Here is a 113,061-nt window from a genome sequence, read left to right as displayed (position 1 = left end):
TGTTTACCAAGGAGTTTTCCGTTTCGACTGCGCCGGAAGTGGGGCGAATTATAGACACCTGAGATCTGCCGTCAAGCGTAAATTCTGCTTTTCCATCAATTAGTTAGGAAAGGGCCGAAAACGCGCCTTTCCTTCTATATAAGTACACCTCTATATAGAAGGAACAGCTTAAAGCACCCCGGCTCCCTTGAAGGCGGCCACCGCACCAGCATCCAGACCCAACACCCGCTGCAGCACCTCCAGCGTGTGCTCTCCCAACAAAGGCGGCGCATTACGGTATTCCACCGGTGTTTCGGACAGGCGAATCGGACTCGCCACTTGCGGCACCATGCCAGCGAGCGCGTGGGGCAGTTCAATCGCCAGCCCTCGCGCCTTCACCTGGGGATCGGCAAACATTTGCGCCAGGTCGTTGATCGGCCCGCAGGGCACGCCCGCCTGCTCGAGCTGCAACACCCACTCGGCGGTTGTCTTGAATACGGTCGCCTGGCGAATGAGAGGAATCAGTTCGGCACGATTGGCCACCCGCAACTTGTTGGTAGCGAACCGCGGATCGTCAGCCCACTGTGGCCGACCCGCCACCTCGGCAAACTTGCGGAACTGCCCATCGTTACCCACGGTAAGGATGAAATCACCATCCGCCGTAGGGAAATCCTGATAAGGCACTATGTTTGGATGGGCATTGCCCAAGCGCTTGGGTGCATTACCGGTCGTCAAGTAGTTCATCGCCTGGTTAGCCAGACAGGCCACCTGGACATCCAGCAACGCCATATCAATGTGCTGGCCGCCGCCACTGTGAACCCGATGCGCCAGCGCTGCCAGAATCGCGACGGTCGAATACAGCCCGGTCAATATGTCCGTCAGGGCGACGCCAACCTTCACCGGCCCCGCGCCCTCATCACCCTCAGGCCGCCCGGTGAGGCTCATCAAGCCACCAAGTCCCTGGATCATGAAATCGTATCCAGCGCGCTTGGCATAGGGGCCGGTCTGGCCGAATCCGGTAATCGAGCAATAGATCAGATTGGGATTTATAGCCTTCAGTGACTCATAGTCCAGACCATAAGCAGCCAGGCCGCCGACTTTGAAGTTCTCGATCAGGATGTCCGACTTGGCCGCCAGGTCGCGCACCAGCTTCTGCCCTTCAGGGCGAGTGAAGTCGATGGTCACCGATTGCTTGTTGCGATTGGCGGACAGGTAATAAGCCGCTTCGCTGGTGTTCTCGCCATAGGCATCCTTCAGGAAAGGCGGGCCCCAGGCGCGCGTGTCATCACCATTGCCCGGGCGCTCGACCTTGATCACTTCAGCGCCAAGGTCAGCGAGGATCTGCCCGGACCAGGGTCCGGCCAGTACGCGTGATAAATCCAGTACCCGCAGATGCGAAAGCGCGCCCATGGCCGTTCTCCTATTAGTAGAACGCCTGCAGGCCAGTCTGGGCGCGACCAAGGATCAGCGCGTGAACGTCATGCGTGCCCTCGTAGGTATTCACCACTTCCAGGTTGACCAGGTGCCGTGCAACGCCGAATTCGTCGGAGATACCGTTGCCGCCCAGCATGTCGCGAGCCATGCGCGCGATATCCAGGGACTTGCCGCAGGAGTTGCGCTTCATCATCGAGGTGATCTCGACCGCTGCAGTGCCTTCGTCTTTCATACGACCCAGACGCAGGCAGCCTTGCAATGCCAGGGTGATCTCGGTCTGCATGTCGGCCAGTTTTTTCTGGATCAACTGAGTGGCCGCCAAAGGACGCCCGAACTGCTGACGATCCAGGGTGTATTGACGAGCGGTGTGCCAGCAGAACTCAGCCGCACCCAGCGCGCCCCAGGAAATGCCGTAGCGGGCGGAGTTGAGGCAGGTGAACGGACCTTTCAAGCCGCGCACGTCCGGGAAGATGTTCTCTTCAGGAACGAACACGTTGTCCATGACGATTTCGCCGGTGATCGATGCCCGCAGGCCTACCTTGCCGTGAATTGCCGGTGCGCTCAGGCCTTTCCAGCCCTTCTCGAGTACAAAACCGCGGATATCGCCGGCATCGTCCTTGCCCCAGACCACGAACACGTCGGCGATCGGGCTGTTAGTGATCCACATCTTGCTGCCTGTCAGGCTGTAGCCGCCTTCGACCTTGCGCGCACGGGTGATCATCGCTCCCGGGTCGGAACCGTGGTTAGGCTCGGTCAGACCGAAGCAACCGATCCACTCACCCGACGCCAATTTCGGCAGGTACTTCTGTTTTTGCGCTTCGGTACCGAATTCATTGATAGGCACCATCACCAGCGAGGACTGCACGCTCATCATCGAACGGTAACCGGAGTCGACGCGCTCAACCTCACGAGCGATCAGGCCATAGCTGACGTAGTTCAGTCCACTGCCGCCGTATTGTTCAGGGATGGTTGCGCCCAACAGGCCCACCTCACCCATCTCGCGGAAGATCGCCGGGTCAGTCTTTTCATGACGGAAAGCTTCCAGAACACGCGGCGCCAGCTTCTGCTGAGCGAATTGCTCGGCGGTATCGCGAATCATGCGTTCTTCTTCAGTGAGCTGTTGATCCAGCAGCAGCGGATCGATCCAGTTGAAGCTAGCTTTACCGGCCATGAGCAAGTCCTCTCGAAAGGCATCAAATAACGTGGATTGATCCTAGGCCTGCCCAAGCGCAAGGGCAAACGAGGATTTTGCATACTGTTGTGCTAATTTCTCACTCCGTAACATCGCCAAAGTCGAATCATGCGATGGATTAGTGAGGTTGAGGTACATGCGCAGAAAAATCCCCAGTACAACCGCCCTGATCAGCTTTGAAGCGGCTGCGCGCCACGAGAGCTTTACCAAGGCAGCCCAGGAGCTTTCGCTGACGCAGGGCGCCATTTGCCGACAGATCGCCAGCCTCGAGGAGTTCCTGAGTGTCGAACTGTTCCGACGCTCTCGTCGCGGAGTGAAACTGACCGAAGCCGGGCTTTCCTACAGCCGGCGAGTGGCCACCCAGCTGGACGCGGTTGAGCGCGATACCTTGTCGGTGATGGGTCAGCAAGGCGCCAACGTCATCGAACTCGCTGTGGTGCCGACATTTGGCACACAGTGGCTGCTGCCTCGGTTGAAAGACTTCCAGCACAAGCATCCGGAAGTAACCGTCAACCTGACCAACCGGACCCGCCCCTTCCTGTTTGCCGACACGGATTTCGATGCGGCTATCTACTTTGGCGACGCCGATTGGTCGGGTACTGAATCCCACAGGCTGATGGGGGAAAATCCGATGCCTGTCTGCAGCCCGCACCTGCTTGGACACCAGGATTCGCTGACACCCGCCCAAATTGCAGAGTATCCACTGCTGCAGCAGACCACCCGCCCCTATGCCTGGCGCCAATGGTTCAACTCGCAGCACCTTAATATCCCGCGGGACATGACAGGGCCGCGCTACGAGCTATTCTCCATGCTCGCCCAGGCAGCGATGCACGAGATGGGCATCGCGCTGATTCCGCCTTTCCTGATTCAGCGTGAGCTGGCGGAGAAACGCCTGGTGATTGCGAACCCAAATGCGCTGTCGAGCATCAAGGCCTATTACCTCATGATTCCAGAGCGAAAGGTCGAATCGGCTTCTTTGAGGGCTTTTCGTGATTGGCTGGTCAATCAAGCACAGGGCTATAGCCTTGAGTCCTAGCGACTTACAGCGATAAGCTGACCTCGTAGTCAGGTAAATCAAAGCCCTACAGATATAAGTAATTGTCGCATTTAAGCAGACTGTACTTGAAGGGAGCACAATCGTGCCACAAGCTCGTGCCACCGTGGCTTTGAGCCGGTATTGCCTAGCGATAATTACTCATTCACCTGACTCATGCGCGAAATCCAGAATCTTCCAAAAACTCCCTGCAGGCCCCGATTAACAAGGGCTTGGCCCGAATGCTTGCGACATTCGGTCACGGGGTGACTTGTAGTTAATTTTCCGTCACGCATCATAATCCCTTGAAGGGTGCAAAGTTCGCCTGCAAAATGCCGCGCCCCGCCCTTATTTAGCGGGATCGTGCTGATCGGCCGCCCCAGCTCGCACCATCCGAAGTGCCTGGGTTTACTCAATAAGATCACGCAGGAGATTTGACGTGCACATTGGTGTTCCTCTCGAAACCCAGACGGGTGAAACACGGGTTGCTGCAACCCCGGAAACCATCAAGAAGCTGATCGGCCAGGGTCATAAGGTCACTGTGCAAAGCGGCGCCGGCATCAATGCCAGTGTTGTCGACAGTGCCTATGAAGCGGCAGGCGCGATTATTGGCAGTGCCAATGAGGCGTTTGGTGCCGAGCTGATTCTCAAGGTGGTCGCTCCCAGCGACAGCGAACTCGCTTTGATCAAGAGCGGAACCGTTGTGGTGGGCATGCTCAACCCGTTCAGCAATGAAACCATTGCCAAGCTGGCCGAGTGCGGCGTTACCGCGTTTGCCCTGGAAGCGGCGCCACGCACCTCTCGGGCCCAGAGCCTGGACGTGCTGTCCTCCCAGGCCAACATCGCCGGCTATAAAGCCGTATTGCTGGCCGCTCACCACTATCCACGCTTCATGCCGATGCTGATGACCGCTGCGGGCACCGTGAAAGCGGCGCGGGTGCTGATTCTCGGCGCCGGCGTCGCGGGTTTGCAGGCGATTGCCACAGCAAAGCGCCTGGGTGCAGTGATCGAAGCGTCTGATGTGCGTCCTGCCGTTAAAGAGCAGATCGAATCCCTCGGCGCCAAGTTTGTCGACGTGCCCTACGAAACCGATGAAGAGCGTGAGTGCGCCGTCGGTGTCGGCGGCTACGCCCGGCCCATGCCTGCCAGCTGGATGCAGCGCCAGGCCCTGGCCGTTCACGAACGTGCCAAACAGGCTGACATTGTCATCACCACGGCCCTTATCCCTGGCCGCAAGGCACCGACATTGCTGAGCGCGGAAACCGTGGCGCAGATGAAACCCGGCTCGGTGGTCATCGACCTCGCCGCAGCCCAGGGCGGCAACTGTCCGCTTACCGTGGCGGACCAAGTAGTAGTCGAGAATGGCGTGACCATTTGCGGCCCGACCAACCTGGCCGGCGCAGTGGCGGCAGATGCTTCGGCACTGTACGCACGCAACCTGCTGGACTTCCTGAAGCTGGTCTTCAACAAGGAAGGCCAGTTCGAGATCAACCTCGAAGACGACATCGTCGCCGCGTGCCTGATGTGCCGCGACGGCCAAGTCATCCGCAAAAACGCCTAAGCAGGGATTCAGACGATGGAAGAGCTTATCTCCCCCGGTATCTACAACCTGATCATCTTCGTGCTGGCGATTTATGTCGGTTACCACGTGGTCTGGAACGTTACGCCTGCACTGCACACCCCCTTGATGGCAGTGACCAACGCCATCTCGGCGATCGTGATTGTCGGCGCCATGCTGGCTGCGGCGCTCACCGTGACCCCGCTGGGCAAGACCATGGGCACTCTGGCCGTGGCCCTGGCGGCAGTGAATGTGTTCGGTGGCTTCCTGGTCACCCGCAGGATGCTTGAGATGTTCAAGAAAAAAGCCCCGAAAGTCGTAAAAGAAGAGGCGCCCAAGTAATGAGCATGAACCTAGTCACGACGCTCTACTTGATCGCGTCCATCTGCTTCATCCAAGCCCTCAAAGGGTTGTCCCATCCGACAACCTCCCGACGCGGCAACCTGTTCGGCATGCTCGGCATGGGCCTGGCGATCCTCACCACAGTGGGCCTGATCTACAAGCTGGGCGCTGAGCTCGCCACCGCGGGCATCGGCTACGTCATTGTCGGCCTGTTGGTCGGCGGCACCGCCGGCTCGATCATGGCCAAGCGCGTTGAAATGACCAAGATGCCGGAACTGGTCGCCTTCATGCACAGCATGATCGGCCTGGCGGCGGTATTCATCGCCATCGCAGCGGTGGTCGAGCCGCAGTCCCTGGGCATCGTCAAGCAGCTGGGCGATGCAATCCCTGCGGGTAATCGCCTTGAACTGTTCCTTGGCGCAGCTATCGGTGCAATCACCTTCTCCGGTTCGGTGATCGCATTCGGCAAGCTCTCCGGCAAGTACAAGTTCCGCCTGTTCCAGGGCGCACCCGTGCAGTTCGGTGGCCAGCACAAGCTGAACCTGCTGCTGGGCCTGGCAACGCTGGCCCTGGGCATCACCTTCATGCTCACCGGCAACCTCGGTGCCTTCGCACTGATGCTGGCCCTGGCTTTCGTCCTGGGCGTGCTGATCATCATCCCGATCGGTGGCGCGGACATGCCGGTGGTAGTGTCGATGCTCAATAGCTATTCGGGCTGGGCGGCGGCAGGTATCGGTTTCTCGCTGAACAACTCGATGCTGATCATCGCCGGCTCGCTGGTGGGTTCGTCCGGTGCAATCCTCTCGTACATCATGTGCAAGGCGATGAACCGTTCGTTCTTCAACGTACTGCTCGGCGGTTTTGGCAACACGGCAGACGCCGGCCCTGCAGGCGCCAAGGAAGCTCGTCCGGTCAAATCCGGTTCGGCTGACGACGCAACCTTCCTGCTGACCAACGCCGATACCGTGATCATCGTTCCTGGCTACGGCCTGGCGGTCGCTCGCGCGCAGCATGCGCTCAAGGAACTCACCGAGAAGCTCACCCATCGCGGTGTGACCGTGAAGTACGCCATTCACCCGGTGGCGGGTCGGATGCCTGGGCACATGAACGTATTGCTGGCCGAGGCCGAAGTGCCCTACGACCAGGTGTTCGAGATGGAAGACATCAACTCCGAGTTCGGCCAGGCCGACGTGGTACTGGTGCTCGGGGCGAACGACGTGGTCAACCCGGCGGCGAAGAACGATCCTAAATCGCCGATTGCCGGCATGCCGATTCTCGAGGCGTTCAAGGCCAAGACCATCATCGTCAACAAGCGCTCGATGGCCAGTGGTTATGCCGGTCTGGACAACGAACTGTTCTACCTCGACAAAACCATGATGGTGTTCGGCGACGCTAAAAAGGTCATCGAGGACATGGTCAAAGCCGTCGAGTAAAACCTGCTCCAGCGCAATACCCAAAACCTCAGCCTTTAGTAGGCTGGGGTTTTTTATTGCCTGTAAAAATCCCCGCCAACCCGACCAAAGGCTCTAAATCAGTGGTCTGCATTCGACCATGGTAGCGGGAGGATTTTTCTGGAAATCACTAAACTGCCCACCTTGCTTCCGTTGCCCGAGATAACAATCCATGTATCGTGATCGTATTCGCTTGCCTTCGTTGTTGGATAAGGTGATGAGCGCCGCCGACGCCGCCGCTTTGATTGAGGACGGCATGACCGTCGGCATGAGCGGCTTCACCCGCGCGGGCGAAGCCAAGGCCGTGCCCCACGCACTCGCCGAGCGCGCCAAAATCTCTCCGCTGAAAATCACCTTGATGACCGGCGCCAGCCTGGGCAACGACCTCGACAAGCAGCTCACCGAGGCTGGCGTGCTATCGCGGCGCATGCCGTTCCAGGTGGACAGCACCCTGCGCAAGGCAATCAACGCCGGCGAGGTCATGTTCATCGACCAACACCTTTCGGAAACCGTCGAGCAACTGCGCAACCAACAGCTCAAGCTGCCGGATATCGCCGTCATCGAAGCCGTAGCGATCACCGAACAGGGCCATATCGTGCCCACCACCTCGGTAGGCAACTCGGCCAGCTTCGCGATTTTCGCCAAACAGGTCATCGTCGAAATCAACCTTGCACACAATCCAAACCTGGAAGGTCTGCACGACATCTATATCCCGACCTATCGCCCGACCCGCACGCCCATTCCGCTGGTAAAGGTGGATGACCGCATCGGCAGCACTGCCATCCCGATCCCGCCGGAAAAGATCGTGGCGATTGTCATCACCAATCAATCCGACTCGCCATCCACCGTCTTGCCGCCGGACGTGGACACTCAGGCCATCGCCGATCACCTGATCGACTTCTTCAAGCAGGAAGTCGCTGCCGGGCGCATGACCAACAAGCTTGGCCCCTTGCAGGCTGGCATCGGCACCATCGCCAACTCGGTGGTGTGCGGCTTGATCGATTCGCCGTTCGAAGACCTTACGATGTACTCGGAAGTCCTGCAGGACTCGACATTCGACCTGATCGACGCCGGCAAGCTGAGCTTCGCCTCAGGCAGCTCGATCACTTTGTCAGCCCGGCGCAACAGCGACGTGTTCGGTAACCTGGAGCGCTACAAGGACAAACTGGTCCTGCGCCCTCAGGAAATTTCCAATCACCCGGAAGTCGTACGTCGCCTCGGTATCATCGGCATCAACACGGCGCTTGAGTTCGATCTGTACGGCAACGTCAACTCGACGCATGTCTGCGGCACGCGAATGATGAATGGCATCGGCGGCTCCGGCGACTTCGCACGAAATGCCCACCTGGCAATCTTTGTGACCAAGTCGATCGCCAAGGCCGGCGCGATCTCCAGCGTAGTCCCCATGGTCAGCCACGTTGACCATACCGAGCACGATGTCGACATCCTCGTGACCGAAGTGGGCCTGGCGGACCTGCGCGGCCTTGCACCCAGGGAACGCGCACGGGTCATCATCGACAACTGCGTGCACCCCGACTACCGCCAGGCGCTGGATGACTACTTCACCGCGGCCTGTGCCATCGGCGGGCATACCCCCCACATCCTGCGCGAAGCACTGAGCTGGCACATAAACCTGGAAGAAACCGGCCGGATGCTGGCCGTGTAAATAGTACAGATAGCCGCTGGCGCAAACACAGTTTCGCCAGCGACCTATTGGAAAGCCCCTATCCGAATAAAACTGTACTACTGTACTGGTTGTTTCCTACAGAAAAGTCCCCAACGTATCGGTATCAACGGCACAATCGCACCAATAAAGTGCCGACAAGTACAGTTGCCTCAATTTAGACCAGTACACCCCCTATTAACAGTTAACTGGTACCTCACAATACAGTTGAACTGTATCTACAGGGACTGGCCAAACGAGAGGATCATTGGCATCAGTTAAACCACTACCTAATCCCGCCACAAGCGGAAGGATGTCAACCATGGAACGTACACTCAGTTCCGAACTGTTCTTCGAAGATACCGCTGCAAAAACCCAGGCTTCGATGCCTCTTCGCGTTATCGCCAACCTGATGTTGTGGCAGCGCCGCATCTCCAGCCGCCATCAACTGGCTCGTCTGGATTCGCGTCTGCTGGCTGATGCCGGGATTAGCGAAGCACAACGCTACGAAGAGCTGAGCAAGCCGTTCTGGCGCTAAGTAGCGTCGCTGGCTCTGACCTGCAGGGTCCACCGCCAGCAACCCGAATTGCACAAACAAGACCCGTCGCCGGAAACCGCGACGGGTTTTGTCGTTTCAGGCCCCTGAAAAACTCAACCAGTACAGTTTCTTAAGCAGTGAATACTGCAAGTACAGTTCTGTAGGAGCTGCCGAAGGCTGCGATCTTTTGATCGTTGGCGTGGCGAAACAAAGATCAACAGATCGCAACCTTCGGCAGCGCCTACGCAGGGTTTCTTCGGCGCTGGACTGTTCGAACCAGCCCACCCCGGCCTAATATCCAAGGGGAACGTGGCGAATGCTGCAAAACAGACGTCCCATTAAACAAGCCACCTCCCAATCCGGTTCATTTTAAGGAGTTACACCATGTCCCGTCTTCGTCTGCTCAGCGCTGCAGCCCTGCTCGCCGTGGCTGCCAATTCCCACGCCACCAGCTTCATCGTGACCACCGATGCCGTCGTCGGTGCACTGAAAGCCACTTCCGATGCGACTTCCGACGTCACCTCCTCTTTCCGAGATGACAAGATCGTCCGTGCCGCGCGCGATGACGCTGCCAGTTTCGTAGCCAGCGAAGGTTCGATCCGTGGCGTGAAGCTGGAAAGTGCTCTGGACCACATTCGCCACCAGGCACCTCAACTGAACGCAACCGACGCACAACTGGCCCAGGCTATCCTGACCATCTGACTCGGATGACTGCCATGGGGCGCGCAAGTCGTGTCCCATTGTTTCCGCGCTGGCTCTAAAACAGGCATTACGCTAGCCTTCGGACTCGTTTTCCAACTATCGAGCCTCATGCGTTTTCTTTCAAATCTGTTGATCACTCCGGTATTAATGGCCATTGGCTGGTCGGGATCTGCCCAAGCCTACGACGCCTTCAATCTGTCCACCCAGGGCATCGTAGCCAGCGGCTATGCCACGAGCATGGTGACCTCGGCCCCCTTCGACCGTAAGCTACTGCTCGCTGCACAGGATGACGCTGCCGCTTTCATCGCCACCGATGGAGCATTGCTTGGCGCGCGCCTGGAGTCCGCACTGGTTTATCTGCGCCATACACGGCCAAAACTTCATGCAAGCGACCTTGAACTGGCGCAGGCAATTCTCGTCCAATAGTTATCCTTGTCCTTCCGGAGTCGTTCCATGCGTAACCCGCTGATTGCCGCCACCCTTGGCCTGTTGTTGCTGGCCGACCTGGCCCAGGCGCAAACCCTGGTAGCCACCAGTAATATTGTTATTCGTGCCAGCCAGCGCACGCTCGATTTCACCTCGGACACCACCACGTCGATCCGTGATTCGAAAATTGTTCGCGAAGCCCATGACGATGCCGCCAGTTTTGTGGCCAGCAATGGCGACATTCGCGGAGCACACCTTGAAGCCGCCTTCGATACCTTGCGTACCCGCGTGCCCGAAGCGCGCGACGCCAGTGACCAGGTTCTCGCCGAAGCCATCCTCGCACTGTGAGGTCGGTAGGCGCCTGGCTGCTGGCCGGGGTCGTGTTGCTGCTTGGCAACACGGCTCAGGCTGACCTGCAATTACGGCTCAAGACCACAGGCCTGAGCCCCGCACAACAACAGGCCAGCCAGGCGCTCCTTGATGAAGCCATGCAGGCGTTACCGCCACAGTTCATCCAGCAACTGGACCGTCGCATCGACGTTGGCTGGACCGACGACATGCCCGCCAATGCCTATGGCCAGGCTTCATTGGTTTCTGAGCTCGACCTGAACCGCAACCTGCTCGACAGCCTCACGGACGGCAGTGCCGCCAGCAAAAAAACCTATCGCCCCCACGGCACCGTGCGCCGGGAGATGCTCGCCACGGTGTTGCACGAGCTCACGCACATCTATGACCGCTCTCGTCTGTGGACGGGGACCGAACGCACGCTGATCCAGCGCTGCACCCGGCGCAACAGCAGTGCCGGGCTGGTCGGCATGCCAGACGAGTGTCGCGGCCAGAACGACCGCCGCTTCACCCTCAGCGACGATCCACGCCTGCTTGATCTTGCTGGCTGGCAACAATATGTCGGTCGCCGTGGTGAGCGTGAACAGCACAATCGGCAGATCGCGCGCAGCCCGGACATTTACGAGACGAGCAGCCCGAAGGAGTTTGTGGCGGTCAACATGGAGTATTTCCTCCTCGACCCAAGCTACGCCTGCCGTCGCCCGGCGCTCTATCGCTACTACCAGGAACACTTTGGCTGGGCCCCCGCTGCCAAGGAGACCTGCGCCAAATCTTTCGCCTTCCTCAATGCAGGCAACGATTTCGCCAGGCAACCCCTGGGTCAGGTAGACCCGGAGCGGGTTTACGCCGTGGACTATCTGCTGGCCGAAGCCAATCAGAACTGGGTCAGTCGCTGGGGCCACAGCATGTTGCGCCTGGTGATCTGCGCGCCGGGGCGACCGCGGGGGCCGGATTGCCGCCTGGATCTTGATCAACACCTGGTGCTGTCGTACCGCGCCTTCGTCGGCGACGTGCAGCTATCGAGCTGGGACGGGCTGGTCGGCAAGTATCCGTCACGCCTGTTCGTGCTGCCGCTAGCCCAAGTGATCGACGAATACACCAAGACCGAGTTACGCAGCCTGGCCTCGATCCCGCTGACCCTGTCACGCAAAGAGATCGAAGAGGTGGTCGAGCACGCGGCCGAGATGCATTGGAGTTACGACGGCAACTACTTCTTCCTGTCCAACAACTGTGCAGTGGAAGGGCTGAAACTGCTACGTAGTGGCACCAACAACAAGCAATTGGTGGGCCTGGACAGCATCATGCCCAATGGGTTGCTGGAAGTGCTCAAGGGTCGCGGGCTGGCCGATACCAGCGTCCTTGATGATCCGCGCGAGGCCTTGCGCCTGGGCTATCGCTTCGACTCGTTCCGCGACCGCTACCAGGCGATGTTCGAGGTGCTGAAAAAGCATTTGCCAATCAAGCAGGAGAACGTCGAGGACTGGCTGGCGATCAAGGCTACAGAGCGGCGCCAGTGGATCGACCAGGCGGACCTGCGCACCAGTGCCGCCCTGCTGCTGCTCGAGCAGGCAGCGTTCCGGCAACAACTGGTGCTGGCGCAGGATGAGGTCAAGCAACGCTATCTGGGCGCGCGGGAATTGAAGAACGGCGGCATGGACAAGGCCAACGCCACGCTGCAGCAGATTCTTGCCAACAGCGGGTTTCTAAGCCGCCCGGCAGAATTGCTGGGTACTGGCGGTTACGGATTGCCGCAGCCAAGCGAGTGGCAGCGCCTTGAATCGGAAAGCAGCCTTCGGCAGAAACAGCTTCAGGCGCTGACCGGCGATCTGGACAAGGAAGTCAGAGCCCTGCTGGACCCGGCCCGGGCAGCCGAGATGGCGGAGAATGAGGCCAACCTGAAGCAGGTTGGCGAACATTTACGCAAATTGCACAAGGCAGCCGGAGGGCTGGAACTGCCTTGAGCAAAAGCCGCTGACAGGCGTCAGACTCGAGCCTTGCGCACGCCTTCGGACAAGGCTGCGCAAAGGCTCAGTACGCCGTCGATCGCCTGGTCAGGTGTGGAGGCATTGGCAATGTGATCGATCAGTGCCGAACCCACCACTACACCGTCCGCAAGACGCGCGATCGCCGCCGCCTGCTCTGGCGTGCGGATGCCGAAACCAACGCTGATCGGCAGGTCGGTATGGCGTCGCAGGCGAGCAACAGCCTCTTCCACGTGTTCCAGGGTCGCCGCGCCCGCACCGGTCACACCGGCTACCGACACGTAGTACACGAAACCGGAGCTGCCGTTCAGCACCGTTGGCAGGCGCACATCATCAGTAGTCGGCGTGGTCAGGCGGATGAAATCCAGGCCGGCAGCCTGTGCCGGATCGCACAACTCACCGTTATGCTCAGGCGGCAGGTCAACCACGATCAGGCCATCCACGCCGGCAGCTTTGGCGTCTTCAATGAACTGCGGCACGCCATACATGTGGATCGGGTTGAAGTAGCCCATCAACACCAGCGGGGTCTCAGCATTGCCTTCACGGAACTCGCGAACCATCTGCAGGGTTTTCGCCAGGTTCTGTTTAGCGCCCAAGGCACGAATGTTGGCCAGCTGGATCGCCGGGCCATCGGCCATCGGGTCGGTAAACGGCATGCCCAGTTCGATAACGTCGGCACCCGCGCCAGGCAGCCCCTTGAGGATCGCCAGCGAAGTGTCATAGCTTGGGTCGCCGGCGGTGACGAAGGTCACCAGGGCAGCGCGATTCTGTTCCTTGAGTTCGGCAAAACGCGTTTGCAGGCGGCTCATCAGTGTTTCTCCTGCTTGGATTGCATGTGTTGGGACTGCTCCATGTGGTGCATCACAGTCTGCATGTCTTTGTCGCCACGGCCGGACAGGTTGATCACCATCAAATGATCTTTTGGCAACTTCGGCGCACGCTTGAAGACTTCAGCCAGGGCGTGAGCGCTTTCCAGCGCAGGAATGATCCCTTCCAGGCGGCAGCACTTATGAAATGCATCCAGGGCTTCGTCGTCAGTCACGGAGGTGTACTGCACGCGGCCGATGTCATGCAACCAGGCGTGTTCCGGACCGATACCGGGATAATCCAGGCCAGCGGAAATCGAGTGAGCGTCGATGATCTGGCCGTCATCGTCCTGCAGCAGGAAGGTGCGGTTGCCGTGCAACACACCTGGAACCCCACCGTTGAGGCTTGCCGCGTGCTTGCCGGTTTCGATCCCGTGACCGGCCGCTTCAACGCCGATGATTTCCACGCTCTGGTCATCGAGGAACGGGTGGAACAGGCCCATCGCGTTGGAACCACCGCCGATGCACGCCACCAGGCTGTCTGGCAGGCGGCCTTCCTGGGCTTGCAGCTGGTCCCGGGTTTCCTTGCCGATGACGGCCTGGAAATCACGCACCATGGCAGGGTAAGGGTGGGGGCCAGCCACCGTGCCGATCAGGTAGAAAGTGCTATCGACGTTGGTCACCCAATCGCGCAGCGCCTCGTTCATCGCGTCTTTCAAAGTGCCGGTACCGGCAACGACTGGAATGACTTCGGCACCCAGCAGCTTCATGCGGAACACGTTGGCCTGCTGACGCTCGATGTCAGTAGTGCCCATGTAGATCACGCAGTCCAGACCGAAACGCGCCGCGACCGTGGCAGTCGCCACGCCGTGCATGCCGGCACCGGTCTCGGCAATAATGCGTTTCTTGCCCATGCGCCGCGCCAGCAGGATCTGGCCAATGCAGTTGTTGATCTTATGCGCGCCAGTGTGGTTCAGCTCTTCGCGCTTGAGATAGATTTTCGCACCGCCACAGAACTCAGTGAGACGCTCGGCGTAGTAGAGCGGGCTCGGACGACCGACGTAGTCGCGCTGGAAGTACGCCAGCTCCTCCTTGAAGGCCGGATCTTCCTTGGCCAGTTCATATTCACGGGCCAGCTCGAGGATCAACGGCATCAAGGTTTCAGCAACGTAACGGCCGCCGAAGCCGCCGAACAGGCCACTGGCATCGGGGCCACTGCGCAGATTGGTCTGGGTCATAAGTTGCTCCAGTTGAATTCGTGTGATGACAATGACGCTCACTTTACCCCTGACGTCCTGCACTGAAAACCGATAAGATCGCTACAACCTGTCAGGAAAACTCACATATCCCATGAGCCATGACCTCCCGCCGTTAAATGCCCTTCGCGCCTTCGAGGCCACTGCGCGCCTGAACAGCGTGAGCCAGGCTGCCGAGCAGTTGCACGTCACCCACGGGGCAGTTAGCCGGCAATTGAAGGTACTCGAGGAGCATCTGGGCGTCAGCCTGTTCATCAAGGACGGTCGCGGCTTGAAACTCACAGATGCAGGCGTTCGACTGCGAGATGCCAGCAGTGAAGCGTTCGAGCGCTTGCGTACGGTTTGCGCAGAGTTGACTCAAAGCACCGCCGACGCGCCTTTCGTGCTGGGCTGTTCGGGGAGCCTGTTGGCGCGCTGGTTCATTCCGCGCCTGGGTCGACTGAATGCAGACCTGCCGGACCTGCGCCTGCACCTTTCAGCGGGCGAAGGTGACCTCGATCCACGGCGCCCCGGGCTGGATGCCTTGTTGGTATTCGCCGAGCCACCCTGGCCAGCGGACATGCAGGTGTATGCCCTGGCCAGTGAACGGATCGGCCCGGTGATGAGCCCGCGCTTCACCGGTTATGCACATTTGCAGAATGCGCCGGCCAGCGCACTGCTCGGTGAGCCGTTATTGCACACCACCTCCCGCCCGCAAGCATGGCCAAGCTGGGCACAGCAAAGCGACCTCAACGCCAAGGCGCTGACGTACGGACAGGGTTTTGAGCATTTGTATTATTTGCTGGAGGCGGCAGTAGCAGGGCTGGGCGTGGCAATTGCACCCGAACCGCTGGTGATCGAAGACTTGAAGGCGGGTCGCCTGGTTGCGCCATGGGGTTTCACTGAAACGACGGCGCAACTGGCGTTGTGGTTACCCAAGCGCGCCGCAGACGGGCGCGCCAGGCAGTTGGCGCAGTGGCTTAAAAACGAGCTGCGCCAAGCGGATTAGTCACCACGTTTGCACAGCAGATAAGCGGCCAGCAAACCCAGTGCACCGACAGCGACACCGGCTGTGGTCCAAGGGTGTTCCTGAGCGTAGTCACGAGTGGCAATCCCGGTTTCACGGGTTTTGACTTTGACTTCTTCGTAGGCATCGCTAAGCAGGTGGCGCGAGTGCTTCAGCGCGCTCTCAGCGTTGGCTTTCAAGACTTTCAGGGTTTTGCGCGACTCGTCCGAGGCGTCGTCCTTCAGGCTTTCCAAAGACTTCAGAAGACTCTCGATCTCGGCTTCCATGCTTTGCAATGAGGCTTTACGTAAAGAGGTGTTGGCCATGGTGGCTCTCCTGCATTGGTGATGAGTGGCGTGTGTTGGTTGGGACTACAGCCGTTTGAGAAAGTGCAGTAAATCTGAACTTCTGTATCGAGTTGACCGACAGAAGTAATACGAAAATTCACTGCTAGTCTGTATTTCATACCCCAAGGAGAACGCCATGACTGATCACCATACGTACAAAAAAGTCGAACTGGTTGGCTCATCTGCCACCAGCATCGAAGACGCGATCAACAACGCACTGGCCGAAGCAAGCAAGACCATCAAGCACCTGGAATGGTTTGAAGTGACCGAGACCCGTGGGCATATCGAGAATGGTCGGGCCGCGCATTTTCAGGTAACACTCAAGGTCGGCTTCCGGATTGCCAGCAGCTGAGTTTGAGCTAGTCTTCTGAACTTGCGCGCTGGCCGAATGCCATAGGGAATGGCAAAAGCGCTACATGAGTGCACCCCTGTGAAACCGGGGTGCCCCTATTATCCGACCAGAGAATGCATCCGATGAAGAAGTTTATTTTGGCGGTAGGTCTGCTGAGCCTCGCCGGTACAGCATTCGCAGCTGGCAAACCGTGCGAAGAGCTCAAAGCCGAAATCGCCGCGAAGCTCGATGCCAAGGGCGTTTCTGGTTACTCACTGGAAATTGTCGATAAAGGCGCTGCGGCTGGCGGCCAGGTTGTTGGCACCTGCGAAGGCGGCGCCAAGGAAATCGTCTACAAGAAATAAGCGGGTTGCGCCGCACTGAAAGCCGACGCAATGGCGTCGGCTTTTTTACGCCTGGCGTCTGAGTGTCAGCCTTTCATGACCTGCGCCAACAGCTCGTAGGAATGCACGCGATCGGCATGTTCATACAGGTCGCAGGTGAAGATCAGCTCATCCGCCTGGGTTTGCTCGATCAGCACCTCCAGTTTGGCGCGAATTTTCTGCGGGCTGCCAACCATCGCCAGGCCGAGGAAATCAGCCACTGCCTCCTTCTCATGGGGCAACCACAGACCGTCCATGGTTTTAACCGGTGGACGCTGCACAAGGCTCTGGCCCCGCATCAGCGCGAGGATTCGCTGGTAGACCGACGTCGCCAGGTAATCGGCTTGCTCGTCGGTATCGGCAGCCACCAATGGCACGCCCAGCATCACGTAAGGCTTGTCCAGCACCGCAGAAGGCTTGAAATGATTGCGATAGACGCGAATCGCCTCATGCATGAAGCGCGGTGCGAAATGGGAAGCGAAGGCGTAGGGCAAACCGCGTTCACCGGCCAGTTGCGCACTGAACAGGCTTGAACCCAGCAGCCACACCGGAACATTTGTGCCCGTGCCAGGCATGGCGATGATCCGTTGATCCGGCGTGCGGGGGCCCAGGTAGCGCATCAGCTCCGCCACGTCAGACGGGAAATCGTCGGCGCTGCCGGAACGTTCCCGCCGCAGGGCACGGGCGGTCATTTGATCGGAGCCAGGCGCACGCCCCAGGCCGAGGTCGATACGGCCGGGGTAAAGACTTTCCAGAGTGCCGAACTGTTCGGCAATCACCAGAGGCGCGTGGTTGGGCAGCATCACGCCGCCGGAACCGACACGAATGGTCGAGGTACCACCTGCCAGGTAACCCAGCAAAACCGAGGTGGCCGAACTGGCGATGCCGTCCATGTTGTGGTGTTCGGCCACCCAAAAGCGGTTGTAGCCGAGCTTTTCGACATGCTGTGCCAGGTCGAGGGAATTGCGCAGGGACTGGGCCGCACTGCCATTTTCCCTTACAGGTACAAGGTCCAGGGTCGAAAACTTTATGTCGGTCAATCGTTTCATAAACCTGCTTCTCCAATCGGGGGGAGCAGGTTTTTTCTTGCGAACGAAAACCTGCCGAATCCATAAGCGTGATTCATGCAATGAGGGCATATACCCGAGATTCAATAGCCAAGGCAAAAAAACCTACGAAAATGGTAGGACTTTTCAGATCGGGTGAACTTTGCACCTGCGTCTATCCTCAGAACCCTAGCAACCGAAAACCACGAAGGCGCGACGATTCGCGCCCGATCTTGAGGAGGCAGACATGGCTATCACAAAGAAAGCATCGGCTCATTGGGAAGGTGACCTGAAAACCGGTATTGGCTCGATTTCCACGGAAACCGGCGTACTGCGCGAAGCTCCGTATGGCTTCAAGGCCCGGTTCGAAGGCGGTAAAGGTACCAATCCGGAGGAATTAATCGGTGCGGCACACGCAGGTTGTTTCTCCATGGCCTTTTCGATGATCCTCGGCGATGCCGGGCTCAAGGCTGACAGCATCGATACCAACGCCGAAGTGACCCTGGACCAGGTTGATGGGGGGTTTGCGATCACGGCGGTGAAATTGATCCTGAAGGCGAAGATCCCGGGCGCCACCCAGGAGCAGTTCGAAGAATTGAGCAATAAGGCCAAAGAAGGCTGCCCAGTATCCAAAGTGCTGAATGCCAAGATTACTCTGGATGCGACCCTGGTGAGCTAAATTGGCCCAGGCGTGACAATGATCGCAGCCCGCAGTCGCTTTTACCCAGGTAGAAGCGGCCATGGGCTGCGATTTTTTTGTCCTGAAACAAAACCAGCCAGGTCAAACTGTGGTCGAATAAATGACAGCAGCTCTAGCGCACGACCGTGCGCGCTGCCAGAAAAGGAGCTTCACATGAAACGTTTTGCCTTGGCGATCATCTGCGGTGCACTGGCGACTTCGGCCATGGCGGCGCCCAAGGATTGCGAAGAACTCAGGAAAGAGATCGAAATCAAGATCCAGGCCAATGCAGTGCCTTCCTACACCCTTGAAATCGTGTCCCGGGAAGAAGCCGAGAAGCATGACGTGGCCATGGTTGTGGGTACCTGCGAAAACGGCACCAAAGCCATCGTGTACCAAAAGAACGATAACTGATCCAACTACATCAGGCAGTTGACCTCCCGGTCCTCGGCCACGATCTCGCGCTTAGCGTTGTACAGCCTGGCGCTGGGGGTGAACGCCAGATTCCGGGCCTCCAGCAGATAACGCTGGCCAGCCTCGAAATGGTCGTAGTTGATGGTCAGGTAACACAGGCGCTCTACCGGCCCGGTCATCAGGCTCCCGCCGCCGCCAAATACCTCGAAGTCGAAACGTACCAGCAGTTCATGACTGCCGGGGGCGACCTGGAAGAAGCGGCCATCGCGCAACCGCTGCTTATCCAGGCGCTCGGCCATCAGCAACTTGCCACCAGGACTCGGCGTCGCGAAGTCTACCCACGCCATCTGCGGATTGATGGCTGGCATCGGGCTTTGGCAACCGGCGACGACACTGGCGGCGAGCAATAGCAGCAACCTGCGCATTATAAATGTCCTTGGGCGTGGACATTCAGCATAGCGCCGATCAAGTGCGCTGGCAGCCTGCCGGTGCACCTTGGCCTACGACTTTGCGCTGTTGATCGTAGAGCTTGGCCCATGGCCTGAAACCGATGTTGCCCGCTTGCAGCTGATAGCGTTCGCCGGCGTTGAAATCCTTGAATTTCACATGCAGTTGGCAATCGCGCCACAACGGCTCGGCGTCAGGACCGATGTTGGCAGGGTCGACCGGAAACTGATAACGCACGGTCAATTCGTGGCTGCCGGGCTCAACCTCGAAGTAACGCTTGTCTGTGGAAGCTTTGGCATCGACCTGCAATGCTTGCAGCGCGGTGTCTTCCTGCTGCGAGTCGAGGTCGACCCAAGCCTGGGATGGATCGTGATGAGGCAATCCGAATCCAGCACAGCCTGTCAGCATCAACAGGCCGCCCGTCAGCATCAATTTGCGCATAGCGGAGCTCCAGTGCGGCGGGATAGTCTTGCGGGCAGACTTTCCAGGAATAATTTTATTTTGATCAGGCCTTTTCCAAGCCATGGGTTACTTGATCGCGTTTTACGCATTTTGTTTCCGGGTGTGCTGCTTTTGTTGCTCAATGGCTGCGCCAGCGTCAGCTATTACAGCCAATTGGCCAGCGGACAGTTGCAGCTGTTGCGCTCTCGGGAGCCAGTGTCCGAGGTGATCGCCGATCCCCGGCGCGATCAGCAGCTGCGCGCGCATCTGACCCAGTCGCAAAAGGCCCGCTCGTTTGCCAGCGATCATCTGCGCCTGCCGGACAACCAGAGTTACCGCCTGTATGCCGACATCGGTCGCCCGTTTGTGGTCTGGAACGTCTTTGCCACACCGGAGTTTTCCCTGGCAGCGCAAAATCACTGCTTTCCGATTGCCGGCTGCGTGGCCTATCGCGGTTACTACAGCCAGGGTGCAGCCCGCGGCGAGGCTGCCTTGCAGCGACTGCAAGGTATGGACGTTTCGATTGGCGGCGTCGAGGCCTATTCGACGCTCGGCTGGTTCAACGATCCGATCATCAGCTCCATGATGAATTGGGGCGACGAGCGGCTGGCCACGTTGATCTTCCACGAGCTCGCCCATCAACGTCTTTATGTCAAAGACGACACGGAATTCAACGAGTCATTTGCGACATTCGTGGAGCAGGAAGGCACCAGGCAATGGCGCGCCTTGCGTCGCCTGCCGCCGGATAACGGCGCACAAGCCCGGCAACGTGATCAATTCATCGAACTGGTACTGGCGACCCGCTCGAGACTCGAACAGCTCTACACCCTGCCTCTCCCACCTGAACAGATGCGCCAGCGCAAGGCGGCGGAATTTGAACGGTTACGCGCTGAATACCGCAAGATCCGCGACAGCCAGTGGGCAGGAGACAAACGCTATGACGCCTGGATAAACGCCCCGCTGAACAACGCCCGGTTGCTGCCATTCGGCTTGTATGACCAATGGGTGCCGGCGTTCGAGGCGCTGTTCCGGCAGGCGCATGGGGACTGGCCTGCTTTTTATGCGGCCGCAGAGAAACTCGGAGCGCTGCCAGTGGCAGAGCGCAAGGCGGCGCTGAAGGTGTTGGCAGGACCATGAGAATTTGCAGCTGCGCTGCAAGTACGCCATCGCGGGCAAGCCTTTACAGCGATGGCGTACTGTTTAACCCCGCAAAAACGCCTGATGCAGCTCATCCAGCGTTTCAAAATGATAAGCAGGGGCTTGTGCACTCAGCTCCTCACGGCTGCCGAAACCATACCCCACCGCAGCCGCATCCAGACCGTTGCTGCGCGCGCCGATGAGGTCGTGCTTGCGGTCGCCGATCATCAGGGTGGTGGTCGGGTCCAGACCTTCTTCGGCCATCAGGTGAGCAAGCAGCTCGACCTTATTGGTGCGGGTACCGTCCAGTTCACTGCCGTAGATCACCTTGAAATGTTTGGCGAAATCAAAATGCCGGGCAATCTCACGGGCGAAAATCCATGGTTTGGAGGTCGCGATATACAGCTGGCGGCCCTGCCCGCCGAGGGTTTCCAGCAGAGGTGTAACCCCGTCGAAGACCCTGTTTTCATAAAATCCGGTGACCTTGAAGCGCTCACGGTAAAAATTCACCGCCTCCCAGGCCTTGGGCTCGTCGAAGTCGTAAAACTGCATGAAGGCCTGCAGCAATGGCGGACCAATAAAGTGTTCAAGCCGGGAAAGATCGGGCTCATCGATCCCAAGTTTGCCCAAGGCGAACTGAATCGAGCGGGTGATGCCCTCGCGAGGGTCGGTCAGCGTGCCATCGAGGTCGAACAAAACGTTCTGGTAATGCATGTGCAATCCTGAGTTGAGTGTGCCGGGTCAGAGCTGGTCGTAGCCTTCAGCCAGGTGCAGGTCCTTGAGCTTCACGTAGTTCGCCGCGCTGTAGGTGAAAAAAGCGCGTTCCTTGTCAGTCAGCTCACGAACCTGCTTCACCGGGCTGCCGACATACAGAAAACCGCTTTCCAGGCGTTTTCCCGGAGGCACCAGGCTGCCTGCGCCGATGATCACATCATCGGCGACCACCGCGCCGTCCATGACAATACTGCCCATGCCAATCAACACCCGGCTGCCCACACTGCACCCGTGAAGCATGACCTTGTGGGCGATGGTCACGTCGTCGCCGATCAGCAACGGGAAGCCATCAGGATTAAACGGGCCGGCATGGGTGATGTGCAGCACGCAGCCATCCTGGACGCTGGTACGCGCACCAATGCGGATGCGGTGCATGTCGCCACGAATCACCGTAAGCGGCCAGACGGAACTGTCTTCGCCGATTTCGACGTCACCGATAACCACCGCCGAACTGTCGACAAAAGCGCCCTTGCACAGCGATGGCGTGTGGTTCTGATACTTGCGAAGCGTCACGATAGGCTCTCTCTCTGTTGCTGATAGCTGCGGTCGGCGTCGATTGTAATTAAGATGGGGCAATGTTTCTTCCAGCCAAGGTGCCAACCGTGAGCGTGAACAACCCTCTTTTGCAGTCCTACGACCTGCCGCCGTTCTCCGCGATCCGTGCCGAGCACGTGCAACCGGCCATTGAACAGATCCTGGCGGATAACCGAGCCGCCATTATCGAGATCCTCAAGACCCAGGGCAAACAACCGACCTGGGCCGGCCTGGTGTTGGCGATGGACGAATTGAACGATCGCCTGGGCGCCGCCTGGAGCCCTGTCAGCCACCTGAATGCGGTGTGCAACAGCGCTGAATTGCGCGAAGCCTACGAATCCTGCCTGCCAGCCTTGAGCGCCTACTCCACCGAGATGGGCCAGAATCGCGAGTTGTTCCAGGCCTTCGAAGCCCTGGCCAACAGCCCGGAAGCTGAAGGATTTGACGTTGCGCAGAAAACTATCCTGGAACACTCGCTGCGCGACTTCCGTCTGTCGGGCATCGACCTGCCCGAAGCCGAGCAGAAGCGTTACGCTGATGTACAGAGCAAGCTGTCGGAGCTGGGCAGCCGCTTCTCCAACCAGTTGCTCGACGCCACCCAGGCGTGGACCAAGCACGTCACCGATGAGGCCAAACTGGCCGGCCTGACGGATTCCGCCAAGGCGCAGATGGCCGCCGCCGCGCAGGCCAAGGGGCTGGATGGCTGGTTGATCAGCCTGGAATTCCCGAGCTACTACGCGGTGATGACCTACGCCCACGACCGCGCCCTGCGTGAAGAAGTCTACGCCGCCTACTGCACCCGTGCTTCGGACCAGGGCCCGAATGCTGGCCAGAATGATAACGGCCCGGTCATGGAAGAAATCCTCGACCTGCGCCAGGAACTCGCCAAACTGCTGGGCTTCGCCAGCTTTTCAGAACTGAGCCTGGCCACCAAAATGGCCGAGTCCAGCGACCAGGTAATCAGCTTCCTGCGCGACCTGGCCAAGCGCAGCAAGCCTTTCGCTGCCCAGGACCTCGAACAGCTCAAGGCCTACGCCGCCGAACAAGGCTGCCCGGACCTGCAAAGCTGGGACAGCGGTTTCTATGGGGAAAAACTGCGCGAACAACGTTACAGCGTTGCCCAGGAAACACTTCGCGCCTATTTCCCGATCGACAAAGTACTCAGCGGGTTGTTCGCAATCGTGCAGCGCCTATACGGTATTGAGATCGCCGAGCAGAAAGGTTTCGACACCTGGCACCCGGATGTACGCCTGTTCGAAATCAAGGAAAATGGTCAGCACGTGGGCCGGTTCTTCTTCGACCTGTATGCCCGCGCCAACAAGCGCGGCGGAGCCTGGATGGACGGTGCCCGTGATCGTCGTCGCGCCGCTGACGGTTTGCTACAGAATCCCGTGGCCAACCTGGTGTGCAACTTCACGCCAGCCGACAGTGGCAAACCAGCCCTGTTGACCCACGATGAAGTGACCACGCTCTTCCACGAATTCGGCCACGGTCTGCACCACCTGCTGACCCGCGTCGAACACGCCGGCGTATCCGGCATCAACGGTGTGGCCTGGGATGCGGTCGAACTGCCAAGCCAGTTCATGGAGAACTGGTGCTGGGAGCCCCAAGGGCTGGCATTAATCTCGGGTCACTACGAGACCGGCGAACCGTTGCCTCAGGACCTGCTGGAAAAAATGCTGGCCGCGAAAAACTTCCAGTCCGGGCTGATGATGGTCCGTCAACTGGAGTTCTCGCTGTTCGATTTCGAGCTGCACGCCACCCACGGTGATGGCCGCAGCGTACTGCAAGTACTCGAAGGGGTGCGTGACGAAGTCTCGGTGATGCGTCCACCGGCCTACAACCGCTTCCCCAACAGCTTCGCGCACATCTTCGCCGGCGGATACGCGGCGGGTTACTACAGCTACAAGTGGGCTGAAGTGTTGTCCGCCGACGCTTTCTCCAAATTTGAAGAAGACGGCGTACTCAATGAACAAACCGGTCGCGCTTTCCGCGAGGCGATCCTGGCACGCGGCGGTTCCCAGGAGCCTATGGTGCTGTTCGTCGACTTCCGTGGTCGTGAGCCATCGATTGACGCACTCTTACGCCACAGCGGCCTGAGTGAGGGCGCAGCAGCATGAGCGAGGGGCCTGTGATTACCAAGAGACGCTTCATCGCCGGCGCAGTTTGCCCGGCTTGTAGCGAGCCGGACAAGCTGATGATGTGGAGCGAAAACGACGTTCCCCATCGAGAATGTGTGGCCTGCGGTTATGCCGACACCCTCAATGAACAAGGCTTGTCAGTGCCCAGGGAATTGGGCACTCGGGTCAACACTTCAGCACTGAAAGTCGCGGACGCGAAAGTTCAGGCGGTGCAGTTTTTCCCGAACCCAAAATTGAAAAAGAAGCCTGACGAGCAACAGTGAGTTACCGCCACCCCTTTACCCGTGAATGGGAATGGGGTGGCACTGCTCCCCCAGCGCGCGTTTATTCTACATTTGCCGACTTGAGCCAACTCTTCATCGAGCAAGCAGCGAAAGGGCTGGTGCTGCAATCACCATTGGCCAATGCCGTACGCAGTTTGCCAGTATCGGCCTGCAGGATGTAACGCACACCATCGCGGTAATGGGAATTGTCTCCGAAGCCGCCTTGGGTCATTTCATCCAGGGCCTCCTCCTTGCTCCACCCCTGGATGACGACTCGATACATCGCCGCCATCAAACCGGTGCGATCGGAGCCATGCTTGCAGTGCATCAGCACAGACCCCTTGCTTTCTGCATCGCGGATAGCTCGAAGCACCTTAAGTACATCCGCATCATCGACGTGATTAGTCCGATACGGCAGTTGTACCTGGGTGACTCCAGGTGACGACAACCAGCCCAAATCTGGCTCGGGCAGGAAGTTAATGACCGTGGCTACCTTGAGCCGTCCCAGTAGAGGCACTGCCTCTCGATCTGGCAACGCGCTTCGGTATAGCGTCGGGGTCATCTGAAACAGGTTGTACCGAATTTCCACCGGTTGCGCCCATTCTTCCGGACGCGTCGACCCCGTGTCTTCGGCATGAGCGTAGGAGAAACCGAAAATTGCGACCAGAAAGCATAAAAATGCAGCAGGTGAAAAACTGGGTAGGAACATGCTCGAACGACCATGGGGCAGATGTGGATAATTGACCACAGTTTCACTGCCGACCAGTCAATGATGTGTGAGGCATTTGTCAAAGAACCGTGAATTAAAAAAACGGCGCAAGGATTCGCGCCGAAAGTCAGGGAACCCGCTCGACAAGTATTCGTTTTTAAATAGTTAGAACAGCGTAATGCTTACATCAGGGGTTAACGATTTTTGAATACGCTTTAGCCAATGCCACAAGAATGGCCTTGTCCTGCGGGTCGAAATCGCCGTCGCCATCCAGATCGCATTGGGCTGGGCCCATGGTGAAGGTTATCCCGCCATCGTTCGATACGGCTTCACGCTGGATGCACTTCAAGAGGTAATCGATTCTATCGCCATTTACGGGATGATAGCCCTCCTCCTTTGTCGCGAATTGCATGGACACCCGCACTTCCATCGGACTAACGGCTGAAGGCCTCAGCAATTGAAGAAAGATGCCGCGCTGATTGTAGAAAGACATTTATTAAATCCTTTTAATAATTGGGGTCTGAACACTTCCGTGGACCAGGAGCATACTGAAAGTTCTGATGAACACGCCAGCCGCGATATATTTCTCAAGATGACCTGAACCCCTCAATCATAGCCAGGCGCCCAATGGCACTGGTCGAACGCGCCATCGCCATGTACTGTATGGACATACAGCTCAAGAGACGCTTTCGATGGCTACTCCACTTCCGCCGCGTGGCCGGGGCACCGCCACCAACCCGCACAATCGTTTCTCACCGAACCGTTCGGTAGCCGAGGACGACGGTTGGTACCAGGAAGTACCGCTCACCCAAGGCACGGAAGTACGCTTCGAAACGGCGAAGACCATCATCACCCATAACAACTCCCCAGACCTGCCTTTCGATCGCTCGATCAACCCTTACCGCGGGTGTGAACCCGGTTGGCCGTACTCAACAATTCGTACCGATACCGAACGTTGATATACCTTTGCGGCTATTGATCCACCACGCTGAAATTACTCCCATCCCTAGAAATTTGACTGCTATACCTTTCCACAAGGCGCATTGCCGGACAGGAAAATATGGAGCAGGGAATGATTCGGAATATCGTCGTAGTCGGGTTGCTGGGTTTTTCAGGGTTGGCGTTAGCTCAGTGGGGAGACGTGGAATACAACGCCACGTTGAAAAAGGAATACATCTACTGCGGTAGCCAAAAGTCACTAGACGAATTCGGGGCCTTTGCGCAGGACGGGGATGAGGACGGAGCGAACAAGATGGTCAGTGACGGTAAATGCCGTATCAGCTCGGGAATGAAGGTGCGGGTGTTCCAGGAGAATGACTATGCGGCCAGCTTCCTGTCGCCCAGTGGGAAAGCTTTCTACACCTATAAAAAGTGGTTGAAGAGGTAGTGAAAAAGCTGCTGAATCAGCGAGGGTGGAAATGCGCTTAGTACGCGAATAAAAAAGCGAATTTGCATCCTTTTTAAATCGGCAAATATGGTCGCTTTGGGGTGGCCCACTGGCTACCCTTGACGCTGAGACGGAAGAGGCACTAGAACACCTCAGAGGGGCTGAAACTACCTAGATAAGAGGGTTCCTGAGGGTGGTCACCTTATGCTATCGGTGGTCTTCATCCGGTGCTGTGTCACGCACATCAACAAGAAAGAATGCATCAGGCGAAAGTCAGTCCAAGAGTCCGCATTACACGGCTTACCTGCATCGCTGACCATTCCCCGCCACGCGCAGTGGCAACCTTCTTGCCATTTAAGCATTCAGCGACTTGTTGCAGCGAAGTAGCGCCACGACGGATGCAAAGTTCGATTGGGTCGTGGAGCGACGCAGTAAAGGCGGATACACGCGCCTGAACAGACTCCTGAGCTTTTGCTCGATTAGCGTCTGTACGGCCCTTGGCTAACGCGTCTGCTCTGTTCTGAACACTTTGCATAGCTTCGGCATTGCCACTGTCCGCCTTGGCCTTCAGAGTCGCTAGGGTGTCTTTTGTACGGTCGCTGATGAACTTGCGTTCCTGTTCAGCGAGGGCTGCGAACAAATGCAGTTGAAAAGGGGTGGCGTCTGGCATCGTAGCTACCTTGAAGCTTGTCTGTTCCATCAGACGGGCAATGTGATGCACAGAACGGGACAGGCGGTCCAGCTTGGCTACCGCGAGTACAGCTCCTTCCTTTTTGCATGCTGCCAAAGCCTTTGCACCTTCAGGACGATCCTCGATAGCGAGCTTGCCCGACACCACATCGGTGAAGGAATCCACCACCTCCCAGTTGTTCGCCAGCGCGGCACGCTCGATGTATTCCTTTTGAGATTCGAGACCCAATCCGCTGTCGCCTTGAGACTTTGTAGAAACACGGTAGTAGGCAATTACACGTACTGGCTTGTTCATCGTCTTGGCTCCTTGGCAGACAGAATGTCTGGGCTAGGAATCCATAATAACACTTCTACAACGTTCGTTCTAGATTTGTTATGCGGTCATTCGTCGGTCTTTTTGTAGAGTTTTCGCCTTCAGAATGCACAGCCATTAAGCTCACTGCATACGCTGGCGTGCCTCCAAGATACCCATACGACCATCAAGGCGGTTTGACATGGTGTCCAAACGCTCCCAGAGAGCATTGAGTCTCTGTTCCTCATATGAAGCCTGTGACAGCTGGATAAGGCGTTGCTGTGCGAGGTCGCGCGTTAGGTTCGCTACCTGCTCCATTGCTGCCTGTGCCTGGCTGTGTGTGTGCAATGTGAACATGAGCGTTGTGGCTGCGATTGCTATTACTCCCGCACTAATTATGTAATTTATTTTTGTATTAATTTTGTTTTCTCGTAATTGTGGAGCGGAAACCGCCCGTGCTTGATTGTTATAATATTGACGTCAATAAACATGGCATCTTGAGAGATGAAGGGAGGGTGTCAGTCTCCCTATCTCAGTTACTTAATTTCCTGCTTAATCCTGTTGTGGGAATCTTTCAAGAAGGATTTGCATAGTGTGATCAATGCTTTCAGTTGGTTTGCTAGCCGCTAAAAGTATATCAATGTAGCTTTGTAGCTCTTCGTCTGACAGCTTCGCCTTGGCAGGTTCCGCCTTTAGCTCAGGAGCCTTCTTGGCGGCGTTGCGGGCTATGGCCCGCTCTAGCTGTTTATTGAATATGGTGTTGGAGACGGTCATCACGCAGCACCTTTTTCAGATGAAAGATTGGCAAAGAAGTCTTGGGCCTCTTTAGCTGCGTCAGCGCGTAGCTTGGCTTCACGATCTGCTGCTTTCTTAGCCTCTTTATTAACTTGAGCTTGGTACAGTTGCTGCTCAAGAATCTGCTGCTGCTTTTGTTTTTCTACCTCTAGATCTGCGAGATAAGCAGTCTTTGTTTCAATGGCAACGTCCTTCAGCAATTGTTCAACATTCTCTTTCAACAGAAACACTGTAAAACCGCCAGTGGTGATAGTTGGATGATTGTCTGAGAGCACCCGCCCTGCGGCAAAGAGGTGTTGCAGCTTCGGCATTAGAATTGAAACTGGCGCATCATAGCGATCAACCGCTGCATAAGATCGCAAGAACAGTAACTTTGCGTGTTCGATTCGTTTGTCTAGCACATCTTGATTGAACTGAAAGCTTTGAATGCTGACATGCTGAATTGTATTTTCCATCTTTATTTCCTTTTTTTGGTTGCCTTGATTGGCAGTTTTTGGGCGATAGACCGCCCGGTATTTGCTCTTGTTGGAGAGCAGAATCTATTAGTTATGGGAGTGCCTTTACAAAGGCGGGAAGAACATCTTACGGCTGCGCTATCGCTTAGCCTACGTCAATTCACTACGCTATCGCTTCGTTCTTTGACTTAACCTAAACATATTAAAAAAAGATGCTAATCAACTGTCACCCCCGTCACGAATCGCTGAAGCCCTTGTAATATGGGTCTTAGCTGCGTGACAGCTATAGTGACGGCTTAAAACATCAGTGTCACGGTGTCACGTTTTCATATCAGAAATTAACTTTAGGGAGCAATTTATCTAATTCCTTGGGCGGTGTTTTGGTAGTTAGTCCTTCTTGAATGCCTTTGGGAGTAATATAGTAACGCTGGGAATTAGATCGCTTTGAAATGCACCCTATACCGAGGAGGGCGTTTGCGACAGCTACATCTGTCAGACCGTATTCAAAGCTATCAGAAAAGCTATCCTTCAGCATTTGTACCGTCAGCACGCTGTTAGAAGCGATGACATTACCCAGCACATCTTCTAACTTATCCGTTGTGGTGAATCCAAGTAGATCTTGTTTGCTATCTGTCATTGGTGCCTCACCGGTGGCTCGATACTTACTCAAGTCAATTTGTTCAAGGTAGTCTCGCACCAGTTGAAAGCCACCATTCATTAGCCAAGGTTTGAAATTATCATTAAGAAAGCGATCCGTTTCCGATTTGCTCTCTCTGTGACGGATAAATGCTGGTATCCAAAATCGACGATCTCCACTCTCAATAACAAGCGGGATATGGTCGTTACTGGTAATGCAAAAATTAATGTAGTTATCAATGACAACTACAGGCAGATGCTTTCGGCGTAAAGTTAGCGTAGCGTTAGCCTGGATGGATTTCAGACTATCAGTCGTGCTCTTCTTTGAGCGATACACCTCATCCACGACAAGAAGGGTCTTGCCTTCAACAGTCTCGTTGAAATCCCCGACAACATCTTTCAAGTGGCATAGGGCTGCCGCTGTAGGGCCTAGGAGGCCCGGTAGCAGTGTCTCTGCAAAGAATCCTTTCCCCACACCATGCTCAGAGCGCAACAGTGGCGTAGCGATGATTTTCTGCTCTTGGTGACGTACAGACATCGCAATCCACCAACCGAAATAATCTCTTTCACTGTCATCTGGGAACCATCGGCGAAGAAAATCAACGAACGGCTCTACTTGTTCCTTGGTTACTCGCGCACCTGTAGGCTGAAGCTCTGGAGCACGCCATAGATTGATAAAGCCGTTATCAAGGATAGCTAGACCATTAGGGACGAATTTTTCGCCATAAGCCCAATCTAAGCATCCCAATAGATATGCTGCGTCGTATTTATCTTTTCCGCCATTGCGGCGGTAGAAGTCTTGGAGAATACACGCATCTGATTGGGCTGTACCAGTTACGACATCTCGAAATCTAGCTGATGAGGTGTTTGACGGAACTCGGACAAATCGAGCTTTAACAGCTTCAATCGCTGCGGATGTTTTATTGTTTTTCGGTGCTGCTGTAATCATTGTTGTTTACCTCATCTGATGGGCTAGGACGTTTGGTTTTGAATAAAGAGGCGTGAAGAGACGAAATCAAAATGTTAAGTGTGTGATTGGGCGATCCGTGATCGTAATACCGCATAATTTCTAAAAGTTCGCTTGCAGATCTGTCGTTGAGATGAGGTCGCATACTCAGGCCGCTCCTTGTAGCAGTTGGTCGAGGGAATGGTAAAATTGTTTTACATCCTCTGGGGTCTTAAGCGCTTTCAAAGCCGCTTTGATACTCAGGCGAACTTTCTGTCTTGCAGCGAATAGTCGTACTGCGCAAGTGTTGCTACACAAAAAATTGCCATTGTGACTTGGTTCAAAATCACGCTGGCATACTTGGCACTCTTTCATGAGATTTCCTCAATGGGTTGTTGATTGTTGGATGTTTCTATTTCTTCTCGATACAACTCGATAATTTCCTTGGTTGTTAATCCAAGCTTTACACGGCGTTTATGCAAACGAGAATGGCAAAGATTTGAACAGCAATATTTGTTGCTGCGATTGCACTCCATTGGACAGCGACAAACAATACAGGGACGAATCGTAACGGCCACGGGATACCTCCAAAGGTGATTGGTGAATTAAATTGTGGGTGGAATAAAAGATTTTAAACAAAAAACAAACACAACACGGACTAAATCTCTAGCGCGAATTGTGTTTGAAACTTCATAGGGTTTTTTATGGCAGCTACTGTAAAGAAGGAAAACAGTAACCGCCTACACTGACCTAGCGGGGAAACTCTAATAACACCACGAGGTCGATGTTCTTTAACGAGGGGTATGCGAGATGGGTGAAGCAAGTGAAACTTAGTATTCTTCGGCGTTGTTCTTCATTTACTGGTAAAGTATCTCATACTTCGTATTGTAATTGCAACTTTATTTGCATTTAGTTAAGACTAATTAGTTATAATCTGCTGTATTGTTATAACTTGTGTTAAGTGCAACTTAATTAATTATAATGTTTCCAGGTCTGTGTGGGTGATATTGATCCTGAATCTATAGTTGCCTGTAAAGCTTATAAAATCGAAATGGGTTTCAGGAAGAACTTCAGATAAAGGAATACCTACCGAATCATATAGAGCCAACGCCCTACCTCGACTCAGTAAAAGTACCTTATCTGATAGCTCACCTAAAACCCACACCCGTGTGGTACTAACTGTATCGAAATTGGGAACGAGGTAAGTGAATCCGAAAAATCAGATTCTATACAGTCTGCACGGGTAGGGCAGCTGCCTTCAGGACAATGACACTAATAACGCATTGTCTCAACACATTGCATATCGCACGACTTTATTAGAATCGTTAGGGAGGTAGTGTTTTTCAGTTTACCTTGCAGACTGTCCCATCACTCACAGTAGTCCGCTTGTTTAAGAATGAAGCTGCCATCTCACACGGGAAGTTTTCACCACCATGTTAACCGACCTTCAAACCGATCCTTAATCCAATGTGCTTTCGCTTAGAGTTTTAAGGAGTGCATCAATAATACAGCATATATCTTACATTGACAATTAATATCTTGCACTCGCCACTAAATAAGTGTAAGGGCTCTAGAGCATCTAGATTAGGCGCTAGGTCGATGGGGCTACATGGGTAGCCCATTTTAGAGATCGTCGATTTGACACCCAAAAACACCGCAGTGATACCGGATTTTCTCCGCCTCAAAGCTTGAGGGACAACCTCTTACTTCAGGAATAGGTCTGGAGCCTTCCAAACTACATCTTTTAATTCTTCTGGAAGGTCAGCCAGCTTTGGACGATTCTTGCACTGAGGCTTCCTCTTAGGAAGGAGGGAATACGCCACGCTCTCATAGATCGGCTTCACTTGCTCAAAGGTTGGCGAGGGAATGCCGGCCCTGCGCAGGCGTGCTTTGATCCTCTTGATTATTAGCGTCTGCTGATCCTTGCTGATCCATGTGTGATGGCCGTAGTCGTCGCCTGTACGATTATCTTTCGGCTGCTCGATGTAGGCCACCACCGGGCTGATTCTGTTCGCCAAAGCGGGTATAGGCTGTGTCACCAACTTGCGCGTGGGGAAGTGAAGCTCAAGCTTTAGGAATATTCCCCGCAGGTATCTATTCAGCCGCTGCCGGTCTGTGCGGGCTTGTTCGCTATCAGATGTCAGCATTGATTCAAAGGAGTCGGCATTGCTGTCTGTCAGAGCAAATGCCCCATCCAGGCTGGCAAGCTCTTGCTTGATGCGGCCGAGGTCAGCATTAGCGGTGGCAATACCTTTCCGGGTTTCAGTAAGCAGGCTGACGTAGGTTTCAGCTTTGTCCTCGTCATCTTCAGCAGCGTATTTATTCCTCAACCCTTCTGCCTTAACTTCCAATCTGGTCAGTTTTGCGACGGCAACGGTTTCTTCTTTTTTCAGCGTCTTCAGCACATCTGAGCCAGCGGCGATGTAGTCTCGGATAGCAGTCCAATGCTCAAACTTAAATAGTACACGGCGAAGGAATTCCCCCCGTATTGACCTGATCTGATCGTCAACACAGCCTCCAGTCATTGATGCAGTGCAGTAGTAGAATTCTTTTCCACTCCTGAGCATAAACCGTGTACTGCTGCCACATTCTGCACAGACGAGAAGGTTACGAAAGATATTGAGGTTGGTTGCATCCTGCCTGCCTGAAAACGGCTTTCGACTCTTGAGGATTGTCTGTACTTCTTCAAACGTAGCTGGAGCGATTACCTGAGGGTAGTAATGTTCCACCACTTGCCCGGTGGGGACATTTTTGCCGTGCTCCTTGCTCCGCTCCACCGGGGAGTGCTCGCCTAGCAGACGTCGATTACGTAACAGGTATTGAATCTGGTGCGTTTTGTAACTGGTGCCAAACTGAGCGTTGAGGCGTCTTCCCGCTTCTGCCACACCGTAGGTCTGAGCGAGAGAGAACATTGTTTTAATGTGTAGGCAAATATCATCAAGCTTGCACCACGCCCCATCCTTCACTACCAGCCATTGGGGACATTTCTCTGTGGCGATTTTTCCTTCCCCCATCGCTTTGTGTTTAGCCCGCCACGACGCCTTCGACATATCCGATTTGCGTAAACTTTCCGAGTGAGCTCTTTCAAACTGGACAATCGCCCGGATGAAACTGTTGCTGGTGAGATCGTCATAAACTGTATCTTCGTCCAATACAGCAATCTTGATACCGGATCTGATCAGGTCAGAAAATATCTCTATGGAGGCGTCGAGCACCTGACGTGATAGCCGGTCCCAGTTCTCAATTAGAAGGTAGCTGCCGCGTGGAATCTCCCCATCACGCACCCTCTGAAGAAATCCCGAAAGCTGACCTTTCTTTGCATTCGCACCACGGAAGCTACTGATGCCATGATCCTCAAGTCTGGTATCAACCGTGAGGTTGTGCCTACTGACAAAGGATTCAATGCGCTCAGACTGGCGAACGACGGAGTTACCATCCGCCTGTTTCTGGCTGGAAAAGCGAACGTATGGAAAGCATAGAGGCACGGTGGCAAACTCAGTAACCTATCGGTACGTATAATCTAGCACAGCTGCATTTACTGCTATGCCCGGCCCAGCCATGCGTATTGGGACATGTCGCCCGGACTCGATTTCGAAACCCGGCTGATCGCCAAGACCAATGCCGCCGACGTGCTGGAAGAGCAGCTGTCACGACGGGGCTATCAGTGCGCCCCCATCAACCTGGGTTCCAACACCGACCCGTACCAGCCGATCGAACGCGAACACGGGATTACCCGAAAAACCCTGGAAGTTTTGCTGCGCTACCGCCATCCGGTCACCATCATCACCAAGGGTTCGCTGATTCTTCGAGACCTGGACCTGTTGACCGAACTCGCCCGGCAGCGGCTGGTGGCGGTGATGATCAGCCTGACCACGCTGGACGATGAGCTCAAGCGCATTCTCGAGCCCCGCGCCGCAGGACCGAAGGCCCGGCTGCGGGCAATCCGCGTGATGCGTGACGCCGGTATTCCTGTAGGGGTGCTGTGTTCGCCGATGATTCCAATGATCAACGACAGCGAACTCGAAAGCCTGCTTACCGAAGCGCAGGCAGCCGGTGCCCAGAGTGCAGCCTACATGATGTTGCGCCTGCCTCTGGAGGTAGCACCTTTATTCGAGGAATGGCTGGCCGCGCATTATCCTCAGCGAGCTGCGCATGTATTGAGCCTGATCCGCCAAAGCCGTGGAGGGGAGCTGTACGACAGTCGATTCGGCGCTCGAATGCGCGGCGAAGGCCCCTTTGCCGACTTGCTGGCGCAGCGCTTCGCCAAGACCATCAAACGCCTGGGGCTCAATCGTCGGGAAGGTTTTGATCTGGACTGCAGTGCCTTCTGTCCCCCGGGTCGCCAAATGTCGCTGATTTAGGGAGAATTAGCCTATTGTTGAAGCGGCACAAAGCATGTGGCCACCACACCAGTCACGTTTTTTGTGACCTGGAACACAAGTTCTAGAGCGGTTGATTCAGTTTGAGTTAAGTTTCGCGGGCTACCTTGTTCATCGAGTGACCGACGGGTCGAGATTTCTTGGCCTGGATGTTTTTAACAGCCACTGGCTTCACATCGGACAACACGGGACAATTCCCCCACTCCGCCCAAGAGGATGAATTTATGAGTGACAAGGATAAACAGCCGCTGGCTGCGTCGGCTTCCGCCCAACCCGAAGCGGAGTCTGCCGATGCAGCGCTGCAGCATATCGTTGATGGCTTCTTGCATTTTCATCACGACGTCTTCCCCCAGCAGGAAGAACTCTTCAAAAAGCTCGCGACGGCACAAAGTCCCCGGGCAATGTTCATCGCTTGCGCCGACTCGCGCATCGTTCCTGAACTGATTACTCAAAGCGCGCCCGGCGATCTGTTTGTCACCCGTAACGTAGGCAACGTCGTGCCACCTTATGGGCAAATGAACGGCGGCGTTTCCACTGCCATCGAATATGCGGTGCTGGCGCTGGGTGTGCAGCACATCATCATCTGCGGACATTCCGACTGCGGCGCCATGCGCGCAGTGCTGAACCCCGATAGCCTGGAAAAAATGCCGACGGTCAAAGCCTGGCTGCGGCACGCAGAAGTGGCGAAAACCATGGTTCATGAGAACTGCAACTGCGCCGACGAAAACGAAAGCATGCATGTCCTCACTGAAGAGAACGTGATCGCGCAACTCCAGCACCTGCGCACGCACCCATCCGTGGCTTCGCGCATGGCCAACGGCCAACTGTTCATCCATGGCTGGGTCTACAACATCGAAACCAGCGAAATAAAAGCTTACGACGCGGACAAAGGTTGTTTCCTGCCATTGGATGGCAGCCATCCGATCCCCGTGGCGACGCCCAAAGCGCGCTTCTAACGCCTCCTAAACCCCTGTGTAGCAAAGCCGGCCGCTGAATAAGCAGCCTGGATTTGCCACGCCTGAAGAAATGTCGGGAGAATCAACATGCGTGCTGCGCAACTCAAAGCTGCACTGCCGCGGGAGCTGCTGGCTTCGGTGGTCGTATTTCTGGTGGCCCTGCCCTTGTGCATGGGTATCGCCATCGCTTCCGGCCTGCCACCCGCCAAAGGCCTGATCACCGGGATCATCGGCGGCCTGGTTGTAGGCTGGCTCGCCGGCTCCCCCTTGCAAGTCAGCGGTCCTGCCGCCGGGCTTGCGGTACTCGTCTTCGAACTCGTGCGTCAGCATGGTATTGCCATGCTGGGGCCGATCCTGCTCTTAGCGGGTTTCCTGCAACTGGTGGCCGGTCGGTTGAAACTGGGCTGCTGGTTTCGGGTGACGGCACCCGCCGTGGTCTACGGCATGCTCGCAGGCATTGGCGTGCTGATCGTATTGTCCCAAGTGCATGTGATGCTCGACGCCGTGCCCAAACCTTCCGGCCTGGACAACCTGGCCACCTTCCCCGCAGCCGTTGCGCAAGCTTTGCCATCGGTGGGCTGGCAGGCTGGTTTGCTCGGCCTGGGGACGATTGCAGTGATGTGGCTGTGGGAAAAATTTCGTCCGCACTCACTGCGCTTCATACCTGGCGCCTTGCTCGGTGTGGGGCTGGCAACCGTGGCCAGCCTGGTGTTGGCCTTGCAGGTCAAACGAGTGGAAGTCCCGGCTAACCTCGCGGAAGCGATCGACTGGCTGAAGCCGGCGGACTTGCTGAACCTGGCCGATCCCACCCTGCTGATCGCCGCGTTTGCCGTGGCATTTATCGCCAGCGCCGAAACCTTGCTCTCCGCCGCCGCCGTCGACCGCATGCACAGTGGCCAGCGCTCTGACTTCGATCGGGAGCTGTCTGCCCAAGGTGTGGGCAACATGCTCTGCGGCCTGCTGGGTGCGTTGCCAATGACCGGCGTGATCGTGCGGAGCTCGGCCAACGTGCAAGCCGGCGCGACCACGCGATTGTCGACGATTTTCCACGGGCTATGGTTGCTGGCTTTCGTCCTGTTGCTCTCCAGTGTGCTGCAGAGCATTCCGGTAGCGAGCCTGGCGGGCGTTCTGGTTTACACCGGTTTCAAACTGGTCGACCTCAAGGCGTTTCGCGGCCTGGGGCGTTACGGCAGGATGCCGATGTTCACCTATGCGGCGACCGCATTGGCGATTGTCTTCACCGACCTGCTGACCGGCGTGTTGATCGGCTTTGGCCTGACGCTGGCGAAGCTGGCGTGGAAAGCTTCGCGCTTGAAGATCAGCCTGATCGACCTGCCTGCCGATGGCGAGATGGAGTTGCGCTTGAGCGGTGCCGCAACCTTTCTGAAGGTACCGGCGCTGACGCAGGTGCTGGGGGCTATTCCACCGGGCGCGACTGTGCACGTGCCGCTCAATAACCTGAGCTACATCGATCACTCGTGCCTGGAACTGCTTGAGGAGTGGGGACGAGCCAATGCGGCGAAGGGTTCGAAGCTGCTGATCGAGGCGCGTGGGTTGAAGCGCAGGCTGGAAGGGCGTTTACGGACCACTACTGGCGTAGGGTCTGCAGGGGTCTAAAGCAAAAGATCGCAGCCTTCGGCAGCTCCTAATTGGACCTGTGTGCATTCCGTAGGAGCTGCCGGAGGCTGCGATCTTTCAAGTATTACGGTTAAGCCGCAGGCTGATCCAGGTCCAGGCCCACGCCTAACCGGCGCGACATGCACGGCCAGCGTTTCCACGCGGCGCCAGTGTGCGGGCTGCTGAGCTTCTCGCGATAGGCTTCAACCGACTCCAGCGCAAAACTCTGGTCGTCGAGCATTTCGTCGAGCGCGTGATGCACGGCCTCGTCCAGCTGGTTGGCAAATTCCTCACCGATCAACTGGTGGGCGATCAGGTTGGCAACAGTCATGTCCAATGGGATCAAGGGCTGGCCAAGATGCTTGATGTACAGGTCATTGACCTCTTCGACAAAGCGATGTGCCAGGTAGGCTTCATCCAGCAGGCTGTCGAGCCCGATGTGGCCGGCCATGATGGCGGGCGGCTGGAGGAAATACTGCTCGGCGATTTTCAACACTGGGGTGATCTGCGACTGGATACCCGCTTCCTTGGCCACTTCGTTGGCTGCATCCAGCAGGTCAGGCACCTCGTCAATGTAGGCCGCAACAAAACGAGTGAGCACACCCTTGGCGTCCGTCTCCGGCAGCTGGATGGACGGGTGCAGATGTGGCAGTTTGCTTTCCAGCTGACGAGTCAGCAAGCCAGTCTCGGCTTCGTGCTGTTGGGCTTTTTGGATCTGCTCGCGCAATGCGGCGGTGTTCATGAAAACTCCAGGAAACAAGGCAAAGAAATAGGGAAGACATAACTTAGCTGGCGCAGGAAAATTCTTCAGACGCATTTGTCATAATTATTTCACCCTTAAGACATCAAAGTTATATCCATTTGCCACCACTCGTCTGCATCCTTCTCCATTCGTGCCCTTGAGCGCAAGTGCGTCCTGTCACGGTTCATTTACCCCATCGCATTGCGAGGTCTCAGTCGCTGTCTATACTCGGGTTGGAATGGAGTTAGCTGATGACGCCCGACTGCACACGCAGCAAGGCCCGGCAATCAAGTTCGTAGTCTGAAAAGCCGCTCCCTTGCCACTGGTGAAAGCCGGCGGGATAACAAGAACGATAAGGGGAACCCGCAATGATGCGACATCCACACGTCTGGATGGGCCTCCTGTTGTGGTCGATTTTCAGTCAGGCGCAAGCGGCCTGGACTGTGAATATGGCGCCTGGAGCGACTGAAATCAGTCACGCAGTATTTGACCTGCACATGACCATTTTCTGGATCTGTGTAGTGATCGGCATCATCGTCTTCGGCGCCATGTTCTGGTCGATGATCCTCCACCGCCGCTCAACCGGGCAGGTGGCCGCAAAATTTCATGAAAGTACGACCGTAGAAATCCTCTGGACCATCGTGCCCTTCCTGATCCTGGTGGCCATGGCGGTTCCCGCGACTGCAACCCTGATCAAGATGTACGACACCAGTGAGCCGGATATCGATATCCAGGTCACCGGTTATCAGTGGAAGTGGCATTACAAATACCTGGGCCAGGACGTCGAGTTCTTCAGCAACCTGGCCACCCCCGCCGAGCAGATCCACAACAAGGAAACCAAGGGCGAGCACTATTTGCTCGAAGTCGACAAGCCGCTGGTGCTGCCGATTGGCGCCAAGGTGCGTTTCCTGGTGACCTCCGCCGACGTTATCCACTCCTGGTGGGTGCCCGCCTTTGCGGTCAAGCGCGATGCCATTCCCGGTTTCGTCAACGAAGCCTGGACACGCGTCGACAAGCCCGGCATCTACCGCGGTCAGTGCGCCGAACTGTGCGGCAAGGACCACGGTTTCATGCCGATCGTGGTCGAGGTCAAGGAAAAGGCCGACTACGAAAAATGGCTGGGCGAACGCAAGGCTGAAGCGGCGCAGCTTAAGGAGCTGACCAGCAAGGAATGGACGCTCGACGAACTCAAGGAACGCGGTGACAAGGTCTATCACACCACGTGCGTAGCCTGTCACCAGGCCGAAGGCCAGGGCCTGCCGCCAATGTTCCCGGCACTCAAAGGCTCGAAAATCGCCACCGGACCGAAAGAAGGGCACTTGGGCATTGTCTTTCACGGCAAACCAGGCACCGCCATGGCAGCGTTCGGCAAGCAGCTCTCGGAAGTCGACATCGCAGCGGTCGTGACTTACGAGCGTAACGCCTGGGGCAACAATAAAGGCGACATGGTCACGCCAAAAGAAGTGCTGGAGCTGAAACAGGCGGAAAGCAAATGACCCGGTCTATTGCGTACCCAAGGAACCGGTCGGGGCAGCGTGCCCCGGCCTGCCCAGCCCATCTGTTTGCAGGAGACACGCCATGAGCGCCGTCATCGATGACCATGGTCATGCCGACCACGCCCACGGCCCCGCCAAAGGGCTGATGCGCTGGGTGCTGACCACCAACCACAAGGACATCGGCACACTGTACCTGTGGTTCGCGTTTTCCATGTTCCTGCTTGGCGGTTCGTTCGCGATGGTGATTCGCGCCGAGCTGTTCCAGCCGGGGCTGCAAATCGTCGAACCAGCCTTCTTTAATCAGATGACCACCATGCACGGCCTGGTGATGGTCTTCGGTGCGGTGATGCCGGCATTCGTCGGGCTGGCCAACTGGATGATCCCGTTGATGATCGGCGCGCCGGATATGGCCCTGCCGCGGATGAACAACTTCAGCTTCTGGCTATTGCCAGCTGCGTTCATCCTGCTGGTATCGACCCTGTTCACGCCCGGCGGCGGGCCTAACTTCGGCTGGACGTTCTACGCCCCACTGTCGACAACCTATGCACCGGAAAGCGTGACTTTCTTCATCTTTGCCATCCACCTGATGGGGATCAGTTCGATCATGGGCGCGATCAACGTGATCGCCACCATCCTCAACCTGCGCGCTCCAGGCATGACGTTGATGAAAATGCCGCTGTTCGTCTGGACCTGGTTGATTACCGCTTTCCTGCTGATTGCGGTGATGCCGGTACTGGCCGGTTGCGTAACGATGATGCTGATGGACATCCACTTCGGCACCAGTTTCTTCAGTGCGGCCGGGGGCGGTGACCCGGTGTTGTTCCAGCACGTGTTCTGGTTCTTTGGGCACCCCGAGGTGTACATCATGATTCTGCCGGCCTTCGGTGCCGTCAGCTCGATCATCCCGACCTTTTCACGCAAGCCTCTGTTCGGTTACACCTCGATGGTCTACGCCACGGCGAGCATCGCGTTCCTGTCGTTCATCGTCTGGGCGCACCACATGTTCGTGGTCGGCATTCCGCTGGTGGGCGAGTTGTTCTTCATGTACGCCACGCTGCTGATCGCGGTACCGACCGGAGTCAAGGTGTTCAACTGGGCCAGCACCATGTGGCAAGGCTCGCTGACCTTCGAGACGCCGATGTTGTTCGCTGTGGCGTTCGTGATCCTGTTCTCCATTGGCGGCTTCTCCGGCTTGATGCTGGCCATCGCTCCGGCGGACTTCCAGTACCAGGACACCTACTTCGTGGTTGCGCATTTCCACTACGTGCTGGTGCCAGGGGCGATTTTCGGGATCTTCGCCTCGGCTTATTACTGGCTGCCGAAATGGACCGGCCACATGTACGACGAAACCCTCGGCAAGCTGCACTTCTGGCTGTCGTTCATCGGCATGAACATGGCCTTCTTCCCGATGCACTTCGTGGGGCTGGCAGGCATGCCGCGGCGGATTCCGGACTACAACCTGCAGTTCGCCGACTTCAACATGGTGTCGTCGATTGGTGCATTCATGTTCGGCACCACTCAGCTGTTCTTCCTGTTCATCGTGATCAAGACGATTCGCGGCGGCCCGCCAGCACCGGCCAAACCATGGGATGGCGCGGAGGGCCTGGAGTGGAGCATCCCGTCACCGGCGCCTTATCACACCTTCACCACGCCGCCGGAAGTGAAATGAACACCCTCGGCCTTGCACGAATTCCTGTGGGAGCTGGCTTGCCAGCTCCCACAGGGGTCTCGGTATGGAGTTGGAATCATGGCTGACTCGATTTCGATGAAAAAACTGGTCACCCGCCTGCTGATGGTGGTGGTGGCAATGTTCGTCTTCGGGTTTGCCCTGGTGCCCATCTACGACGTGATGTGCAAGGCATTCGGTATCAATGGCAAAACTTCCGGACAGTACGAAGGTGAACAGACGGTGGATCTGTCTCGCCAGGTACGCGTGCAGTTCCTGTCGACCAACTCCGCCGACATGTCCTGGGACTTCTATCCCAAGCACGATGAGTTGACCGCCAACCCTGGCGCCGTGAACGAGATGATCTTCATCGCCCACAACCCTACCGATCGCCCGATGAGCGCCCAGGCCGTGCCCAGCATCGCGCCCAGCGCTGCGGCAGCGTACTTCCACAAAACCGAATGTTTCTGCTTTACCCAGCAAGTGCTGCAGCCCGGTGAACGGATCGAGATGCCGGTACGTTTCATTGTTGACCGTGACATGCCCAAGGATGTGAAGCACCTGACGCTGTCCTACACGCTGTTCGATATCACCGCCCGACATCCCCCGGTAGCTGTAAACACTGGCGGCTGAGCGTGCCCGATAAGGAGAACAATAAATGGCAACTCATGAGCACTATTACGTACCGGCCCAGAGCAAGTGGCCGATCATCGCCACGGTCGGCATGTTCGTCACCGTGTTCGGCCTGGCCACCTGGTTCAACGACCTGAAAGCGGCGCGCCCGGAATCTCACGGCCCGCTGATCTTTTTCGTCGGCGGCCTGCTGGTGGCGTACATGCTGTTCGGCTGGTTCGGTACCGTGATCAAGGAAAGTCGCAGCGGCTTGTACAGCGCGCAGATGGACCGTTCATTTCGTTGGGGCATGAGCTGGTTCATCTTTTCGGAGGTGATGTTTTTCATCGCCTTCTTCGGTGCACTGTTCTACGTGCGCCACGTCTCCGGCCCTGCGCTCGGCGGAGAAGGCGCCAAAGGCATAGCTCACATGCTTTGGCCTAACTTCGAGTTCGTCTGGCCATTGCTGAACAACCCTGACTCGAAACTGTTTCCGCCACCCAAGGAAGTCATCAGCCCATGGGGCCTGCCGTTGCTCAACACGGTGTTGTTGGTGAGTTCCAGCGTGACCGTCACCATCGCCCACCACGCCTTGAAAAAGGGCCATCGCGGCGCGCTGAAGCTCTGGCTGGCGATCACCGTGCTGCTGGGCTGCGCGTTCCTCTTTTTCCAGGCTGAAGAATACATCCACGCTTACAAGGAACTGGGCCTGACACTGGGTTCGGGCATCTACGGCGCGACGTTCTTCATGCTCACGGGGTTCCACGGCGCCCACGTGACCATGGGCACGATAATTCTGTTCGTGATGCTGATGCGGGTGATGCGCGGGCACTTCGACAACGAGCATCAGTTCGGCTTCGAAGCGGCGAGCTGGTACTGGCACTTCGTGGACGTGGTGTGGATCGGTTTGTTCGTCTTCGTCTACGTACTTTGAGGCATCACCAAGGCGCGTGAGACACCAGCTGGCCGCTGAAGAATCCCCAGGCGATCAAGCCGACGGTAATGGCGGCCAGGGCCACACGAACACTCAAGGCAATGACGAGACGGTTCGAGCTGCTGTCGTCCTTGACCAGAAAAAACAGGCCGCTGAACAGGCTGACAACCGTGGCAATCAGCATCAGGACGATGGCTGCTTTGAGCATGGTGAGACTCCAGGGGAAATGCGATGCACTTGAGTATAGCTATCGCGACTACCGACATTCTGGCGACGTCATGAAGCGCTTCCGGCCAGGCATCGTGCCGAGTTTGGTGGTGGCCTTGTTGCTGCCACTGCTGGTCTCGCTCGGTTTCTGGCAACTGAATCGCGGCGCGGAAAAAAGCGCGCTGCTGGACAGTTATGCCGAGCGCCGGCTGGCGGAACCGATGGCCAGCACTGCGTTACAGCACACCGAGGATCCCGCCTTCCGCCGGGTCGTGCTGCGTGGCCAGTTCGATGCCGCGCACAGCCTGCTGCTGGATAACCGCCAACGGGACGGCAAGGTCGGGGTCGAGTTGCTGCAACCGTTTCAGGATCAAGCCAGCGGCCAATGGCTGCTGGTCAATCGCGGTTGGCTGCCCTGGCCGGACCGGCGCATCCCCGCGCAATTCACCACGCCTGGCGAAGTCTTGACCCTCACCGCCTGGGTCTACGTTGCTCCGGGCGCTACTTTCCAGCTTCACGCCGACCCGGCCACCACCACCTGGCCGCAACTGGTGACAGCGGTGGAACCGGCGAAGCTCTGGGCAGCATTGGAGCGTGATGGTTTCCCTTACGAATTACGTGCAGAACCGGGTCCCGGGATCTACCAGGCCGATTGGCCGGTGGTCGCCATGGGGCCAGAAAAACACATCGCTTATGCCGTGCAGTGGTTCGCCATGTCGATCGCCCTGCTCGGCCTGTTCATCTACCTCGGCTGGCACAACGCAAAGGAGAAACACCATGGGAGCGGCCATGAATCCACCCAGCATGTCTGAAGCGAAGTCGCCGGCAAGTCGGCGCAAAGGGCGTTTGCAGCTGCTGCTGATTCTGCTTGGGGTGATTGGTCCGATGATCCTCGCCACCGGCATGTACAAACTGCAGTTCTGGGTACCGGAGGGGCGCAGTTATCACGGCGAACTCATCGGCAATGGCCAGACCCGCGCCGATCTTGGCGTGCAGGCTCAGGAGCAACGCTGGCAAATGCTGGTGACTGCACCCAAAGACTGCTCGGTTGACTGCCAGCAGCTGGTGTACCTGGCGCGCCAGGTGCAGATCGGCCTCTCCCGCGATGCATCCCGGGCCAGTCACGCCCTGGCCGCCGCGCAGCCGCTCAACAGCGAGTACGAAGCCAAGCTCGCCCGCGAATACCCACAACTGCAACGTTATCCCATGGACCTGACCACGTTCAGCAAGACCACTGGTGACCACGCCGTGCCGCAGCTGTGGATCATCGACCCCCACGGCAACCTGGTGCTGCGCTACGACCCGACCGTCAAGGGCAAGGACCTGCTCAACGACCTGCGCCACCTGCTGAAACTGTCGAACATCGGATAAGGGCATCGTCATGGCCAAACCTGGATTTCGCCTCGCGCTGTTTGCCACCCTGCTGGCACTGATAGTGGTGCTGCTCGGCGCCTATACCCGCCTGACCCACGCCGGCCTTGGCTGTCCGGACTGGCCGGGCTGCTACGGCTTCATCAGCGTGCCAAAAAGCGAGGCCCAGCTGGCCCATGCCGAATTGCATTTCCCCGACACGCCCGTCGAAGCCCATAAAGGCTGGAACGAGATGATCCATCGGTACTTTGCCGGCACCCTTGGGCTGCTGATTGCCGTACTGGCCGGCCGTGCGTGGGTGCATCGTCGGCACCCGGGGCAACCGGTGAAGTTGCCGTTGTTTTTGTTGGCCGTGGTGATCGCCCAGGCCGCGTTCGGCATGTGGACCGTGACGCTCAAGCTCTGGCCGCAAGTGGTCACCGGGCATCTACTCGGCGGCTTTGCCACCTTGAGCCTGTTGTTTCTCCTGACCTTGCGCCTGTCCGGGGTATTACCCGCACTGACCGTGCCACGACGCCTGCAGCATTGGGCGACGGCTGGCTTGCTGCTGGTGATCGGACAGATCGCCCTTGGAGGCTGGGTCAGTTCGAACTATGCCGCCGTAGCCTGTATCGACTTCCCGACCTGCCACGGGCAATGGCTGCCGCCGGCTGATTTTGCCAACGGCTTTCACCTCACACAGCACATCGGCCCGAACTACCTGGGTGGACAACTGGACAGCGATGCCCGCACCGCGATTCACCTGACCCACCGAATCGGCGCGTTGCTGGTAACGCTTGTATTGCTCGGCCTGGCGTGGCAACTCAAGGTCGTCGGCATGACCCGGCTGGCGGGGCTGGTGCTGGTGGCACTTGCCGCCCAGATCACCCTCGGCATCAGCAACGTGCTGTTCCACCTGCCATTGCCGGTGGCCGTCGCGCATAACGCCGGCGGCGCGGCACTGCTGCTGACGTTGGTGCTGGTCAATTATCACGCGCGAACCAGCCTGGTTCGGGTCAAGCAGCAATTCCCTGCACGCTGGCGGTTCAGCCCGCGTAAACATTCAGCCGGGCCCATAACAATAAAAGGAGAGATGCCATGGCGACTCTGATCGGCGAACGTCACAGCCAGGCGATCTGGCGTGACTATCTGGAGCTGACCAAGCCGAAAGTGGTGGTGCTGATGCTGATCACCTCACTGGTCGGCATGTTCCTCGCGACCCGCGCCGGGGTGCCCTGGACGGTGCTGATCTTCGGTAACCTGGGGATTGCGTTGTGTGCCGGCGGCGCGGCGGCGGTCAACCATGTGGTGGATCGGCGCATTGATGCAGTCATGGCCCGCACACACAAACGGCCCCTGGCCGAAGGACGGGTTTCACCGGCCGCCGCGCTGACCTTTGCCCTGGTGCTGGCCGTGCTCGGCCAGGCCCTGCTGTTGACGTTCACCAACCCGTTGACCGCCTGGCTGACCCTGGCCTCCCTGCTGGGTTACGCGGTGGTCTACACCGGTTTCCTCAAGCGCGCGACTCCACAAAACATCGTCATCGGCGGATTGGCCGGTGCCGCGCCTCCGCTGCTTGGCTGGACCGCTGCGACCGGCCATGTCAGCGCCGAACCGCTGCTGCTGGTCCTGATCATATTCGCCTGGACCCCGCCGCACTTCTGGGCGCTGGCGATTCACCGCAAGGAGGAATACGCCAAGGCCGACATCCCGATGCTGCCCGTGACCCACGGCGAGCACTACACCAAGGTGCACATCCTGCTTTACACCTTCGCGTTGCTGGCCGTCAGCCTGATGCCTTACGTGATCCACATGAGCGGCCTTCTCTACCTGGCCTGCGCGCTCGTCCTGGGCGCGAGGTTCCTGCAATGGGCCGTGGTGCTGTACCGTGGCACTCGGCCGCACGCGGCGATCAACACCTTCAAGTACTCTATCTGGTACTTGTTCCTGCTGTTTATCGCGCTGCTCGTAGACCACTACTTACTGTTGAACCTATGACTCGAACCCAGAAAACCGTCTTCATCCTCGTCGCCCTGATCGCGCTTGTGCTGGGCCTGACCATCAATAAAGTGCTGTCTGGCAAAGGCCAGGGGGACCCGACGGAGTTGATCGACGCCGGCATCATCCTGCTGCCGCAAAGCCGCAACCTGCCGGATCTGACCATGACCGACCAGGATGGCAAGCCGGTTGCGGTCGACGAGTTGAAAGACAAATGGTCACTGCTGTTCTTCGGCTACACCTTCTGCCCGGACATCTGCCCGACCACCCTCGCCCAACTGCGCCAGATCAAGAGTGAGTTGCCGGCGGACGTGGTGGACAAGCTGCAGATCATCCTGGTCAGTGTCGACCCCAATCGCGACACGCCCAAGCAGCTCAAGCAGTACCTGGGCTACTTCGACCCGCAGTTCATCGGCCTGACGCCGACCTCGATCGCCGACCTGCAAAAATTCGCCAATGCGGTGAGCATCCCGTTCATCCCGGCAGATACCACCAAGCCAAACTACACGGTGGATCACAGCGGCAACCTGGCGGTGATTGGCCCGGATGGGACGCAGCGCGGGTTTATTCGGGCGCCGTTGAATAATGTGAAGCTGGTGGCGCAGTTGCCGGTGATGCTCAAACGCCAATAGTTTTTTTGAGGCACAAAAAAAGATCGCAGTCTGCGCCAGCTCCTACGGAATCGGGTCGATACCGATGCTTGTGCAGGAGCTGCCGAAGGCTGCGATCTTGTGTTTTTATCGCTAGATCAGAACGCTGGCAATACCGCGCCTTTGTACTTTTCCAGGATGAAAGCTTTGACTTCAGGGCTGTGCAGGGCCGCGACCAGTTTCTTCATGTCTTCGCTGTCCTTGTCGTCCGGACGGGCCACCAGAATGTTCACGTAGGGCGAGTCGTTGCCTTCGATGACCAGCGCGTCCTTGGACGGATCGAGCTTGGCCTCCAGCGCGTAGTTGGTGTTGATCAGCGCCAGGTCGACCTGGGTCAGCACGCGCGGGATGGTCGCCGCTTCCAGTTCGCGGAATTTCAGGTCCTTGGAATTCTCGGTGATGTCCTTGACGCTCGACAGGATGTTGTTCGAATCCTTCAACTTGATCAGCCCAGCCTTCTGCAGCAGCAACAGGGCGCGACCGCCATTGGTGGCGTCGTTGGGGATTACGACGTTGGCGCCGCCTGGCAAGTCGGCCAGGGTTTTGTGTTTGCTGGAATAGGCGCCCAGTGGTTCCAGGTGCACGCCGGCAATGGCGACCAGGTTGGTGCCCTTGGCCTTGTTGAACTCATCCAGGTATGGCTGGTGCTGGAAGAAGTTGGCGTCCAGGCGCTTCTCGGCCACTTGCACGTTGGGCTGGACATAGTCAGTGAAGACCTTGACCTTCAGGTCCACGCCGTCCTTGGCCAGGGCTGGCTTGATGAATTCGAGAATCTCTGCGTGCGGGACTGGCGTGGCGGCAACGGTCAGGGTGTCCGCCTGGGCAGAGAACGCAGCAACGGCGGCGAACGCGACGAGTAGTTTTTTCATTCAGCTAACTCCATGTGAGGCGCCAGTTATGCGGCGCCTGCCAGCGAATGGCCGGCTCATTTGCAAAAGACGAGAGTATTTATTTCCGGGAAAAATGCACAACCAATTTGTCACCAACGGTTTGCAGCACCTGGACCAGCACCAGCAGCAACACCACAGTCACCACCATCACATCGGTCTGGAAACGTTGATAGCCGAAACGGATCGCCAGGTCACCCAGGCCGCCAGCGCCGACGACACCGGCCATTGCCGTGTAGGACACCAATGTAATCGCTGTCACTGTAATCGCGGCGAAGATGCCCGGGCGGGCTTCCGGCAGCAGGGCATTGGTGATGATCTGCCGAGTGGTCGCACCCATGGCCTGGGTCGCCTCGATGATGCCGCGATCCACTTCACGCAAGGCGGTTTCCACCAGTCGCGCGAAAAACGGCGTGGCGCCCACGACCAGCGGCGGAATCGCACCGCCTACACCCAGGGAGGTGCCGGTGATCAGCACAGTGAACGGAATCATCACGATCAACAGAATGATGAAGGGCAGCGAACGCAGGATGTTCACCACCAGCGACAGCAGGGCGTACAGCCCCTTGGCTTCGAGCAGTTGACGCGGGCTGCACAGGAACAGCAGCACACCCAGCGGCAGGCCCAACAGCACGGTGAACAACAGTGAACCGCCTAGCATCAGCAGCGTGTCGCCAGTGGCCAGCCAGATTTCGAACCAGTCGATGTTGGAGAAAAAACTTGTCAGGGCTTCCATCAGCGCAGCACCTCCATGTAAACGTCAGCCGCGGTGAAGCGGGCAAATGCCGCCTCCATGTCGCCACCGGTGACGGCCAGAGTGAGTTGCCCATAAGGGACGTCTTTGATGCGGTCGATGCGGCCGGCGAGGATGCTGTAGTCCACACCCGTTTCGCGAGCGACAGTACCCAGTAAAGGCGCGTAGGTCGCTTCGCCCTGGAATGTCAGACGCACGATGCGGCCTGGGACATGGGCGAAGTCGTCGCGTTGTTCACCTTCATCGATCTGCTCGTCTTCCTGCACAAAGCGCTTGGTCGTCGGGTGCTTGGGATGCAGGAACACATCGGCAACCGAGCCCTGCTCGACGATCACACCAGAGTCCATTACCGCCACCTGGTCGCAGACCCGACGAATCACGTCCATTTCGTGAGTAATCAGCACGATGGTCAGCCTCAACTCGCGATTGATCTCAGCCAGCAACTGCAGGACCGACGCGGTGGTTTGCGGGTCCAGGGCGCTGGTGGCTTCGTCGCACAACAGGATTTTCGGCTTGGTGGCCAAGGCGCGGGCGATGCCAACGCGCTGCTTCTGCCCACCAGACAACTGAGCCGGGTATTTTTTGGCGTGATCGGACAGCCCGACCCGCGCCAGCAATTCGGCCACGCGCTGGTCGATCTCGCTGCGCGACAGCTCGCCGGCCAGGGTCAGGGGCAGCGCGACGTTATCGGCCACGGTCTTGGAGGCCAGCAGATTGAAGTGCTGGAAAATCATCCCGACCTGTTGGCGGAAGCGTCGCAGGCTGCTGGCGTCGAGCGCAGTGACTTCTTCGCCGTCGACGAAGATCTTGCCGCCAGTGGAATTCTCCAGACGATTGATCAGTCGCAGCAGGGTACTTTTGCCCGCGCCGGAGTGGCCGATCAGGCCAAACACCTGGCCGTTCTCAATCGTCAGACTGGTCGGGTGCAGGGCGGGAATTTCCTTACCGGCGACGCGGTAGGTTTTGTGGACGTTTTGAAACTCGATCACGTAGCGAACCTTGTGGGGCGCGTTGGAAAAGGGTCAGCGGTTAGCCGGGCGCGCATTTTAGCCTGTCCGTATAGAGGTTCTTAGCATTTATTTCGCATTCAACCAGCGATTTGGCAATAACGCGATCAAAGGTCAGAAAAAAGGAACGGCTGAAACAGTCACCAGTCACTAATTAGGCAGCTCGAGAATCGCCAGGTGCCGTGCCTGGAACATTGCTCACAAGTCCGGCTAGGACGAGATCGCAACGAGGAGTTTACGACTGATGAGTACCAAGAAACCTGCCACACCTAAAAGCGAACTGGCCGGGACCGATACCCTGGACCGTAACAATACCAATACCAAGCTCGACAGCCTGGAAACATTCCGCTCCGACGCCACAGGCCAGGCCTTGCGCACCAATCAGGGCGTAAAGGTTTCGGACAATCAGAACACGTTGAAGGTCGGCGCGCGCGGGCCTTCGCTGCTCGAAGACTTCATCATGCGTGAAAAAATCACGCACTTTGACCACGAGCGTATTCCCGAGCGTATCGTCCACGCCCGCGGCACCGGTGCTCATGGATACTTCCAGGCCTACGAAAACCATGCGGCATTGACCAAGGCCGGTTTCCTCCAGGACCCGGGCAAGAAAACCCCGGTATTCACCCGCTTCTCCACGGTGCAGGGCCCTCGCGGCTCGGGCGATACCGTGCGCGATGTGCGCGGTTTTGCCGTGAAGTTTTTCACCGACGAAGGCAACTTCGATCTGGTGGGCAACAACATGCCGGTGTTTTTCATCCAGGATGCGATCAAGTTTCCCGACTTCGTCCACGCCGTGAAACCTGAGCCCCACAACGAAATTCCTACTGGCGGCTCTGCCCACGATACCTTCTGGGACTTTGTTTCGCTGGTCCCGGAGTCGGCGCACATGGTGATCTGGGCCATGTCCGACCGCGCGATTCCCAAGAGCCTGCGCAGCATGCAGGGCTTCGGCGTGCACACCTTCCGGCTGATCAACGCCGAAGGCAAATCGCGCTTCGTCAAATTCCACTGGCGCCCTTCCAACGGCACCTGCTCGCTGGTTTGGGATGAAGCACAGAAGCTCGCCGGCAAAGACACCGACTTCCACCGTCGAGATCTGTGGGAAGCGATCGAGATGGGCGATTACCCGGAATGGGAATTGGGCGTGCAGATTGTCGAAGAGGAAAACGAACACTCCTTCGACTTCGACATTCTCGACCCGACCAAGATCATCCCCGAGGAAATCGTGCCTATCACGCCACTGGGCAAAATGGTGCTGAACCGCAACCCGGATAACTTCTTCGCCGAAACCGAACAGGTCGCGTTCTGCCCGGGGCACATCGTGCCAGGCATCGATTTCTCCAATGACCCGCTGCTGCAAGGCCGGCTGTTTTCTTACACCGACACGCAGATCAGCCGTCTTGGCGGCCCCAACTTCCACGAAATCCCGATCAACCGTCCGGTGGCACCGTTCCACAACGGCCAGCGCGACGCGTTGCACCGCACCACGATCGACAAGGGCCGTGCGGCCTACGAGCCTAACTCCATCGACGGCGGATGGCCGAAAGAGACGCCGCCGGCGGCACAGGACGGTGGTTTCGAGTCCTATCCCGAACGCATCGACGCCAACAAGATCCGCCAGCGCAGCGAGTCATTCAGCGACCACTTCTCCCAGGCGCGGCTGTTCTTCCACAGCATGAGCAAGCACGAGCAGGAACACATCATTGCGGCCTACAGCTTCGAGCTGGGCAAAGTCGAACGTGAGTTCATTCGTGCCCGTCAGGTGAACGAGATCCTCGCCAACATTGATCTTGAACTGGCCGCACGCGTAGCCGCTAACCTCGGTTTGCCGGCACCCAAGGCCGGCACGGTCGATGTGCCGAAGACGTCGCTGGATCGCTCACCCGCGCTCAGCCAGGCCAACCTTCTGCCCGGCAACATCAAGAGCCGCAAGGTGGCGATTCTGGCGGCCAACGGTGTCGATGGCGCAGCGATTGACGCGCTGAAAAAGGCGCTGGCAGCCGAAGGGGCGCACGCCAAGCTGCTGGGGCCGACTTCGGCACCGGTGAAGACCGCAGACGGCAAGACACTGCCGGTGGATGCGTCGATGGAAGGCTTGCCGTCAGTGGCGTTTGACGCGGTGTTCGTGCCCGGTGGCGCAGCGTCGATCAAGGCCTTGAGCACCGATGGGGTGGCGCTGCATTACGTGCTGGAAGCCTACAAGCATCTGAAGGCGATCGCCTTGCACGGCGAAGCCAAGCAGTTGCTGGACGTGCTGAAGCTAGAGGCGGATGCGGGATTGATCGTGGGGGCGGATACGAAGCTGTTCAAACCGTTTATTGCAGCGATCGGGCAACATCGGGTTTGGGATCGTGAGCCGAAAGCCAAGGCGGTTCCCGCTTAATATTTGTTGCGTTTGTAAGGATGCCATCGCGGGCAAGCCTTGCTCCCACAGGATTTACGGCTGAACACACAGGCTGTGATCAGCGCTAACCACTGTAGGAGCGAGCTTGCTCGCGATGCTTTTAAGGTTTACGCGGAATCAAAACCATCTGCGCAGGAATATTGCGCAGAATCTGCTTCTTCAGCTTCAGATCAAAGCCCGAATCCAGCTTCTTCACTCGCTTGGTCAACAAAGTTGCCAACCATGGATAGTCCTGGGTGCGCGGCGCCTGAATGCTGACATCGCACTGATAATTCACTACATCGGCAGCGATCGCGTCCAACTGGCGGCGCAACTTGGCCATATCTGTCAGGTTGAGCGCCACCGTGGTGCTTTCGGCCGTAGGGTCGATGACTTTGGCCGGTGGCTTGGCTTCGGCCGCCATGAGCGCCGCTTCCGCTTTATCCAGTTCGGCCTTGCGTGCATTGACGATGGCATTGTTGACTCCGCCGGTCAGCGCGGGTGCCTTGGGCATCAGCGCCCGAGCCCGGCTGAGGGCCGTGGCGGCAGCATTCACATCACCTTTTTGCAGCACAATGCGGCTACGCAGCAGATAAGCCTCGGCCAATTGACGCTGGTACTGCTCGAGCGATTGGTCATTCGGGGCCTCGGCCTGCAAAGCAGCCAGTTGCCCTTCGGCAGTCGCCAGCTCACTGCTGGCGAGGCTTTGTTCCAGTTGCGCGACAGCCGCAGCTCGCGCATCAGTGACCTCGGGGGTCGCCGGTGGCGTACTTTGGCAAGCGCCCAGCAGCATGGAAAATGCGACAAGGAGCAGATAACGGGAGGTGAACGGCTTCATTCCTGCGACTCTCTATTTGCGCAAAAAACGAGCAAGTCTACACCCCTCGACGGGGCAGGACAAAACTCAGCAGAAACAGCGCGGCCGCCGTCACCACAATCGACGGGCCCGCCGGAGTGTCCTTGAACCAGGACAACGCCAGGCCGCCACACACGGCGAGCATGCCCAGCAGGCTCGCGCCCAGTGCCATCTGCTCCGGCGAGCGAGCGTGACGCTGCGCTGCCGCCGCCGGAATGATCAGCAGCGAAGTGATCAGCAACACCCCGACAATTTTCATCGCGACCGCAATGACCACGGCAATCAGCAGCATCAAGGTCAGGCGCAGAGATGCCACCGGCAACCCCTCAACCTTGGCCAATTCCTCGTGCACAGTGATGGCCAGCAAAGGTCGCCACATCGCCAACAGCACCACAAGAACCGCCGCACTTCCGCCGAGAATCCAGGCCAGATCGCCGGGACTGATGGCGAGCAGGTCGCCAAACAGATAGGCCATCAGGTCTATCCGCACTTCATGCATGAAGCTTAGTACCACCAGGCCCAATGAGAGGGTGCTTGGTGCAAGAATCCCCAATAGCGTGTCCGACGCCAGAGGCTGGCGTTGCTGCAAGGTCACCAGCAGCACCGCCAGCAACAGACAGCCCACGGTGACCGCAACGGCAGGACTGACATCCAGCAGGAAACCCAAGGCTACCCCGAGCAGGGCGGCATGGGACAGGGTGTCGCCAAAGTAGGCCATGCGCCGCCACACCACAAACGAACCCAGCGGCCCCGCCACCAGCGCCAGGGCCAAGCCTGCAAGAAGGGCGTAGAGCAGAAAATCAGCCATGCTTGCAGCTATCTCCATGAACATGGGTAGAGGCCGGTGAGGCCGTACTGACCACCGAACCATGCAGGTCATGGGCATGGTCATGGTGGTGGTGGTAGATCGCCAGGCTTTGCGCGTTCTTGCCGAACAACTCGACAAAGGCCGGATCGCCGCTGACTTGCTCGGGGTGCCCGGAACAGCACACATGGCGATTCAGGCACACCACCTGATCGGTCGTGCTCATCACCAGGTGCAAGTCGTGAGACACCATCAGGACGCCGCAACCGTGGCGATCGCGCAATCGGGTGATCAGGCTGTAGAGCTCGGCCTGACCCGCCACGTCCACGCCCTGTACCGGCTCATCAAGCACCAGCAGTTCAGGTTCGCGCAACAGCGCGCGGGCCAGCAGCACCCGTTGCATCTCGCCGCCGGAAACACTTTGCACCGGGCTGTCGATCACGTGCTCGGCACCGACTTCCTTCAAAGCAGCCAGGGCCCGGGCACGGTCTACACCCGGCACCAGGCGCAGAAAACGCAGCACCGAGAGCGGCAGCGTCGGGTCGACGTGAAGTTTTTGCGGCATGTAACCAACCCGCAGCTTCGGCTTGCGCCAAACGCTGCCACTGTCCGGTTTCAACAGACCTAACACGGCCCTTACCAAGGTCGTCTTACCCGCACCGTTCGGACCGATCAGAGTAACGATCTGCCCGGGTTCGACGCCAAGTTCGATGTTATCGAGGACGTTTTGCCCGGCGAAGGTTACGGTAACCTGCTCAAGACGGATCAGCGCGTTGCTCATCAAGCCCCCTGGCAACCCGAGCACAGCCCGACGACCTCAACGGTCTGGCCTTCAACCACAAACCCGACATCACTGGCGCTGTCGATGATCGCGTCGCTGATGGACTTCTGTTCAAGCTCGATAGCTGCGTGACACTCCCGGCAGATCAGGAACTGGCCCTGATGCGCATGCTCGGGGTGATTGCAGCCGATGAAAGCGTTGAGTGACGAGATCCGGTGCACCAGGCCGTTTTCCAGCAGGAAATCCAGGGCCCGGTATACCGTAGGCGGCGCGGCTCGTCGGCCGTCCTGTTCGCTGAGCACCGCAAGAATGTCGTATGCCCCCAGCGGCTTGTGGCTTTGCCACACCAGTTCCAGCACCCGACGGCGCAAGGCTGTCAGGCGCAGGCCTTGACGCGCGCACAGGGCGTCAGCCTCCGACAGAGCGCTGTGGACGCAATGAGAGTGGTCATGGGGACGGCTGGCTATCGGTGTTTTTGGCATGAGCGGCGACGAGTTTTGTGAGAGACGTTATTATGTTACCCCTTCTCGCCTCTTCGAGTGGTCATTGTGTCCCGACTTTTTTCTTTCTTTGTTACATTTCTCGCCAGTTCGATCATGATGGCCAGTGCCCATGCCGAGGTACGGGTGTTGACCAGCATCAAGCCTCTGCAACTGATCGCTGCGGCCGTCCAGGACGGCGTGGCGATTCCGGAAGTACTGCTGCCGCCTGGCGCTTCTGCGCACAATTATGCCCTGCGCCCATCCGATGTACGAAAGGTGCAGGCCGTCGATCTCGTCTACTGGATCGGCCCCGATATGGAAGGCTTCCTGCCTCGCGTGCTGAAAGGTCGCACGCTGCCAAGCGTCGCCGTGCAGGACCTGCCGGGTCTGAAATTGCGCCATTTTGCCCAAGACAGTCATTCCCATGCCGAGGAAGCGGACGAGCATGATCATGATCATCGTCCGGGCAGCCTGGATGCGCATTTGTGGTTGTCCCCGGTCAACGCCCGGGTAATCGCCACGAAAATGGCCGCCGACCTCAGCGCTGCGGACCCCGCCAACGCTGCGCGTTACGAGAGCAACCTCAAGGCCTTCGATGAGCGCCTGGACGCACTGGACCTGCGTTTGAAAAAGCGCCTGGCAGCCATCGCCGACAAACCGTACTTCGTGTTCCACGAGGCCTTCGACTACTTCGAGGACGCTTACGGCCTCAAGCACGCGGGTGTGTTCAGCGTTGCCGCCGAAGTGCAACCGGGTGCCCAGCACGTTGCCGCCATGCGCACGCGACTGCAGGAAGTCGGCAAGACCTGCGTGTTCAGCGAACCTCCATTACGCCCGCGCCTGGCGGAAACCCTGGTGGCTGGCCTCCCGGTGAAACTGGCAGAGCTGGATGCGCTGGGCGGATACACGCCAGCGACCGCCCAGGGGTATGAGCAGGTGCTGGAGAAGTTGGGCAATGATCTGGCGGGGTGCCTGGAGTCACTGTAAGCAACACCACCCCCCTGTAGGAGCGAGCTTGCTCGCGAAGAAATCTGCAGCAATGTGGGGTGCCAGGCACCCCGCGTTATCGTTGACGACCCTCGCGAGCAAGCTCGCTCCTACACGTAATGGGGTTACAGGGCAAACGGCAGCGGTGTACTCACCTTCTGCCGCTGCGCCAGCCGACGCTGGAACTCCATCGGATCGTGAATCAACACATCCTGGCCGGCAAACGACTCGGCGGCGATCAACCGCGACAGCCAGAACCGCACACACGCCACTCGCAGCATGGTCGGCCACAACTCAGCCTCCGCCGCGGTGAAGGGACGCAAGCCTGCATAAGCCCCCAATAGCGCCCGGGCCCGCGGCCCATCAATGACTCCGTCTTCGTCCGAACACCAGTCATTCAAGGCGATCGCGACGTCGTACAGCATCGGCCCGGAACAGGCGTTGTAGAAGTCGATCAATCCGGTCAGGTGCGTGCCTTCGAACATCGCGTTATCGCGAAACAGGTCGGCGTGGATATTCGCCCTGGGCAGCGCCAGAATTTTCGTCTTCTGCCGGTTGATTTCGTCCAGCGCGCGCTGCAGCAACTCGTTCTGCTCGGTATCCAGGTGCGAAAGAAACTGCGTGCCCTCCTCCAGCATCCAGTCCAGGCCGCGATCGGTCTTGCGCTTGATCATATTGGCCTGGGTGGCCAGGTGAAGGTGGCCGAGCAGCTCACCGACCTGAGCGCAATGCTGCGCGTTGGCCTCCTTGATGTGCTTGCCCGCCAGGCGCGGCTGCAACAATGCAGGTTTGCCGGCCAGTTCACGCAGGGCCACGCCATCGGTGGTGCGCAAGGCATAGGGCACTGGCAGGTCGGCAGCGTGCAGCACGTCCAGCAGTTCAATGAAGAACGGCATTTCCTGCACCGGCCCACGCTCAACCAGGGTCAGGACGAACTCGCCCTGCTCCAGGCTGATGAAGAAATTGGTATTTTCGCTACCGGCGGCGATCCCCTGGAAATCAAGCAGGCGGCCGAGCCCGTATGGGGCGAGAAAGGTTTCCAGCTCGGGCCGAGCCAGGGGGGTGAACACAGACATGTTTTAACTGCCAGTACGGGCGCCGCCGGGTCAGCCAGCGCCAATTGAAATTAAGAAACTACTTCCACTCGAAGATCTTCCAGGACGGAATCAGCATATCTGGCTGATCCGAGCGGATGAAGTTTGCATCGGTCCCGTCTGCGCGCACCAGGAAATACGGCGGCGCTCCCTTCGGCGTGACCTTGATCGCATACAGGAAGCCGTTTTGGCGGTACTCCTGAATGACCTTGTCGCCTTCCGTGCGAATGGTGACATCCGGGTCCGAGGATGGCGCATCGTCCGCTGCCATGACGGCCAACGGTGTAATTGCAAACAAGCCAGCCAGCAACAGGCGATTTAGTGTGCGCATGATAACCTTGTCCCTTTGTCGTCAACGGTCCCGCTATTCTAGCGCCGGACCCGCCGAAAAGGTTGATCCTGCTCATGAGCCAAGCCCCCCTCGTCCTGGTGGACGGTTCTTCTTACCTGTACCGCGCCTTTCACGCGCTGCCGCCGCTGACTACTTCCAAAGGCCTGCCCACCGGCGCGGTCAAAGGCGTGTTGAACATGCTCAAGAGTCTGCGCAAGCAGTACCCGGACAGCCCCTTCGCTGTGGTGTTCGACGCCAAGGGCGGGACGTTCCGCGACGAGATGTTTGCCGAATACAAAGCCAACCGCCCAAGTATGCCCGACGACATGCGCGTGCAAATCGAACCGCTGCACCAGAGCGTGAAGGCTTTGGGCTTCCCGTTGCTGTGCGTCGACGGCGTCGAGGCCGATGACGTGATTGGCACGCTGGCCCGCAGCAGTGCGGCGGCCGACCGTCCGGTGGTGATCTCTACCGGTGACAAGGACATGGCACAACTGGTCGACGGCCACATTACCTTGGTCAACACCATGACCGGTAGCGCGCTGGACGTAGAGGGCGTGAAGGAGAAATTCGGCGTCGCTCCCGAGCAGATCATTGATTACCTGGCCTTGATGGGCGACTCCTCCGACAACATTCCAGGCGTGCCGGGCATTGGACCCAAAACCGCATCCGGGCTGCTGGTCGGCGTGAATGGCGGATTGACCGAGTTGTATGCGCAGCTCGACATCGTTCCGACCTTGCCGATTCGCGGCGCCAAGACCCTGCCGGCCAAGCTTGAAGAGCACAAGGAAATGGCATTCCTCTCCTATCGCCTGGCCACGATCAAGATCGACGTCCCTCTCGACATCGGGCTCGACGACCTGCAAATGGGCCAGCCGGACCACGACAAACTCGCCGAGCTGTACACGCTGCTCGAATTCAAGAGCTGGTTTGAAGACAACCAGCGTGAGGCCAAGCGCTCGGGCCAGGAGATTGTCGAAATTGCCCAGGAACAGCCGGGCGCCGTCGAGGCTCAATACGAAACCATCCTTGACCAGGCACGCTTCGAAGCCTGGCTGGACAAGCTCAACAAGGCTCCGTTGATTGCGTTTGTTACTGAAACCAATGGCGGCGATGCCCAGCACTCGCAACTGGTGGGCCTGTCCTTCTCCGTTGCCGCAAATGAAGCAGCCTACATTCCCCTGACCCACTCCTACATGGGCGTCCCGGAACAGCTGGATCGCGACAGTGTTTTACTGGCGTTGAAGCCGCTGCTGGAAAATCCGCACAAGCTCAAGGTCGGCCAGCACGCCAAGTTCGAAACCAACATCCTGGCCAACTGCGCTATCGGTGGCGATCAGAGCAACGGGATCACGGTTCGGGGCATTGCCTACGACACCATGCTCGAATCCTATGTACTGGACTCGACGGCAACGCGCCATGACATGGACAGCCTGGCGCTGAAGTACCTGGGCCAGAGCAAGACTGACATTCAGGAGATCGCAGGCAAAGGCGTCAAACAACTGACTTTTGACCAGATCTCCCTGGAACTTGCCGGCCCCTACGCCGCCGAAGACGCCGATGTGGTCTTGCGTCTGCACCTCGCCCTGCAGGAAAAACTCGCAGCGACACCGAGCCTGTGCAAGGTCCTGGACGAAATCGAAATGCCGCTGATGCCGGTGCTGGCGCGCATCGAGCGTCAGGGCGCGCTGGTGGACGCTAATCTGCTGGGCATCCAGAGCGTTGAGCTCGGCGAAAAACTCGTCGCCCTTGAGCGCGAGGCGTTTGCCATCGCCGGCGAGGAATTCAACCTGGGCTCACCCAAGCAATTGGGGGTGATTCTTTACGAAAAACTGGGTCTGCCAGTCCTCAGCAAAACCGCCAAGGGTCAGGCCTCCACAGCCGAAGCGGTACTGGCCGAGCTGGCCGAACAGGATTATCCGCTGCCCAAGGTGCTGATGCAGTACCGCTCGCTGAGCAAACTGAAAAGCACCTATACCGATCGGCTGCCAGAGCAAATCAATGCGCGTACCGGCCGCATCCACACGTCCTATCAGCAGGCCGTGGCGGCCACCGGACGCCTGTCGTCGATCGACCCGAACCTGCAGAACATCCCGATTCGCACCGCAGAAGGCCGGCGAATTCGCCAGGCGTTCGTTGCGCCGAAGGGCTACAAGCTGCTGGCGGCGGACTATTCGCAAATTGAACTGCGGATCATGGCCCACCTGGCCAAGGATGAAGGACTGTTGCATGCCTTCCGCAATGATCTGGACGTGCACAGGGCCACCGCCGCCGAAGTGTTTGGCGTCGAGTTGGCCGATGTCACCACCGACCAGCGCCGCAGCGCCAAAGCGATCAACTTCGGCCTGATCTACGGGATGAGTGCGTTTGGCCTGGCCAAACAGATCGGCGTAGATCGCAAGCAGTCCCAGGCGTACATCGACCGTTATTTCGCGCGCTACCCGGGCGTACTGCAATACATGGAGCGCACCCGCGCCCAGGCAGCCGAGCAAGGTTATGTCGAGACCATCTTCGGCCGCCGCCTGTACCTGCCGGACATCAACGCGAAGAACCCGGCCCTGCGCAAAGGCGCTGAACGCACAGCGATCAACGCCCCCATGCAGGGCACTGCGGCGGATATCATCAAAAAAGCCATGGTGGCGGTGGATAACTGGCTGACCGCGTCAGGCCTGGATGCCAAAGTCATCCTGCAGGTGCACGATGAACTGGTGCTGGAGGTGCGTGAGGATCTCGTGGACCAGGTGCGCGAAGAAATCCGCACTCACATGAGCAATGCCGCGAAACTGGACGTGCCGCTGCTGGTCGAAGTCGGTGTGGGTAATAACTGGGATGAAGCTCACTGAGCCCCAATTCATCCCATACTGCAGGGGCGAGATCTCTCGCGAAAAACTTGAGGGCGTCGAAGATGATCTGGCGCCCCGCAGAATCGCTAGACCATCGCCCGGAGCAAGTTCTCTACAGGAACCGCACCGCGGCAATTAGTCGCGGCCTCGCGGGTTAGACCGTAATGTTATTGGGGTTATTCCAAACGCATTCGAAAATAATCTGAACTAAAGCGCCAAATCACCACTCAGAGTTACTGAATGGCTGGTGAAGCCCTTCGATGCTCCTATGTTGTGTTAAGTGTTGGCAGATATCTGGACCCCGCCCTAGCGGTCCAGAACTTGAACCCCGGAACTTCCCCCTCCCCATAGAAGTCCGGGGTTTTTTTTGCCCGCGATTTATTGCTCGGCCGTTTGCGCACCCTTGTCTGCCAGTTCCATCCAGCCCGCCAGTACAGTGTAGGCGTCTTCCAGGCCCAGGCGCTTTGGCGCCGAAAATAGCTGGATCGAGATCGCGTCGCCCCAGCCTTTACGGATGTCCGACTGCACTTTGAGCAGAACGTTTTTCGCCGCGCCGTAGGTCAGTTTGTCGGCCTTGGTCAGCAGGATGTGCATCGGCATGCCGCTGGCGACAGCCCAGTCGAGCATCAACAGATCGAAATCGGTCATTGGATGACGGATGTCCATCATCAGGATCAGACCTTTCAAACTCTCGCGACCACCCAAATACGCTTCCAGGTGACGCTGCCAGTGCAGCTTCAGCGGGATGGGTACTTTTGCATAACCATAGCCCGGCAGGTCGACCAGACGGCGATCATCGTCTAGCTTGAAGAAGTTCAAGAGTTGCGTGCGACCGGGCGTTTTCGAGGTCCGCGCCAGGCTGGCATGCGTCAGGGTGTTCAATGCGCTGGATTTACCGGCGTTGGAACGGCCGGCAAAAGCCACTTCGAAGCCTTCGTCGTCGGGACATTGATCGACTTTGGCAGCGCTGAGCATGAAGGTGGACTGTTGGCACAGGCCGAGGATGGGGTTCTTGAGTTGCATGGGATTTCCGATGTGGGCGGCGCCGGGAATGGACGCGGCGAGCAGTGTCGTTTCCGTTTCAGTGACGCCAGTATATAATGCCGCAGATTTTGTGTGCGCTTTGTCCCAGCGTAGGATGAAGAACACGAGAGCGATAGACCTTGATTGCGCATCAGAACGCAGCACGCTCTCAACCCTGAAAAGGTCGTTTTATGACGAAATGGCTGCTAGCTGCCGGTATCTTGATGCCGCTTTACAGCGCTCAGGCTACACAGGATCCGGAAGCTGTGTACAACCGTGTTTGTGGTGCCTGTCATTCCGGCCAGCTACCCATGGCGCCCAGAAAGGGCGATCAGGCAGCTTGGACGCCGAGGTTGGCGAAAGGTATGGAGACGCTGGTGCAACACGTGACCCAGGGTTTCAAGGCGATGCCGCCGCGTGGTTTGTGCATGGACTGCAGTGCCGAGGATTACCAAGCCATCATCCAGTGGATGAGCGAGTGATCCCGGTCCATAACTCTTTAACCCTTAGCCGTAGTTGGATTAGCTGATGAACAAATTGATCGTGAGTCTGCTGTTGACCGTGGGGATCTCCGGCATTGCCCATGCTGCAGGTGATGCGACTGCTGGTCAGGCGAAAGCCGCAGTATGTGGCGCCTGTCATGGCCCGGATGGCAACAGCATGGCGCCTAACTTTCCGAAACTGGCAGGCCAGGGCGAACGTTATCTGAACAAGCAGTTGCACGACATCAAGTCCGGCAAGCGTGTCGTACTGGAAATGACCGGCCTGCTGACCAACCTGAGCGATCAGGACCTGGCTGATATTTCCGCCTACTTTGCCAGCCAGAAAGGCAGCGTTGGCGCCGCCGACCCGAAAGTGGTGTCTCGCGGTGAAGCCTTGTTCCGTGGTGGAGACCTGGCCAAGGGCCTGCCTGCCTGCACCGGTTGCCACTCGCCTAACGGCGCCGGCAACGCTGCTGCCGGCTTCCCGCACCTGGGTGGCCAGCACGCTCAATACATTGCCAAGCAACTGACCGACTTCCGCAAGGAAGAAGGCGGCCGCACCAACGACGGCGACACCAAGACCATGCAGACCATTGCCAAACGCCTGAGCGATGAAGATATCGCCGCGGTGTCGAGCTACATTCAGGGCCTGCACTAAGGCCGGCTGATGGAGCATCACGGGGGACGGACATCTCCTGCAATGTTAACGCTCCATTAATCCGTCGCAGCAAGTATAAAAAGGGTGGCTCTGGCCGCCCTTTTTTGTGGCCGCTGCCGTTACACTACAGAACTCAAGCCCGCCATGACCTGTCTCAATACAGGTCGCGCGAGGCGACCAAAATTGTCCAGGAGTAAAGCATGCGTAATCTGATCATCAGCGCCGCTCTCGTCGCTGCCAGCCTGTTCGGCATGACTGCACAGGCAGCCGAAGCACCTGCCGCCCCCTATGTCGAACTGAGCAACCCGGTTCAGGTCGCCGTGCCCGGCAAGATCGAGGTGGTAGAGCTGTTCTGGTATGGCTGCCCGCATTGCTACAAATTCGAGCCAGTGATCAACCCTTGGGTTGAAAAATTGCCATCCGATGTGAACTTCAAGCGCATCCCGGCGATGTTCGGCGGCCCTTGGGACGCCCACGGCCAAATGTTCCTGACCCTGGAATCGATGGGTGTCGAGCATAAGGTTCATGCCGCCGTGTTCAAGGCGATTCAGGAAGAACACAAGAAACTGGTAACTCCGGAAGAAATGGCCGAGTTCCTGGCAACACAAGGTGTCGACAAGGATAAATTCCTCGCTACTTTCAACTCCTTCGCCATCAAGGGCCAGGTCACTCAGGCTCGCGAACTCGCCAAGAAGTACGAGATTACTGGCGTGCCAACCATGGTCGTCAATGGCAAGTACCGTTTTGACATCGGCTCTGCCGGCGGCGCCGAACAAGCACTGCAACTGGCCGATAAGCTGGTCGAACAAGAGCGAGCGGCTAACAAGGCTGCTGCCAACTAAGCGCGGGGCCTGCCATGCGCCGCTGGGGAACTGAACGAGTGGTTGGCCTGCATGATCCGCGGGTCAACGAACATCACCTGGAATCGACCGGGTTGCCCGCTGACAGCCGTCTGCGGCTACTCAGTTTTAATATCCAGGTGGGCATCAGTACCGAGCGTTATCGGCACTACCTGACCCGGGGGTGGCAGCATTTGCTGCCCCACACCGGGCGCGCCACCAATCTGCAAAAGATCGGCGACCTGCTGGGTGACTTCGATCTGGTCGCCTTGCAGGAAGCCGATGGTGGCAGCATCCGGTCGGGCTACGTCAACCAGGTCGAACACCTGGCCCAGCTCGGGGCCTTCCCCTACTGGTACCAACAGCTCAATCGCAATCTCGGTCGCCTCGGCCAGCACAGTAATGGCGTGCTCAGCCGCCTGCGCCCCTGGGCGATTGAAGATCATCCGCTGCCGGGGCCCAAGGGTCGCGGGGCAATTCTGGTACGTTTCGGCGAAGGCCCGGAGGCCCTCGTCGTGGTGATGATGCACCTGGCGCTCGGGGCGCGGACGCGTAGCCTGCAACTGGCCTACATCCGCGAACTGATTGGCGGGTACAAGCACCAGGTGTTGATGGGCGACATGAACACCCACGCCAGCGACCTGCTGCAGAATTCGCCGCTGCGCGATCTCGGCCTGCTCGCCCCGCAGCTGGAAGCGACCTTCCCCAGCTGGCGTCCACAACGCTGCCTGGACCATATTTTGCTGAGCCCGACCCTGACCCTTGAAAAGGTCGAGGTCCTGGCACAACCCATTTCCGATCACCTGCCGGTCGCGGTAGAGATTCGTCTGCCGGGTTCGCTCACGGCTGATGCATTCCCCGCGTTGAGTCCTGCCCCCTAGCGGATCCCATGAATGAGCGACGAAGCCCAGCGCTGGAAAGAGAAATACCTTCAGAGCATCGAACATCAGGAAAAACTTGAACGGCGCTGGGAGGCCCGGCTCGATTTGCTGCGCCGTGGACTGGTGCGCAGCACGCTGGCGGCCGAGGGCACTGATCGGACGGTCGATGAATGCATGAAGGAAATGCGCGATGTGGTGCGTACCGATGACATGGACGCCGGCCTCGCCGCATTGTTGCCGCGCCTGGAAAAAGCGGTGCTCGATTCCGAGCAACGCCGCGAGACCCGGGTCAATCAAACCAGCGCCGCACTGACGGCACTGGTCGCCCAGTTGCAAACACTGCCGCTGCCGCGAGAAGTGAGTCGCCCCCTCAAGCAGTTTGCCAAGCAACTGGATGCACGGGTTGGCCAGGCTCGGGAGATGCCGCTGCTGCTTAGCGAGTTGAGCGGGCTGCAGGGTAAAGCGCTAAGTCGGCTTGAAAGCCCAGAGGAATCGGGACGACCAAGCCTGTTGCAACGCCTTTTTGGCAACCGTGAAGCGGAGGACACCGCTCCCGCGCAGGTGCCAGCAGCGATGGCGCCAGTACGCGCACCGGTGATTGAGGCGCCCGCTGCCGAGCCCCCCCCGCAACCACCTGCAGCTACTGAACAGCAACCCCCGCTGGCTACATTGCCAGTGCCAGTGCCAGTAGCGGCACCGGCACCGGCACCGGCACCAAATGCTGCACAGCCAGCGCCAGCGGCGCAGCCGCAGCCGCAGCCGCAGCCGCAGCCGCAAGAGCCTGGGCAACCTGAGCAACCTGAGCAACCGGAGCAACCCGCAGTTGCCACCGAAGCGTCTGCGCCGACCAGCGCTGAAACGCCCACCGTCGAAGACGTGCCCACGCCTCCAGACACGCTCGACACTCCGGTCGCCGAGGCGCAACCTCCCGAGCAAGACACGCTCTACGCGCTTCCGGACTCGCCAGAGCCCACCTACAGCTCGGTGGCCAGGCACATTGAAGACACGTTACTGGGCCTGCTTGACGACCTGACACTGCCCGAACGTCATCGTCCGCAAGCCGAGGCCATGCGCCTGCGCCTGCAAAATGGATTGAACTGGTATGAGCTGATCCCGATCCTCGACGACCTGGCCACCTTGATGCTGGCGATCACCGGTAGCGGCCAGCATGAATTCGAAACCTACCTGCAGCAGCTCAACGAACGCCTGGAGGCTTTCCAGAGCAACCTGAGGGCGGCCAGCGACGGGCATGCCGACAACCGGTCTGCTGCGCGCGAGATGGACTCGCAAATCCGCGAACAGGTCGATGGCTTGCAGAGCAGCATGCAGGACGCCGCAGACCTGGACGGGCTCAAGCATGCCCTGGAGAACCATCTGGAGGGCCTGCTGGGCACCCTGGACCATTTCCAGAAACAGCGTGACGAGCGTGAACAGGAAGTGGCGAGTCGCCTGCAAGGCCTGGCTGATCGGGTGGCCCACATGGAACACGAAGCCCTGGGCTTTCGCGAACACCTTGAAGAACAGCGCCAGAAAGCCCTGATCGACCCGCTGACCGGCCTGCCCAACCGCGCTGCCTGGAACGAGCGCCTGGATGAGGAAATCAGCCAATGGCACCAACAGGGAAATAGCCTGTTGTTGGCCATGCTCGACCTCGACCATTTCAAGCGGATCAACGACAACTACGGCCACCTGGCGGGCGACAAGGTCCTGAAGATCATTGCCACCGTCCTGCGCAAGCGCTTGCGCGGCTCGGACTTCATTGCCCGATTCGGCGGCGAAGAATTTGTCCTGCTGATGCCCGCGACCTTACCGGCGACAGGTGCCAGTCTTCTCGAAAAATTGCGCGCAGCCATCGAAGGCTGCCCTTTTCACTTCAAGGGTGAACCGGTAACGGTGACCCTCTCGATGGGCATGACCGCCTTCCGGCCTGGCGAGCACAGTGACGCGGCATTAAAAAGAGCCGACCAGGCGCTCTATCGGGCCAAACATGCGGGGCGCAACCGCATCGAATTGGGGTAAGGCCAATTGTTCGATTTTGTTTAAATCAGCGCTTTGGCCTTCGACCCGCCCGGCATTACGTTACACTGTTGCATTATCATCCTACGTGTATCGTCACTCGCCATGAAATATTTCGCCCTTCTTGTGTCGCTCGTCCTGCTGGCAGGTTGCGCCAGTGGCCCGCGCATCGACACCAGTCATCCCTCAGCCAACCACGACAGCCGCATCCAGTTCGTGGTCGTGCACTACACCTCGGCGTCGCTTGAGCGCTCGCTGCAACTGCTGACCCACGGCGAAGTCAGCAGTCATTACCTGATCGGCGATGACAACAAGGCGACCATCTACAAGTTGATGGATGAAGGCCTGCGCGCCTGGCACGCCGGCGAGAGCGAATGGCAAACCCGTACCTGGCTGAACTCCAGCTCAATCGGCATTGAAATCGTCAATCCGGGCTTCAAGGACACGCCGACCGGCCGCCTGTGGTATCCCTACAGCGACGCCCAGATCCAGTCCCTGGTCTTCCTGCTCAAGGACATCAGCAAGCGCTACGGTATCAATCCTCACAACATCATCGGGCACAGTGACATTGCTCCGGGACGCAAACTCGACCCGGGCCCGCTGTTCCCGTGGAAGCGCCTGGCGGAGCAAGGGTTGGGCGTGTGGCCGAACGAACAAGCCGTGGCACGCCAGCAAGCGCAGTTCAATGTGCAGCTGCCGAGTATCAGCTGGTTCCAGGGGCAACTGGCGCGCCTAGGTTATGCCACACCGCAAACCGGTGAACTGGATGTCTCCACTCGTCACGTGTTGACGGCGTTCCAGATGCATTTCCGGCCCACCCGGTTCGACGGCACGCCGGATGCGCAGACTGCGGCACTGCTACAAGTCTTGAATCAGACAAAATAATGACGCCCGCCCGACGGTCGGGCGTTTTACTCAACCAGCAGCTATAACTCATTGGTAATTCTTCGGATGTTACTGGATGCGACCTGGCCGAGAGACACTACGTAGCTGGTTCTATCGCCCATGGTTTTTGGCGACGCTGGCGGCTGTCTTCAGTGCAACGTTATTGCTGACAGGCAGTTTATTCGTCGCCGTCCACCACATTGATAAAAACGAAAGCGAAGAGATGAATGCCCAGGGCGAACGCTTTCTTGCACGCCTGGAGCAGTTGTTCGGCCAATTGCGAGAAAGCCTCGACGACCTTGAAGCCCAGCCTTTGCGCACCTGCGACGATGAAATGATCGCCACCTTGCAGCAGGTGACATTCAACTATCGCTTCGTTTACGAAGCCGCCTACATGGACTCCTCGCGCATCTGCTCCAACCGGCCTCGCCAGGAAGGCCTGTCTTTGAGCCGCGCCCCGGACATCAAGGGGCCCACCTACAGCTACTGGCTGAACACCACCACCGAACCGGACGAAAATCGCGCGGCGCTGATGCTGGGGCGCGGCAATTTTCGGGTCGCCACTTCGCGTGGGCATTTGACCGACATGGTCGACCTGACGCCAGGTAGCAGCCTGCTCGTGGTGCTCGACCATGGCAAACGCGCCATACCCGTCCTCGGTGCCGAGCAGGCCTGGCCGCCGCTGGAAGTCTGGTCGCCAAAAAGCCGCGATGCCTTGCAGATTACCCAAACACACCTGATCTACCGCATGCCCACCAATAACCCCGCCTATCAGTTGGTGCTGATATCACCGCGCACGGGAATCCACGTGCCGCCGGTCTGGTGGTGGCTGGTCCCCGCCAGCCTGGTCTTGGGTGGTTTTGTCGGATTTCTGGTCTTCCTGCTGGTGCGGCAGCGCCAGTCGATGGATGCCGAGCTCAGCGGCGCCATCCGCCGGGGCGAACTGCAAGTGTTGTATCAACCGATTTTCGACCTCGACAGCCGCAACTGCGTCGGCGCCGAAGCCTTGCTTCGATGGCGCCGACCTGACGGCACGCTCACCAGCCCCGACCTGTTCATCCCCATGGCTGAGAATACCGGCCAGATCCGCCAAATGACTGATTTTGTCCTGCAACGATTATTGGAGCAGTTGGGCCAACTGCTGCGCGCCAACCCCCAGCTGTACATCTCGGTCAATCTCGCGGCATGCGATGTGATGGTGCCGCGCGTTGGCCAGGTCATGGCCCGCTTGCTGACCTTGCACCGGGTCGCCGCCAAGCAGATTGCCTTTGAAGTGACCGAGCGCGGATTGATCGACGTAGTCGTCGCCCGGGAAAACCTGCAAGCCTTGCGGGACGTCGGGCACCAGGTGCTGATTGACGACTTCGGCACTGGCTATTGCAGCCTCGCCTATCTGCAAACGCTGCCAGTGGACTGCCTGAAGATCGACAAGGCGTTTATCGACGCCCTGGGACATGACGCTGCCAGCAGCGGCGTGGCGCCGCACATCATCCACATGGCCCAGGCCCTGCAACTCAAGGTGATTGCCGAAGGCATCGAACATGAAGCCCAGGCCGCCTTCCTGAGCAGCGAAGGAGTGAAGTTCGGTCAGGGTTGGTTATTCGCTCGAGCATTGAGCGCAGTGCAGTTCATCGAACTGATTACCCGTGGCCGACGCCTGGCAGGCCGTCGTCTGGACGACGAGGCCTGACCTCGCTTCAGACCGCCAGGGCCATGTAAAACTGTGTGCCCTGCCCCGGTCGCGAGTAAACCCCCATTCGCCCACCGTGCAGTTGCACGATCTCCTTGCACAGCGCCAGGCCGAGGCCCGCGCCGCCTTTCTTGCGACCGACCTGCACGAAAGGCTCGAAAATCCGCCCCTGCTGGCCGTAGGCAATGCCTTCGCCGTTATCCTCTACGCTGATGATCACACGTTCGCCGTGGCGTCTTGCCTGCAGGCGAATCTGCCCGCCCGGGGAGGTGTGGCGCAGAGCATTATCAATAAGGTTATCCAGTACACGATCCAGCTGCGCCTGGTCGGCCTGCAGCCGGGGCAACGGGTCCTGCACTTCCACCAACAGATCGATATTGCTCGCCAGGGCAGTCCCGCAGAAACGCACCCGGGCCTGTTCCAGCAAATCTTCGATGGAGCACGGCGCCAACGTGAGCTTCTGCAGACCGTTCTGGTAACGAGAAAAATTCAACAGATCGTTGATCAACTGCATCAGCCGCTGCATCTCTTCGTTTACCGTATCCAGCAGATCGGCTTCACGAGAATCCTCCGGGAATTTAGCCCTTTCCCGGAAGAGGCCGAACGCCATATGCATGCCGGTGACCGGTGTGCGCAACTCATGGGAAGCGCGCAGCACGAACTCGCTGCGCACCCGTTCGAATGCACGCTGTTCGGTCACGTCGTGCAGCACCATCACCGCGCCGAGGATATGCCCTTGGGTGTGGCTGACAGGCGTCAAGCTGTAGGTGAGCAACCGCGATTCGCCGTCGACCTCAATACTCAGGTCTTCGGGAGCCCGCTCCAGGGTGCCGCCGCGCAACACCAGCTGCAGCTGCCCATCGAGCTCTGGACGTTCGAGGGCCGAACCCAACCCCTGCCCCAAGCGGTCCGAGTCCCAGCCCAACTGCCGTTGGGCCACTGGGTTCAAATGCTCCAGGTGTCCTTCGCGGTCAATCATCAACAAGCCGTCATCGATGCTATCGAGCACCGCTTGCAGGCGCTGTTGGCCGGCGAGCAATTCGTCAACATTGGTTGCCTGATGCTCGCGCAGGGCCTCGGCCATGATGCCAAACCGCTTGGTCAGCAGATTCATCTCCGCAGCTGACGATATCGGCAGGGTGACTTCAAAATTGCCCTGGCCAATATTGTCAGCCGCCTGGGCCAGCGCCTCGATCGGAGCACCAAAACGCCGGGCAATGGCATGGGCAGTGACAAAGCCGATAATCAGCACCGCGAGGCCAACCAGCCCGATCAGACCGGCTACCAATAAGGCACGGTCTCGCGCTGAGCGTTCAGTTGCATAGATGGCATCCAGGGCGCGCTTGTGCTCGGAAAGCAGACCATTGCGCAGTTTGTTGAATTTTTCCGTGAGCTCTTCGTTTCCGCTCAACACATGGGAGGCGCTACGCGTATCCGCGTAGGCCTGCAAAAAATCCTGGTAGTCAGCCTTGGCCTGCTTGAAACCGTACTTGAAGCCGTCACTCACCTGTTCGTTGGCAATGCCTTCGTCGAGCAACTGCAGGTAGTGATCCCTGGATTTATCGAAAGCCGCGCGGTCAGGGTTCTCGCTGAGCATGAAGACCAACTGGTCACCCAAGGTCTGGCGCAGTTTCAGCCCCAGATCAAGGGTGGCGAAATTGTTGCGAACCAGCGACTGCTGGGAACTGGCCATCTGCATCACGCTGACCAGCCCGAGCAATAGCCCAAGCAGCGCGACGGTGATCAGCGCGGAAATGCTCAGAAAGAGCCGGGTGCGCAACTTCATCGCCAGTTTCATCGGGGATGACTCACAGGTTGTACTGCTTGCGTTTGCGATACAACGTCGAGGCGTCGATACCCAATGTCTTGGCAGCCTGGTCCAGCGTGTCGGCAGTGGCCAGGACCGCGCCGATGTGAGCCTTTTCCAGCTCGTCCAGACTCAGTGCCGCGCCAATACGCGGCGCGTTGTTCACCGGCGTTTCCGCCATGCCCAGGTGGCTGATCTCGACTCGATCCTGCGGGCAAATGATGCTCGCACGCTCCACCACGTTACGCAGTTCGCGGATGTTGCCCGGCCAGCGATACCCGAGTAACGCCTCGCGGGCCTCCTCGCTGAAACCCCGCGCCGGTCGCGCGTACTCCTTGACGAAGCGGGCCAGGAAGCGATCAGCCAGATTCAGGATGTCTTCACGCCGCTCGCGCAAAGGCGGCAGATGCAACGTGATGACGTTCAACCGATAAAGCAGGTCTTCGCGAAAACGCCCATCGCGCACCATGTCTTCGAGGTTAAGGTTGGTCGCCGCCAGAATCCGCACATCGGCACGGCGAGTGACCGGGTCGCCGACTCGCTCATATTCCTTGTCCTGAATAAAACGCAGCAACTTTGGTTGTAACGTGAGGGGAAAATCACCGATCTCATCAAGAAACAAGGTTCCGCCATCCGCCTGGTTGACTCGACCCAAGGTACTTTCGCTGGCGCCGGTAAAAGCACCCCGGCTGTGACCGAACAGTTCGCTCTCCATCAACTCGGCGGTCAGCGAAGGACAGTTAATAGTGACGCAAGATTTTTTCGCGCGCTTGCTCCAGCCGTGAATCGCATGGGACAACTCGCCCTTACCCGTCCCTGACTCGCCGAGAATAAGGATGTTGGCGTCGGTACCGGCGACTTGGCGGGCAGTTTCCAGCACCACTTTCATGGCCGGGCTATGGGAGTCCAGGCCGTCCTTGGGCTTGCGCACTTCACCTTCCAGCGCTTCAAGACGCGCCGACAGTTGCCGCACTTCCAATTGCTTGGCCGTGGCCAGACGCAACTGGTCGGGGCTGCACGGCTTGACCAGATAATCGGCAGCACCGGCCTGAATGGCATCTACAGCCGTATCCACAGCCGAATGAGCGGTGACTATGACGACACGCATCCATGGCGCCTGAATGCGCATCTGTGCGAGTACGTCGAGGCCGTTGTCTTCTCCCAGGCGCAAATCCAGAAAGCACAGGTCAAACACCTGGCGTTGCAGCAAGGCATCCGCCTGGGCAGCGCTGTTGGCAGTGGCGACACTGTAGCCTTCGTCTTCAAGGCAATAACGGAAAGTTCGCAGGATGGCGGATTCGTCGTCCACCAGCAGAATGCGGCCTTGATGCTCAGTGGCTGACTCCATTTTCCTACGCTCCATAAAGAATGATCTTAGGTTAGTCCCGGAAAAATCGGGCAAGTTGCATGGTCAATTCTGTGCCTTTTCATCAATGGAAGGGTAGCTATCTACCGTCTCATCAGACAAAGGCTTGATTTAACAGGTTTTTTTGCGAAATACGTTGTTTTGGGCAATTGCCCACGTCCATTTCTGACATCCGCGCCCTCCTCTCAATTCAAAAAGAATGAAAGTTCCTACGGCATTATCGTGCATTACGCACGACCGTAGAGAGCCCATCGTGCAGGATGCGTTCAATGTGATTTTCAACAATCTTTTAAGTCATTGTTTTTAAACACTTTTTTCTTATGAAAAAGCTGGCATGCAGGCTGCAATAGTCTGGGTAATCGGGGCAAAAGATCGCCCACAACAAGATCACCACCGAAGTGGGAGGAGTTTCCGGATGAATCGCCAACGTGCCGCCCAATTGCGCATCTCGCCCCTGCACATCCAGCAAGGTCTGTTCGCTGTACTTGCGCTTTTGATCACATTGATTGGCGGCCAGCAATTCCAGCGTTGGGAGCAGAGCCAGCAGCAGGAAGCGCCGCAGCTGTCATTCAAATATCCGACTCAAACCCACTTCAGTGCCGCCAGCAGTCAAGCGGCAGATAGCACCCCCCTGCGGATGATGGACGTCGACCAGGCACAGCCTGCGAATGAGATGCCTCGTCAGGAGCGCTGGGTGTTCTGATCACCAGACTTGGCGCGCTGCTTGCGCCGGGAAAAGCACCACAAAGCATCACCTCTAAAATAGAAGCGTAAGGAGAATCACCATGTTGAGCTGGGCAATCACATTCTTGATCATTGCCATCATTGCCGCCGTACTGGGCTTCGGTGGTATCGCGGGCACCGCCACGGGTATCGCCAAGATTCTCTTTGTCGTGTTCCTGGTGATGTTCATTGCGTCGTTCTTCTTTGGCCGTCGTGGTCGAGGCTGAACATGAACGTCTCGTTGAAGACACTGGCAGCCGCCCTGCTACTGGGCGGCAGTGCCATGGCGATGGCGGCCAATGATGGCCAGACGCGGGTCAACGAGCTGTTGAATTCCGATCCGCAGTATCGCGAAACCTGGCAAGGCGTGGTGAAGAAGGAAGAACGCCTGCCGGAATGGGTGATGAACCTGTCCGGAGACGCCGAGCAAATGAATGCAGTGGAAGAGGATGGCGACAAGTACCTTGTAGGACCGCTATGCGAATCGCAGGCGACCTGTCTGAACAAGCGTCTGATCGTTGCTGTCAGCTTCGACAAGGATGACGCCTACGGGATGCTGGTTGAAGTGCCAGCCGGTCTGCCGGCTGACAAGTCGCCGACGCGACATGCTACTTACCGGTTCCTCGGAAAGCCCGATGAGGGCATGCAGAACCTGTTGATGGAACAACTGAAAAAAGATCCAAAGTGGTACTGAGTTTGAAATAGAAAGAGGCCGCCAGGCGTCTTTCCGCTGCACTGCCCGATGACGGCAGGCGCATGACCAGGGGGCCGGGACGCTCTGCCTGTTTCAGGGGCGCAGTGACCTACGGGTACAGGGAGTACCTGCGCAAGGGCCGGGTCAGGAAAAAAGCTGCGACGCAGGTTCGCGATATTCAATGTCGACGAACCTGCGAAGAGCTTATGCAATCGAGGCATTCGGTTAGCACTCAATCCTCGTTTGCACCTTCCTCTCTACAATTCGAATCAATTTCACCGGAAAAATACATTTCCCGGTGTTTCCTGGCGACCGTACATCGAGAAAAATAACCTGATTTTTCAAGGCTATTTGACTTTCTGATCAGCGAATTTTGCGCCAAAAATCCCTTTCTACGATTGATCAAAAAACACTCAATACCCGCTGTAATGGCCGGTTCACGGCACTTTTGCCTGCCGAAATGTCGTATTCGAACCGGTTGGGACGCCAGTTTCGATTAAAAAAGCTCATGCCGATTCGGCATAGGGTAGGCGTTTACGGCATTAGACGTCGCTGCCTTGCATCGGAATAGTTGCGCCTTTTTTCGCCTGCCAGAGAGCTACCAACAAGCGCTCCGGGGCACCTTATACGGAGGCCGATGCACAAGACTTTTTCGCCATGAGCGTTCCTGTTCCGCGCATCTGCCTGAGTCAAACGCAAGTAAGGGTAAAGATATGAAGAAGGCAAAGCTTAGCCTCGCCTGGCAGATCCTCATCGGTCTGGTATTGGGGATTGCAATCGGTGCGCTGCTCAACCATTTCGGTGCCGAAAAAGCCTGGTGGATCAGTAACGTTCTGCAACCGGCAGGCGATATCTTTATCCGTCTGATCAAGATGATCGTGATTCCGATCGTAATCTCTTCGTTGATCGTCGGCATTGCAGGCGTCGGTGACGCGAAAAAGCTCGGCAGCATCGGTCTCAAGACCATCCTCTACTTCGAAGTGGTCACCACGATCGCCATCGTCGTCGGGCTGGTACTGGCCAACCTGTTCCACCCGGGCTCCGGCATCGACATGAGCACCCTGGGCACTGTGGATATCTCCAAGTACCAGGCCACAGCAGCCGAGGTCCAGCATGAACACGCGTTCATCGAGACCATTCTCAACCTGATCCCGTCGAATATCTTCGCGGCCATTGCTCGCGGCGAGATGCTTCCGATCATTTTCTTCTCGGTATTGTTCGGCCTCGGTCTGTCGAGCCTGAAACCGGAATTGCGCGATCCGCTGGTCACCCTGTTCCAGGGCGTGTCGGAAAGCATGTTCAAGGTCACCCACATGATCATGAACTATGCCCCGATCGGCGTGTTCGCCCTGATCGCGGTGACCGTGGCCAACTTCGGCTTCGCGTCCCTGCTGCCACTGGCCAAACTGGTGCTGCTGGTTTACTTCGCTATTGCCTTCTTCGCCTTCATGGTGCTGGGCCTGATTGCTCGCCTGTTCGGCTTCTCGGTGATCAAGCTGATGCGCATCTTCAAGGATGAGCTGGTACTGGCCTACTCCACCGCCAGCTCCGAAACCGTGCTGCCGCGGGTTATCGAGAAAATGGAAGCGTACGGCGCGCCGAAAGCCATCTGCAGCTTCGTGGTACCGACCGGCTACTCCTTCAACCTCGACGGCTCGACGCTGTATCAGAGCATCGCGGCAATCTTCATTGCCCAGCTGTACGGCATTGACCTGTCGATCAGCCAGCAACTGCTGCTGGTGTTGACCCTGATGGTAACCTCCAAAGGCATCGCCGGCGTGCCGGGCGTGTCCTTCGTGGTGCTGCTGGCGACCCTGGGCAGCGTGGGTATTCCATTGGAAGGCCTGGCGTTCATCGCCGGTGTCGACCGCATCATGGACATGGCCCGTACCGCACTGAACGTGATCGGCAACGCTTTGGCGGTCCTGGTCATCTCCCGCTGGGAAGGCATGTACGACGATGCCAAGGGCCAACGCTACTGGAACTCGTTGCCGCACTGGCGCAGCAAGGAAAAACTGCCGGCAGGCGAAATTTCCAAAAACTGACGCACGCTGGTCTGCCCCCAAAATGTTGAACATTCATCATGACTTTTGGGGTGCAGATCACTCTGTAGGAGCTGCCGAAGGCTGCGATCTTTTGATTTTTTTTAAAAGCCAGATCAAAAGATCGCAGCCTTCGGCAGCTCCTACAGTAGGTTGAGGCCATCCATGTAAATAGGCCGCCAGACAAACCCCGGAGAAATCCGGGGTTTGTCGTTTCTGGCTACCCCGCTATCATTCGCCGCATTCTTTGGGGGATTTGACTGATGCTTAATGGCCTGTGGCTTGGCTTCTTCATCGTGGCCGCCGTATCAGCGCTGGCGCAGTGGTTGATTGGCGGCAACGCCGGGATCTTTGCCGCGATGGTGGAGAGCATTTTCGCCATGGCCAAGTTGTCGGTCGAGGTCATGGTCCTGTTGTTTGGCACCCTCACCCTTTGGCTGGGCTTTCTGCGGATCGCCGAAAAAGCCGGCATCGTCGACTGGTTGGCAAAAGCGTTGGGGCCGCTGTTCCTGCGGCTGATGCCGGAAGTCCCGGCGGGTCACCCGGCGATCGGCCTGATCACCCTCAACTTCGCCGCCAACGGCCTGGGCCTGGACAACGCTGCCACACCAATCGGCTTGAAAGCCATGAAGGCACTGCAGGAGCTCAACCCCAGCCCGACCATTGCCAGCAACGCGCAAATCCTCTTCCTGGTGCTCAATGCCTCTTCGCTGACGCTGCTGCCGGTGACGATCTTCATGTACCGGGCGCAGCAAGGTGCGCCGGATCCAACCCTGGTGTTCCTGCCGATCCTGCTGGCCACCAGCTGTTCGACTCTGGTTGGGTTGCTATCCGTGGCATTCATGCAACGCCTGCGTCTGTGGGATCCGGTGGTGCTTGCCTACATGATCCCCGGTGCCCTGGCACTCGGCGGCTTCATGGCACTGCTGGCGACGCTGTCAGCCACCGCATTGGCCGGCCTGTCTTCCATTCTCGGCAACCTGACGCTGTTTGGCCTGATCATGCTGTTCCTGGTGATTGGCGCGCTACGCAAAGTTAAGGTCTATGAAGCGTTCGTCGAAGGTGCGAAGGAAGGCTTCGATGTAGCGAAGAATCTGTTGCCGTACCTGGTGGCGATGCTCTGCGCGGTCGGCGTGTTGCGGGCCTCGGGCGCGCTGGATTTTGGCCTGGATGGCATTCGGCACCTTGTGGAGTGGGCGGGTTGGGACACGCGGTTCGTTGACGCGCTACCGACCGCGATGGTCAAACCCTTCTCCGGCAGCGCCGCCCGCGCCATGTTGATCGAGACCATGAAAACGTCTGGGGTCGACAGCTTCCCGGCGTTGGTGGCGGCAACGATACAGGGCAGCACTGAAACCACGTTTTATGTGTTGGCGGTGTACTTCGGCGCGGTAGGAATTCAGCGTGCGCGGCATGCTGTTGGCTGCGCTTTATTGGCGGAGTTCGCCGGAGTTGCCTGCGCAATCGGCGTTTGCTACTGGTTCTTCGGCTAACAAGGGCCCCTTGTAGGAGCGAGCTCGCTCGCGATGGTCGTGAACGATAACGCTGGCAACCTGACACCCAGCGGCCCCCTCAAGCGCTTCGCGATCTAGCTCGCGCCTGGAGAGGGAATGTGCCGGATTTATGGGCGCGGCAGCGGGGCTGCTTTTTGGCCTTGCGCCACCGCCCAATCCACCACCTGCGCCGTCAACTGGTCGCTCGCCAGGCCAAACCCGGCCACCACGGCCGGCACCTGCACGTCGGTCAGCGGCTGGCGCACTTCAAAGCGGCGACTGGCGAGAATCCGCTGGTCATACCCGCGCACCAACAACGCATCCAGACGCACCACCACGGTAGCTGCCGTACCCTGATACTCGGTCTGGAACGCCTGCAAATTGCCACCGAGCTCCAGGTCCGCCTGGAAGTTGCTGTCGTCAGTGCTTAGCAACGGTACCCGGCCGTCACGCTGAAAGCCATCCAGCAGGCGATTGCGCAGCAACACGGGGGCGGGGTCACTCCAACGCGAGGCTTTGTAACTGCTGATCAGGTCGCCCTGGGGAATGACGGCGATGTTCGGGCTGTTCAGTGCCTGACTTGCTTGGGGTTTGGCCAGACGCAACGACCACGGCTGAACGGCGTCGTGCCTGACCGGAGCAGCGCCTTGAGGCGATGGCAGTCGATACACATCCGACGGATCCGACTTGGGCAGGATCGAGCAGGCACTGATCAGCGCAAAACCGGTGAAGAGCAGGGCGCGGGTCAGCTTCATGGGGTGAATTCCTTGTTCTTGTCGTTGCCCAGCAGATATCCGCTGGGATTGGCTTCCAGGCGCTGGGAGATGGCGCGCAACGAGGTCAGCGTATCGCGCAGTTCTCGCACAGCGGGTGCGAGCCCGTTAAGACCCTGCATGCCATTGTTGAGCGAGTCCTGGTTGCTGGACAGCAGCTTATTGATGGTGGCGCTGCTTTGTTCCAGCGACTTCATGGCTTGCTCGGCGCTGCCGAACATCTGCTTGCCCTGATCATTGAGCAGGCCGTTGGCATTGCGCATCAGCGCAGAGGTCTGTTCCAGCATGGCGCCCGCCTGCTTGCCCACTGATGCCAGCTGTTGCATGGCCTGGCGGATATCGCCGCGCTGGTCCGCGATGGTGCCCGTCGTCTGCTCCAGGTGCTCCAGGGTCTTGCTGATGCGCTCGACGTTTTCCGTGGAGAACATCAGGTTGGCGTTGTGCATCAGCGTGTTGACGCCCGCCATCAGGTCGTTGCTGTCGTTCAGCAGGCGAGCGATGGGCGAGGGCGACGCCACGATCACCGGCAGCTTGCCGTCCTTGCCCTTGAGCGTCGGGCTCTGGGGCGTGCCGCCGCTCAGCTGGATGATCGACGTGCCGGTAACCCCGGTCAGCGCCAGCTTCGCCTGGGTGTCTTCCTTGATCGGCGTCTCGCCGCCCAGGCGAATCCGCGCCAGTACCCGACGCGGATCGTTCGGGTCCAGGCGCAGGGTCACCACATCGCCGACCTTGATCCCGCTGTATTGCACGGCGCTGCCTTTGGACAGGCCGCTGACCGCCTCGTTGAACACGATTTCGTAGTCCTTGAACTCGGTATCCACACTGGACTTGGCCAGCCAGAGCCCGAAGAGCAGGGCGGCTGCCACCACAATTACCGTGAACAGGCCGATCAGTACGTGATGGGCTCGGGTTTCCATGTCAGACCTCGTTGAGCTGTTGAGCGGCAGTCAGCGCCGCGCGGCCGCGAGGGCCGTGGAAATATTCGTGAATCCACGCATCGTCGGTTTCCGAAACCTTGTCGATGGCATCCGCCACCAGCACTTTTTTCTGCGCCAGCACCGCCACTCGATCGGTGATGGTGTAGAGGGTGTCCAGGTCGTGGGTAACCAGAAACACACTCAAGCCCAGCGCATCACGCAGGGTCAGGATCAATTGGTCGAAGGCGGCAGCGCCGATGGGATCAAGGCCGGCGGTGGGCTCGTCGAGAAACAGGATGTCCGGATCCAGCGCCAGCGCGCGAGCCAGTGCGGCGCGCTTGATCATCCCGCCGGACAGCGAAGCGGGGTACTTGTCCGCAGCAGACAGCGGCAAGCCCGCCAAGGCCAGCTTTACCGCCGCCAGGTGCTCGGCGTCATTGCGGCTCAACCCCGCGTGCTCGATTAGGGGCAGGGCGACGTTCTCGGTGACGGTCAGCGAGGAGAACAGGGCGCCTTTCTGGAACAGCACGCCAAAACGGCGCTCCACCAGCGAGCGCTCGTGCTCGGGAAGGGCCGGCAGGTTTTTCCCGAAGACCTTCACCATGCCCTCGCTGGGCTGGCGCAAGCCGACGATGCTGCGCAACAGCACCGATTTGCCGCTGCCGGAACCACCGACCACGGCGAGAATCTCGCCTTTGTACAAGTCCAGGTCGAGATTCTCATGCACGCTCTGGCTGCCGAAACGATTGCACAAGCCGCGAACTTCGATCACCGCCTCGGAGGACGCTCGGGGTTGACGACTCACCAGCCCATCTCCATGAAAAACAGCGCGGCCACGGCATCGAGCACAATCACCACAAAAATCGACTGGACCACACTCGACGTGGTGTGTGCCCCAACGGACTCGGCGCTGCCGCTGACCTTGAAGCCCTCCAGACAACCGATGGCGGCAATCAGGAAGGCGAAGATCGGCGCTTTGACGATGCCCACCAGGAAGTGCTGAACGCCAATATCCGATTGCAACAGCGAGAGGAACATCGCCGGGGAGATATCCAGCGAAACCGCGCACACCACACCGCCGCCGATAATCCCGGAGAGCATCGCCAGAAACGTCAGCATCGGCAGCGCGACCAGCAGCGCAAGGACTCGCGGCACGACCAGCAGCTCCATGGGGTCCAGGCCCAATGTGCGAATGGCGTCGATTTCTTCGTTGGCCTTCATCGACCCTATCTGGGCGGTGAACGCGCTGGCGGTGCGGCCGGCCATCAGGATCGCGGTGAGCAACACGCCGAACTCGCGCAGGAACGAGAACGCCACCAGGTCCACGGTAAAGATACTCGCACCAAAACTCGCCAGCACCGTCGCCCCCAGAAATGCCACCACAGCACCGACCAGGAAGGTCAGCAGGGCAACAATCGGCGCAGCGTCCAGACCGGTTTGCTCGATGTGCGCCACCATTGGCGTGATGCGCCAGCGTTTAGGGCGAAACAGGCCGCGGGCGATGGTTTCCAGGATCAGGCCGACAAACCCGAGCAACTGCAGGGTGTCTTGCCAGACCGCGTCCACCGCGCGCCCGATGCGCGTCAGCAGTTGGATGCCGACGCTGACTTCGGGCTCCTTGATCGGCACGCAGAAATCAGTCATGGAACAATAGACGGTTTGCAGCAGTGCGCGATCGGCGCCGGACAAGGTGCAGTCCGGGTGCTCGGCGGACTTGCCAAGCCGTTCGGATCCCAACAACTCCACCAACAACGACGCGCCGGCCGTATCGAGGGCGCCCAGGCCATTGAGGTCGATGTGGGTGCTGTCGTCGTATTGGCCGCGAATGGTTTCGCAAAGGCCCTTGAGGTTGGCGTAATGGGCAAGCGTCCAGTCACCCGTGACCCGCAATCGTGCAGGAGAGTGAGAGGCGTCCAGTTGGGCGTTGCCGGCCGTTGTACTGCTGGTCATAAGCTCCATGCTTGTTCGACTCAATGACTGTGGTACGTAATATCACGCAGCGTATTACTTTTCTTTGATCGGTGTGCTGTCTGTGATCTTGAAACGTAACACGCCAATGACCTGGCCATCCTCGGTGAGCACCCGCACCTGCCAGTTACCTGCCGGATTGCCCGGGAAGTTCTGCTTGTGAGTCCACGCGCGATAGCCTTCCTTGCGCCCGCCATGAATATCCAGCGGGATGCGATCGACCTCTTTGCCGTTGAACTTCCACACGTGGTAAATCCGCTCGTCCAGCCCGCGTGGCGCGTTGATCGCGGTGTAGGCATACAGCCCGCCACCACGGATCTGCTCGACCGTGACTTCATCCAGGCTGTCGCCAGGGGTGCGGTCCTGCAGTTGCGTGCTGATGGCGACATCGGTCATCCACAGTGTCGCCGGCGGCACCCAGGAACGCAGCACCCAGCCGACGCCACCGATCCCCACGGTGATACTCAGGATCGCCACCGCGTTGCGTACCGTGCGAATGGGAAAGATCGACGCCAGGCTGGGAAACGACAGGACCACCGCAGTGCCCAGGGCCAGTTTGAAGCTCTGGGCTGTGGTCAGGTGCAGGATGACGGGCAGGGCGGTCAGCAGCGCGGCGAACAAGGTCAGCGTATGCAGGGCCAGGAACGCCCAGCGGCGGGGGGCCAGCCACTTGTAGTAGAGCGGGTCGATGATCGATATCAGCGCGGCGATACACAGCAGCCCGGTAAAGAACAACTGCCCGCTGTTCCAGGTGGTGGTGATGAAAAAGAACGGCAGGACGAAGAACAGGCTTTCCTGGTGGATCATCTGCGTGGCATAGCGCAGCAAGGGCTGGGGGATCTCGCGCTTGAAGATTTTGGCAAACAGCTTGGTCAGGCTGTTTTCCAGCATCAGCCAGATCCAGCTGAGAACCATGATGATGGTGATCCAGGTCGCCAGCCCTTGCTGGCGATCGACCAGAATGAAACTGCCGACCCCGGAGATAAAACCACCGAGCGCAATGACCCCAGGGTAGCGCTTCATCAATTCCAGTATGCGCTGCACGTACAGGGTCAGGGTTGGCATTCGGCGGTTCGCACTAGTCGTAGGAAAAATCCTCGACAGATTACCGCCCGGGAGGGCGGTGTGGCGAGCAGGCTCGCCCCCGTCGTCATGAAATCTTTCGGCGCAAACGCCACGCCAACAATCCAAGTACCAGCAGGCCCAACATCCCGGCCACCAGCCAGATCAACTCATCATCACTGACCAACGGCTTTTCAATGCGCAGATACCCCGGCTGCAACAACAACGAGCGCATGGCCCGGTTGGCTTCTTCCAGGGTGACGCCCTGCAGATCCCTGGCCGGGTCAGCAAAGCGCCCGTTCTGGAAGTCACCCAGCGCGCCCCAGTAATAATCGGCCAGCGCACTGTTGCCCTGCACGGCCCAGGCCTGACGGGCGATGGCGGCCTGTTTGAGGCGGTTGAAAGTCTCGACGTTTAGACCGTCCTTGAGCAGGCCGGCCTTGAGTTCTTCCAGGACCTGCTTGGCTGCGGGCAAATCATCGCGCTCCAGGTCCGCATTGAGGCTCATGAAACCGACCCCGCCGAACACCTCGCGCTCGGCCGAGGGCCCGTAGGACAGGCTATGTGCCAGGCGCATCTGGCGGTAGAGCGCCCAGTCCAGGTAGTCCTTGAGCAAATCAAAGGTCTCGTCGTGCTGGTCCTCCAGTACCGGCTCGGGCACCAGCCAGTGCAGCTTGGCGCCGTTGCCAACCAGGCCGTGGCTCAACGTGCGCTCGTGGGCAGCCGTTGCCTTGATTTCCGGCAGGGGCGGGTGATCGGTCGGGTCAACCGCCTCGAGCTCGCCATAGGCCCGCTCCAGGTAGGCTGGCAGCAGGCGATCAAGGTCGCCGACCACGATCAACGTCATGTTGTTGGGGGCGTACCAGGCGTTGCGCACGTCCTCGAGCTGCTCGCGAGTCAGGTGATCGACTTGCGCGCGCTCAGGGCATTTGAGGCCCAGTTCCACTGCCAGCTGGTTACTCGCGGTATGGCCCAGATCCTGACGATCGAGCCAACGCTGCAGGTGAGAATAGTGGCCACCGTCCTCACGCTCCACCACCTGCTTGGCGGCATTGATCGCGTTGTCGTCAAAACGGGTCTGGGTCAACAGGGCCAGCAACAGATCCAGCACTTTGCGCTGGTTTTTCGCCGGCGCCTCTATGACGAACGTGGTGTCGGCGTTGCTGGTGTAGGCATTCCATTCGCCGCCCAGGGCCTGCATGCGCTCTTCCAGCCCACCTTCGCCGGTGGCGTCGATGCCGCTGAACAACAGATGTTCGAGCAGGTGCGGCAGCTCCTTGTCGGCACAACCGAAGTCATCCAGACCGACGCCCACCACCAGGCGAATCGCCACGTGACCACGGTCCATGCCGGGCTTGAGCAGCAATTGCAAACCGTTGGGCAACGTATAGCCCTCGACCTGGAAGCGATCCAGGGCGAATGAGGGTAATGAGCCAAGCAGTAGACAGGCGAACAACAGGCAACGCATAACGGGCTTCCAGGCAACCTAATCGGAGATCCATGTCGTCAGTCAGGCCGCTTTCGCGGGCAAGCCCGCTTCCCCATTAGATTTTTGGGGCTCACAACCCCCTGTGGGAGCGGGCTTGCTCGCGAAAGCGGTCTTGAGGCTGAACCAATGTTACTGACTCACCACCTTGGCAGACGTTCAAGGCGAATGTGTGATGTCCGCCAAATCGTCCACCGCCAGCGCACCTGTGTCGGACGTTTCCAGCACTGCATAGGCACTGCTGCAAAACAGTGAATTGAGGCGCTTCATGTCGGCAATCAGCTCCAGATGCAAGGAACTGGTCTCGATACTCTGCACAATCTTGCGCTGCAAACGGCTCACATGGGCATGCGCCAGGCGCCGTTCCTGCGCGCGAAAGCGACGTTTCTCACGCAACAACTGGCGGGCGCTTTCCTTGTCGGAACTGAGGTACACCGACAACCCCAGGCGCAGGTTGGAGATCAGCTGGCTGTGCAGCCCCGCCAACTCCTCCAGGCCCACTTCGGAAAATGACCGACGCTGCGAAGTCTTCTGTTGCTGGACCTTGCGCAGCATACGTTCGATCAGGTCGCTGGCAAGCTTTAGATTGATCGCCAGCTCGATGGTCTCCGCCCAGCGTCGACTGTCCTGCTCGCTCAAGTCTTCACGGGGCATTTGCGCCAGGTACAGCTTGATCGCGCTGTAGAGCGATTCAACATCATCCGTCAGGCGGCGCATTTCCTGAGTCACGGCCGTCTGCTTGCCGTGCAGCACATCGAGCATGGCTTCGAGCATGTTATCGATCAGGTCGCCGATGCGCAGGGTTTCCCGTGCCGCGTTGGCCAGCGCCAGGCTGGGTGTGACCAGCGCAGTCAGGTCCAGGTGGCGAGGTCTGGCCGTGCCATTGATCTCCGGACGTTCCGGTAGCAACCAGGCACACAACCTGGCCATCGGCCCCACGCTGGGTAGCAGGATCAGGCAGCGCACGGTGTTGTAGAGCAAATGGAAGCCGATGACCATTTCCTGCGGGCTGAAGTCGAGGCTGTCGATCCAGTGCACCAAAGGGTCCAGCACCGGAATGATCAGCAATAGCCCTATCAGTTTGTACAACAGGCTGCCGAGCGCAACCTGCCGGCCTGCGGCGTTTTGCATGCTGGTGCTGAGGAAGGCCAGCACGCCGCTGCCGATGTTCGCGCCAATCACCAGGCCGATAGCCACCGGCAGGCTGATCACTCCCGCGCCGGCAAGCGTGGCGGTGAGCAGCACGGCGGCGAGGCTTGAGTAGGAGACCATCGCAAACAGCGCGCCGACCAGGGCGTCGAGCAGGATATCGCCGGTCAGCGAGGCGAAAATCACCTTTACGCCTTGGGCCTGGGTGATCGGCGCGGCGGATTCAACGATCAGCTGCAGCGCCAGAATGATCAAGCCCAGACCAATGCTGACCCGTCCCATCTGCCCAAGTCGCGTCTGCTTGCGGGATAGGAAGAAAATCACCCCGACAAAAATCAGCAGCGGCGACAACCAGGACAGATCGAAAGTCAGTACCCGGGCCATCAACGCCGTGCCGACGTCTGCGCCAAGCATGGTCGCCAGCGCCGGGGTCAGTGCCATCAGGCCCTGTCCAACAAAAGAAGTGACGAGCATGGCCGTGGCGTTACTGCTCTGGACCATGGCCGTCACGACGATGCCGGAAATAAACGCCAGCCAGCGCCTGGACATGTTCTGGCCAATCACATGGCGCAGATTGGACCCGTAGACCCGCAGGATGCCGGTTCGGACGATGTGCGTGCCCCAGATCAGCAGGGCCACGGCAGATAACAAATTGAGCAGGGTGAGCATAAAGGCCCCCTGTGGTGGTAGCGCCCCAAAGGAGCAAGTTGACGTGCCGCGCGTTTTTCTACGTTCTGTACTTAAGCTGTAGTTGGCTAACGGTCTGCGCGCCAGCATCGCATAGCTAAACAGATGATTGAAACAAAAGTGTCATAAAAACAGCTGGATGGAAAAACAAAATAGGGACCCTGAGGTCCCCATTCATGCCCTGTGGGAGCGAGCCTGCTCGCGATGGTATCGAGGACAACGAGTTGACTCAGTCAGTACGCGTTATCGTTGACGACCATCACGAGCAGGCTCGCTCCCCCAGGTTTCATGCAGGTTAGCGATATTACTGGCCAGGAATATCCTTGCGCAGTTTCACCGGGTCCTGCTGCTTGCGCTTTCTTGCCATGGCAGTGCGCATCTTGATGTTGAACGCTTCCACCGCCAGCGAGAACGCCATGGCGAAGTAGACGTAGCCTTTGGGTACGTGGACTTCGAACGACTCGGCGATCAACACGGTGCCGACTACCAGCAGGAACGACAACGCCAGCATTTTCAACGACGGATGCTTGTCGATGAACGAGCTGATAGTGCCGGCCGCCAACATCATCACCAGTACGGCGACAACAATGGCCGCGACCATGACCGGTACATGGGAGACCATGCCCACCGCCGTGATCACCGAATCCAGGGAGAACACGATGTCGATGATCGCAATCTGGATGATGGTGTACAGGAAGTTGCCACCCTTGCCGGTCGGTTCCTCACCGGTCTCGTCTTCGCCTTCCAGCGCGTGATACATCTCTTGCGAGCTTTTCCACAGCAGGAACAGGCCGCCGAAGAACAGGATCAGGTCACGCCCGGAAATGCCTTGGCCGAAGACCTCGAACAGGTCTGCGGTGAGCTGCATGACCCAGGTAATCGACAGCAACAACAGGATTCGCGTGACCATGGCCAGCGCCAGGCCGAAGATCCGGGTACGCGCCTGCATGTGTTTGGGCATGCGGCTGACCAGGATCGAAATCATGATGATGTTATCGATACCCAGGACGATTTCCAGGGCGGTCAGGGTAAAGAAGGCAACCCAGATCTCAGGGTTGGTCAGCCATTCCATGTGTATTCCTTTGAGGATGTGTTGAACCACGAAGGGTCCGGGCTTCGATCAAAAAGCCAGGACCCTTCACGGTGAGTCTTGGGCTTATAGAGTGCTGAACAGCGGAAAAACCCCCATCAGCAATGCTGCAACAAGTATGCACATGCACACCAGAACTGCCCACTTCAGGGTAAAGCGCTGGTGGTCACCGAAGTCGATACCGGCCAGGGCCACCAACAGATAAGTCGAGGGTACCAGCGGGCTCAACAAGTGGACGGGCTGACCGACGATCGAGGCACGTGCCATTTCAACTGCGGTTATACCGTAATGACTCGCTGCTTCGGCAAGTACCGGTAACACGCCGTAATAAAATGCATCGTTCGACATGAAAAATGTGAACGGCATGCTCACCAGCGCGGTAATCACTGCCAGGTACGGGCCGAGGAAATCCGGAATCACCGCCAGCAGGCTTTTCGACATCGCATCAACCATGCCGGTGCCCGACAGGATACCGGTGAAAATACCGGCCGCGAAGATCAAACCGACCACTGCCAGCACGCTGCCGGCATGGGCCGCAACGCGATCTTTCTGCATTTGCAGGCAAGGGTAGTTGACGATCATCGCGATACTGAACGCCACCATGAACAACACCGGCAGTGGCAACAAGCCGCCAATCAGGGTGCACATCAGCACCAGCGTCAACGCGCCGTTGAACCAGATAAGCTTCGGACGGCGGGCATCCGGGAATTGCGAAACGCTGATCTCACTGTGGTCAATTTCATCGCCCGCCAGGTGCAGTTCACCCAGACGAGCGCGTTCGCGTTTGCCGTAGAAGTAGGCAATTGCCAGGATCGCCACCACACCCGCCAGCATCGCCGGAATCATCGGCACGAAGATGTCGGACGGGTCCACGTGCAGCGCGCTCGCGGCACGGGCGGTCGGGCCACCCCACGGGGTCATGTTCATCACGCCACCGGCGAGGATGATCAGGCCGGCCATGATGCGCGGGCTCATGCCGATGCGGCTGTAGAGCGGCAGCATGGCCGCCACGCAGATCATGTAAGTGGTCGCGCCGTCACCATCAAGGGAGACGACGAGCGCCAGTACGGCGGTGCCGACCGAAACTTTCAGCGGGTCGCCCTTGACCAGTTTGAGGATCTTGCGCACAGCCGGGTCGAACAGGCCGGAGTCGATCATCAGGGCGAAGTAGAGAATCGCGAACATCAGCATCACACCGGTCGGCGCGAGCTTGGTGATGCCTTCGAGCATCATCGGACCGATCTTCGGCGCAAAACCACCGAACAGGGCGAAAACAATCGGGATGATGATCAGGGCAATCAGCGCGGACAGGCGCTTGGTCATGATCAGGAACATGAACGTGATGACCATGGCAAAGCCAAGGAAAGTCAGCATGGGAATACTCCAGGCGTGGCGCGGCTAGGGGAAATGAGCGAACCGGGTGAGGTCAGCGCAGAACGGGAAGCACGAGTCGAGCGGGCGGAGTTACAGCGCAGGGGCGGATTGAGAAGGACATCAGGATCACCATTGTTGTTGTTAAATGGGCCGTGCGAGCAGCAAAACACTCGTGTGGGCCAACCGGTCTGTTGCCGGGAGTGAGGCGATCCTAATCGGGGAAGCTTTCAGCCAGCTTTCGCCAGTGAAAGCAATGACCGGATGTTTAACCGGTCGTCGGACAGCATCCATGTGCGCATAGAGGACCGAGGGTGAATCTCGCTGATCAAAAAATGCTCAAATCCAGGGGTCGAATCGCCCCCATCCAGATTGCATGCTCGGTGTGGTCCAGCAGATTGTTGCCGGTCTCGGGATGCAGGAACACCACCAGGCCCTTGCGGTTGAGCGCCAGCCACGGCAGCACCTCGCCCAGGTAGTGTGGCTCGAAGGCCAACTGGCAGCTCCAGTCCGGGTGCGGACCTACCGGACGTTCGTGCACGCGCCCCATCCTCAGGGGAAACAGCTGCGCTGCCCGCTCGCACAATGCCCGTGCCTGATCAATGTTGCTCGCGTCGAAGTACACGTGGGCGTGATAGCCCTTTATCCCTCGCATCTGAAACCCTCCAAACCCGGTCGAACCCTGAACGATTGCTGCGGGTCACACGCCATATACGTTGCGATCAAGGGACCCCTGCCATGAAAAATGCCGAAACCCCCGTTGTGAAAGTGGTGCTTTATGGTGCCATGAGTAGCCTGGGCAGTGCGCTGATGGCTGAAATGCTGCGGCGTCAGCATGAAGTGATCGCGATTCTCGACGACCTCACAGCGCTCCCACCCCGTCCGGGGCTGCGCACCAAGATCGGCGACCTGTTTGACGCTGACCGGGTTAAGCAGAGCGTGGCCGGCAGTACCGCCGTGGTCTGCCTGTTAGACGCGCCAGGGCTGCCTTTCAACAGCGAATACGTGGAAAAAACCATTATCCCGGGGCCCGTGGAACAAGTGTTGGCTGTGGATGCGCTGATCGAAGGCATGCAGGCATCCCGTATTGCGCGACTGTTCCTGGTGGGTGATTTCGAGGTATTGGACGAACCGGAAATAGAGGATCGCCTGCAACGCCATGCGGCTGAAGAAATTCGCGAGGCCCTGCAAAGCAGCGATTTGCAATGGACAATGGTTAACGCACCGCGGGGTGTTCCGGGGCTGACCATCGAACACTTTAGCCAGGTCAGCAGTAGCCTTGAGCCGGGTCTGAGTGAGCCGCTTGAGCGATTGAGCCGGGTGGCGGTGGGAATCGCCGATGAGCTGCAGTTACGTTTACATGTCGGCGAGCACGTGAATTTTATCGCGAGTGGTGTTGCAAAGTGAGGGGGGCGAGTGTCGAGGTACAGTATCAATCGAATCGGTGAGTTCAAATGTTCAATGAACAACCCATGTTTGTTCTTGTGCGTTATTAACGGGAGCCGTGCATTATGCTGCAATAGCCGGATAATGCACGATGGTCAGCAACACCGGGACTGATGAATGCATAGCTTGCGGAAAAGATCGGTACGAGACATGGCCGCACCTGACCATTGACTAGGGACTTACACTCGTTTTTTTACGGCTGTCAGGTTTGTGGATCGCATATTTTATTTCTACATGCCCAGCCCGTCAAGAACATCACTAATCAATAATGCCGATTCTTGCTCCTGCAGATAGTCGCAATGCATCCCCATAGTTTTAAAATCGGTACTGGTTTTAATAAATGCGTCCCATGTTGTATCATTTGAAGCAAGCAGCTTTTCAAGTTTATCCTTTTTATCAAGCATTCCCATATCTGGATCGTCTCTACCATGCGTATCAAAAAACAGTCCTGCGGCAGGTTGCATTGAATCAGGACTATTTTTAATTATATCTGGCATGTCAGCCCGAAGCTCTTCACATTTTTTCAAGTAAGTCTTTTTGTCATCATCTCCCTGAGTGTTATTCAGTATCGCCCTGTCAATACCGGTATAAAATATATCCGGCGAGCCAGTATAATGATCCACCTCATGGGTAATGATGTGCTTGAAGAGCATCGGGTGTTTAATCGGGTCTTCTATGTTATTTGTTATTATTATTATAGGATATTTGTCGCCAATCAATGATATGACCGGATGCACTGTAGCCGCGTAGGTCGCGGGCCTATTATCATCCCGATCACGTTGAATTCCCTCAGGAGTTTGCTTTACCAAGATATACTGAATACATTCCCCAACCACACTTTCTAAATGGCATGGGTTTTTTGTTAATTTAAGCTTGAAGTCTATTTCATTTGTGTCCGGGGAGGTATAGGTTTCTCTTTGAGCAAATGACTCCCTAGAGGTACCCATCTCGGACAAAAGGTTATCAAATACCGGCTCAATTTGACTTTCAATTTTACTTTCATCAACGCCCATGTCATACAGGACAGCGCCTATAACATCTTTTGCTTCTTGAGTAGCGTTAACCCTCACTGGCATTGGGGAGTCGCATGATTGTGTACACCTGTTTTTAGTTGCCTCCAGCACGGCGACTGACCCCTTTCGAGCCTCTTCTATGGCTTCGAATACTTGCGGATAAAGCCGCTTTATCTCTCCATCCCGGGCCAGTTCTTCTCCACCAATGTTATCGATCGTCCAGTGATTCAAACGTTCTGCTATTCCAGTTCGGGGGGCACGAATGAATTTATCAAGGAGTGCGGTTTCATTTCCAAACGGAATACTTTCAATCATGAGCTGATGTTCGGGGGACATTATGAGTCGATTTGGTACAGGTACGCGCTGAACACCAAAAGCGTCAGAGCGACGGATCGTCGCGCTTGCTATTCCACAGGCTACTACTGCCAGCCCCCCCACCACCGAAAGTAACACCTTCCATATAAGTCCTTTACCTGATTTTTTCGGACCATTGGACGCTTGCGGTGGTCTGGCGCTTTCAATATCCCTCACGGGCCACGCAGTATCACGTGATGGCTCATTGTCTACATTTATGAGCACGCGCTTAACTTTTGGATCTTTTGTCACGCTTGTGTTTTCTTGTAGATTTATAAGTGAGTATGATGGTGAAATTCGAGCGCTTAGCATGCAAAAACTCTCTGCATATTTATTATAGATATAGGATTTCTCCTAAACAGTCACATAAGCCAATACATGTCTGGCTTATTTGCAATATTAAGCATTTTTCAACCCAACAAATCATTTGAATTTTACGGGCATCGTGTGACAAAATCTTACTAAGCGCCTGAAGAAACATACAGTATGATTTAAATACTCGACTTATCAGATCGGAACTTTCGTACGGCATAACTCTGGAGAAGTCCACTCCCTGAAATCGCCCGAAGCTTTTCGTTCAGGCACTTACAGCACAACAAGTAAGTGATTTAGTCCCCTATACCGCAACGTGAGCTTTATCGCGCCTGACGTCAGTTCGCGATGGACGGCAACGGCAGGCCATTAAGCGACTGCGCACTGCGGGTCTGCTCCTGCATCAACCAGTCAACGAATCGCTGAATCAATTCGCCGCGGCGCTTTCGCTGAGGCAGGACCACGTAGTAGCCAAGCCGTGAAATGACCGTGGCGGCGATTGGACGACACAACAAGCCCTCCGACAGCAAGTTATCCACAAGATGTCGCCAACCGATGGCGACGCCCTGACCACCAATCGCGGCCTGGATCAACAAGGTGTAGTTATCAAAACGCAGCTGACCCGGTGCGGGCGCCGAAGTGATCCCCAGCTCACGAAACACGCCGCTCCAATCAAACCAGTTGCTGCTATTTTCGCCGCGCAGGTGCAGCAGGGGCAGTTCCAGCAGCGAAGGGACCGGCAGGGGCAGCGCACGGTCTTTGAGCAGCAGCGGGCTGCACACCGGGAATACTTCTTCGCTGAACAGCCAGTGACTCTCACCTTGCTTGAAGCGCCCGTCGCCAAACAGCACGGCAACATCGATATCGCTGCGCAGCATGTTGTGGCTGCGCTCACTGGTAACGAGACTGACATCCACATTGGGGTTGGCGGCATGGAAGCGGTGCAGGCGCGGCATCAACCAATAGGCGGCGAACGCGAAATCCGTGGCGACCTGCAGCACCTCGTGCTGATCTTGCGCACTGATAGCCGCCAGTCCTGCATCGATATTCTGCAAACCGAGCTGCACCTGTTCGAAGAGGACAATGCCCGCCTCTGTCAGCTCAATGCCACGATAAATCCGATCGAACAGGCGGGTGGCAAGTTGCTCTTCCAGCCGTTTGATTTGCTGACTGATGGCGGGTTGAGTCGTCCCCAGCTCCACGGCGGCGGCGGTGAAACTTCGCTGGCGCGCCGCTGCTTCAAAAGCTCGCAACAGGTCCAGGGACAGACTCCCGAGGGCTTCATACATAAGCTGTGCTTATCCTAGTCATTGCCGGTTGTGGGCTTTACCGCAAAAGGCATGGCACCCATGCTCGGTCGCAGCACTCTCGCATAAATATTCACTATGGAATGCCGCGATCACATGAAGCGCAAGAATATTCTCTTCATCATGGCCGATCAGATGGCCGCGCCAATGTTGCCGTTCTACGACCCTTCGCCAATCAAATTACCCAATCTCAGCCGACTTGCTTCCGAAGGCGTAGTGTTCGACTCCGCTTATTGCAACAGCCCACTGTGTGCACCGTCGCGTTTTACCCTCGTGAGCGGCCAGCTGCCGAGCAAGATCGGCGCCTATGACAATGCGGCTGACTTTCCCGCCGACGTACCCACCTATGCCCATTACCTGCGCCGCCTGGGCTACCGCACCGCCCTGTCCGGAAAGATGCACTTCTGTGGTCCGGATCAACTGCACGGCTATGAAGAACGCCTGACCAGTGACATTTATCCAGCCGACTACGGCTGGTCGGTGAACTGGGACGAACCCGATGTACGTCCCACCTGGTTCCACAATATGTCATCGGTGCTGCAGGCTGGCCCCTGCGTGCGCACCAACCAGCTGGATTTTGACGAAGAAGTGGTCTTCAAGGCGCAGCAGTACCTGTTTGACCACATCCGCGAGGACGGCGACCAGCCGTTCTGCCTGACCGTGTCCATGACCCATCCCCACGACCCGTACACCATCCCGAAGAAATACTGGGATATGTACCAGGACAGCGATATTCCGCTGCCACAGACGCCAGCGCAGTCCGAGCTGGACCCGCACTCCCAGCGACTGCTCAAGGTGTACGACTTGTGGGACAAGCCGCTGCCTGTGGATAAGATCCGTGACGCGCGACGCGCCTATTTCGGAGCCTGCAGCTATATTGACGACAACGTCGGCAAACTCCTGCAAACACTTGAAGATACCGGGCTGATCGACGATACCATTATTGTCTTCTCCGGGGATCATGGCGACATGCTCGGCGAGCGCGGCCTCTGGTACAAAATGCACTGGTTCGAGATGGCCGCCCGGGTCCCCTTGTTGATCAGCGCGCCGGGGCAATTTGGTGCCGGTCGCGTCAGCGCTGCCGTCTCGACTGCCGACCTCCTGCCGACCTTTGTCGAATTGGCCGACGGCTCGCTGGCGCCAGGCTTGCCGCTCGATGGCCGCTCGCTGGTGTCGCACCTGAAGGGGCAGGGCGGTCACGACGAAGCATTTGGCGAGTACATGGCCGAAGGCACCATCAGCCCGCTGATGATGATTCGCCGCGGCGCCTACAAATTCATCTACAGCGAAGACGACCCTTGCCTACTCTTCGATGTGCACAATGACCCGCGTGAACAGGAAGAGCTCAGCCAGTCGCCGCAACACGGCGCACTGTTTGCCGAGTTCCTTGCCGAAGCACGGGCCAAGTGGGACATACCTGCGATTCACCAACAGGTGCTCGCCAGTCAGCGCCGCCGGCGATTCGTGGCCGAGGCCCTGAGCATCGGCAAGCTGAAGAGCTGGGATCACCAGCCACTGGTAGACGCCAGTCAGCAGTACATGCGCAACCACATCGACCTGGATGATCTGGAGCGCAAAGCACGTTATCCACAACCCTGCCAAAACCAATAATGTTAAGGGGAAGTCCATGCAAAGGTTATCCACAGTTCTGACGGTCGGCCTTCTGGCTCTGGGCAGCGCATCGGCGTATGCCGATCAGAGCTGCGATACGGTGAAAATGGCCGATCCGGGCTGGAGCGATATTGCGGCGACCAACGCCATTACCGGGTTCTTGCTGGACGGCATGGGCTATAAGGCCAAGGTTGACACCTTGGCGGTGCCTATCACCTTCGGTGGTTTGAAGGACGGTCAGGTCGACGTGTTCCTGGGTAACTGGATGCCGGCGCAGCAAGGTTTCTACGACAAGTTCGTGGCCACCGGGGATGTAACCCAACTGGCGAAAAACCTCGATGGCACCGAGTTCACCCTGGCTGTTCCGGATTATGTGTGGGACGCAGGTGTGCATAACTTCGCCGACCTGAACAAGTTTGCCGACAAGTTTGCCGACAAGTTTGAGAAAAAAATCTACGGCATTGGCTCCGGGGCTCCGGCGAACATCTCGCTGCAGGACATCATCAAGAAAAACGACTTCGACTTGGGTCAATGGAAGCTGGTGGAATCCAGCGAGCAGGCCATGCTGGCGGAAGTGTCCCGCGCCGTTAAGAAACAGAAGTTCGTGACCTTCCTCGGCTGGACGCCCCACCCGATGAACGTGCAGCTGAAGATGCACTACCTCAAGGGTGGCGAGAAGTACTTCGGTGATACCGGTGCGGTTTATACATTGACTCGCAAGGGTTATGCACAGGCCTGTCCAAACGTCGGCAAGCTGCTCACCAACCTGAGCTTTACCCAGGAAATGGAGAACAGCATCATGGCCGAGGTCGTGAACAAGAAGATCAGCAATGCCGAGGCTGCCAAGGCGTGGATCAAGGCTAATCCTGCGGTTCTGGACAAATGGCTGGATGGTGTGAAAACCGCCGATGGCAAGGAGGCGTTGCCTGCGGTGAAAGCCAAGCTCTGATTCATAGGGGGGAGCCTGTCATTCATGCAGGAGCGAGCCTGCTCGTGTTGGGCGTACACGATTACGCCGGGCGCCTGATGCCCCAAGGTGCCGGTACGTTTTTCGCGAGCGAGCTCGCTCCTGCAGGTAGGGGCTGGCACGCTCGCGCCGCCATCACTGGTTCACCCTGTTACCCTTTGCGCATTCCCCCACCTGAGAGGACCCATGGCCTTTCCCAGCCGCCATTCGCTCTTCCCCTTCCTGAGCTGGTTGCCTCGGCAAACCCGTGCCACTGTCGGGCGCGACCTTATCGTCGGCCTGAGCGGTGCGATTCTCGCGCTGCCACAGTCGATTGCCTACGCCCTGATTGCCGGGCTCCCACCTGAATACGGGTTGTACGCGGCTATCATTCCTGTTCTGATCGCCTGCCTGTGGGGATCATCCTGGCACCTGATCTGTGGTCCTACAGCGGCAATTTCCATTGTCTTGTATGCCAGCGTCAGCCCCTTGGCGGTACCCGCCTCGCAGGACTACGTGGCACTTATTCTGTTGCTGACGCTGCTGGCCGGGATCTTCCAGTGGCTGCTGGGCTTGTTGCGATTCGGCGCGCTGGTGAATTTTGTCTCCCATTCGGTGGTATTGGGGTTCACCCTCGGTGCGGCGGTGGTGATTGCCGTCGGCCAGCTGCCCAACTTGCTGGGGCTGGACCTGCCCAGCCAGGCCACGGCACTCGACAGCTTCATGTCGGTGTTTCAACACCTCCATCAGGTGGACAAGCCATCGCTCATTCTCGGGCTGGCGACAGTGGCATTGGGAGCCACCCTGAAATGGCTGCTGCCACGCTGGCCGACGCTGTTGATCACGCTGGTAATGGCAGGGCTGCTGGTGTGGCTCTGGCCCGGGATGTTCGGCCACGTCAGCCTGGTCAGCGCCTTTGTCGGTCGACTGCCACCTTTGAGCGCCGTGCCGCTGGACCTGGACTTGATCCTGCGCTTGTTACCCAGCGCGGTCGCGGTGGGCATGTTGGGGCTGGTGACCAGCCTGTCGATTGCTCGCTCCCTGTCGGCACGCTCACAGCAGTTGCTCGACGCCAATCAGGAAGTGCGCGCCCAGGGCTTATCCAACATGGTCGGGGCATTTTTTTCCGGGTCGTTGTCCGCTGGCTCCTTCACCCGTTCGGGCTTGAGTTACGAGGCAGGGGCCTGCTCCCCGCTGGCCGGGGTGTTCTCGGCGCTGTGGGTCGCGCTGTTTGCAGTGTTTGGCGCGGCATTGATCGCCCACATCCCGATTCCGGCGATGGCTGGCAGTATTTTGCTGATCGCCTGGGGCCTGGTGGATCATCGCGGCATTCGCGCATTGCTGAGGGTCAGTCGCGCCGAGTTCCTGGTCATGGCGCTGACCTGTGTCGCCACGCTGCTGCTGGAATTGCAGACCGCGATCTACGCCGGGGTACTGGCTTCGCTGTTCTTCTACCTCAAGCGCACCTCGCAACCGCGTGTGCAGCATTGGCGCGACGGCGATGAGGATGTGTTGCGGGTTGGCGGCTCGATCTTTTTCGGCGCCAGCCATTACCTCCAGGTACGCCTGCAACGCATGCACGCTGCCCGGGTAGTGATTGAGGCGCAGCAGATCAATTTCATCGATTACTCAGGGGTGGAGATGCTGCATCAGGAGGCGCGGCGCCTGCTCAAGCAGAATCGCAGCCTGACCCTGCGGCAAGCGCGGCCGCAGGTGGTGGAGGAGCTGAGAAAGCTGGAAGGCGCGGAGAAATGCCCGATCCGGTTTGAAGACTGAATCGTGTTTCACTCCAACAGTTTCACTCTGCGAGTTGTCGGCGCAGTTCGGCCAGCACCGGCGCCGTGTCCGGTCGCACACCCCGCCACAGGAAGAACGCTTCCGCCGCCTGTTCGGCGAGCATCCCCAATCCATCCATTGCCACCGCTGCGCCGTGCTCGCTGGCCCAGCGGCAGAATGACGTCGGTTCCTTGCCGTACATCATGTCGTAGCAAACCGTCTTGCCCGGCTCGATCAGACTGCTGGCAATCGGTGGGACTTCACCGGACAGGCTCGCGGAGGTGGCGTTGATGATCAGGTCCACGGATTCCTCCAGCCAGTCAAAGCCACTGGCAGAGACCGGGCCCAGATCATCAAACAACTCGGCCAGCAATTCCGCTTTTTCCACCGTGCGGTTGGCGATGATCACCGACGCCGGCTGCTCGGCCAACAACGGCTCCAGCGCACCCCGCACCGCACCGCCGGCGCCCAGTAGCAGGATGCGCTTCCCCTTGAGACTGAAAGCGGCATTAACCGCCAGATCCCGCACCAGCCCGGCGCCGTCGGTGTTATCACCCAGCAACGAGCCGTCAGCCAGTTTGCTCAAGGTATTCACCGCGCCAGCCCGCTGGGCGCGCTCGGTCAGGCTGTCGGCCAGGCGATAGGCCTCTTCCTTGAAAGGCACCGTGACGTTGGCTCCGCGCCCCTCCAGGAAAAACGCCCGGGCGAAGTGGGAAAAATCATCGAGCGGTGCCAGGGAAGTGCTGTAGTCCAGTTGCTGACCCGTCTGCTCGGCAAACAGTCGATGGATAAGTGGCGACTTGCTGTGGCCAATCGGGTTGCCGAATACGACGTAACGATCCATCAGTTTTCCTCGTTCAGGCCTTGGCCAACCAATCGCGGTCTTGCAGGAAATATTCGGTCAGCCGCGCTTCTTCACTGCCCGGCTCGGCCTTCCAGTCGTAACCCCAACGCACTTGCGGCGGCAGCGACATGAGGATCGATTCCGTACGTCCGCCCGACTGCAGGCCGAACAGCGTGCCACGGTCGTAGACCAGGTTGAATTCGACATAGCGGCCGCGACGGAACTCCTGGAATTCGCGTTGCCTGGCAGTGAATGCATCGTTCTTGCGGCGCTGGACGATCGGCAGGTAGGCCTCGATGAACGCGTCGCCGATGGCCCGCATGAAAGCAAAGCTGGTGTCGAAATCCCATTCATTGAGGTCATCGAAGAACAGGCCGCCAATGCCACGCGGCTCGTGGCGATGCTTGATATGAAAGTAGCTGTCGCACCATGCCTTGTAGCGCGAATAGACGTCGGGACCAAACGGCGCGCAAGCCTGCTCGGCAACCCGATGCCAATGCACACAATCTTCTTCATTGCCGTAGTAGGGCGTCAGGTCGAAACCGCCACCAAACCACCAGACGGGTTCTTCGCCATCTTTCTCCGCGATGAAGAACCGCACATTGGCGTGCGAAGTGGGCACCATGGGGTTGTGCGGGTGAATGACCAGGGACACGCCGAGCGCTTCAAAGCCGCGTCCGGCAAGCTCCGGTCGATGGGCACTGGCCGAGGGAGGGAGACCGCTGCCAAACACGTGGGAAAAGTTGACGCCGCCTTTCTCGATGACAGCACCGTTCTCGATCACGCGAGTGCGACCGCCCCCACCCGCGGGTCTGGTCCAGGCATCCTCGACGAAGCGCGTACCGCCGTCTTCGGCTTCAAGGGCAGCGCAAATGCGGTCTTGCAGGTCGAGCAGATAGGCTTTTACGGCCTCGGTACGGGTCGTCATGGCATCACCTTGAATCGGGACAAACGGCGCGGCGCATCAACGGCCGGCGGCAAATTGCTGCACAGGATAACACCGCACCCTGTTGCACCACAGTTGACGAAGATCATGCTTAGGAGTCCGATAGGGGGCTTACCCAAACGATCACCAGGAGAGTTCTGATGGCAAAGCGTATCCAGTTCAGTGCCCATGGCGGCCCCGAAGTGCTCGAGTATGTCGACTACCAACCTGCCGAGCCTGGCCCGCAGCAGGTACGCGTGAGCAATAAGGCCATCGGCCTGAACTTCATCGACACCTATTACCGCAGCGGACTGTATGCGCCACCGGCCTTGCCATCGGGCCTGGGTTCAGAGGGCGCCGGCGTGGTCGAAGCGGTGGGCAGCGCAGTCACTCGATTCAAAGTGGGTGATCGAGTGGCCTACGGCAGCGGCCCATTGGGCGCCTACAGCGACACTCACGTGCTGCCCGAAGCCAACCTGGTGCAACTGCCGGATGCGATCAGCTTCGAGCAAGCGGCCGGCGTGATGCTCAAGGGCCTGACCGTACAGTACCTGCTGCGCCAGACCTATGAACTCAAAGGCGGCGAAACCATCCTGTTTCATGCGGCTGCGGGCGGGGTAGGTTCGCTGGCGTGCCAATGGGCCAAGGCCCTGGGTGTGAAGTTGATCGGCACTGTCAGCTCTGCAGAGAAAGCCGCATTGGCCACAGCCAACGGAGCCTGGGCGACGATCGACTACAGCCATGAAAACGTGGCGCAGCGTGTCCTGGAATTGACCGACGGCAAGAAAGTGCCTGTGGTTTACGACGGGGTCGGCAAGGACACCTGGCTGACATCCCTCGACAGCGCTGCGCCACGCGGCCTGGTGGTGAGCTTCGGCAATGCGTCGGGCGCGGTGGACGGGGTGAACCTGGGGATTCTATCGGCGAAGGGTTCGCTGTATGTGACCCGGCCAACACTTGCGACCTACGCCAACAACGCCGAAAACCTGCAGCGCATGGCGGATGAGTTGTTCGAGATGATCAGCAGCGGGAAGTTGAAGGTGGATATCAGCCAGCAATATCCGCTGGCCGAAGCGGCAAAGGCTCAGACCGAGCTGTCGGCACGGCGTACTACCGGCTCGACTATTTTGTTGCCTTGAGGACGCCATCGCGGGCAAGCCTTGCCCGCGATGAACGATGACTCGGTCTCAATCCGGGCGAATGACCTGCCCCGTCGCCAGGTCCCGAATCACACTCGGATTCCTGCGCCCACCCAAATTACCACCCAGGATGTAATCCACCTGCCCACGGAAATACTGCTCCACGCGAATCCGTGTGCGCGCTGCCGGCCGACCTTGCGGGTTGGCCGAAGTGGACACCAACGGCCCTACCAGTGAACACAAGTCCCGTACCTGAGGATGATCGCTGACGCGCAACGCCACGGTCTCATGCTTGCCAGTAATCCACAGTGGCAACTGATTCTGGTGCGGCACCAGCCAGGTGTTGGGTCCCGGCCAGGTGCTGGCCATGCGGTCCATCCACAACTCGGGAAAATCCTCGAACAGGAAGTCGAACTGGCGAATATTGTCGGCGACCAGAATCAGGCCCTTCTCCATGGACCGTCCCTTGATCATCAGCAAACGCTCCACTGCGCTCTGGTCCCAGGGGTCGCAACCCAGACCCCAGACCGCTTCGGTTGGATAGGCAATCACCGCGCCTGAGCGAACGGCTTGCGCGGCTTGTTGCACACGCCAACTGTTGACCATGAAAAACTCTCCGGAATAAGGCTCTGCGCAGTTTACCGATCTTCCTCATAAAACCTAGCTCACCCGCGCAAACCAGCGACCGCTTTCACACACCGCACGACCGTCCATTTCCAGTTCGGTCAGCGCGGCCAGCACCTTGGGCAATGCCCAGCCGCTGCTGATGGCCAACGATTCACTGGTATGCGGCGCCGCGTGAAGCAACGCGAGCAGGGGGTGGGTCACCGCCGGCACAGTTGGGGAAAATGACACCTGTTGCCAACCGCGCAAGGCTTCAAGAATGTGCTCGATGGTTTCCACCAGCATGGCACCATCGCGAATCAGCTGATGACAGCCCTTGGCGCCGGGATGATGAATCGATCCCGGAATCGCATAAACCTCACGCCCTTGCTCCGCCGCCAGCCTGGCGGTAATCAACGAACCACTGGCGACGCTCGCCTCGACCACCAGTACGCCGAGGGACAAACCACTGATGATTCTGTTGCGCCGCGGGAAGTTGCTGGCGGTGGGGGCCGCGTCCAGCGGAAACTCCGAAACCACTGCGCTGCCAGAGGCAATCATGGCTTCTGCCAGCCTGCGATTGCGCTGTGGATAAAACTTTTCAAGTCCCGTGCCAAGTACCCCGACCGTTCGCCCGCCCACGTCCAGAGCCGCCTGGTGCGCTGCGGCGTCGATGCCAAGGGCCAGACCACTGGTAATCACAAAACCGGCACCGGCCAGGCTGCGGGAGAACGCTGCGGCCGTGTCCATCCCCGGACGAGATGCGCGACGACTGCCGACCATCGCCAACTGTGGTTTGTCCAGGATGCCGGGATCGCCCGCGACAAATAACAAGGGCGGCGGGTCGCTGATTTCCGCCAGCAGCGGCGGGTAGTCAGGTTGGTCCCACATCAGTAAATGCTGGCCCGGACGCTCCAGCCAGGCCAATGCGTGGTGGGCGCCATCGCGCACATCGGGATCGCGACGCCTCTCGGCGCAAGCGAATGGAAGGCCCAGAGACTTCCAGGTGTTGGCCGGCGCGCTCAGCGCTTTTGAGGCCGAGCCGAAGGCATCCAGTAGCTTTTTAAACCGCGCCGGCCCCAGTTCGGGTAAGCGATGCAGACGCAGACGCGCCTCCAGTTCGGCAGGCGAAACAGCTGCAGCAGCAGAGAATGTCATGGATCATCCTTGATCGTTATGAGGCCCGTTCAAACGGGCATAAGCTGTGGATAAGTCTGTTGGTAACTTGTGAAGCAGGCTTACGGATTTCGTACTTTGTCCATCACCGCTAAAGACCGCGAAGCATTGAGGACCAAGCCGTAACTGAGTTTGTCGTAGGTGCGGAAAACCATTAGCAACCCGGCGCGCTCATCGGGAATCTTCAACGGCTGACCGGTGATGCGGTCCCGCACGGTTTCACCGGTTTTCATCACCACCAGCACATTGCCTTCGGCCAATCCGTCGCGCTGCCCCTTGTTCAACGTGACGACATCCATCGCACCGATCTGGGTCACCCCACGCGGCACATCAATGATCAAACCCTTGATGTCGGTCTTTGGCGCACTGGGCATGAAGGTGGAATTGATCGAACGCTCCTCGCCACTGAACAGCCGATCCCCCAGGCGCACCTCCTGGGTAGTGCGCTGCAGCGCCAGGGTGGCGACATCGCCCTCGGCGGCCACGATCTCGCCGCCGCCGATATCGTCCGCGTTGATCCCGAGGAACTCCTTGCTCTCGGGGTCGGTGTAAACCTTGCCCTGGCGGAAGATTCCGTACACTGGCTGGTTCGGATCAAATTGCCCGCGGGCGAAGATGCGGTCTCCGGTGCCGCTGAGTACGCGCTCGGCATCGCCGGCAACGATATAGGGCGCCTTGTCGAAGTCCTCGACCTTGTCGACGATACGGTTGCTCAACAGGAAGCTGTTAATCGATTGCAGCGGAATGCTCGGAATGGCATCCGCCACCGGTGAACTGCGAATGCGCGGCGACAACTTGATAGTGCCCCTGGAAGCCCCGCGATTGAGGGTCAGGCGCGGCTGGCCGTTGATGTAGACCAGCGTCAGCGAGTCGCCCGGATAGATGAGATTGGGGTTTTCGATCTGGGGATTGGCTTGCCATAACTCCGGCCACTTCCATGGCTCGCGCAAGAATTTTCCAGAGATGTCCCAGAGTGTGTCGCCGGTAACCACCGTGTATTGCTGTGGAAAACCTTCCCTGAGTTGCACTTGCCCATGCGCTAAACCGGCTGAAGCCAGAAGCAGCAGGGCGAGTAGTGATTTCCTCATGCGGTGAATCCCTTTATTATGTGCGTTCGCGTGAAACGCCAGAGCCCTCGTGGCTCGCTCCCGACTCTTTGCAGAGAAAAGGGAGCTACGCTTCACAACGGTAGCCTGCATCTTCGGACCCGCCAGGCCATCGACCCGACTTTACCTCACACGTGCAGCAAATAAGCTTATGGCCATTTTAGACATCCTCGAATTTCCCGACTCGCGCCTGCGCACTATCGCCAAACCTGTGGCTGTAGTGGACGACGAAGTGCGTCAGTTGGTCGACGACATGTTTGAAACAATGTATGAAGCGCCAGGCATCGGCCTCGCCGCGACCCAGGTCAACGTGCACAAACGTATCGTCGTGATGGACCTCTCCGAAGACCGCAGCGAGCCGCGGGTTTTCATCAACCCCGAGTTCGAATCACTGACCGACGAGATGGAACAATATCAGGAAGGGTGCCTCTCGGTGCCGGGCTTCTACGAAAATGTCGATCGCCCGCAAAAGGTCAAGGTCAAGGCCCTGGACCGCGATGGCCAGCCTTACGAACTGATCGCCGAAGGCCTGCTCGCCGTGTGCATCCAGCACGAATGCGACCACCTCAACGGCAAATTGTTCGTCGACTACCTGTCCAACCTGAAACGCGACCGAATCAAGAAGAAACTGGAAAAGCTCCATCGCCAGAACGCTTGATGCCCTCCTTTCAAAGGCTTGCTGCGGCAAGCCTTTTTCTTTTTCAGAGATCGCTCCCATGACTGAGCCACTGCGCATCGTCTTTGCCGGCACCCCGGAATTCGCCGCCGAACACCTCAAGGCGCTGCTCGCCAGCCCTTACGAGATTGTCGCGGTCTACACCCAGCCGGACCGCCCGGCGGGCCGCGGGCAAAAGCTGATGCCAAGCCCGGTCAAGCAGCTCGCTCTGGAAAATCATATTCCGGTGCTGCAGCCGCCGACCCTGCGCAATGAAGACGCCCAAGCCGAATTGGCTGCACTGAACCCGGACTTGCTGGTGGTGGTCGCCTACGGCCTGATCCTGCCGCAAGTGGTGCTGGATATCCCACGCCTGGGCTGCATCAACAGTCATGCCTCTTTGCTCCCGCGCTGGCGCGGAGCGGCGCCAATCCAGCGTGCCGTCGAAGCCGGTGACAGCGAAAGTGGCGTCACCGTGATGCGCATGGAGCTGGGCCTCGATACCGGGCCGATGCTGCTTAAAGTCACCACGCCGATCACTGGTGAAGACACCGGTGGTAGTCTCCATGACCGGCTCGCTGAAATGGGTCCGCCGGCAGTGGTGCAGGCGATCGCCGGGCTGGCTGCCGGAACGCTGGAAGGCGAGGTGCAGGACGACAGCCTCGCCACCTACGCACATAAGTTGAACAAGAACGAAGCGCGCATCGACTGGAGTCGCCCGGCGCTCGAGCTGGAACGTCTGGTGCGCGCCTTCAACCCGTGGCCAATCACCCACAGCTCTCTCAATGGCGAAGCGCTGAAAGTCCTGGCCGCGAACCTCGCTGAAGGGCAGGGTGCCCCGGGTGAAATCCTTGGCGCCAGCAAGGATGGACTGGTCGTGGCTTGCGGCGAGCAGGCGCTGTGCCTGACGCGCCTGCAATTACCCGGCGGCAAGGCGCTGAACTTCAGCGACCTGTTCAACAGCCGTCGCGAGAAATTCGCCCTCGGCACCGTCCTCGGCCAAGCGGTGGAGGCGCAATGAACCCGCGTCTCGCCGCCGCCAAGGCGCTCGCCGCTGTGCTTAACGGCAAAGCCTCGCTCAACAGTTCACTGCCCACGCAAATGGACAAGGTTGAAGACCGCGATCGCGGCTTCACCCAGGATCTGGCGTTCGGTACTGCGCGCTGGCAGCCACGCTTGTCGGCGCTCGCGGCAAAGCTGCTGCAAAAACCCTTCAAGGCGGCAGACGCCGATGTCGAGGCGCTGTTGCTGGTTGGCCTGTACCAACTGCTCTACACCCGGGTTCCCGCCCACGCCGCCATTGGTGAAACCGTCGGTTGCGCCGACAAGCTGAAAAAACCATGGGCCAAGGCACTGCTCAACGCCGTGCTGCGCCGTGCCCAGCGTGAAAGTGAAACGCTGCTGGCCGAGCTGGAACATGATCCGGTGGTGCGCACCGCCCATCCACGCTGGCTGCAAAAATCGCTCAAGGCATTCTGGCCCGAGCAATGGGAAGCGATTTGTGCAGCGAATAACGCGCACCCACCGATGATTCTGCGGGTCAATCGCCGTCATCACAGCCGCGACGCCTACCTCGGACTGTTGAGTGAAGCGGGCATCGCCGCCAGCCCATGCGTCTACAGCCAGGATGGCATCATCCTCGACACGGCTGCAGATGTGCGCAGCCTGCCTGGGTTCGCCGAAGGCTGGATCAGCGTGCAGGACGAGGCGGCGCAACTGGCCGCCGATCTGCTCGACCTGGCACCGGGCCAACGGGTACTGGACGCATGCTGCGCGCCGGGCGGCAAGACCTGCCATATCCTCGAAGCCGAGCCCGAGCTGGCGGGCGTCGTCGCCGTCGACCTGGAGGCCAAGCGTCTGGTGCGTGTGCGGGAAAACCTCGCCCGCCTGGGCCTGAGCGCCGAGCTGATTGCTGCCGATGGCCGCGATACCGCCACCTGGTGGGACGGCAAACCCTTCCAGCGCATCCTGCTCGACGCCCCATGCTCGGCGACCGGCGTCATCCGGCGTCATCCGGACATCAAGCTGACTCGCCAACCCGACGACATCGCCGCACTGGCGGTTCTTCAGGGCGAGTTGCTGGACGCCATGTGGATAACCCTGGAAGTCGGCGGCATCCTCCTTTACGCCACATGCTCCACATTGCCGACCGAGAACACTGAAGTCATTGAAGCCTTCCTCGCCCGCACCCCGGGCGCCCGCGAGCTCGATCTCGCGACGACCGCTGGCATCAAGCAGCCCCACGGCCGTCAGTTGCTCGCCCAGCAAGGCGGACATGACGGTTTCTACTACGCCAAGCTGATCAAGATCGCCGCCGCGCGCGGTTAACCGGACTTCAAGGGAGTGACTGGATGAAAATCATCATCCTCGGCGCAGGGCAGGTTGGTGGTTCGCTGGCCGAGCACCTGGCCAGCGAAGCCAATGACATCACTGTGGTCGACACCGACAGCGAACGCCTGCGTGACCTCGGCGACCGCCTGGACATCCGCACCGTGCAAGGCCGCGGCTCATTGCCCACGGTGCTGCGTCAAGCGGGCGCGGACGACGCCGACATGCTGGTGGCGGTGACCAACAGCGACGAAACCAACATGGTCGCGTGCCAGGTGGCCCACACCCTGTTCCACACCCCGACCAAGATCGCCCGGGTACGTGAAGCGGCATACCTCACCCGCTCCGAATTGTTTGACAATGAAGCGATCCCGGTCGACGTGCTGATCAGCCCGGAACAGGTGGTAACCAACTACATCAAGCGCCTGATTCAACACCCGGGCGCGCTACAGGTCATCGACTTCGCCGAAGGCAAAGCGCAATTGGTGGCGGTGAAGGCCTATTACGGCGGGCCGCTGGTGGGCCAGCAACTTCGCCAGTTGCGCGAACATATGCCAAATGTCGAAACCCGCGTCGCGGCGATTTTCCGCCGGGACCGCCCGATCCTGCCCCAGGGCGACACCGTGATCGAAGCCGACGACGAAGTGTTTTTCATCGCCGCCAAAGCGAATATTCGCGCGGTGATGAGCGAAATGCGCCGCCTGGATGAAACCTACAAACGCATTGTGATTGCCGGGGGCGGGCAGATCGGCGAACGCCTGGCCGAGGCGATCGAAAGCCGCTACCAGGTCAAGATCATCGAGATGAACCCGATACGCTGCCGGCATCTGTCAGATACCCTGGACAGTACCGTGGTGTTGCAGGGCAGCGCTTCGGACCGTGATCTGCTGCTGGAAGAAAACATCGCCGACGCCGACCTGTTCCTGGCCCTGACCAACGACGATGAAGCCAACATCATGTCTTCGCTGCTGGCTAAACGCCTGGGCGCGAAGAAGGTGATGACGATCATCAACAACCCGGCCTATGTCGATTTGATTCAGGGCGGCGACATCGATATCGCCATCAGTCCGCAGCTCGCAACCATCGGCACCTTGCTCGCCCACGTGCGCCGCGGCGACATCGTCAGCGTGCACTCATTGCGCCGGGGTGCGGCCGAAGCGATCGAAGCGATTGCCCACGGCGATGAGAAATCAAGCAAGGTGATCGGCAAGGCCATCGAGAACATTGGCCTGCCACCGGGCACGACCATTGGTGCGATCATCCGCGATGAAGAAGTGATCATTGCCCATGACGACACAGTGATCGAGGCGGGGGACCATGTGATCCTGTTCCTTGTGGATAAAAAGCATATCCGGGATGTGGAGAAGCTGTTCCATGTGGGGTTGAGCTTCTTCTAAGCCAGTTTTGTGGTGAGTTCATTGGCCTCATCGCGGGCAAGCCTTGCTCCCACAGGCAATCTCATGATCACAAATCAATCAGAGGGTAATCCATGCTCGAATCCCTGGAAAAAATGCTCGGCAAGGGCGTGGATAACGCATTGCTGCGCTTCGGCCTGGGTAAGGGTTACCTGGATCTTGGGGATAACGCCAAGGCGGCCGAGCATTTCCAGCGCTGTGTAGCGTTCGATCCGAAGTATTCGGCGGCCTGGAAGCTATTGGGCAAGGCGTATCTGGCGCAGGCTGACTTCGCAGCCGCCCGCCAGGCCTGGGACATGGGCCTGGAGGCTGCCCGGGCCCATGGCGACAAGCAGGCGGAAAAAGAAATGACCGTATTCCTGAAGAAACTAGACCGCCACCCGTAGGAGCTGGCGCAGCCTGCGATCTTTTGACCTTTTCAAATCAAAAAATCGCAGGCTGCGCCAACTTCTACGGGGGTATCCACCCTCAGTACCAGCGCTCTTCGCCCGGTGGACGCTTCTTGAAGCGTTTCATGCTCCACATGTACTGGCTTGGATACGCACCGACATAACGCTCGACCACCTTGCTCATCGCCGCGCAGGACGTCTCGGTGTCGGTGCTGTACATCGCATCAGGCGCTGCTTCGAGTATCACTTTGTAACCCGAACCGTCCGGCAGCCGCAGTGCATGCAGGAAGACGCCGACGGCTTTGCCGCCGGCCAGCATGTTTGGCACAAACTTGCTGGTCAGGGCCTGGGTGGCGAAAAACGGCACGAAAATCCCGGCAGACTCTGCCGGCTCAGGGTCCGCAGGAATACCCACTGCGCCACCTTTGCGCACCTCCTTGATCACGCTGAGAATGCCTTCCTTGGTGGAAGCCGCGACCCGGTTGCCCAGTTGTACTCGCTGTTTGCGCAGTAAATCATCCACCGCCTTCAACTTCGGTGGTCGGTAGAAAATGATCGGCTTGCACTGGCTGCAATAGAAATGGTTCAGCACTTCCCAGTTGCCCAAGTGACTGGTAATGCCCACAACGCCTTTGCCCGAAGCCAGGGCGTCCTTCAGCACGTCCAGACCTTCGACTTCACGCACCAGGTCGATCGAACGCTGCGCCGGCCAGATCCACGCGCAGGCACTCTCGGTCAGCGATTTGCCGATGTCCCGCAGGCTGCGACCCACCAGCTGTTCACGCTCGGCCGGGTCCATCTCGGGGAAACACTTGGCGAGGTTGATCCGCACCACATCGCGCGAGCGGTTGGGGGTTTTCCACATCACCCAGCCGATGGCCGAGCCGACAGCCTGCACGGCGCGCCACGGAAGCAGGGCAAACAACCGCAGAGCGCCTACCAGCAAGGCGCCTTTAAACTTATCCACAGGTCACTCCTGATCTTGTGCTGTGTGCGAGGCGGCCATTCTAACCGCCGTTCGCCAAGGTCGCGTAACGATCGCAATCGCGGGTGTGGTCCATGACCATGCCCGATGCCTGCATCAGCGCGTAACAGATGGTGGGGCCGACAAAGGTGAACCCGGCTTTTTTCAGGCCCTTGCTCATTTCTACCGCCACGGGCGTCACGGCTGGCACTTCGCTGCGGTCCTTGAAATGATTGATCACCGGCGTTCCGCCGACAAACGACCAGAGGAACGCAACCGGGTCCTCCAGCGCCAGCCAGGCCTGGGCATTACGCCGGGCCGCGTTGAGTTTCAGTCGATTGCGGATAATGCCGGGATCGAGCATCAATTCATCGATTTCCGCATCGCTCATTTGCGCCACACGCTGCACATCGAAGCCAAACAGCACTTCGCGATAACGCTCGCGTTTGCGCAACACGGTGATCCAGGAAAGACCGGCCTGGAACCCTTCGAGCAAAAGCAACTCGAAGAGTCCCTGCGCATCGCGAAGCGGCGCGCCCCACTCCTGATCGTGATAAGCCATGTACAGCGGATCTTCGGAACACCAAAAGCAGCGTGGCATAAGGCTCCAGGGGGCGTGCGCAGGACCGAATCGGGTATACTCCCGCTCTTTAAATCGCAGCCCAAGAAACAGGTGAATTTCGTGAGCCAGCCTACGCCAGCCGTGCGTACCTTCCAAGACTTGATCCTCGCCCTCCAGCAATACTGGGCCGAGCAAGGTTGTGTGGTACTTCAGCCCTACGATATGGAAGTAGGCGCCGGCACTTTCCACACTGCCACATTCCTGCGCGCCATTGGCCCGGAAACCTGGAACGCCGCTTATGTGCAGCCCAGTCGTCGCCCGACTGACGGCCGCTACGGCGAAAACCCGAACCGCCTGCAGCACTACTACCAGTTCCAGGTAGTGCTGAAGCCGAACCCGGACAACTTCCAGGAACTGTACCTGGGCTCCCTCAAGCACGTTGGCCTGGACCCACTGGTCCATGACATTCGCTTCGTCGAAGACAACTGGGAGTCGCCAACGCTGGGAGCCTGGGGCCTGGGCTGGGAAGTGTGGCTCAACGGCATGGAAGTGACGCAGTTCACTTACTTCCAGCAGGCGGGCGGCATCGAGTGCTACCCGGTGACCGGCGAGATCACTTACGGTCTCGAGCGCCTGGCCATGTACCTGCAAGGTGTGGACTCGGTCTACGACCTGGTCTGGGCAGACGGCCCGATGGGCAAAGTCACCTACGGCGACGTGTTCCACCAGAACGAAGTCGAGCAGTCGACCTACAACTTCGAACACGCCAACGTCGAGAAGCTGTTCGAGCTGTTCGACTTCTACGAAAGCGAAGCCAAGCGCCTGATCGAACTCGACCAGCCGTTGCCGTTGCCTAGCTACGAAATGGTGTTGAAGGCGTCTCACACTTTCAACCTGCTGGATGCGCGCCGGGCAATCTCGGTGACTGCGCGTCAGCAATACATTCTGCGTGTACGCACCCTGGCGCGTTCCGTTGCGCAAGCCTACCTGCTGGCTCGCGCCAAGCTGGGCTTCCCGATGGCGACCCCGGATTTGCGTGACGAAGTACTGGCCAAGCTGGAGGCTGCACAATGAGTGCTCTGGATTTTCTGGTTGAACTGGGCACCGAAGAACTGCCACCCAAAGCGCTGAACGCTTTGGCGGATGCCTTTCTTGCCGGTATCGACAAGGGCCTGCAAGCTGCCGGCCTGAATTACGAGACCAAAACTGTCTACGCCGCGCCCCGTCGCCTGGCGGTACTGATCACTGCGCTGGCTACCCAGCAGCCTGATCGCAGCATCAACCTCGATGGCCCGCCACGCCAGGCTGCTTTCGATGCCGAAGGTAACCCGACTCAGGCAGCCCTGGGCTTCGCCAAGAAGTGCGGCGTCGATCTGAGCGAAATCGATCAAAGCGGCCCGAAACTGCGCTACAGCCAGAGCATCGCCGGCAAACCGACCGCGAGCCTGCTACCGACCATCGTCGAAGACTCGCTGAACGACCTGCCGATTCCCAAGCGCATGCGCTGGGGCGCTCGCAAGGAAGAATTCGTGCGTCCGACCCAGTGGCTGGTAATGCTGCTCGGTGACCAGGTCATCGACTGCACCATCCTCGCCCAGAAGTCCGGCCGCGATTCCCGGGGTCACCGCTTCCATCACCCGCAAAGCGTGCGCATCACCTCGCCAGCCAATTACCTGGCCGACCTGCGTGCAGCCTACGTGCTGGCCGATGCCCATGAGCGTCGCGCCCTGATCAGCAAGCGCACCGAAGAACTGGCGACCCTGCAGGAAGGTACGGCGATCGTGCCGCCAGCCCTGCTCGACGAAGTGACCGCGCTGGTTGAATGGCCGGTGCCGCTGGTGTGCTCGTTCGAGGAACGCTTCCTCGAAGTGCCACAGGAAGCCCTGATCACCACCATGCAGGACAACCAGAAGTACTTCTGCCTGCTGGATGCCGACGGCAAGTTGCTGCCCCGTTTCATTACCGTGGCCAACATCGAGAGCAAAGACCCGCAGCAGATCATCGCCGGTAACGAGAAAGTGGTTCGTCCACGCCTGACCGACGCCGAGTTCTTCTTCAAGCAGGACAAGAAGCAGAAACTCGAAGACTTCAACCTGCGCCTGCAGAACGTGGTATTCCAAGAGAAGCTGGGCAGCGTCTACGACAAGGCCGAGCGCGTTTCCAAACTGGCTGCGTTCATCGCTCAACGCATCGGCGGCAACGCTGCATGGGCGGCCCGCGCAGGCCTGCTGTCCAAGTGCGACCTGTCGACCGAAATGGTCGGTGAGTTCCCGGAGATGCAAGGTGTGGCCGGGTACTACTACGCCCTCAACGACGGCGAGCCGGAAGAAGTTGCCCTGGCGCTGAACGAGCAGTACATGCCGCGCGGTGCCGGCGCCGAACTGCCGACCACGATGACCGGTGCGGCCGTAGCCATCGCCGACAAGCTCGACACCCTGGTCGGCATCTTCGGGATCGGCATGCTGCCAACCGGCAGCAAAGACCCCTATGCCCTGCGTCGCGCAGCACTGGGTGTGTTGCGCATCCTGATCGACAAGAAGCTCGACCTCGACCTGAATGACGCCGTGGCCTTCGCCGTGAATGCATTTGGCACCAAGGTCAAGGTTGCCGGCCTGAATGACTCGGTGCTGGAATTCATCTTCGACCGTCTGCGTGCCCGTTACGAAGACGAAGGCGTGGATGTCGCGACCTACCTGTCGGTGCGCGCCCTGAAACCAGGTTCTGCACTGGACTTCGATCAGCGCGTGCAAGCCGTCCAGGCGTTCCGCCAGTTGCCGGAAGCTGCCGCACTGGCCGCGGTGAACAAGCGCGTGTCGAACCTGCTGAGCAAGGTCGAAGGCTCGGTCCCGACCGTCGTCGAAGCCAAGTACTTCGATAATGCCAACGAGTTCTCCCTGTATTCGGCGATCCAGCAGGCGGATCAGGCTGTCCAGCCGATGGCTGCCGCGCGTCAGTACAGCGAGTCCCTGGCTCGCCTGGCCGCCTTGCGCGAGCCGGTGGATGCATTTTTCGAAGCCGTAATGGTCAACGCCGATGACGCCAATGTGCGCGCCAACCGTTATGCGTTGCTGGCGCGTCTGCGTGGATTGTTCCTCGGCGTTGCCGATATTTCGTTGCTGGGCTGAGGGACTGCTGTTGAAACTGCTGATTCTTGATCGGGACGGGGTGATCAACCATGACTCCGACGCTTACATCAAGTCGGTGGAGGAGTGGATTCCACTCCCCGGTTCGATCGAGGCCATTGCGCAGTTGAGCAAGGCCGGCTGGACGGTAGCAGTCGCCACCAACCAGTCGGGCATTGCTCGCGGCTATTACGACATCGCCACCCTGGACGCCATGCACGAGCGCTTGCGCTCGCTGGTGGCGCAGCAGGGCGGTGAAGTCGGGCTGATCGTCTATTGTCCGCACGGGCCGGACGACGGTTGCGACTGCCGCAAGCCAAAACCCGGGATGTTGCAAAGCATCGCCGCTCATTACAACGTGTCGCTGACAAATCTATGGTTCGTCGGCGATAGTCTTGGTGACCTGGAAGCCGCCAAAGCCGTCGATTCTCAGCCCGTTTTGGTAAAGACCGGGAAGGGCGAAAAAACGCTGGGCAAGACTCTGCCGGTGGGCACCTTGATTTTTGACGATCTGGCGGCGATTGCCGCAGAACTTATCCACAACTAGAGCGTTTTCGATATTCCTGAACCAGGATTGATCGGGAGTGCGCTTTGTATAGACGGGCACAGCCCGCACGGTAAACGTCGCCATGTCGATACTGCAGGCCATCAGAACCTTTCTTTTTTATCTGTTGCTGGGCACCAGCTCTCTGCTCTGGTGCAGCCTGAGCTTTTTTATCGCGCCTTTTCTGCCGTTCAAGGCGCGCTATCGTTTCATCAACGTGTACTGGTGCCGCTGCGCGCTGTGGCTGAGTAAAGTGTTCCTGGGCATCAGTTATGAAGTCAAAGGCGCGCAGAACGTACCTGACCAGCCTTGCGTGATTCAGTCGAACCACCAGAGCACCTGGGAAACATTTTTTCTCTCGGCGTATTTCGAACCCTTGAGCCAGGTGCTCAAACGCTCGCTGCTGTTTGTGCCGTTTTTCGGCTGGGCGATGGCCATGCTGCGGCCTATTGCGATCGATCGTGACAACCCGAAAGCCGCCCTCAAGCATGTGGCCAAGAAAGGCCATGAATTGCTCAAGGACGGCGTCTGGGTGCTGATTTTCCCTGAAGGCACTCGTGTGCCCTACGGCACCATCGGCAAGTTTTCCCGAGGTGGCACCGCATTGGCTGTAAATGCTGCGCTGCCGGTACTGCCTATTGCGCACAATGCCGGTAGATTCTGGCCGAAATCCGGCTGGGCCAAGAAGCAGGGCGTCATCACTGTGATCATCGGCGAGCCGATGTATGCAGCAGGAACCGGGCCTCGGGCCATTGCTGAATTGAACGACCGGGTTCAGGCCTGGAACGAGCAGATGCAGCGGGAAATGGGTTCGTTGCCACCCGCACCCCAGGCACCGGCGGCAAGCGATCAACTGGTTGTCTGAGATTCTGTGGATAAGCTGTGTACCGTTTCCCGGAAAACGTCCCGGATACGATCATAACTTACTGATTTATATGTATATTTCTTAACGGCTAAATATTCGTAAAAACGTGCATAAGTTTTTTTTGGATCGAGTAGGAGGCGGATTTACATCCGCCGTCCTCTCACACCACCGTACGTACGGATCCGTATACGGCGGTTCAAG

The 113,061-nt window shown here is 58.4% G+C and carries 109 protein-coding genes and 2 pseudogenes; 61 read left to right on the top strand and 50 right to left on the bottom strand.

What is annotated here, in order from left to right; all coding sequences use genetic code 11:
• Positions 1-168 precede the first annotated feature (168 nt).
• Positions 169-1,389 carry a CaiB/BaiF CoA transferase family protein gene (locus AAEZ09_RS22190; RefSeq protein WP_350600785.1) on the bottom strand — a complete coding sequence of 407 codons (1,221 nt, stop codon included), beginning with the start codon at positions 1,387-1,389 and terminating at the stop codon, positions 169-171.
• Positions 1,390-1,402: 13 nt separating this feature from the next.
• The gene (locus AAEZ09_RS22185; protein ID WP_045059067.1) at positions 1,403-2,584 is read right to left on the bottom strand and encodes an acyl-CoA dehydrogenase; all 1,182 of its coding nucleotides are present in this window, start codon (positions 2,582-2,584) and stop codon (positions 1,403-1,405) included.
• A 157-nt stretch (positions 2,585-2,741) separates the two neighbouring features.
• Here AAEZ09_RS22185 and AAEZ09_RS22180 point away from each other — a divergent pair, with 157 nt between their 5' ends.
• The 10 genes from AAEZ09_RS22180 to AAEZ09_RS22135 all read left to right on the top strand — a co-directional run bounded on the left by AAEZ09_RS22180 (position 2,742) and on the right by AAEZ09_RS22135 (position 12,624).
• On the top strand, positions 2,742-3,641 hold the full coding sequence (locus AAEZ09_RS22180) for a LysR family transcriptional regulator (protein ID WP_205893956.1): 900 nt from the start codon (positions 2,742-2,744) through the stop codon (positions 3,639-3,641).
• 436 nt (positions 3,642-4,077) lie between these two features.
• On the top strand, positions 4,078-5,199 hold the full coding sequence (locus tag AAEZ09_RS22175) for a Re/Si-specific NAD(P)(+) transhydrogenase subunit alpha (protein ID WP_045059069.1): 1,122 nt from the start codon (positions 4,078-4,080) through the stop codon (positions 5,197-5,199).
• 15 nt (positions 5,200-5,214) lie between these two features.
• Positions 5,215-5,538 carry an NAD(P) transhydrogenase subunit alpha part 2 gene (locus AAEZ09_RS22170; protein ID WP_007947884.1) on the top strand — a complete coding sequence of 108 codons (324 nt, stop codon included), beginning with the start codon at positions 5,215-5,217 and terminating at the stop codon, positions 5,536-5,538.
• Positions 5,538-6,971, top strand: a complete 1,434-nt coding sequence (locus tag AAEZ09_RS22165; RefSeq protein WP_045059070.1) for an NAD(P)(+) transhydrogenase (Re/Si-specific) subunit beta — start codon at positions 5,538-5,540, stop codon at positions 6,969-6,971. The genes AAEZ09_RS22170 and AAEZ09_RS22165 overlap by 1 nt, the downstream gene beginning before the upstream one ends.
• Positions 6,972-7,161: 190 nt before the next feature.
• A complete protein-coding gene (scpC, locus tag AAEZ09_RS22160; protein WP_350600783.1) occupies positions 7,162-8,655 on the top strand; it encodes a succinyl-CoA:acetate CoA-transferase ScpC in 1,494 nt (497 codons plus the stop codon).
• Between the two features lie 319 nt (positions 8,656-8,974).
• Complete coding sequence (locus tag AAEZ09_RS22155) at positions 8,975-9,190, top strand: DUF1127 domain-containing protein (RefSeq protein WP_007902752.1); 216 nt, start codon at positions 8,975-8,977, stop codon at positions 9,188-9,190.
• Positions 9,191-9,574: 384 nt separating this feature from the next.
• A complete protein-coding gene (locus AAEZ09_RS22150; RefSeq protein ID WP_045059072.1) occupies positions 9,575-9,892 on the top strand; it encodes a DUF2388 domain-containing protein in 318 nt (105 codons plus the stop codon).
• Between the two features lie 108 nt (positions 9,893-10,000).
• The gene (locus tag AAEZ09_RS22145) at positions 10,001-10,318 is read left to right on the top strand and encodes a DUF2388 domain-containing protein (RefSeq protein WP_045059073.1); all 318 of its coding nucleotides are present in this window, start codon (positions 10,001-10,003) and stop codon (positions 10,316-10,318) included.
• 27 nt (positions 10,319-10,345) lie between these two features.
• A complete protein-coding gene (locus AAEZ09_RS22140) occupies positions 10,346-10,666 on the top strand; it encodes a DUF2388 domain-containing protein (protein WP_045059074.1) in 321 nt (106 codons plus the stop codon).
• Positions 10,663-12,624, top strand: coding sequence for a DUF7844 domain-containing protein (locus AAEZ09_RS22135; protein ID WP_045059075.1), 1,962 nt, complete (start codon positions 10,663-10,665; stop codon positions 12,622-12,624). Before AAEZ09_RS22140 ends, AAEZ09_RS22135 begins: the two co-directional genes overlap by 4 nt.
• Positions 12,625-12,644: 20 nt before the next feature.
• On the opposite strand, the gene trpA is transcribed toward AAEZ09_RS22135, so the two are convergent.
• Together trpA and trpB are read right to left on the bottom strand one after the other, a co-directional pair.
• On the bottom strand, positions 12,645-13,454 hold the full coding sequence (gene trpA / locus AAEZ09_RS22130) for a tryptophan synthase subunit alpha (protein ID WP_350600782.1): 810 nt from the start codon (positions 13,452-13,454) through the stop codon (positions 12,645-12,647).
• A complete protein-coding gene (trpB, locus tag AAEZ09_RS22125) occupies positions 13,454-14,689 on the bottom strand; it encodes a tryptophan synthase subunit beta (protein ID WP_122840849.1) in 1,236 nt (411 codons plus the stop codon). Before trpB ends, trpA begins: the two co-directional genes overlap by 1 nt.
• 112 nt (positions 14,690-14,801) lie before the next feature.
• On the opposite strand from trpB, the gene AAEZ09_RS22120 reads away from it, so the two are divergent.
• Positions 14,802-15,695, top strand: coding sequence for a LysR family transcriptional regulator (locus AAEZ09_RS22120; protein WP_350600780.1), 894 nt, complete (start codon positions 14,802-14,804; stop codon positions 15,693-15,695).
• On the opposite strand, the gene AAEZ09_RS22115 is transcribed toward AAEZ09_RS22120, so the two are convergent.
• Positions 15,692-16,018 (bottom strand): ElaB/YgaM/YqjD family protein, encoded by a 327-nt coding sequence (locus AAEZ09_RS22115; RefSeq protein WP_045059079.1) that lies wholly within the window; start codon positions 16,016-16,018, stop codon positions 15,692-15,694. The genes AAEZ09_RS22120 and AAEZ09_RS22115 overlap by 4 nt on opposite strands.
• 157 nt (positions 16,019-16,175) lie before the next feature.
• Here AAEZ09_RS22115 and AAEZ09_RS22110 point away from each other — a divergent pair, with 157 nt between their 5' ends.
• Both AAEZ09_RS22110 and AAEZ09_RS22105 read left to right on the top strand, forming a co-directional pair.
• Positions 16,176-16,391, top strand: coding sequence for a dodecin (locus tag AAEZ09_RS22110; protein WP_045059080.1), 216 nt, complete (start codon positions 16,176-16,178; stop codon positions 16,389-16,391).
• A gap of 122 nt (positions 16,392-16,513) precedes the next feature.
• Complete coding sequence (locus AAEZ09_RS22105) at positions 16,514-16,735, top strand: DUF1161 domain-containing protein (protein WP_045059081.1); 222 nt, start codon at positions 16,514-16,516, stop codon at positions 16,733-16,735.
• A 65-nt stretch (positions 16,736-16,800) separates the two neighbouring features.
• On the opposite strand, the gene AAEZ09_RS22100 is transcribed toward AAEZ09_RS22105, so the two are convergent.
• Positions 16,801-17,802 (bottom strand): LLM class flavin-dependent oxidoreductase, encoded by a 1,002-nt coding sequence (locus AAEZ09_RS22100; RefSeq protein WP_350600779.1) that lies wholly within the window; start codon positions 17,800-17,802, stop codon positions 16,801-16,803.
• A gap of 244 nt (positions 17,803-18,046) precedes the next feature.
• Between AAEZ09_RS22100 and AAEZ09_RS22095 the strand changes: the two genes are divergently transcribed.
• Both AAEZ09_RS22095 and AAEZ09_RS22090 read left to right on the top strand, forming a co-directional pair.
• Positions 18,047-18,478 (top strand): OsmC family protein, encoded by a 432-nt coding sequence (locus AAEZ09_RS22095; protein WP_205893951.1) that lies wholly within the window; start codon positions 18,047-18,049, stop codon positions 18,476-18,478.
• A gap of 174 nt (positions 18,479-18,652) precedes the next feature.
• Complete coding sequence (locus AAEZ09_RS22090; protein ID WP_045059084.1) at positions 18,653-18,892, top strand: DUF1161 domain-containing protein; 240 nt, start codon at positions 18,653-18,655, stop codon at positions 18,890-18,892.
• A gap of 5 nt (positions 18,893-18,897) precedes the next feature.
• Here the strand turns inward: AAEZ09_RS22090 and AAEZ09_RS22085 are convergent, their stop codons facing one another.
• Both AAEZ09_RS22085 and AAEZ09_RS22080 read right to left on the bottom strand, forming a co-directional pair.
• Positions 18,898-19,317 (bottom strand): PA0061/PA0062 family lipoprotein, encoded by a 420-nt coding sequence (locus AAEZ09_RS22085; RefSeq protein ID WP_201147186.1) that lies wholly within the window; start codon positions 19,315-19,317, stop codon positions 18,898-18,900.
• A 40-nt stretch (positions 19,318-19,357) separates the two neighbouring features.
• Positions 19,358-19,780, bottom strand: a complete 423-nt coding sequence (locus AAEZ09_RS22080) for a PA0061/PA0062 family lipoprotein (protein WP_122840854.1) — start codon at positions 19,778-19,780, stop codon at positions 19,358-19,360.
• A 60-nt stretch (positions 19,781-19,840) separates the two neighbouring features.
• On the opposite strand from AAEZ09_RS22080, the gene AAEZ09_RS22075 reads away from it, so the two are divergent.
• On the top strand, positions 19,841-20,917 hold the full coding sequence (locus tag AAEZ09_RS22075) for an aminopeptidase (RefSeq protein ID WP_350600777.1): 1,077 nt from the start codon (positions 19,841-19,843) through the stop codon (positions 20,915-20,917).
• Positions 20,918-20,980: 63 nt separating this feature from the next.
• Here AAEZ09_RS22075 and AAEZ09_RS22070 read toward each other — a convergent pair whose 3' ends face one another.
• Together AAEZ09_RS22070 and AAEZ09_RS22065 are read right to left on the bottom strand one after the other, a co-directional pair.
• Positions 20,981-21,631 (bottom strand): HAD family hydrolase, encoded by a 651-nt coding sequence (locus AAEZ09_RS22070; RefSeq protein ID WP_350600776.1) that lies wholly within the window; start codon positions 21,629-21,631, stop codon positions 20,981-20,983.
• Positions 21,632-21,658: 27 nt separating this feature from the next.
• On the bottom strand, positions 21,659-22,204 hold the full coding sequence (locus AAEZ09_RS22065; RefSeq protein ID WP_350600774.1) for a gamma carbonic anhydrase family protein: 546 nt from the start codon (positions 22,202-22,204) through the stop codon (positions 21,659-21,661).
• A gap of 89 nt (positions 22,205-22,293) precedes the next feature.
• Between AAEZ09_RS22065 and prlC the strand changes: the two genes are divergently transcribed.
• Both prlC and AAEZ09_RS22055 read left to right on the top strand, forming a co-directional pair.
• A complete protein-coding gene (gene prlC, locus AAEZ09_RS22060; protein ID WP_350600773.1) occupies positions 22,294-24,345 on the top strand; it encodes an oligopeptidase A in 2,052 nt (683 codons plus the stop codon).
• On the top strand, positions 24,342-24,629 hold the full coding sequence (locus AAEZ09_RS22055; RefSeq protein WP_045059090.1) for a YheV family putative zinc ribbon protein: 288 nt from the start codon (positions 24,342-24,344) through the stop codon (positions 24,627-24,629). Before prlC ends, AAEZ09_RS22055 begins: the two co-directional genes overlap by 4 nt.
• A 61-nt stretch (positions 24,630-24,690) precedes the next feature.
• On the opposite strand, the gene AAEZ09_RS22050 is transcribed toward AAEZ09_RS22055, so the two are convergent.
• Positions 24,691-25,338, bottom strand: coding sequence for a phosphatase domain-containing protein (locus tag AAEZ09_RS22050; protein ID WP_350600771.1), 648 nt, complete (start codon positions 25,336-25,338; stop codon positions 24,691-24,693).
• Between the two features lie 187 nt (positions 25,339-25,525).
• Entirely contained in the window at positions 25,526-25,831 is a 306-nt protein-coding gene (locus AAEZ09_RS22045) for a hypothetical protein (RefSeq protein ID WP_350600770.1), read from the bottom strand.
• Between the two features lie 199 nt (positions 25,832-26,030).
• Between AAEZ09_RS22045 and AAEZ09_RS22040 the strand changes: the two are divergent.
• Positions 26,031-26,279 (top strand): annotated as a pseudogene (locus AAEZ09_RS22040) (PA0069 family radical SAM protein); the annotation flags it as partial.
• A 131-nt stretch (positions 26,280-26,410) separates the two neighbouring features.
• Positions 26,411-26,725, top strand: a complete 315-nt coding sequence (locus AAEZ09_RS22035; RefSeq protein ID WP_350600769.1) for a hypothetical protein — start codon at positions 26,411-26,413, stop codon at positions 26,723-26,725.
• A gap of 262 nt (positions 26,726-26,987) precedes the next feature.
• Here AAEZ09_RS22035 and AAEZ09_RS22030 read toward each other — a convergent pair whose 3' ends face one another.
• The 5 genes from AAEZ09_RS22030 to AAEZ09_RS22010 all read right to left on the bottom strand — a co-directional run bounded on the left by AAEZ09_RS22030 (position 26,988) and on the right by AAEZ09_RS22010 (position 34,024).
• Complete coding sequence (locus AAEZ09_RS22030) at positions 26,988-27,710, bottom strand: recombinase family protein (RefSeq protein WP_350600768.1); 723 nt, start codon at positions 27,708-27,710, stop codon at positions 26,988-26,990.
• A gap of 549 nt (positions 27,711-28,259) precedes the next feature.
• Positions 28,260-28,481, bottom strand: coding sequence for a hypothetical protein (locus tag AAEZ09_RS22025; protein WP_350600766.1), 222 nt, complete (start codon positions 28,479-28,481; stop codon positions 28,260-28,262).
• Positions 28,481-28,957 (bottom strand): hypothetical protein, encoded by a 477-nt coding sequence (locus tag AAEZ09_RS22020; protein WP_350600765.1) that lies wholly within the window; start codon positions 28,955-28,957, stop codon positions 28,481-28,483. Before AAEZ09_RS22020 ends, AAEZ09_RS22025 begins: the two co-directional genes overlap by 1 nt.
• A 331-nt stretch (positions 28,958-29,288) precedes the next feature.
• The gene (locus AAEZ09_RS22015) at positions 29,289-30,542 is read right to left on the bottom strand and encodes a primase-helicase family protein (RefSeq protein WP_350600764.1); all 1,254 of its coding nucleotides are present in this window, start codon (positions 30,540-30,542) and stop codon (positions 29,289-29,291) included.
• Between the two features lie 1,700 nt (positions 30,543-32,242).
• Positions 32,243-34,024 (bottom strand): recombinase family protein, encoded by a 1,782-nt coding sequence (locus AAEZ09_RS22010; RefSeq protein ID WP_350600762.1) that lies wholly within the window; start codon positions 34,022-34,024, stop codon positions 32,243-32,245.
• Between the two features lie 39 nt (positions 34,025-34,063).
• On the opposite strand from AAEZ09_RS22010, the pseudogene AAEZ09_RS22005 reads away from it, so the two are divergent.
• The 3 genes and pseudogenes from AAEZ09_RS22005 to AAEZ09_RS21995 all read left to right on the top strand — a co-directional run.
• A pseudogene (locus AAEZ09_RS22005) lies at positions 34,064-34,900 on the top strand (PA0069 family radical SAM protein); the annotation flags it as partial.
• Positions 34,901-35,142: 242 nt separating this feature from the next.
• Entirely contained in the window at positions 35,143-35,874 is a 732-nt protein-coding gene (locus tag AAEZ09_RS22000) for a carbonic anhydrase (protein ID WP_045059094.1), read from the top strand.
• Between the two features lie 87 nt (positions 35,875-35,961).
• Positions 35,962-37,491 (top strand): SulP family inorganic anion transporter, encoded by a 1,530-nt coding sequence (locus AAEZ09_RS21995; RefSeq protein ID WP_350600760.1) that lies wholly within the window; start codon positions 35,962-35,964, stop codon positions 37,489-37,491.
• A 91-nt stretch (positions 37,492-37,582) separates the two neighbouring features.
• Here AAEZ09_RS21995 and AAEZ09_RS21990 read toward each other — a convergent pair whose 3' ends face one another.
• A complete protein-coding gene (locus AAEZ09_RS21990; RefSeq protein ID WP_045059096.1) occupies positions 37,583-38,233 on the bottom strand; it encodes a hypothetical protein in 651 nt (216 codons plus the stop codon).
• 368 nt (positions 38,234-38,601) lie between these two features.
• Between AAEZ09_RS21990 and coxB the strand changes: the two genes are divergently transcribed.
• The 4 genes from coxB (at position 38,602) to AAEZ09_RS21970 (ending at position 42,941) form a co-directional block, all read left to right on the top strand.
• Positions 38,602-39,729 carry a cytochrome c oxidase subunit II gene (gene coxB, locus AAEZ09_RS21985; RefSeq protein ID WP_045059097.1) on the top strand — a complete coding sequence of 376 codons (1,128 nt, stop codon included), beginning with the start codon at positions 38,602-38,604 and terminating at the stop codon, positions 39,727-39,729.
• Positions 39,730-39,811: 82 nt separating this feature from the next.
• The gene (gene ctaD, locus AAEZ09_RS21980; RefSeq protein ID WP_045059098.1) at positions 39,812-41,398 is read left to right on the top strand and encodes a cytochrome c oxidase subunit I; all 1,587 of its coding nucleotides are present in this window, start codon (positions 39,812-39,814) and stop codon (positions 41,396-41,398) included.
• Between the two features lie 78 nt (positions 41,399-41,476).
• Positions 41,477-42,028 carry a cytochrome c oxidase assembly protein gene (locus tag AAEZ09_RS21975; protein ID WP_045059099.1) on the top strand — a complete coding sequence of 184 codons (552 nt, stop codon included), beginning with the start codon at positions 41,477-41,479 and terminating at the stop codon, positions 42,026-42,028.
• Positions 42,029-42,053: 25 nt separating this feature from the next.
• Positions 42,054-42,941 (top strand): cytochrome c oxidase subunit 3, encoded by an 888-nt coding sequence (locus AAEZ09_RS21970; RefSeq protein ID WP_205891833.1) that lies wholly within the window; start codon positions 42,054-42,056, stop codon positions 42,939-42,941.
• Positions 42,942-42,945: 4 nt separating this feature from the next.
• Here AAEZ09_RS21970 and AAEZ09_RS21965 read toward each other — a convergent pair whose 3' ends face one another.
• The gene (locus AAEZ09_RS21965) at positions 42,946-43,149 is read right to left on the bottom strand and encodes a twin transmembrane helix small protein (RefSeq protein ID WP_008064738.1); all 204 of its coding nucleotides are present in this window, start codon (positions 43,147-43,149) and stop codon (positions 42,946-42,948) included.
• 70 nt (positions 43,150-43,219) lie between these two features.
• Here AAEZ09_RS21965 and AAEZ09_RS21960 point away from each other — a divergent pair, with 70 nt between their 5' ends.
• From AAEZ09_RS21960 to AAEZ09_RS21940, 5 genes are read left to right on the top strand one after another with little or no spacing between them, the layout of a single operon-like run.
• Positions 43,220-43,960 (top strand): SURF1 family protein, encoded by a 741-nt coding sequence (locus AAEZ09_RS21960; protein WP_045059101.1) that lies wholly within the window; start codon positions 43,220-43,222, stop codon positions 43,958-43,960.
• Positions 43,926-44,519 (top strand): PA_0111/PP_0108 family redox-active disulfide protein, encoded by a 594-nt coding sequence (locus tag AAEZ09_RS21955; protein ID WP_045059133.1) that lies wholly within the window; start codon positions 43,926-43,928, stop codon positions 44,517-44,519. The genes AAEZ09_RS21960 and AAEZ09_RS21955 overlap by 35 nt, the downstream gene beginning before the upstream one ends.
• Before the next feature lie 10 nt (positions 44,520-44,529).
• A complete protein-coding gene (locus tag AAEZ09_RS21950; protein ID WP_045059102.1) occupies positions 44,530-45,609 on the top strand; it encodes a COX15/CtaA family protein in 1,080 nt (359 codons plus the stop codon).
• Positions 45,597-46,496, top strand: coding sequence for a heme o synthase (cyoE, locus tag AAEZ09_RS21945; protein ID WP_045059103.1), 900 nt, complete (start codon positions 45,597-45,599; stop codon positions 46,494-46,496). Before AAEZ09_RS21950 ends, cyoE begins: the two co-directional genes overlap by 13 nt.
• Entirely contained in the window at positions 46,493-47,128 is a 636-nt protein-coding gene (locus AAEZ09_RS21940; RefSeq protein ID WP_045059104.1) for an SCO family protein, read from the top strand. The genes cyoE and AAEZ09_RS21940 overlap by 4 nt, the downstream gene beginning before the upstream one ends.
• 116 nt (positions 47,129-47,244) lie before the next feature.
• Here the strand turns inward: AAEZ09_RS21940 and AAEZ09_RS21935 are convergent, their stop codons facing one another.
• From AAEZ09_RS21935 to AAEZ09_RS21925, 3 genes are all read right to left on the bottom strand, one after another.
• The gene (locus AAEZ09_RS21935; protein WP_045059105.1) at positions 47,245-48,015 is read right to left on the bottom strand and encodes a MetQ/NlpA family ABC transporter substrate-binding protein; all 771 of its coding nucleotides are present in this window, start codon (positions 48,013-48,015) and stop codon (positions 47,245-47,247) included.
• A 79-nt stretch (positions 48,016-48,094) separates the two neighbouring features.
• Entirely contained in the window at positions 48,095-48,769 is a 675-nt protein-coding gene (locus tag AAEZ09_RS21930) for a methionine ABC transporter permease (protein WP_045059106.1), read from the bottom strand.
• Positions 48,769-49,776: a methionine ABC transporter ATP-binding protein gene (locus tag AAEZ09_RS21925; protein WP_350600757.1), complete on the bottom strand. Its 1,008-nt coding sequence runs from the start codon at positions 49,774-49,776 to the stop codon at positions 48,769-48,771. Before AAEZ09_RS21925 ends, AAEZ09_RS21930 begins: the two co-directional genes overlap by 1 nt.
• 262 nt (positions 49,777-50,038) lie before the next feature.
• Between AAEZ09_RS21925 and katE the strand changes: the two genes are divergently transcribed.
• Entirely contained in the window at positions 50,039-52,177 is a 2,139-nt protein-coding gene (gene katE, locus AAEZ09_RS21920; RefSeq protein WP_350600755.1) for a catalase HPII, read from the top strand.
• 121 nt (positions 52,178-52,298) lie between these two features.
• Here the strand turns inward: katE and AAEZ09_RS21915 are convergent, their stop codons facing one another.
• Genes AAEZ09_RS21915 through zur form a run of 4 tightly spaced genes read right to left on the bottom strand, consistent with a single transcriptional unit; the run spans position 52,299 to position 55,101 of the window.
• Positions 52,299-53,015, bottom strand: coding sequence for a PA5502 family lipoprotein (locus AAEZ09_RS21915; protein ID WP_045059109.1), 717 nt, complete (start codon positions 53,013-53,015; stop codon positions 52,299-52,301).
• A 37-nt stretch (positions 53,016-53,052) separates the two neighbouring features.
• On the bottom strand, positions 53,053-53,841 hold the full coding sequence (gene znuB, locus AAEZ09_RS21910) for a zinc ABC transporter permease subunit ZnuB (RefSeq protein ID WP_045059110.1): 789 nt from the start codon (positions 53,839-53,841) through the stop codon (positions 53,053-53,055).
• The gene (gene znuC, locus AAEZ09_RS21905) at positions 53,834-54,619 is read right to left on the bottom strand and encodes a zinc ABC transporter ATP-binding protein ZnuC (RefSeq protein ID WP_045059111.1); all 786 of its coding nucleotides are present in this window, start codon (positions 54,617-54,619) and stop codon (positions 53,834-53,836) included. The genes znuB and znuC overlap by 8 nt, the downstream gene beginning before the upstream one ends.
• Entirely contained in the window at positions 54,619-55,101 is a 483-nt protein-coding gene (gene zur / locus AAEZ09_RS21900; RefSeq protein ID WP_045059112.1) for a zinc uptake transcriptional repressor Zur, read from the bottom strand. The genes znuC and zur overlap by 1 nt, the downstream gene beginning before the upstream one ends.
• 66 nt (positions 55,102-55,167) lie before the next feature.
• On the opposite strand from zur, the gene AAEZ09_RS21895 reads away from it, so the two are divergent.
• Positions 55,168-56,088 (top strand): zinc ABC transporter substrate-binding protein, encoded by a 921-nt coding sequence (locus tag AAEZ09_RS21895; protein ID WP_350600753.1) that lies wholly within the window; start codon positions 55,168-55,170, stop codon positions 56,086-56,088.
• Between the two features lie 125 nt (positions 56,089-56,213).
• Here the strand turns inward: AAEZ09_RS21895 and AAEZ09_RS21890 are convergent, their stop codons facing one another.
• Together AAEZ09_RS21890 and AAEZ09_RS21885 are read right to left on the bottom strand one after the other, a co-directional pair.
• Complete coding sequence (locus AAEZ09_RS21890; protein WP_350600752.1) at positions 56,214-57,164, bottom strand: homoserine kinase; 951 nt, start codon at positions 57,162-57,164, stop codon at positions 56,214-56,216.
• Between the two features lie 58 nt (positions 57,165-57,222).
• On the bottom strand, positions 57,223-57,513 hold the full coding sequence (locus AAEZ09_RS21885; RefSeq protein WP_045059114.1) for a DUF2782 domain-containing protein: 291 nt from the start codon (positions 57,511-57,513) through the stop codon (positions 57,223-57,225).
• Between the two features lie 74 nt (positions 57,514-57,587).
• Between AAEZ09_RS21885 and polA the strand changes: the two genes are divergently transcribed.
• The gene (polA, locus tag AAEZ09_RS21880) at positions 57,588-60,356 is read left to right on the top strand and encodes a DNA polymerase I (protein ID WP_350600750.1); all 2,769 of its coding nucleotides are present in this window, start codon (positions 57,588-57,590) and stop codon (positions 60,354-60,356) included.
• Positions 60,357-60,734: 378 nt separating this feature from the next.
• Here the strand turns inward: polA and yihA are convergent, their stop codons facing one another.
• On the bottom strand, positions 60,735-61,379 hold the full coding sequence (yihA, locus tag AAEZ09_RS21875; RefSeq protein ID WP_045059116.1) for a ribosome biogenesis GTP-binding protein YihA/YsxC: 645 nt from the start codon (positions 61,377-61,379) through the stop codon (positions 60,735-60,737).
• A 191-nt stretch (positions 61,380-61,570) separates the two neighbouring features.
• Between yihA and AAEZ09_RS21870 the strand changes: the two genes are divergently transcribed.
• The 7 genes from AAEZ09_RS21870 to AAEZ09_RS21840 all read left to right on the top strand — a co-directional run bounded on the left by AAEZ09_RS21870 (position 61,571) and on the right by AAEZ09_RS21840 (position 68,830).
• Positions 61,571-61,861, top strand: a complete 291-nt coding sequence (locus AAEZ09_RS21870) for a c-type cytochrome (RefSeq protein WP_045059117.1) — start codon at positions 61,571-61,573, stop codon at positions 61,859-61,861.
• A 46-nt stretch (positions 61,862-61,907) separates the two neighbouring features.
• A complete protein-coding gene (locus AAEZ09_RS21865) occupies positions 61,908-62,519 on the top strand; it encodes a c-type cytochrome (RefSeq protein WP_045059118.1) in 612 nt (203 codons plus the stop codon).
• A gap of 200 nt (positions 62,520-62,719) precedes the next feature.
• Positions 62,720-63,361: a thiol:disulfide interchange protein DsbA/DsbL gene (locus AAEZ09_RS21860; protein ID WP_045059119.1), complete on the top strand. Its 642-nt coding sequence runs from the start codon at positions 62,720-62,722 to the stop codon at positions 63,359-63,361.
• A gap of 14 nt (positions 63,362-63,375) precedes the next feature.
• Positions 63,376-64,239, top strand: coding sequence for an endonuclease/exonuclease/phosphatase family protein (locus AAEZ09_RS21855; RefSeq protein ID WP_045059120.1), 864 nt, complete (start codon positions 63,376-63,378; stop codon positions 64,237-64,239).
• A 12-nt stretch (positions 64,240-64,251) separates the two neighbouring features.
• Positions 64,252-66,258: a GGDEF domain-containing protein gene (locus tag AAEZ09_RS21850; protein ID WP_350600748.1), complete on the top strand. Its 2,007-nt coding sequence runs from the start codon at positions 64,252-64,254 to the stop codon at positions 66,256-66,258.
• Positions 66,259-66,360: 102 nt separating this feature from the next.
• Positions 66,361-67,140 (top strand): N-acetylmuramoyl-L-alanine amidase, encoded by a 780-nt coding sequence (locus AAEZ09_RS21845; RefSeq protein ID WP_350600746.1) that lies wholly within the window; start codon positions 66,361-66,363, stop codon positions 67,138-67,140.
• Between the two features lie 76 nt (positions 67,141-67,216).
• Positions 67,217-68,830 (top strand): EAL domain-containing protein, encoded by a 1,614-nt coding sequence (locus AAEZ09_RS21840; RefSeq protein ID WP_045059123.1) that lies wholly within the window; start codon positions 67,217-67,219, stop codon positions 68,828-68,830.
• A gap of 7 nt (positions 68,831-68,837) precedes the next feature.
• Here AAEZ09_RS21840 and AAEZ09_RS21835 read toward each other — a convergent pair whose 3' ends face one another.
• Positions 68,838-70,628, bottom strand: coding sequence for a KinB sensor domain-containing domain (locus AAEZ09_RS21835; protein ID WP_350600745.1), 1,791 nt, complete (start codon positions 70,626-70,628; stop codon positions 68,838-68,840).
• Positions 70,629-70,638: 10 nt separating this feature from the next.
• Positions 70,639-71,985, bottom strand: coding sequence for a sigma-54-dependent response regulator transcription factor AlgB (gene algB, locus AAEZ09_RS21830; protein WP_350600743.1), 1,347 nt, complete (start codon positions 71,983-71,985; stop codon positions 70,639-70,641).
• A 433-nt stretch (positions 71,986-72,418) separates the two neighbouring features.
• On the opposite strand from algB, the gene AAEZ09_RS21825 reads away from it, so the two are divergent.
• From AAEZ09_RS21825 to AAEZ09_RS21805, 5 genes are all read left to right on the top strand, one after another.
• Positions 72,419-72,706 carry a hypothetical protein gene (locus AAEZ09_RS21825; RefSeq protein ID WP_122840885.1) on the top strand — a complete coding sequence of 96 codons (288 nt, stop codon included), beginning with the start codon at positions 72,419-72,421 and terminating at the stop codon, positions 72,704-72,706.
• 82 nt (positions 72,707-72,788) lie between these two features.
• Positions 72,789-72,953 (top strand): DUF1328 domain-containing protein, encoded by a 165-nt coding sequence (locus AAEZ09_RS21820; RefSeq protein WP_003177151.1) that lies wholly within the window; start codon positions 72,789-72,791, stop codon positions 72,951-72,953.
• Between the two features lie 2 nt (positions 72,954-72,955).
• Positions 72,956-73,420, top strand: a complete 465-nt coding sequence (locus AAEZ09_RS21815; protein ID WP_045059127.1) for an inhibitor of vertebrate lysozyme family protein — start codon at positions 72,956-72,958, stop codon at positions 73,418-73,420.
• 713 nt (positions 73,421-74,133) lie between these two features.
• On the top strand, positions 74,134-75,465 hold the full coding sequence (gene gltP / locus AAEZ09_RS21810; RefSeq protein ID WP_045059128.1) for a glutamate/aspartate:proton symporter GltP: 1,332 nt from the start codon (positions 74,134-74,136) through the stop codon (positions 75,463-75,465).
• Positions 75,466-75,725: 260 nt separating this feature from the next.
• The gene (locus AAEZ09_RS21805) at positions 75,726-76,955 is read left to right on the top strand and encodes a spore maturation protein (protein ID WP_045059129.1); all 1,230 of its coding nucleotides are present in this window, start codon (positions 75,726-75,728) and stop codon (positions 76,953-76,955) included.
• Between the two features lie 128 nt (positions 76,956-77,083).
• Here AAEZ09_RS21805 and AAEZ09_RS21800 read toward each other — a convergent pair whose 3' ends face one another.
• From AAEZ09_RS21800 to AAEZ09_RS21755, 10 genes are all read right to left on the bottom strand, one after another.
• On the bottom strand, positions 77,084-77,710 hold the full coding sequence (locus AAEZ09_RS21800; protein WP_350600741.1) for an ABC-type transport auxiliary lipoprotein family protein: 627 nt from the start codon (positions 77,708-77,710) through the stop codon (positions 77,084-77,086).
• A complete protein-coding gene (locus tag AAEZ09_RS21795; protein ID WP_350600740.1) occupies positions 77,707-78,645 on the bottom strand; it encodes an MlaD family protein in 939 nt (312 codons plus the stop codon). Before AAEZ09_RS21795 ends, AAEZ09_RS21800 begins: the two co-directional genes overlap by 4 nt.
• A 1-nt stretch (position 78,646) precedes the next feature.
• Positions 78,647-79,450: an ABC transporter ATP-binding protein gene (locus AAEZ09_RS21790; RefSeq protein WP_045061642.1), complete on the bottom strand. Its 804-nt coding sequence runs from the start codon at positions 79,448-79,450 to the stop codon at positions 78,647-78,649.
• On the bottom strand, positions 79,447-80,595 hold the full coding sequence (locus tag AAEZ09_RS21785; protein ID WP_350600738.1) for an ABC transporter permease: 1,149 nt from the start codon (positions 80,593-80,595) through the stop codon (positions 79,447-79,449). The genes AAEZ09_RS21790 and AAEZ09_RS21785 overlap by 4 nt, the downstream gene beginning before the upstream one ends.
• Before the next feature lie 54 nt (positions 80,596-80,649).
• Positions 80,650-81,678 carry a DUF5924 family protein gene (locus AAEZ09_RS21780; RefSeq protein ID WP_045061644.1) on the bottom strand — a complete coding sequence of 343 codons (1,029 nt, stop codon included), beginning with the start codon at positions 81,676-81,678 and terminating at the stop codon, positions 80,650-80,652.
• A gap of 85 nt (positions 81,679-81,763) precedes the next feature.
• Positions 81,764-83,143: a M16 family metallopeptidase gene (locus AAEZ09_RS21775; RefSeq protein ID WP_350600737.1), complete on the bottom strand. Its 1,380-nt coding sequence runs from the start codon at positions 83,141-83,143 to the stop codon at positions 81,764-81,766.
• Between the two features lie 177 nt (positions 83,144-83,320).
• Entirely contained in the window at positions 83,321-84,979 is a 1,659-nt protein-coding gene (locus AAEZ09_RS21770) for a Na/Pi cotransporter family protein (RefSeq protein ID WP_045061646.1), read from the bottom strand.
• A gap of 322 nt (positions 84,980-85,301) precedes the next feature.
• Positions 85,302-86,069, bottom strand: a complete 768-nt coding sequence (locus tag AAEZ09_RS21765) for a TerC family protein (protein ID WP_045061647.1) — start codon at positions 86,067-86,069, stop codon at positions 85,302-85,304.
• An 84-nt stretch (positions 86,070-86,153) separates the two neighbouring features.
• Positions 86,154-87,461 (bottom strand): CitMHS family transporter, encoded by a 1,308-nt coding sequence (locus AAEZ09_RS21760; protein WP_350600735.1) that lies wholly within the window; start codon positions 87,459-87,461, stop codon positions 86,154-86,156.
• Between the two features lie 325 nt (positions 87,462-87,786).
• Positions 87,787-88,113 (bottom strand): DOPA 4,5-dioxygenase family protein, encoded by a 327-nt coding sequence (locus tag AAEZ09_RS21755; protein ID WP_350600734.1) that lies wholly within the window; start codon positions 88,111-88,113, stop codon positions 87,787-87,789.
• 83 nt (positions 88,114-88,196) lie between these two features.
• On the opposite strand from AAEZ09_RS21755, the gene AAEZ09_RS21750 reads away from it, so the two are divergent.
• Positions 88,197-88,865 carry an NAD(P)-dependent oxidoreductase gene (locus AAEZ09_RS21750; RefSeq protein WP_350600732.1) on the top strand — a complete coding sequence of 223 codons (669 nt, stop codon included), beginning with the start codon at positions 88,197-88,199 and terminating at the stop codon, positions 88,863-88,865.
• Between the two features lie 269 nt (positions 88,866-89,134).
• On the opposite strand, the gene AAEZ09_RS21745 is transcribed toward AAEZ09_RS21750, so the two are convergent.
• Both AAEZ09_RS21745 and AAEZ09_RS21740 read right to left on the bottom strand, forming a co-directional pair.
• Positions 89,135-90,523 (bottom strand): hypothetical protein, encoded by a 1,389-nt coding sequence (locus AAEZ09_RS21745; RefSeq protein ID WP_350600731.1) that lies wholly within the window; start codon positions 90,521-90,523, stop codon positions 89,135-89,137.
• Positions 90,524-90,921: 398 nt separating this feature from the next.
• Entirely contained in the window at positions 90,922-91,872 is a 951-nt protein-coding gene (locus tag AAEZ09_RS21740; RefSeq protein WP_350600730.1) for a choline sulfate utilization transcriptional regulator, read from the bottom strand.
• Between the two features lie 114 nt (positions 91,873-91,986).
• On the opposite strand from AAEZ09_RS21740, the gene betC reads away from it, so the two are divergent.
• The 3 genes from betC to AAEZ09_RS21725 all read left to right on the top strand — a co-directional run bounded on the left by betC (position 91,987) and on the right by AAEZ09_RS21725 (position 96,223).
• On the top strand, positions 91,987-93,501 hold the full coding sequence (betC, locus tag AAEZ09_RS21735) for a choline-sulfatase (protein WP_350600729.1): 1,515 nt from the start codon (positions 91,987-91,989) through the stop codon (positions 93,499-93,501).
• Positions 93,502-93,517: 16 nt separating this feature from the next.
• On the top strand, positions 93,518-94,450 hold the full coding sequence (gene choX, locus AAEZ09_RS21730; protein WP_350600728.1) for a choline ABC transporter substrate-binding protein: 933 nt from the start codon (positions 93,518-93,520) through the stop codon (positions 94,448-94,450).
• Between the two features lie 204 nt (positions 94,451-94,654).
• On the top strand, positions 94,655-96,223 hold the full coding sequence (locus AAEZ09_RS21725) for a SulP family inorganic anion transporter (RefSeq protein ID WP_205891811.1): 1,569 nt from the start codon (positions 94,655-94,657) through the stop codon (positions 96,221-96,223).
• 22 nt (positions 96,224-96,245) lie between these two features.
• On the opposite strand, the gene aroE is transcribed toward AAEZ09_RS21725, so the two are convergent.
• Together aroE and hemF are read right to left on the bottom strand one after the other, a co-directional pair.
• Positions 96,246-97,067 carry a shikimate dehydrogenase gene (aroE, locus tag AAEZ09_RS21720; RefSeq protein WP_350600726.1) on the bottom strand — a complete coding sequence of 274 codons (822 nt, stop codon included), beginning with the start codon at positions 97,065-97,067 and terminating at the stop codon, positions 96,246-96,248.
• Between the two features lie 13 nt (positions 97,068-97,080).
• Entirely contained in the window at positions 97,081-97,995 is a 915-nt protein-coding gene (hemF, locus tag AAEZ09_RS21715) for an oxygen-dependent coproporphyrinogen oxidase (RefSeq protein ID WP_350600725.1), read from the bottom strand.
• A 158-nt stretch (positions 97,996-98,153) separates the two neighbouring features.
• Here hemF and AAEZ09_RS21710 point away from each other — a divergent pair, with 158 nt between their 5' ends.
• Positions 98,154-99,131 (top strand): NADPH:quinone reductase, encoded by a 978-nt coding sequence (locus AAEZ09_RS21710; RefSeq protein ID WP_122840904.1) that lies wholly within the window; start codon positions 98,154-98,156, stop codon positions 99,129-99,131.
• A gap of 48 nt (positions 99,132-99,179) precedes the next feature.
• Here the strand turns inward: AAEZ09_RS21710 and tsaC are convergent, their stop codons facing one another.
• The 3 genes from tsaC to AAEZ09_RS21695 all read right to left on the bottom strand — a co-directional run bounded on the left by tsaC (position 99,180) and on the right by AAEZ09_RS21695 (position 101,998).
• On the bottom strand, positions 99,180-99,737 hold the full coding sequence (gene tsaC, locus AAEZ09_RS21705; protein ID WP_122840905.1) for an L-threonylcarbamoyladenylate synthase type 1 TsaC: 558 nt from the start codon (positions 99,735-99,737) through the stop codon (positions 99,180-99,182).
• A gap of 54 nt (positions 99,738-99,791) precedes the next feature.
• Positions 99,792-100,892, bottom strand: coding sequence for a DNA-processing protein DprA (dprA, locus tag AAEZ09_RS21700; protein WP_350600723.1), 1,101 nt, complete (start codon positions 100,890-100,892; stop codon positions 99,792-99,794).
• Positions 100,893-100,972: 80 nt separating this feature from the next.
• Positions 100,973-101,998, bottom strand: a complete 1,026-nt coding sequence (locus tag AAEZ09_RS21695; protein ID WP_045061224.1) for a LysM peptidoglycan-binding domain-containing protein — start codon at positions 101,996-101,998, stop codon at positions 100,973-100,975.
• Between the two features lie 169 nt (positions 101,999-102,167).
• On the opposite strand from AAEZ09_RS21695, the gene def reads away from it, so the two are divergent.
• The 5 genes from def (at position 102,168) to AAEZ09_RS21670 (ending at position 106,800) form a co-directional block, all read left to right on the top strand.
• Positions 102,168-102,674: a peptide deformylase gene (gene def, locus AAEZ09_RS21690; protein ID WP_017341723.1), complete on the top strand. Its 507-nt coding sequence runs from the start codon at positions 102,168-102,170 to the stop codon at positions 102,672-102,674.
• 58 nt (positions 102,675-102,732) lie between these two features.
• Positions 102,733-103,692, top strand: coding sequence for a methionyl-tRNA formyltransferase (gene fmt, locus AAEZ09_RS21685; protein WP_350600721.1), 960 nt, complete (start codon positions 102,733-102,735; stop codon positions 103,690-103,692).
• Positions 103,689-104,999 (top strand): 16S rRNA (cytosine(967)-C(5))-methyltransferase RsmB, encoded by a 1,311-nt coding sequence (rsmB, locus tag AAEZ09_RS21680; RefSeq protein ID WP_350600720.1) that lies wholly within the window; start codon positions 103,689-103,691, stop codon positions 104,997-104,999. The genes fmt and rsmB overlap by 4 nt, the downstream gene beginning before the upstream one ends.
• Positions 105,000-105,022: 23 nt before the next feature.
• On the top strand, positions 105,023-106,396 hold the full coding sequence (trkA, locus tag AAEZ09_RS21675) for a Trk system potassium transporter TrkA (RefSeq protein ID WP_045061227.1): 1,374 nt from the start codon (positions 105,023-105,025) through the stop codon (positions 106,394-106,396).
• A 92-nt stretch (positions 106,397-106,488) separates the two neighbouring features.
• Positions 106,489-106,800 (top strand): tetratricopeptide repeat protein, encoded by a 312-nt coding sequence (locus AAEZ09_RS21670; protein ID WP_350600719.1) that lies wholly within the window; start codon positions 106,489-106,491, stop codon positions 106,798-106,800.
• Between the two features lie 82 nt (positions 106,801-106,882).
• Here AAEZ09_RS21670 and AAEZ09_RS21665 read toward each other — a convergent pair whose 3' ends face one another.
• A complete protein-coding gene (locus AAEZ09_RS21665; protein WP_045061229.1) occupies positions 106,883-107,770 on the bottom strand; it encodes a lysophospholipid acyltransferase in 888 nt (295 codons plus the stop codon).
• A 40-nt stretch (positions 107,771-107,810) separates the two neighbouring features.
• Positions 107,811-108,368 carry a DNA-3-methyladenine glycosylase I gene (tag, locus tag AAEZ09_RS21660; protein ID WP_045061230.1) on the bottom strand — a complete coding sequence of 186 codons (558 nt, stop codon included), beginning with the start codon at positions 108,366-108,368 and terminating at the stop codon, positions 107,811-107,813.
• An 81-nt stretch (positions 108,369-108,449) separates the two neighbouring features.
• Between tag and glyQ the strand changes: the two genes are divergently transcribed.
• From glyQ to AAEZ09_RS21640, 4 genes are all read left to right on the top strand, one after another.
• Positions 108,450-109,403, top strand: a complete 954-nt coding sequence (gene glyQ / locus AAEZ09_RS21655; RefSeq protein ID WP_008155694.1) for a glycine--tRNA ligase subunit alpha — start codon at positions 108,450-108,452, stop codon at positions 109,401-109,403.
• A complete protein-coding gene (gene glyS, locus AAEZ09_RS21650; RefSeq protein WP_205891795.1) occupies positions 109,400-111,454 on the top strand; it encodes a glycine--tRNA ligase subunit beta in 2,055 nt (684 codons plus the stop codon). Before glyQ ends, glyS begins: the two co-directional genes overlap by 4 nt.
• Positions 111,455-111,458: 4 nt before the next feature.
• Positions 111,459-111,998, top strand: a complete 540-nt coding sequence (gmhB, locus tag AAEZ09_RS21645; RefSeq protein ID WP_350600787.1) for a D-glycero-beta-D-manno-heptose 1,7-bisphosphate 7-phosphatase — start codon at positions 111,459-111,461, stop codon at positions 111,996-111,998.
• A gap of 82 nt (positions 111,999-112,080) precedes the next feature.
• Positions 112,081-112,860 carry a lysophospholipid acyltransferase family protein gene (locus AAEZ09_RS21640; RefSeq protein ID WP_045061233.1) on the top strand — a complete coding sequence of 260 codons (780 nt, stop codon included), beginning with the start codon at positions 112,081-112,083 and terminating at the stop codon, positions 112,858-112,860.
• Positions 112,861-113,061 lie beyond the last annotated feature (201 nt).

The organism is Pseudomonas sp. 65/3-MNA-CIBAN-0223 (genome assembly GCF_040310425.1).
Classification (GTDB): Bacteria; Pseudomonadota; Gammaproteobacteria; order Pseudomonadales; family Pseudomonadaceae; genus Aquipseudomonas; species Aquipseudomonas gregormendelii.
This window is presented reverse-complemented; position numbering and strand designations above follow the sequence as displayed.

Bases quoted from the DNA above. Each gene is read 5' to 3' on its own strand.
- AAEZ09_RS21710 (WP_122840904.1), top strand. From the start codon at position 98,154: ATGGCAAAGCGTATCCAGTTCAGTGCCCATGGCGGCCCCGAAGTGCTC.
- AAEZ09_RS22090 (WP_045059084.1), top strand. From the start codon at position 18,653: ATGAAACGTTTTGCCTTGGCGATCATCTGCGGTGCACTGGCGACTTCG.
- AAEZ09_RS21885 (WP_045059114.1), bottom strand. From the start codon at position 57,513: ATGCGCACACTAAATCGCCTGTTGCTGGCTGGCTTGTTTGCAATTACA.
- yihA (WP_045059116.1), bottom strand. From the start codon at position 61,379: ATGCAACTCAAGAACCCCATCCTCGGCCTGTGCCAACAGTCCACCTTC.
- AAEZ09_RS21840 (WP_045059123.1), top strand. From the start codon at position 67,217: ATGCGACCTGGCCGAGAGACACTACGTAGCTGGTTCTATCGCCCATGG.
- fmt (WP_350600721.1), top strand. From the start codon at position 102,733: ATGACTGAGCCACTGCGCATCGTCTTTGCCGGCACCCCGGAATTCGCC.
- AAEZ09_RS21765 (WP_045061647.1), bottom strand. From the start codon at position 86,069: ATGGAATGGCTGACCAACCCTGAGATCTGGGTTGCCTTCTTTACCCTG.
- AAEZ09_RS21750 (WP_350600732.1), top strand. From the start codon at position 88,197: ATGAAAAATGCCGAAACCCCCGTTGTGAAAGTGGTGCTTTATGGTGCC.
- AAEZ09_RS22085 (WP_201147186.1), bottom strand. From the start codon at position 19,317: ATGCGCAGGTTGCTGCTATTGCTCGCCGCCAGTGTCGTCGCCGGTTGC.
- AAEZ09_RS21845 (WP_350600746.1), top strand. From the start codon at position 66,361: ATGAAATATTTCGCCCTTCTTGTGTCGCTCGTCCTGCTGGCAGGTTGC.
- AAEZ09_RS22070 (WP_350600776.1), bottom strand. From the start codon at position 21,631: ATGCATTACCAGAACGTTTTGTTCGACCTCGATGGCACGCTGACCGAC.
- AAEZ09_RS21860 (WP_045059119.1), top strand. From the start codon at position 62,720: ATGCGTAATCTGATCATCAGCGCCGCTCTCGTCGCTGCCAGCCTGTTC.
- AAEZ09_RS22025 (WP_350600766.1), bottom strand. From the start codon at position 28,481: ATGACCGTCTCCAACACCATATTCAATAAACAGCTAGAGCGGGCCATA.
- AAEZ09_RS22120 (WP_350600780.1), top strand. From the start codon at position 14,802: ATGAGCCATGACCTCCCGCCGTTAAATGCCCTTCGCGCCTTCGAGGCC.
- AAEZ09_RS21915 (WP_045059109.1), bottom strand. From the start codon at position 53,015: ATGAAGCCGTTCACCTCCCGTTATCTGCTCCTTGTCGCATTTTCCATG.
- AAEZ09_RS21990 (WP_045059096.1), bottom strand. From the start codon at position 38,233: ATGAACACCGCCGCATTGCGCGAGCAGATCCAAAAAGCCCAACAGCAC.
- cyoE (WP_045059103.1), top strand. From the start codon at position 45,597: ATGGCGACTCTGATCGGCGAACGTCACAGCCAGGCGATCTGGCGTGAC.
- AAEZ09_RS21780 (WP_045061644.1), bottom strand. From the start codon at position 81,678: ATGCCAACCCTGACCCTGTACGTGCAGCGCATACTGGAATTGATGAAG.
- AAEZ09_RS21760 (WP_350600735.1), bottom strand. From the start codon at position 87,461: ATGCTGACTTTCCTTGGCTTTGCCATGGTCATCACGTTCATGTTCCTG.
- AAEZ09_RS21935 (WP_045059105.1), bottom strand. From the start codon at position 48,015: ATGAAAAAACTACTCGTCGCGTTCGCCGCCGTTGCTGCGTTCTCTGCC.
- aroE (WP_350600726.1), bottom strand. From the start codon at position 97,067: ATGGATCGTTACGTCGTATTCGGCAACCCGATTGGCCACAGCAAGTCG.
- AAEZ09_RS21755 (WP_350600734.1), bottom strand. From the start codon at position 88,113: ATGCGAGGGATAAAGGGCTATCACGCCCACGTGTACTTCGACGCGAGC.
- AAEZ09_RS21850 (WP_350600748.1), top strand. From the start codon at position 64,252: ATGAGCGACGAAGCCCAGCGCTGGAAAGAGAAATACCTTCAGAGCATC.
- polA (WP_350600750.1), top strand. From the start codon at position 57,588: ATGAGCCAAGCCCCCCTCGTCCTGGTGGACGGTTCTTCTTACCTGTAC.
- trpA (WP_350600782.1), bottom strand. From the start codon at position 13,454: ATGAGCCGCCTGCAAACGCGTTTTGCCGAACTCAAGGAACAGAATCGC.
- AAEZ09_RS21970 (WP_205891833.1), top strand. From the start codon at position 42,054: ATGGCAACTCATGAGCACTATTACGTACCGGCCCAGAGCAAGTGGCCG.
- dprA (WP_350600723.1), bottom strand. From the start codon at position 100,892: ATGACATTCTCTGCTGCTGCAGCTGTTTCGCCTGCCGAACTGGAGGCG.
- AAEZ09_RS22050 (WP_350600771.1), bottom strand. From the start codon at position 25,338: ATGTTCCTACCCAGTTTTTCACCTGCTGCATTTTTATGCTTTCTGGTC.
- AAEZ09_RS22095 (WP_205893951.1), top strand. From the start codon at position 18,047: ATGGCTATCACAAAGAAAGCATCGGCTCATTGGGAAGGTGACCTGAAA.
- katE (WP_350600755.1), top strand. From the start codon at position 50,039: ATGAGTACCAAGAAACCTGCCACACCTAAAAGCGAACTGGCCGGGACC.
- AAEZ09_RS22045 (WP_350600770.1), bottom strand. From the start codon at position 25,831: ATGTCTTTCTACAATCAGCGCGGCATCTTTCTTCAATTGCTGAGGCCT.
- AAEZ09_RS22020 (WP_350600765.1), bottom strand. From the start codon at position 28,957: ATGGAAAATACAATTCAGCATGTCAGCATTCAAAGCTTTCAGTTCAAT.
- AAEZ09_RS21775 (WP_350600737.1), bottom strand. From the start codon at position 83,143: ATGCGTTGCCTGTTGTTCGCCTGTCTACTGCTTGGCTCATTACCCTCA.
- AAEZ09_RS21955 (WP_045059133.1), top strand. From the start codon at position 43,926: ATGGGAGCGGCCATGAATCCACCCAGCATGTCTGAAGCGAAGTCGCCG.
- AAEZ09_RS21855 (WP_045059120.1), top strand. From the start codon at position 63,376: ATGCGCCGCTGGGGAACTGAACGAGTGGTTGGCCTGCATGATCCGCGG.
- AAEZ09_RS22150 (WP_045059072.1), top strand. From the start codon at position 9,575: ATGTCCCGTCTTCGTCTGCTCAGCGCTGCAGCCCTGCTCGCCGTGGCT.
- trkA (WP_045061227.1), top strand. From the start codon at position 105,023: ATGAAAATCATCATCCTCGGCGCAGGGCAGGTTGGTGGTTCGCTGGCC.
- AAEZ09_RS22030 (WP_350600768.1), bottom strand. From the start codon at position 27,710: ATGAACAAGCCAGTACGTGTAATTGCCTACTACCGTGTTTCTACAAAG.
- AAEZ09_RS22015 (WP_350600764.1), bottom strand. From the start codon at position 30,542: ATGATTACAGCAGCACCGAAAAACAATAAAACATCCGCAGCGATTGAA.
- AAEZ09_RS22140 (WP_045059074.1), top strand. From the start codon at position 10,346: ATGCGTAACCCGCTGATTGCCGCCACCCTTGGCCTGTTGTTGCTGGCC.
- AAEZ09_RS21815 (WP_045059127.1), top strand. From the start codon at position 72,956: ATGAACGTCTCGTTGAAGACACTGGCAGCCGCCCTGCTACTGGGCGGC.
- AAEZ09_RS21965 (WP_008064738.1), bottom strand. From the start codon at position 43,149: ATGCTCAAAGCAGCCATCGTCCTGATGCTGATTGCCACGGTTGTCAGC.
- hemF (WP_350600725.1), bottom strand. From the start codon at position 97,995: ATGACGACCCGTACCGAGGCCGTAAAAGCCTATCTGCTCGACCTGCAA.
- AAEZ09_RS21975 (WP_045059099.1), top strand. From the start codon at position 41,477: ATGGCTGACTCGATTTCGATGAAAAAACTGGTCACCCGCCTGCTGATG.
- AAEZ09_RS21870 (WP_045059117.1), top strand. From the start codon at position 61,571: ATGACGAAATGGCTGCTAGCTGCCGGTATCTTGATGCCGCTTTACAGC.
- def (WP_017341723.1), top strand. From the start codon at position 102,168: ATGGCCATTTTAGACATCCTCGAATTTCCCGACTCGCGCCTGCGCACT.
- AAEZ09_RS21740 (WP_350600730.1), bottom strand. From the start codon at position 91,872: ATGTATGAAGCCCTCGGGAGTCTGTCCCTGGACCTGTTGCGAGCTTTT.
- AAEZ09_RS21930 (WP_045059106.1), bottom strand. From the start codon at position 48,769: ATGGAAGCCCTGACAAGTTTTTTCTCCAACATCGACTGGTTCGAAATC.
- AAEZ09_RS21795 (WP_350600740.1), bottom strand. From the start codon at position 78,645: ATGGAAACCCGAGCCCATCACGTACTGATCGGCCTGTTCACGGTAATT.
- znuB (WP_045059110.1), bottom strand. From the start codon at position 53,841: ATGGCTGATTTTCTGCTCTACGCCCTTCTTGCAGGCTTGGCCCTGGCG.
- AAEZ09_RS21995 (WP_350600760.1), top strand. From the start codon at position 35,962: ATGCGTGCTGCGCAACTCAAAGCTGCACTGCCGCGGGAGCTGCTGGCT.
- AAEZ09_RS22000 (WP_045059094.1), top strand. From the start codon at position 35,143: ATGAGTGACAAGGATAAACAGCCGCTGGCTGCGTCGGCTTCCGCCCAA.
- AAEZ09_RS21960 (WP_045059101.1), top strand. From the start codon at position 43,220: ATGAAGCGCTTCCGGCCAGGCATCGTGCCGAGTTTGGTGGTGGCCTTG.
- trpB (WP_122840849.1), bottom strand. From the start codon at position 14,689: ATGACCCAGACCAATCTGCGCAGTGGCCCCGATGCCAGTGGCCTGTTC.
- tag (WP_045061230.1), bottom strand. From the start codon at position 108,368: ATGCCACGCTGCTTTTGGTGTTCCGAAGATCCGCTGTACATGGCTTAT.
- AAEZ09_RS22170 (WP_007947884.1), top strand. From the start codon at position 5,215: ATGGAAGAGCTTATCTCCCCCGGTATCTACAACCTGATCATCTTCGTG.
- AAEZ09_RS21805 (WP_045059129.1), top strand. From the start codon at position 75,726: ATGCTTAATGGCCTGTGGCTTGGCTTCTTCATCGTGGCCGCCGTATCA.
- znuC (WP_045059111.1), bottom strand. From the start codon at position 54,619: ATGAGCAACGCGCTGATCCGTCTTGAGCAGGTTACCGTAACCTTCGCC.
- AAEZ09_RS22180 (WP_205893956.1), top strand. From the start codon at position 2,742: ATGCGCAGAAAAATCCCCAGTACAACCGCCCTGATCAGCTTTGAAGCG.
- AAEZ09_RS21770 (WP_045061646.1), bottom strand. From the start codon at position 84,979: ATGCTCACCCTGCTCAATTTGTTATCTGCCGTGGCCCTGCTGATCTGG.
- AAEZ09_RS22055 (WP_045059090.1), top strand. From the start codon at position 24,342: ATGAGCGAGGGGCCTGTGATTACCAAGAGACGCTTCATCGCCGGCGCA.
- AAEZ09_RS22165 (WP_045059070.1), top strand. From the start codon at position 5,538: ATGAGCATGAACCTAGTCACGACGCTCTACTTGATCGCGTCCATCTGC.
- AAEZ09_RS22105 (WP_045059081.1), top strand. From the start codon at position 16,514: ATGAAGAAGTTTATTTTGGCGGTAGGTCTGCTGAGCCTCGCCGGTACA.
- glyS (WP_205891795.1), top strand. From the start codon at position 109,400: ATGAGTGCTCTGGATTTTCTGGTTGAACTGGGCACCGAAGAACTGCCA.
- AAEZ09_RS22155 (WP_007902752.1), top strand. From the start codon at position 8,975: ATGGAACGTACACTCAGTTCCGAACTGTTCTTCGAAGATACCGCTGCA.
- scpC (WP_350600783.1), top strand. From the start codon at position 7,162: ATGTATCGTGATCGTATTCGCTTGCCTTCGTTGTTGGATAAGGTGATG.
- AAEZ09_RS22110 (WP_045059080.1), top strand. From the start codon at position 16,176: ATGACTGATCACCATACGTACAAAAAAGTCGAACTGGTTGGCTCATCT.
- AAEZ09_RS21825 (WP_122840885.1), top strand. From the start codon at position 72,419: ATGAATCGCCAACGTGCCGCCCAATTGCGCATCTCGCCCCTGCACATC.
- rsmB (WP_350600720.1), top strand. From the start codon at position 103,689: ATGAACCCGCGTCTCGCCGCCGCCAAGGCGCTCGCCGCTGTGCTTAAC.
- ctaD (WP_045059098.1), top strand. From the start codon at position 39,812: ATGAGCGCCGTCATCGATGACCATGGTCATGCCGACCACGCCCACGGC.
- AAEZ09_RS22035 (WP_350600769.1), top strand. From the start codon at position 26,411: ATGATTCGGAATATCGTCGTAGTCGGGTTGCTGGGTTTTTCAGGGTTG.
- AAEZ09_RS21835 (WP_350600745.1), bottom strand. From the start codon at position 70,628: ATGAAACTGGCGATGAAGTTGCGCACCCGGCTCTTTCTGAGCATTTCC.
- betC (WP_350600729.1), top strand. From the start codon at position 91,987: ATGAAGCGCAAGAATATTCTCTTCATCATGGCCGATCAGATGGCCGCG.
- AAEZ09_RS21725 (WP_205891811.1), top strand. From the start codon at position 94,655: ATGGCCTTTCCCAGCCGCCATTCGCTCTTCCCCTTCCTGAGCTGGTTG.
- AAEZ09_RS22100 (WP_350600779.1), bottom strand. From the start codon at position 17,802: ATGAAACGATTGACCGACATAAAGTTTTCGACCCTGGACCTTGTACCT.
- AAEZ09_RS21670 (WP_350600719.1), top strand. From the start codon at position 106,489: ATGCTCGAATCCCTGGAAAAAATGCTCGGCAAGGGCGTGGATAACGCA.
- AAEZ09_RS21820 (WP_003177151.1), top strand. From the start codon at position 72,789: ATGTTGAGCTGGGCAATCACATTCTTGATCATTGCCATCATTGCCGCC.
- AAEZ09_RS22185 (WP_045059067.1), bottom strand. From the start codon at position 2,584: ATGGCCGGTAAAGCTAGCTTCAACTGGATCGATCCGCTGCTGCTGGAT.
- AAEZ09_RS21950 (WP_045059102.1), top strand. From the start codon at position 44,530: ATGGCCAAACCTGGATTTCGCCTCGCGCTGTTTGCCACCCTGCTGGCA.
- AAEZ09_RS22115 (WP_045059079.1), bottom strand. From the start codon at position 16,018: ATGGCCAACACCTCTTTACGTAAAGCCTCATTGCAAAGCATGGAAGCC.
- AAEZ09_RS22080 (WP_122840854.1), bottom strand. From the start codon at position 19,780: ATGCGCAAATTGATGCTGACGGGCGGCCTGTTGATGCTGACAGGCTGT.
- coxB (WP_045059097.1), top strand. From the start codon at position 38,602: ATGATGCGACATCCACACGTCTGGATGGGCCTCCTGTTGTGGTCGATT.
- gltP (WP_045059128.1), top strand. From the start codon at position 74,134: ATGAAGAAGGCAAAGCTTAGCCTCGCCTGGCAGATCCTCATCGGTCTG.
- AAEZ09_RS21695 (WP_045061224.1), bottom strand. From the start codon at position 101,998: ATGAGGAAATCACTACTCGCCCTGCTGCTTCTGGCTTCAGCCGGTTTA.
- AAEZ09_RS21640 (WP_045061233.1), top strand. From the start codon at position 112,081: ATGTCGATACTGCAGGCCATCAGAACCTTTCTTTTTTATCTGTTGCTG.
- AAEZ09_RS22145 (WP_045059073.1), top strand. From the start codon at position 10,001: ATGCGTTTTCTTTCAAATCTGTTGATCACTCCGGTATTAATGGCCATT.
- choX (WP_350600728.1), top strand. From the start codon at position 93,518: ATGCAAAGGTTATCCACAGTTCTGACGGTCGGCCTTCTGGCTCTGGGC.
- tsaC (WP_122840905.1), bottom strand. From the start codon at position 99,737: ATGGTCAACAGTTGGCGTGTGCAACAAGCCGCGCAAGCCGTTCGCTCA.
- AAEZ09_RS21785 (WP_350600738.1), bottom strand. From the start codon at position 80,595: ATGACCAGCAGTACAACGGCCGGCAACGCCCAACTGGACGCCTCTCAC.
- AAEZ09_RS21940 (WP_045059104.1), top strand. From the start codon at position 46,493: ATGACTCGAACCCAGAAAACCGTCTTCATCCTCGTCGCCCTGATCGCG.
- zur (WP_045059112.1), bottom strand. From the start codon at position 55,101: ATGCCAAAAACACCGATAGCCAGCCGTCCCCATGACCACTCTCATTGC.
- algB (WP_350600743.1), bottom strand. From the start codon at position 71,985: ATGGAGTCAGCCACTGAGCATCAAGGCCGCATTCTGCTGGTGGACGAC.
- AAEZ09_RS21865 (WP_045059118.1), top strand. From the start codon at position 61,908: ATGAACAAATTGATCGTGAGTCTGCTGTTGACCGTGGGGATCTCCGGC.
- AAEZ09_RS22190 (WP_350600785.1), bottom strand. From the start codon at position 1,389: ATGGGCGCGCTTTCGCATCTGCGGGTACTGGATTTATCACGCGTACTG.
- AAEZ09_RS21890 (WP_350600752.1), bottom strand. From the start codon at position 57,164: ATGTCTGTGTTCACCCCCCTGGCTCGGCCCGAGCTGGAAACCTTTCTC.
- AAEZ09_RS21800 (WP_350600741.1), bottom strand. From the start codon at position 77,710: ATGAAGCTGACCCGCGCCCTGCTCTTCACCGGTTTTGCGCTGATCAGT.